The organism is Brevundimonas sp. TWP1-3, from assembly GCF_049896085.1.
Lineage (GTDB): Bacteria > Pseudomonadota > Alphaproteobacteria > Caulobacterales > Caulobacteraceae > Brevundimonas.
Window position 1 is genome coordinate 335,705 of sequence record NZ_JAFCTP010000002.1, and the last position, 115,068, is coordinate 450,772.

General features: G+C 65.8%; 100 protein-coding genes and 1 tRNA gene (1 of these 101 running past the window's edge). 44 read left to right on the plus strand and 57 right to left on the minus strand.

The window, feature by feature from the left end; genetic code table 11:
* Positions 1-73: 73 nt before the first annotated feature.
* The 3 genes from ACP693_RS13620 to ACP693_RS13630 all read right to left on the minus strand — a co-directional run bounded on the left by ACP693_RS13620 (position 74) and on the right by ACP693_RS13630 (position 4,764).
* Complete coding sequence (locus tag ACP693_RS13620; protein WP_426020187.1) at positions 74-826, minus strand: FadR/GntR family transcriptional regulator; 753 nt, start codon at positions 824-826, stop codon at positions 74-76.
* A 68-nt stretch (positions 827-894) separates the two neighbouring features.
* Entirely contained in the window at positions 895-1,764 is an 870-nt protein-coding gene (locus tag ACP693_RS13625) for a rhamnogalacturonan acetylesterase (protein WP_426020189.1), read from the minus strand.
* Positions 1,765-1,779: 15 nt separating this feature from the next.
* Positions 1,780-4,764, minus strand: a complete 2,985-nt coding sequence (locus ACP693_RS13630) for a DUF6298 domain-containing protein (protein WP_426020190.1) — start codon at positions 4,762-4,764, stop codon at positions 1,780-1,782.
* Between the two features lie 119 nt (positions 4,765-4,883).
* Here ACP693_RS13630 and ACP693_RS13635 point away from each other — a divergent pair, with 119 nt between their 5' ends.
* Both ACP693_RS13635 and ACP693_RS13640 read left to right on the plus strand, forming a co-directional pair.
* On the plus strand, positions 4,884-6,473 hold the full coding sequence (locus ACP693_RS13635) for a pectate lyase (protein ID WP_426020192.1): 1,590 nt from the start codon (positions 4,884-4,886) through the stop codon (positions 6,471-6,473).
* A gap of 32 nt (positions 6,474-6,505) precedes the next feature.
* Complete coding sequence (locus ACP693_RS13640) at positions 6,506-8,134, plus strand: family 43 glycosylhydrolase (RefSeq protein WP_426020193.1); 1,629 nt, start codon at positions 6,506-6,508, stop codon at positions 8,132-8,134.
* Positions 8,135-8,155: 21 nt separating this feature from the next.
* Here ACP693_RS13640 and ACP693_RS13645 read toward each other — a convergent pair whose 3' ends face one another.
* Positions 8,156-9,460, minus strand: a complete 1,305-nt coding sequence (locus tag ACP693_RS13645) for a pectate lyase family protein (RefSeq protein WP_426020195.1) — start codon at positions 9,458-9,460, stop codon at positions 8,156-8,158.
* Positions 9,460-10,704 carry a family 43 glycosylhydrolase gene (locus ACP693_RS13650; protein WP_426020197.1) on the minus strand — a complete coding sequence of 415 codons (1,245 nt, stop codon included), beginning with the start codon at positions 10,702-10,704 and terminating at the stop codon, positions 9,460-9,462. Before ACP693_RS13650 ends, ACP693_RS13645 begins: the two co-directional genes overlap by 1 nt.
* Positions 10,705-10,895: 191 nt before the next feature.
* Between ACP693_RS13650 and ACP693_RS13655 the strand changes: the two genes are divergently transcribed.
* Positions 10,896-14,306 carry a TonB-dependent receptor gene (locus ACP693_RS13655; RefSeq protein ID WP_426020199.1) on the plus strand — a complete coding sequence of 1,137 codons (3,411 nt, stop codon included), beginning with the start codon at positions 10,896-10,898 and terminating at the stop codon, positions 14,304-14,306.
* 101 nt (positions 14,307-14,407) lie between these two features.
* Complete coding sequence (gene pelA / locus ACP693_RS13660) at positions 14,408-15,484, plus strand: pectate lyase (RefSeq protein WP_426020200.1); 1,077 nt, start codon at positions 14,408-14,410, stop codon at positions 15,482-15,484.
* A gap of 1,061 nt (positions 15,485-16,545) precedes the next feature.
* Here the strand turns inward: pelA and ACP693_RS13665 are convergent.
* The gene (locus ACP693_RS13665) at positions 16,546-17,202 is read right to left on the minus strand and encodes a helix-turn-helix transcriptional regulator (RefSeq protein WP_426020201.1); all 657 of its coding nucleotides are present in this window, start codon (positions 17,200-17,202) and stop codon (positions 16,546-16,548) included.
* A 396-nt stretch (positions 17,203-17,598) separates the two neighbouring features.
* Between ACP693_RS13665 and ACP693_RS13670 the strand changes: the two genes are divergently transcribed.
* From ACP693_RS13670 to ACP693_RS13690, 5 genes are all read left to right on the plus strand, one after another.
* Positions 17,599-18,189, plus strand: coding sequence for a hypothetical protein (locus ACP693_RS13670; protein WP_425982663.1), 591 nt, complete (start codon positions 17,599-17,601; stop codon positions 18,187-18,189).
* 79 nt (positions 18,190-18,268) lie between these two features.
* On the plus strand, positions 18,269-19,018 hold the full coding sequence (locus tag ACP693_RS13675) for a fimbria/pilus periplasmic chaperone (RefSeq protein ID WP_426020203.1): 750 nt from the start codon (positions 18,269-18,271) through the stop codon (positions 19,016-19,018).
* 9 nt (positions 19,019-19,027) lie between these two features.
* Complete coding sequence (locus ACP693_RS13680; protein WP_426020205.1) at positions 19,028-21,649, plus strand: fimbria/pilus outer membrane usher protein; 2,622 nt, start codon at positions 19,028-19,030, stop codon at positions 21,647-21,649.
* Positions 21,650-21,779: 130 nt separating this feature from the next.
* A complete protein-coding gene (locus ACP693_RS13685; RefSeq protein WP_426020207.1) occupies positions 21,780-22,586 on the plus strand; it encodes a hypothetical protein in 807 nt (268 codons plus the stop codon).
* 122 nt (positions 22,587-22,708) lie between these two features.
* On the plus strand, positions 22,709-23,443 hold the full coding sequence (locus tag ACP693_RS13690; protein ID WP_426020209.1) for a response regulator transcription factor: 735 nt from the start codon (positions 22,709-22,711) through the stop codon (positions 23,441-23,443).
* Between the two features lie 969 nt (positions 23,444-24,412).
* Here ACP693_RS13690 and ACP693_RS13695 read toward each other — a convergent pair.
* The 4 genes from ACP693_RS13695 to cpdR form a co-directional block, all read right to left on the minus strand.
* Positions 24,413-24,781, minus strand: a complete 369-nt coding sequence (locus ACP693_RS13695; protein WP_426020211.1) for a hypothetical protein — start codon at positions 24,779-24,781, stop codon at positions 24,413-24,415.
* A gap of 2 nt (positions 24,782-24,783) precedes the next feature.
* Positions 24,784-25,038 (minus strand): hypothetical protein, encoded by a 255-nt coding sequence (locus tag ACP693_RS13700; RefSeq protein WP_426020213.1) that lies wholly within the window; start codon positions 25,036-25,038, stop codon positions 24,784-24,786.
* Positions 25,039-25,501: 463 nt separating this feature from the next.
* Positions 25,502-25,576: transfer RNA gene (locus ACP693_RS13705), tRNA-Val, on the minus strand.
* Between the two features lie 126 nt (positions 25,577-25,702).
* Positions 25,703-26,059, minus strand: a complete 357-nt coding sequence (gene cpdR, locus ACP693_RS13710) for a cell cycle two-component system response regulator CpdR (protein ID WP_017506825.1) — start codon at positions 26,057-26,059, stop codon at positions 25,703-25,705.
* Between the two features lie 112 nt (positions 26,060-26,171).
* On the opposite strand from cpdR, the gene ACP693_RS13715 reads away from it, so the two are divergent.
* Complete coding sequence (locus tag ACP693_RS13715; RefSeq protein WP_426020215.1) at positions 26,172-26,996, plus strand: N-formylglutamate amidohydrolase; 825 nt, start codon at positions 26,172-26,174, stop codon at positions 26,994-26,996.
* A gap of 259 nt (positions 26,997-27,255) precedes the next feature.
* On the opposite strand, the gene ACP693_RS13720 is transcribed toward ACP693_RS13715, so the two are convergent.
* Entirely contained in the window at positions 27,256-27,939 is a 684-nt protein-coding gene (locus tag ACP693_RS13720) for a DUF599 domain-containing protein (RefSeq protein ID WP_426020217.1), read from the minus strand.
* Between the two features lie 129 nt (positions 27,940-28,068).
* Here ACP693_RS13720 and ppa point away from each other — a divergent pair, with 129 nt between their 5' ends.
* A complete protein-coding gene (gene ppa, locus ACP693_RS13725) occupies positions 28,069-28,629 on the plus strand; it encodes an inorganic diphosphatase (protein ID WP_425985496.1) in 561 nt (186 codons plus the stop codon).
* A 66-nt stretch (positions 28,630-28,695) separates the two neighbouring features.
* On the opposite strand, the gene ACP693_RS13730 is transcribed toward ppa, so the two are convergent.
* Entirely contained in the window at positions 28,696-29,772 is a 1,077-nt protein-coding gene (locus ACP693_RS13730) for an aldo/keto reductase (protein ID WP_426020219.1), read from the minus strand.
* A 134-nt stretch (positions 29,773-29,906) separates the two neighbouring features.
* Here ACP693_RS13730 and ACP693_RS13735 point away from each other — a divergent pair, with 134 nt between their 5' ends.
* A complete protein-coding gene (locus ACP693_RS13735; protein ID WP_426020221.1) occupies positions 29,907-30,467 on the plus strand; it encodes a TetR/AcrR family transcriptional regulator in 561 nt (186 codons plus the stop codon).
* A 104-nt stretch (positions 30,468-30,571) separates the two neighbouring features.
* Positions 30,572-31,873, plus strand: a complete 1,302-nt coding sequence (gene hslU, locus ACP693_RS13740) for an ATP-dependent protease ATPase subunit HslU (protein WP_425985502.1) — start codon at positions 30,572-30,574, stop codon at positions 31,871-31,873.
* On the opposite strand, the gene ACP693_RS13745 is transcribed toward hslU, so the two are convergent.
* Entirely contained in the window at positions 31,863-33,188 is a 1,326-nt protein-coding gene (locus tag ACP693_RS13745) for a YihY/virulence factor BrkB family protein (RefSeq protein WP_426020223.1), read from the minus strand. The genes hslU and ACP693_RS13745 overlap by 11 nt on opposite strands.
* A 77-nt stretch (positions 33,189-33,265) precedes the next feature.
* Here ACP693_RS13745 and prmC point away from each other — a divergent pair, with 77 nt between their 5' ends.
* From prmC to ACP693_RS13765, 4 genes are all read left to right on the plus strand, one after another.
* On the plus strand, positions 33,266-34,150 hold the full coding sequence (gene prmC / locus ACP693_RS13750; RefSeq protein ID WP_426020225.1) for a peptide chain release factor N(5)-glutamine methyltransferase: 885 nt from the start codon (positions 33,266-33,268) through the stop codon (positions 34,148-34,150).
* A 92-nt stretch (positions 34,151-34,242) separates the two neighbouring features.
* A complete protein-coding gene (locus tag ACP693_RS13755) occupies positions 34,243-35,400 on the plus strand; it encodes a zinc-dependent alcohol dehydrogenase (RefSeq protein WP_426020227.1) in 1,158 nt (385 codons plus the stop codon).
* Positions 35,401-35,668: 268 nt separating this feature from the next.
* Positions 35,669-36,025 carry an endonuclease domain-containing protein gene (locus ACP693_RS13760; RefSeq protein ID WP_426020229.1) on the plus strand — a complete coding sequence of 119 codons (357 nt, stop codon included), beginning with the start codon at positions 35,669-35,671 and terminating at the stop codon, positions 36,023-36,025.
* Between the two features lie 226 nt (positions 36,026-36,251).
* On the plus strand, positions 36,252-37,493 hold the full coding sequence (locus ACP693_RS13765) for a hypothetical protein (RefSeq protein ID WP_426020231.1): 1,242 nt from the start codon (positions 36,252-36,254) through the stop codon (positions 37,491-37,493).
* A 59-nt stretch (positions 37,494-37,552) separates the two neighbouring features.
* Here ACP693_RS13765 and clpB read toward each other — a convergent pair whose 3' ends face one another.
* Positions 37,553-40,141, minus strand: coding sequence for an ATP-dependent chaperone ClpB (clpB, locus tag ACP693_RS13770; protein ID WP_426020233.1), 2,589 nt, complete (start codon positions 40,139-40,141; stop codon positions 37,553-37,555).
* A gap of 174 nt (positions 40,142-40,315) precedes the next feature.
* Between clpB and ACP693_RS13775 the strand changes: the two genes are divergently transcribed.
* Complete coding sequence (locus tag ACP693_RS13775) at positions 40,316-40,960, plus strand: LysE family translocator (protein ID WP_426020234.1); 645 nt, start codon at positions 40,316-40,318, stop codon at positions 40,958-40,960.
* Between the two features lie 31 nt (positions 40,961-40,991).
* Here ACP693_RS13775 and ACP693_RS13780 read toward each other — a convergent pair whose 3' ends face one another.
* A complete protein-coding gene (locus tag ACP693_RS13780; protein WP_426020236.1) occupies positions 40,992-43,259 on the minus strand; it encodes a TonB-dependent receptor domain-containing protein in 2,268 nt (755 codons plus the stop codon).
* A 160-nt stretch (positions 43,260-43,419) separates the two neighbouring features.
* Between ACP693_RS13780 and ACP693_RS13785 the strand changes: the two genes are divergently transcribed.
* The gene (locus ACP693_RS13785; RefSeq protein WP_426020238.1) at positions 43,420-45,321 is read left to right on the plus strand and encodes a BCCT family transporter; all 1,902 of its coding nucleotides are present in this window, start codon (positions 43,420-43,422) and stop codon (positions 45,319-45,321) included.
* Between the two features lie 230 nt (positions 45,322-45,551).
* A complete protein-coding gene (locus tag ACP693_RS13790) occupies positions 45,552-47,192 on the plus strand; it encodes a serine hydrolase (protein WP_426020240.1) in 1,641 nt (546 codons plus the stop codon).
* 4 nt (positions 47,193-47,196) lie between these two features.
* Here the strand turns inward: ACP693_RS13790 and ACP693_RS13795 are convergent, their stop codons facing one another.
* From ACP693_RS13795 to ACP693_RS13830, 8 genes are all read right to left on the minus strand, one after another.
* Positions 47,197-47,916, minus strand: coding sequence for a DUF4893 domain-containing protein (locus ACP693_RS13795; RefSeq protein ID WP_426020242.1), 720 nt, complete (start codon positions 47,914-47,916; stop codon positions 47,197-47,199).
* Between the two features lie 117 nt (positions 47,917-48,033).
* Entirely contained in the window at positions 48,034-48,885 is an 852-nt protein-coding gene (locus tag ACP693_RS13800; protein ID WP_426020244.1) for a ribokinase, read from the minus strand.
* Entirely contained in the window at positions 48,882-49,820 is a 939-nt protein-coding gene (locus ACP693_RS13805; protein ID WP_426020246.1) for a nucleoside hydrolase, read from the minus strand. The genes ACP693_RS13800 and ACP693_RS13805 overlap by 4 nt, the downstream gene beginning before the upstream one ends.
* Positions 49,821-50,046: 226 nt before the next feature.
* The gene (locus tag ACP693_RS13810) at positions 50,047-50,724 is read right to left on the minus strand and encodes an aspartate/glutamate racemase family protein (protein WP_426020248.1); all 678 of its coding nucleotides are present in this window, start codon (positions 50,722-50,724) and stop codon (positions 50,047-50,049) included.
* A gap of 80 nt (positions 50,725-50,804) precedes the next feature.
* Entirely contained in the window at positions 50,805-51,554 is a 750-nt protein-coding gene (locus ACP693_RS13815) for a hypothetical protein (RefSeq protein WP_426020250.1), read from the minus strand.
* Positions 51,555-52,034: 480 nt separating this feature from the next.
* On the minus strand, positions 52,035-52,175 hold the full coding sequence (locus ACP693_RS13820; protein ID WP_425985537.1) for a hypothetical protein: 141 nt from the start codon (positions 52,173-52,175) through the stop codon (positions 52,035-52,037).
* Between the two features lie 10 nt (positions 52,176-52,185).
* Positions 52,186-52,431 carry a DUF3253 domain-containing protein gene (locus ACP693_RS13825; protein WP_426020252.1) on the minus strand — a complete coding sequence of 82 codons (246 nt, stop codon included), beginning with the start codon at positions 52,429-52,431 and terminating at the stop codon, positions 52,186-52,188.
* 5 nt (positions 52,432-52,436) lie between these two features.
* On the minus strand, positions 52,437-53,435 hold the full coding sequence (locus ACP693_RS13830; RefSeq protein WP_426020254.1) for a D-cysteine desulfhydrase: 999 nt from the start codon (positions 53,433-53,435) through the stop codon (positions 52,437-52,439).
* An 86-nt stretch (positions 53,436-53,521) separates the two neighbouring features.
* Here ACP693_RS13830 and ACP693_RS13835 point away from each other — a divergent pair, with 86 nt between their 5' ends.
* Entirely contained in the window at positions 53,522-54,349 is an 828-nt protein-coding gene (locus ACP693_RS13835; protein WP_426020256.1) for a TIGR02587 family membrane protein, read from the plus strand.
* Between the two features lie 6 nt (positions 54,350-54,355).
* Positions 54,356-54,745 (plus strand): hypothetical protein, encoded by a 390-nt coding sequence (locus tag ACP693_RS13840; protein WP_426020258.1) that lies wholly within the window; start codon positions 54,356-54,358, stop codon positions 54,743-54,745.
* On the opposite strand, the gene ACP693_RS13845 is transcribed toward ACP693_RS13840, so the two are convergent.
* Positions 54,742-55,149: a BLUF domain-containing protein gene (locus tag ACP693_RS13845; RefSeq protein ID WP_426020260.1), complete on the minus strand. Its 408-nt coding sequence runs from the start codon at positions 55,147-55,149 to the stop codon at positions 54,742-54,744. The genes ACP693_RS13840 and ACP693_RS13845 overlap by 4 nt on opposite strands.
* Positions 55,150-55,624: 475 nt before the next feature.
* On the opposite strand from ACP693_RS13845, the gene thiC reads away from it, so the two are divergent.
* The 5 genes from thiC (at position 55,625) to ACP693_RS13870 (ending at position 61,217) form a co-directional block, all read left to right on the plus strand.
* Complete coding sequence (thiC, locus tag ACP693_RS13850) at positions 55,625-57,454, plus strand: phosphomethylpyrimidine synthase ThiC (RefSeq protein WP_426020735.1); 1,830 nt, start codon at positions 55,625-55,627, stop codon at positions 57,452-57,454.
* A 71-nt stretch (positions 57,455-57,525) separates the two neighbouring features.
* On the plus strand, positions 57,526-58,680 hold the full coding sequence (locus ACP693_RS13855; protein WP_426020262.1) for an AAA family ATPase: 1,155 nt from the start codon (positions 57,526-57,528) through the stop codon (positions 58,678-58,680).
* 621 nt (positions 58,681-59,301) lie between these two features.
* Positions 59,302-59,811, plus strand: a complete 510-nt coding sequence (locus ACP693_RS13860) for an AAA family ATPase (RefSeq protein ID WP_426020266.1) — start codon at positions 59,302-59,304, stop codon at positions 59,809-59,811.
* Positions 59,808-59,984 (plus strand): hypothetical protein, encoded by a 177-nt coding sequence (locus tag ACP693_RS13865; protein ID WP_426020268.1) that lies wholly within the window; start codon positions 59,808-59,810, stop codon positions 59,982-59,984. The genes ACP693_RS13860 and ACP693_RS13865 overlap by 4 nt, the downstream gene beginning before the upstream one ends.
* A 336-nt stretch (positions 59,985-60,320) precedes the next feature.
* Positions 60,321-61,217 carry a hypothetical protein gene (locus ACP693_RS13870; protein WP_426020270.1) on the plus strand — a complete coding sequence of 299 codons (897 nt, stop codon included), beginning with the start codon at positions 60,321-60,323 and terminating at the stop codon, positions 61,215-61,217.
* A gap of 173 nt (positions 61,218-61,390) precedes the next feature.
* Here ACP693_RS13870 and ACP693_RS13875 read toward each other — a convergent pair whose 3' ends face one another.
* Both ACP693_RS13875 and ACP693_RS13880 read right to left on the minus strand, forming a co-directional pair.
* A complete protein-coding gene (locus ACP693_RS13875; RefSeq protein WP_426020272.1) occupies positions 61,391-62,047 on the minus strand; it encodes a DsbA family oxidoreductase in 657 nt (218 codons plus the stop codon).
* A gap of 65 nt (positions 62,048-62,112) precedes the next feature.
* Positions 62,113-62,994, minus strand: a complete 882-nt coding sequence (locus ACP693_RS13880) for a DUF1206 domain-containing protein (RefSeq protein WP_426020274.1) — start codon at positions 62,992-62,994, stop codon at positions 62,113-62,115.
* A gap of 131 nt (positions 62,995-63,125) precedes the next feature.
* On the opposite strand from ACP693_RS13880, the gene ACP693_RS13885 reads away from it, so the two are divergent.
* Both ACP693_RS13885 and ACP693_RS13890 read left to right on the plus strand, forming a co-directional pair.
* On the plus strand, positions 63,126-63,326 hold the full coding sequence (locus tag ACP693_RS13885; RefSeq protein ID WP_426020276.1) for a hypothetical protein: 201 nt from the start codon (positions 63,126-63,128) through the stop codon (positions 63,324-63,326).
* Positions 63,327-63,433: 107 nt separating this feature from the next.
* The gene (locus ACP693_RS13890) at positions 63,434-64,129 is read left to right on the plus strand and encodes a Crp/Fnr family transcriptional regulator (RefSeq protein WP_426020278.1); all 696 of its coding nucleotides are present in this window, start codon (positions 63,434-63,436) and stop codon (positions 64,127-64,129) included.
* Here the strand turns inward: ACP693_RS13890 and ACP693_RS13895 are convergent.
* Genes ACP693_RS13895 through ACP693_RS13905 form a run of 3 tightly spaced genes read right to left on the minus strand, consistent with a single transcriptional unit; the run spans position 64,126 to position 66,583 of the window.
* Positions 64,126-65,568 (minus strand): sensor histidine kinase, encoded by a 1,443-nt coding sequence (locus ACP693_RS13895; RefSeq protein ID WP_426020280.1) that lies wholly within the window; start codon positions 65,566-65,568, stop codon positions 64,126-64,128. The genes ACP693_RS13890 and ACP693_RS13895 overlap by 4 nt on opposite strands.
* Complete coding sequence (locus tag ACP693_RS13900) at positions 65,565-66,245, minus strand: response regulator transcription factor (RefSeq protein ID WP_346494761.1); 681 nt, start codon at positions 66,243-66,245, stop codon at positions 65,565-65,567. The genes ACP693_RS13895 and ACP693_RS13900 overlap by 4 nt, the downstream gene beginning before the upstream one ends.
* Positions 66,245-66,583: a hypothetical protein gene (locus tag ACP693_RS13905; RefSeq protein ID WP_426020282.1), complete on the minus strand. Its 339-nt coding sequence runs from the start codon at positions 66,581-66,583 to the stop codon at positions 66,245-66,247. Before ACP693_RS13905 ends, ACP693_RS13900 begins: the two co-directional genes overlap by 1 nt.
* 220 nt (positions 66,584-66,803) lie before the next feature.
* Between ACP693_RS13905 and ACP693_RS13910 the strand changes: the two genes are divergently transcribed.
* Positions 66,804-67,178, plus strand: coding sequence for a hypothetical protein (locus ACP693_RS13910; protein WP_426020284.1), 375 nt, complete (start codon positions 66,804-66,806; stop codon positions 67,176-67,178).
* 88 nt (positions 67,179-67,266) lie between these two features.
* On the opposite strand, the gene ACP693_RS13915 is transcribed toward ACP693_RS13910, so the two are convergent.
* The 7 genes from ACP693_RS13915 to ACP693_RS13945 form a co-directional block, all read right to left on the minus strand.
* On the minus strand, positions 67,267-68,136 hold the full coding sequence (locus ACP693_RS13915; protein ID WP_426020286.1) for an aldose 1-epimerase: 870 nt from the start codon (positions 68,134-68,136) through the stop codon (positions 67,267-67,269).
* Positions 68,133-69,002 carry an SMP-30/gluconolactonase/LRE family protein gene (locus ACP693_RS13920; RefSeq protein ID WP_426020288.1) on the minus strand — a complete coding sequence of 290 codons (870 nt, stop codon included), beginning with the start codon at positions 69,000-69,002 and terminating at the stop codon, positions 68,133-68,135. Before ACP693_RS13920 ends, ACP693_RS13915 begins: the two co-directional genes overlap by 4 nt.
* A 3-nt stretch (positions 69,003-69,005) precedes the next feature.
* Positions 69,006-70,448 carry an aldehyde dehydrogenase family protein gene (locus ACP693_RS13925; RefSeq protein ID WP_426020290.1) on the minus strand — a complete coding sequence of 481 codons (1,443 nt, stop codon included), beginning with the start codon at positions 70,446-70,448 and terminating at the stop codon, positions 69,006-69,008.
* 80 nt (positions 70,449-70,528) lie between these two features.
* Positions 70,529-71,962, minus strand: coding sequence for a sugar porter family MFS transporter (locus ACP693_RS13930; RefSeq protein WP_426020292.1), 1,434 nt, complete (start codon positions 71,960-71,962; stop codon positions 70,529-70,531).
* 52 nt (positions 71,963-72,014) lie between these two features.
* Positions 72,015-72,773 carry an SDR family NAD(P)-dependent oxidoreductase gene (locus tag ACP693_RS13935; protein ID WP_426020294.1) on the minus strand — a complete coding sequence of 253 codons (759 nt, stop codon included), beginning with the start codon at positions 72,771-72,773 and terminating at the stop codon, positions 72,015-72,017.
* Positions 72,770-73,912 carry a fumarylacetoacetate hydrolase family protein gene (locus ACP693_RS13940; protein ID WP_426020296.1) on the minus strand — a complete coding sequence of 381 codons (1,143 nt, stop codon included), beginning with the start codon at positions 73,910-73,912 and terminating at the stop codon, positions 72,770-72,772. Before ACP693_RS13940 ends, ACP693_RS13935 begins: the two co-directional genes overlap by 4 nt.
* Positions 73,913-73,975: 63 nt before the next feature.
* Positions 73,976-74,989, minus strand: coding sequence for a LacI family DNA-binding transcriptional regulator (locus tag ACP693_RS13945; RefSeq protein WP_426020298.1), 1,014 nt, complete (start codon positions 74,987-74,989; stop codon positions 73,976-73,978).
* A gap of 238 nt (positions 74,990-75,227) precedes the next feature.
* Here ACP693_RS13945 and ACP693_RS13950 point away from each other — a divergent pair, with 238 nt between their 5' ends.
* The 5 genes from ACP693_RS13950 to ACP693_RS13970 all read left to right on the plus strand — a co-directional run bounded on the left by ACP693_RS13950 (position 75,228) and on the right by ACP693_RS13970 (position 84,392).
* Entirely contained in the window at positions 75,228-76,628 is a 1,401-nt protein-coding gene (locus ACP693_RS13950) for a tyrosine-type recombinase/integrase (RefSeq protein WP_426020300.1), read from the plus strand.
* A gap of 1,318 nt (positions 76,629-77,946) precedes the next feature.
* Entirely contained in the window at positions 77,947-79,350 is a 1,404-nt protein-coding gene (locus tag ACP693_RS13955) for a recombinase family protein (RefSeq protein WP_426020302.1), read from the plus strand.
* 234 nt (positions 79,351-79,584) lie between these two features.
* Positions 79,585-81,762: a putative bifunctional diguanylate cyclase/phosphodiesterase gene (locus tag ACP693_RS13960; RefSeq protein WP_426020304.1), complete on the plus strand. Its 2,178-nt coding sequence runs from the start codon at positions 79,585-79,587 to the stop codon at positions 81,760-81,762.
* Positions 81,763-82,005: 243 nt separating this feature from the next.
* Entirely contained in the window at positions 82,006-83,949 is a 1,944-nt protein-coding gene (locus ACP693_RS13965) for a PAS domain S-box protein (RefSeq protein WP_426020306.1), read from the plus strand.
* Positions 83,950-83,999: 50 nt separating this feature from the next.
* Complete coding sequence (locus ACP693_RS13970; RefSeq protein WP_426020308.1) at positions 84,000-84,392, plus strand: BLUF domain-containing protein; 393 nt, start codon at positions 84,000-84,002, stop codon at positions 84,390-84,392.
* A 505-nt stretch (positions 84,393-84,897) separates the two neighbouring features.
* On the opposite strand, the gene ACP693_RS13975 is transcribed toward ACP693_RS13970, so the two are convergent.
* Positions 84,898-86,622: an ATP-binding protein gene (locus ACP693_RS13975; RefSeq protein WP_426020310.1), complete on the minus strand. Its 1,725-nt coding sequence runs from the start codon at positions 86,620-86,622 to the stop codon at positions 84,898-84,900.
* A 116-nt stretch (positions 86,623-86,738) separates the two neighbouring features.
* Between ACP693_RS13975 and ACP693_RS13980 the strand changes: the two genes are divergently transcribed.
* Complete coding sequence (locus ACP693_RS13980; RefSeq protein ID WP_426020312.1) at positions 86,739-86,891, plus strand: hypothetical protein; 153 nt, start codon at positions 86,739-86,741, stop codon at positions 86,889-86,891.
* A 165-nt stretch (positions 86,892-87,056) separates the two neighbouring features.
* On the plus strand, positions 87,057-88,991 hold the full coding sequence (locus ACP693_RS13985; RefSeq protein WP_426020313.1) for a methyl-accepting chemotaxis protein: 1,935 nt from the start codon (positions 87,057-87,059) through the stop codon (positions 88,989-88,991).
* Between the two features lie 279 nt (positions 88,992-89,270).
* On the opposite strand, the gene ACP693_RS13990 is transcribed toward ACP693_RS13985, so the two are convergent.
* Positions 89,271-90,269 carry a sensor histidine kinase gene (locus tag ACP693_RS13990; RefSeq protein ID WP_426020314.1) on the minus strand — a complete coding sequence of 333 codons (999 nt, stop codon included), beginning with the start codon at positions 90,267-90,269 and terminating at the stop codon, positions 89,271-89,273.
* Between the two features lie 516 nt (positions 90,270-90,785).
* Positions 90,786-93,455, minus strand: a complete 2,670-nt coding sequence (gene ligD / locus ACP693_RS13995) for a DNA ligase D (protein ID WP_426020315.1) — start codon at positions 93,453-93,455, stop codon at positions 90,786-90,788.
* A gap of 118 nt (positions 93,456-93,573) precedes the next feature.
* Between ligD and ACP693_RS14000 the strand changes: the two genes are divergently transcribed.
* Entirely contained in the window at positions 93,574-93,810 is a 237-nt protein-coding gene (locus ACP693_RS14000) for a DUF5961 family protein (protein WP_426020316.1), read from the plus strand.
* Between the two features lie 66 nt (positions 93,811-93,876).
* On the plus strand, positions 93,877-94,734 hold the full coding sequence (locus ACP693_RS14005; RefSeq protein ID WP_426020317.1) for a Ku protein: 858 nt from the start codon (positions 93,877-93,879) through the stop codon (positions 94,732-94,734).
* Here ACP693_RS14005 and ACP693_RS14010 read toward each other — a convergent pair.
* On the minus strand, positions 94,731-95,279 hold the full coding sequence (locus ACP693_RS14010; RefSeq protein ID WP_426020318.1) for a hypothetical protein: 549 nt from the start codon (positions 95,277-95,279) through the stop codon (positions 94,731-94,733). The two genes, ACP693_RS14005 and ACP693_RS14010, sit on opposite strands and share 4 nt — an antisense overlap.
* A gap of 358 nt (positions 95,280-95,637) precedes the next feature.
* Between ACP693_RS14010 and ACP693_RS14015 the strand changes: the two genes are divergently transcribed.
* Positions 95,638-95,946 (plus strand): hypothetical protein, encoded by a 309-nt coding sequence (locus tag ACP693_RS14015; RefSeq protein WP_426020319.1) that lies wholly within the window; start codon positions 95,638-95,640, stop codon positions 95,944-95,946.
* Here ACP693_RS14015 and ACP693_RS14020 read toward each other — a convergent pair.
* Positions 95,943-96,323, minus strand: a complete 381-nt coding sequence (locus tag ACP693_RS14020) for a DUF6894 family protein (protein ID WP_426020320.1) — start codon at positions 96,321-96,323, stop codon at positions 95,943-95,945. The two genes, ACP693_RS14015 and ACP693_RS14020, sit on opposite strands and share 4 nt — an antisense overlap.
* Positions 96,324-96,583: 260 nt before the next feature.
* Between ACP693_RS14020 and ACP693_RS14025 the strand changes: the two genes are divergently transcribed.
* Positions 96,584-96,757 (plus strand): DUF3606 domain-containing protein, encoded by a 174-nt coding sequence (locus ACP693_RS14025; protein ID WP_426020321.1) that lies wholly within the window; start codon positions 96,584-96,586, stop codon positions 96,755-96,757.
* Positions 96,758-97,466: 709 nt separating this feature from the next.
* Here ACP693_RS14025 and ACP693_RS14030 read toward each other — a convergent pair.
* The 16 genes from ACP693_RS14030 to ACP693_RS14105 form a co-directional block, all read right to left on the minus strand.
* Entirely contained in the window at positions 97,467-97,856 is a 390-nt protein-coding gene (locus ACP693_RS14030) for a helix-turn-helix transcriptional regulator (protein ID WP_426020322.1), read from the minus strand.
* Positions 97,849-98,127, minus strand: a complete 279-nt coding sequence (locus ACP693_RS14035) for a hypothetical protein (RefSeq protein ID WP_426020323.1) — start codon at positions 98,125-98,127, stop codon at positions 97,849-97,851. Before ACP693_RS14035 ends, ACP693_RS14030 begins: the two co-directional genes overlap by 8 nt.
* Positions 98,124-98,696: a lytic transglycosylase domain-containing protein gene (locus tag ACP693_RS14040; protein WP_426020324.1), complete on the minus strand. Its 573-nt coding sequence runs from the start codon at positions 98,694-98,696 to the stop codon at positions 98,124-98,126. The genes ACP693_RS14035 and ACP693_RS14040 overlap by 4 nt, the downstream gene beginning before the upstream one ends.
* 38 nt (positions 98,697-98,734) lie before the next feature.
* Positions 98,735-99,244, minus strand: a complete 510-nt coding sequence (locus ACP693_RS14045) for a S26 family signal peptidase (protein ID WP_426020325.1) — start codon at positions 99,242-99,244, stop codon at positions 98,735-98,737.
* On the minus strand, positions 99,241-100,407 hold the full coding sequence (locus ACP693_RS14050) for a TrbI/VirB10 family protein (RefSeq protein ID WP_426020326.1): 1,167 nt from the start codon (positions 100,405-100,407) through the stop codon (positions 99,241-99,243). The genes ACP693_RS14045 and ACP693_RS14050 overlap by 4 nt, the downstream gene beginning before the upstream one ends.
* Positions 100,404-101,291 carry a TrbG/VirB9 family P-type conjugative transfer protein gene (locus ACP693_RS14055; protein ID WP_426020327.1) on the minus strand — a complete coding sequence of 296 codons (888 nt, stop codon included), beginning with the start codon at positions 101,289-101,291 and terminating at the stop codon, positions 100,404-100,406. Before ACP693_RS14055 ends, ACP693_RS14050 begins: the two co-directional genes overlap by 4 nt.
* On the minus strand, positions 101,270-101,953 hold the full coding sequence (gene trbF, locus ACP693_RS14060; protein WP_426020328.1) for a conjugal transfer protein TrbF: 684 nt from the start codon (positions 101,951-101,953) through the stop codon (positions 101,270-101,272). Before trbF ends, ACP693_RS14055 begins: the two co-directional genes overlap by 22 nt.
* 1 nt (position 101,954) lies before the next feature.
* Complete coding sequence (locus ACP693_RS14065) at positions 101,955-103,307, minus strand: type IV secretion system protein (RefSeq protein ID WP_426020329.1); 1,353 nt, start codon at positions 103,305-103,307, stop codon at positions 101,955-101,957.
* Between the two features lie 4 nt (positions 103,308-103,311).
* Positions 103,312-104,004, minus strand: coding sequence for a conjugal transfer protein TrbJ (locus ACP693_RS14070; RefSeq protein WP_426020331.1), 693 nt, complete (start codon positions 104,002-104,004; stop codon positions 103,312-103,314).
* A 4-nt stretch (positions 104,005-104,008) separates the two neighbouring features.
* Complete coding sequence (gene trbE, locus ACP693_RS14075) at positions 104,009-106,432, minus strand: conjugal transfer protein TrbE (protein WP_426020332.1); 2,424 nt, start codon at positions 106,430-106,432, stop codon at positions 104,009-104,011.
* 7 nt (positions 106,433-106,439) lie between these two features.
* On the minus strand, positions 106,440-106,715 hold the full coding sequence (locus ACP693_RS14080) for a VirB3 family type IV secretion system protein (protein WP_426050121.1): 276 nt from the start codon (positions 106,713-106,715) through the stop codon (positions 106,440-106,442).
* Positions 106,715-107,035 carry a TrbC/VirB2 family protein gene (locus ACP693_RS14085; RefSeq protein WP_372691200.1) on the minus strand — a complete coding sequence of 107 codons (321 nt, stop codon included), beginning with the start codon at positions 107,033-107,035 and terminating at the stop codon, positions 106,715-106,717. The genes ACP693_RS14080 and ACP693_RS14085 overlap by 1 nt, the downstream gene beginning before the upstream one ends.
* Positions 107,036-107,892: 857 nt before the next feature.
* Entirely contained in the window at positions 107,893-108,849 is a 957-nt protein-coding gene (gene trbB, locus ACP693_RS14090; protein WP_426020334.1) for a P-type conjugative transfer ATPase TrbB, read from the minus strand.
* Positions 108,842-109,282: a hypothetical protein gene (locus ACP693_RS14095; RefSeq protein ID WP_426020335.1), complete on the minus strand. Its 441-nt coding sequence runs from the start codon at positions 109,280-109,282 to the stop codon at positions 108,842-108,844. The genes trbB and ACP693_RS14095 overlap by 8 nt, the downstream gene beginning before the upstream one ends.
* Complete coding sequence (locus ACP693_RS14100) at positions 109,279-110,889, minus strand: type IV secretory system conjugative DNA transfer family protein (protein ID WP_426020336.1); 1,611 nt, start codon at positions 110,887-110,889, stop codon at positions 109,279-109,281. The genes ACP693_RS14095 and ACP693_RS14100 overlap by 4 nt, the downstream gene beginning before the upstream one ends.
* A 248-nt stretch (positions 110,890-111,137) precedes the next feature.
* Positions 111,138-111,605, minus strand: coding sequence for a hypothetical protein (locus tag ACP693_RS14105; protein ID WP_426020337.1), 468 nt, complete (start codon positions 111,603-111,605; stop codon positions 111,138-111,140).
* Positions 111,606-111,951: 346 nt separating this feature from the next.
* Here ACP693_RS14105 and ACP693_RS14110 point away from each other — a divergent pair, with 346 nt between their 5' ends.
* From ACP693_RS14110 to ACP693_RS14120, 3 genes are all read left to right on the plus strand, one after another.
* Positions 111,952-112,437 carry a helix-turn-helix domain-containing protein gene (locus ACP693_RS14110; RefSeq protein WP_426020338.1) on the plus strand — a complete coding sequence of 162 codons (486 nt, stop codon included), beginning with the start codon at positions 111,952-111,954 and terminating at the stop codon, positions 112,435-112,437.
* An 822-nt stretch (positions 112,438-113,259) separates the two neighbouring features.
* On the plus strand, positions 113,260-113,898 hold the full coding sequence (locus ACP693_RS14115) for a lasso peptide biosynthesis B2 protein (RefSeq protein WP_426020339.1): 639 nt from the start codon (positions 113,260-113,262) through the stop codon (positions 113,896-113,898).
* Between the two features lie 97 nt (positions 113,899-113,995).
* Positions 113,996-115,068: the 5' portion of an asparagine synthase-related protein gene (locus tag ACP693_RS14120; protein ID WP_426020341.1), read on the plus strand. 598 nt of this gene lie beyond the right edge of the window; the window shows 1,073 of its 1,671 coding nt (coding positions 1-1,073); its start codon is at positions 113,996-113,998; the stop codon falls past the right edge of the window.

A 115,068-nucleotide genomic window follows, 5' to 3' on the forward strand; every position in this document is an offset into this window, starting at 1 on the left:
GTGACGGGCGTCACCCTCGCCTGGCCCCTGTATCCGAGATGCCGCCAGTGCAGCGCGACAACAAGCTAGGCGCTTAGGCCTTAGAGCCTGATCGCTCGGCTTCCACGCGACCAAATCCCGCATCGATGACTGAAATCATCGCCGCCGCCGCTCCCGCGCCGTCCCTGGCTTCGATAAGATCGACAATCCGCTCATGCGCATCGACGGTATCGCGGTGAAGTCTCAAATCCCGCGTGGGCGGGCTGAGCGTGAACACCTCCAGCAATGCGGTTTCGATGACACTGGCCAGGGACCGCATCATCGGATTTTTTGACGCCGCTCCGATGACGAGATGCAGCGAAAGGTCGGCTTGGGCGAAGGCGTATTCCGAACCATTCTCGACCCGCATCGCCTGAACGGCGGTCCGCATCGCAGCTAGATCCTCGACGGTCCGCCGGTCTGCAGCGAGCGCAGCCGCTGCGGGTTCGAGCGCGCGCCTGACCTCAGCCAACTGCCGGCGAAAGCTCGCATCCATCCCGCCGGAAACTTGCCAGGCCAGGACTTCCTTATCGAAGTAATTCCAGTGAACGGGTTCAGTGACGCGCGTGCCCACCCGTGTCTTGACGCTGAGAAACCCCTTGGCCGCCAGCGTCTTCAGGCTTTCACGCAAGGCCGTGCGGGAGACGCCGAAACGATCGAGCAGGTCGGCCTCCAGCGGCAGCTTTTCACCCGGCGCCAATCGACCGGTCAGAATGTCCTGCGCCAACGCCCGCACGATCTGCTCGTGCGTGGACAGGACCTGCGTCGACCTGACGCGGCCGGCCGGGGCATCGTTGATGGCGCTCATCCTGCGGTCGTAAGCTAGGCGGCTTCAAAAGTCTGCAAACCGATTCATATGATTATATTTTCCGCGCCTCAAGGCACCAGCACCCGACGCAAGGCGGGCACGGCCAGGATCAGATCGCGCGTCACCAGTGCGGCGAAGAAGTCCGCCCCCTCGCGCCCCAGGTGGGTGTAGTCGAACGACACCCGCGCTTGGCCCAGAGGCTCGACCGCGGCGTTGTTCTGGGCCGGAACCGCAGGCGTGGCGGGCGTCGGCGTCACGCCGGTCGAGCCGGGGGTGGTCGTGCCGGTCATCAGAGCGGCCGCGACCTCGGGCGAAGGGGGCGACTGGGCGAAGCGGGCCGACATCATCGGCCCTAGGGCCTGGACGGCGGCAGCGCTGGCGGCGTTCAGATCGACCAGCGGCGTCTTGGTTTCCTGCGCGAGCCGGCGCACGGCCTCGGCCCAAGGGACCAGGTCATTCTGCAACCGGCCGTCGACGAACTGACGCCGTGTCAGGGGCGTCAGCAGGACGGGGATGGCGCCACGTGCGCGCGTCTCCTCGACATAGCGTTTCAGATTGACGGGAAACTGGGTCGCAAGATCGGTAGAGCGGCCCGGCTTGCCCGGCTGGTCGTTGTGGCCGAACTGGATCAGGACATAGGTCTGGACGAAGCCGGGCGTGGACATTTCCGCCAGCGCCAGATCCCAGGAGCCTTCGGCGAAATAGCTGCCCGAACTGCGCCCGCCTCGCGCCAGGTTCACGCAGGCGACGAAGGAGGTCACATGGTCGGCGCAGAAGCTGGGGCCCCAGCCGCCGACCACCGCCGTGGTCGAATCGCCGACCAGGATGATCTTGGACGCCTGGATCGGCGTGATGGGCGTACCCCCGGGTGGCGGTGCGGGTGCGGCCTGGGGGACGGCGAGCAGCGCGACGGACGAAAGGATGGCGGCGAGCGTCATGGGGTTTCCTTCGGTTCAGTTCGTGCAGGCGGTGGTCGGTTCAAGCCAGGCGGCCCAGGGAGTCTCGGTCGTGCTTTCCAGACGGGTCGCGCCTGCGGGCAAACAGGCGACGCCCTGGCCGCTGGCCCAGCGCACAGTCATCGGCCGGGCCAGTCGGCGCAGCGTCGCGGGGCCTTGGGTCGCATAGACCAACAGCCGCCCCTGGGCATCCGCGCCGCCCCAGGACGAGGGGCCGGCGACGACTTCGTCTGACGGCCGCATCCCTGCCCGCGCCGCCGCCGGGAAGGCCGCCTCGACGGCTCGGCTCAGATCGGGATAGGCGTCGTCGCCATCCAGCAGCGCCAGATCGGCGCGGCGGTCGCGGTATTCGCGATAGGCGCGGTAACGCATGGCGGGCGTGGACGTCCACAGATCGCGACGCACCTGTGCGGCGTCTGCGCCGTCGGCCAGATCCTGGGGTCGGGCGATGGCGTCCACCTGTTCGCGCGGCGCCTGGTCGATGCCGCCCTGAACCGCGAACAGCGTCCCGTCCGGGCGATAGGTCCAGTGGTGGAATTCGACCCCGTCGATCGTGCGCGACAGGGTCGGATCGTCCAGCACCGCGTCCGTCACCGTCTTGGGCGCCTCCAGCACGACCCAGACCGAGCGGCCAGTCTCGGCCTCCCATTCGGCGATGGTCTCTAGCCAGAAGCGGACGAAGGATGCAGGACCGGTGTATTCCGGATCCAGGCCGAAGATGACGTCGGACCGATCCTTCAGCGCGTCGAGCGTATGGCGGATATAGAGGCGATGCAGGTCGCGCCGCACCGGGTCGGACACGTCCCAGAAGACCTCGGCCGCCGGCACCTCCATCGGCATGCCCGTCGCCTGGATCGCGTTCATCGGCCGCCAGGGGAAGTCGACGTAATGGGCGCGGCTCTCCAGCAGCCAGTGTTGCAGATACATGCGGTGATGCAGCACGACGCCGCGCCGCTCCGCCCGTTCGGCGAAGCCGTCCAGCCGGTCGAAGAACCAGGGATTGAAGCGGGTCAGATCGTATTTGCTCAGCCCGTCCCACGCCCGCCCCTGACCGCTGCGCGCCCAGGGCAGTTCGATGAAGGGCGCCCAAACCTCGCCGTCCTTCTGATCCGGCGAACCGTAGAAGTCGTGATCGACGCGGCGGCGGTCGTACCAGAGGCCGTAGTTGTGCTGGACCACGTCGCCGGTGTTCAGCTCCGCGACGAGGGCGTCCAGGTCGTCGGTCAGGCCCAGTCCGATCTTGCCCGGCGCGAACCGAGTCAGGAAGGGGCCGGAACCGGTGGCGGCGGCCGTGGGCATCTGGGCCTGGAAGAAGGCGAAGCCGATCTTGCGCACATAGGCCGGGCGGCCGTCGATCTGGAACCGGCCGTTGGCCAGGGTCAGGGGATGGCGTTCGTCGGACGGACGATGGACGTCACGCCAGGCGGCGACCTGAGCATCGGTCAAGCTGGGTGTTCCGCGCGCGGGCGCCGGCAGGACGACGGGGTCGAGCGCGTCGAGCGCCTCGCGCCCCAGCCGCGCTTCCAACTGATAACGATACAGGCTGGCCGGCTCCTGCGGCTGGGCGCGGTGGAAGTCACGGCCCGGCCGGGCGCGCGGATCCTCCAGCACGCCGTCGCCAATCCGTTCGCCGCGACAGCCGACAGCGGCGTTGGGGGCCTCAAGAGGATTGCGAACCTCGACAACCGTCGCCTCGCAGTTCCACAGCAGGGAGTTGGCGGCGGCCCAGCCGGCGCCTTGGGCCTCGCGTCCCCGGTGGCTCAGGGTCAGGGCGCCGCCGCGCACCCTGACCCCGTCGAACAGAGCGCCCGAGGCCCAGCTTTCCAGCGCGCCGCTGTCGCCCCTGGCGTCCGTGGCGGTGCAGTCGAGGAAGACGTTGGGGCCGGCCGCCGCATGGCCCAGGCCGAAGTCGTGGATGCCGTCGCGGCTGTCGCAGCGGACGAACAGGCTCTGCTGGCCCGCCGTGTAGAAGACCCGACGGCGCCAGCCGCCGATCTCGGACACGGGGTCGGACGCCGAGACATCCTGAACCGTGATGCGCCGCGTCGTCTCGCCCAGATCGACCACAGAACCGACAAAGCCGCGCGCGGACAGATTGCGGATCCAACCGTCCTCGACCCCGTCGAAGGCGACCGCGTACCAGCTGTGATCCTCGTCCATAGGCCGTTCGGGATCATGGGCGGACACCAGGGTCAGGCCCTCGATCCCCACCTCGCGGATGCGCGGCGTGGACGGTCCGCGCGTGACCAGGCCGCCGCCCATCGCCGGGTCCAGCGCCGTGGTCAGGGGGGCGTCGATCAGGACGGCGTCCGCCTGAACCGCTTTCACCGTGCGGTCCCAGACGACGTCGCGCGTGCCCGGCTTCCAGTTCAGCCGCCCCTCGGGTCGCCAGCCGACGAAATCGTCCATGCCCAGGGCGGCGATCCAGGCGTCTGTGCTGGGCCGCCGGATCGTGATCCGGTCGCCGACCGCAAGGCCTGCGGTCGAGGCCAGCGGCAGACGCGTGGCCCCTGCCGGCACGGCGCCGACGACCGACCCGGGATCGCCGGACGGCACAGCGCCCATTTGGCCGGCGACGGCGATCAGGGCGCGACGGTCCACGCCGGTCGCCACCACGGTCGTGCCGCCGTCGGCCGCGCCGCGCAGCACCACTCCGTCCGCCGTGATGCGAATCTGGCCCTCGACCTCATAGGTTCCGGCCGTCAACTGAACCACGCCGCGATGGCCGCGCCGGTCGGCAGGCCGTGTCGCGACGAGGTCGATGGCCGCCTGAATCCGCTCGCCGTCATCGCCCTCGGCAGGGTCCACGATCAGGGTCGCCGGATAGACGGCCGGGGCCACGCCGCCGCCGTGATAGCCGGCGTGCGAAAAGTCGATGGCCGGTATCCGCCAGACGGCGCGCGGATCGGCGCCTTGCGCCCCCGCCACGCTCGACAGCGCGACCAGAGCCGCTGCGGCCAAGCCGCCCACCCGCCATTTCATGGCCTTTCCTCCCTAGCCATTCGCCGAAAAGTATTATTATATTTCCAGACATGTCCAGCGGTGTCATTCCGCCAGTCGCCGTCAGAGCGACGGACATCCAGGAAACGTAGGGGTCTTCGATGCTGAGCCGACGCACCTGTCTGGCGACTGCGGCCGGCGCCGCCCTGGCTGCGCCTCTGGCCGGCTGGCGCGCGGCCGAGCCGACGCGCGCCCAGGTACTGGCGACCATGGCCCGCGCCACCCACGTCATGACAGACAAGGTGGCGGTGAATGGCGGCTATGTCTGGTCCTACCTGCCGGATATGTCGCGTCGCTGGGGCGAGATGGAGGCCTATCCGACCATGATCTGGACCCAGGCGCCGGGCACGCCGGAGATGGGCCAGATCTTCCTGGACGCCTGGCGGGCGACCGGCGACGACCTGTATTACACGGCGGCGACCCAAGCGGCGGGCGCCCTGATCCAGGGCCAGCACCCGGCCGGGGGCTGGAACTACGTCATCGACACAGCCGGTGAAGAGTCGATCCACCGCTGGTACGATACCGTCGGCGCCAATGGCTGGCGACTGGAGGAGTTTCAGCACGACTACGGCAACGCCACCTTCGACGACCACGCCACGGTCGAGTGCGCCCGCTTCTTGTTGCGGCTGCACCTGGCCAAGGGCGAGGCGCGGTTCCGGCCCGCCGTGGACAGGGCCATCGACTTCGTCCTGAACAGCCAGTTGCCGTCGGGCGGATGGCCCCAGCGTTGGCCTCGCGCGGGCGCATTCGAGAACCACGGCAAGCCCGACTACACCGGCCTGATCACCCTGAACGATGAGGTGGCGGACGAGAACATCGACCTCCTGCTGCTGGTGTTGCAGCAGTTCGGCGACGAGCGGGTGCGCGAACCGATCCAGCGCGCCATGACCTGCTATCGCGATCTGCAACAGCCGGACCCGACGCCGGGCTGGGCGCTGCAATACACCCCCGACTTCAAGCCCGCCTGGGGCCGGACCTATGAGCCCGCCGCCGTCTCGCCGCACACGACCGCCGCCGCGATCGACAAGATGCTGGACTTCTATCGCCTCACCGGCGACCGCAGCTTCCTCGCCCGCCTGCCGCAGGCGCTGGACTGGCTGGAGCGGATGGAGGCGCCGGTGGAGGCTCACAACGACGGCCGCAACTTCTTCCGCTTCGTCGAGCCCGGGACGAACCGGTTTATCGCCGTGCATCGGCGCGGCTCCAACGCCCAGAACGGCGAATATTACGCCGACTTCGACATGACCGGCGCGCGGGGGGAGAAGCACATCGACGTGGCCGCCCTGCGCCGGCGCACAGCCCAGGTCTCGGCCCTGTCGCCGGAGGCGGCGACGCAGAACTCGCCGCTGCTGGGACGCGGGCCGTCGCTGATGCCGGACTATGTGATCACCCGTCCGCAGGCCGGTTCGGATTTGAACGCCGCCGTCCTGGGGCCGACCTCGGTCGCGACGCTCGTCTTGGGCCTGAACGCCGAGGGCTACTGGCCCGTCGAGCTGAAAACCACCAGCCATCCCTATCGCGGCCCCGGCCCGGCCGAACCGCCGCCCGGCTTCGTCGATCGCGGCCAAGTCGGCGACGACTGGGACACCTCGCCCTTCACCGAAGCCAGCGGACCGATGGGCATCTCCACCGGAACCTACATCAACGCCATGAGCCGGCTGATCGCCGCCCTTGCACACACACCGTCCTGATTTCCGTCCGGCACAAAGACAAAGGAAACGCCATGAGATTCATTGACCGCCGCGCCGCCCTGACCGGCCTCCTAGGAGGCGTCGCCGCCGCCGCCCTGCCCGTCCGCGCCGCCTTCGCCCAGACAAACGAAGAGGCCGCGCCCCTGGGTCGCGAATGGTCTGGCATGAAATGGCGTCGCGGCATCGAGGGCCAGCGGATGGCCGATCTGGGCAACGGGAACTTCCTCAATCCCATCATGTCGGGCGACCACCCCGATCCGTCGATCCTGAAGGACGGCGACGACTACTACATGACCTTCTCGTCGTTCGAATCGGTGCCGGGCATCCATATCTGGCACTCGCGCGATCTGGTGAACTGGCAGCCGGTGATCGCGGCCCTGACGACCAATATCGGCTCGGTCTGGGCGCCCGAGCTGATCAAGCACGAAGGCAAATTCTACTGCTACATCCCGGCGCGCTTCCCCGAATATCGCTCCAACTACGTCATCTGGGCGGACAGGATCGAAGGGCCGTGGAGCGAGCCCATCGACCTGAAGATCCCAGCCAACATCGACCCCGGCCATATCGTCGGCGAGGACAGCAAACGCTATCTGTTCCTGAACGGCGGCGACCGGGTCAAGCTGACCGACGACGGCCTGGCGACCGACGGCCCGGTCGAGGAAGGAGTCTATAAGGCCTGGCGCTATCCCGACGACTGGATCGTCGAAGGCTTCGCCCAGGAAGGGCCCAAGCTGCTGAAGCACGGGGAGTATTTTTACATGATCACCGCCATCGGCGGCACGGCCGGCCCGCCGACCGGCCACATGGTCATCGCCGCCCGGTCCAAGTCGGTCAACGGGCCATGGGAGGACTGCCCGCACAACCCCATCGTTCGCACCGCCTCGGGGGCCGAGAAATGGTGGTCGCGCGGTCACGCCACCTTGGTCGAGGGGCCGACCGACGGCGACTGGTGGATGGTCTATCACGGCTATGAAAACGCCTATTGGAGCCTGGGTCGCCAGACCCTGCTGGACCCCATCGAATGGACCGACGACGGCTGGTTCCGCGCCAAGGGCGGCGACCTGTCCCAGCCCATCGCCAAGCCCCGGGGCGGCGAGGCCGTGCCGCACGGCATGGCCCTGTCGGACGACTTCTCCACCGACAAGTTCGGCATCCAGTGGAGCTTCTACGATCCGCAGCCGAACGAGAAGGATCGGCTGCGTCGCAAGAACGGCGTCCTGCACATGAAGGCCAAGGGCAAGGCGCCGATCGACTGCTCGCCTCTGACCTTCGTCCAGGGCGAGCAGGCCTATCAGATCGAATGCGAGGTCGAGATCGACCCCGGCGCGGTCGCCGGCCTGATCCTGTTCTACGACCGCGCCCTGTATGCCGGCCTCGGTTTCGACGCGACCCGCTACGTTACCCACCAGTACGGGATCGAGCGGGGCAGGCCGGCCAATCCGCACGGCCGGCGCATGTTCATCCGCCTGACCAACGCCTACCAGAACGTCTATTTCGACACCTCCGGCGACGGCGTGACCTGGCAGCGGTTCGACCGGGGCATGGAGGTCTCGGGCTACAACCAAAACGTCCGCGGCGGCTTCATGATGCTGCGCCCCGGCATCTACGCCGCCGGCGAAGGCGAGGTCCGATTCAGGAACTTCAAGTTCAAGGCTCTCTAGGACGGATCGGCAGGTCGAGCGTCAGCTCGGCTTGCCGTCCCGCCGCATCATCGTCGCCAGGTCCCAGCCGCCCCCGACGAAAACCCGCTGCGTCGGGGTCAGGGTCGGATAGCCGCCGACCACCTTTTCGTCGTCGATGATCTGGCCCGTTCCGTCGCGGACCTGCTGCAGGATGCGCCGGTCGATGGCGTCACGCGCCCAGGGCCGCGCCCCGGCCTCGGCGAAGACCCAGGCCTCGACCTCGCCCGACGGTCGGGCGTGGAAGTCGGCGGGCCAGTGCGGCGACCGTTCCAGCCGGGTGATCTTCGGGTCGCGGTCCGAGATGATCCCGATCTCCTGCATCGGCCGGCCGTCGGCATGGCGGGCGGGATTGTCGACCGCGTAGAGGTCCAGATCGCCCTGCCCCTCCACAATCAGGAACGGCAGGTCCGCGCGGGTCGAGGGGCCGCCGCGCGTCACGTTTCCGACGATGGACAGCCGCCCTGCCTCCCACGGATGAGCGCCCCATTCCTCGGCGTTCAGCGCATAGTGCATGCAGCGATTGCCGGGGTCGTAGATCAGGTTGTTGGCCGTCACCGCATGGGCGCCGCCCTTGAATAACTGGTTCCGCTCGTAATCGTGGGCGTACAGATTGCCGACGATCAGCACCTCCGTCGCATTGTCGTGGATCAGCGTGCCCTTCGAATGCTCGCCCTTGGCGTGGCTGGAATGGGAAAGGCCCTCGGCGACGATGTTGCGGCTGAAGGTGATGCGGCGCGACGTGTTCTGACGCCATTGTTCGACCGTCTCTCCGCCGCCGAAGCGCGGGCCAGAGGCCGACAGGTTCTCGTCCGTGGCCCACGAGAACGAGCACTGATCCACGATCACGTTCCAGCCGCCCGAGGTGGTCAGGCCGTCCACTTCCCACCCGCTGCGGGGCGCCGCGCCGTTCGCGCCGGGCCGCACGCGGATATGGCGCACGATCACGTCATGAGTGCGGATGCCGATCCCGCCTTTGATCAGGGTGATCCCCGGCTCGGGCGCCGTCTGACCCGCGATGGTCAGGAAGGGAGTCTGCACCCGGAGGTCATGACCGTTCAGGTCGATCACGCCGCCGACCTCGAACACGACGATGCGCGGCCCTTCGGCCTCCAAGGCCTCGCGCAGGGATCCCGGCCCCTCTCCGGCCAGGGTCGTGACCCGCACGATCCGCCCGCCGCGCCCCCCGGGCGTCGATGCGGCCCAGCCCATGGCGCCTGCAAAGGCCGGCTGCCCATCCCTGGCGAGACTGGACGTCGGCAGGGAGACCAGGGCGGCGCCCGTCAGCAACAGGGTTCGGCGATCCATCACGACATCATCTCCGGCTTGGGCGTCGGCAGCGGCGGCAAGGGACGGGCGAAGGGCTGGTCCTTGGCGGCGACGATCCGCCCGGCGTCGTCGAACTCCACCCGGATCAGACCCGGCTTCTCGCGGAAATGGCTCTGTTCGTCATTGCCGAAGAAGGTGGACCACCACCGCCCTTCCCTGTCCTTGAAGACATTGCCGCCGCCGGCGCAGGGCGCCGCCTCGTGCCGCATCCGATAGGGGCCGTGGATGTTTTCCGACACGGCGAAGACGAAGGAGTACCGCCCCTCCACATTGCCGACTGCACCCAGGTAATAGAGCCCGTCCTTCTTGAAGAGGGTCGCGCCTTCATAGCCGAGGATGTTCTCGCCGCGCAGGCAGCGGTCGCGGTCGCGGGCCACCAGACAGTCGGTCTCGACGAACGCGGTCTTGCGCCATTCCCCGGCATAGCCGGACAGGTCGTCCTTCAGCCGCACCATCTCGTCGCCCGAGCCATAGGTCAGATAGACGGCGCCGTCGTCGTCCTGGAACAGGGTGGCGTCGATTCCGCGGCGCAGGTGGGCGTCGGGCGAGAAGGCGTATTCATACGGTCCCTCTGGCCGGCCGCTGATGCTGCGCAGCACGCCCAGCCCCGCCCGGCTGACGCTGAAGCAGATGAAGTAGTTGCCGGCCAGATAGTGGATTTCCGGCGCCCAGATCGCGCGAAACGGCACGCCTTTCCTGGACCGCCAGGACTTTGCCCACCCACCCTCGCGATCCAGGCTCCAGACCAGGCCCAGATAGGTCCAGTCGACCAGGGTCTCGGAACGCCACAGCTCGACCCCGTCGTTGAAGGCCCAGATGTTTCCGCCAGTCGAGCCAGTCATGTAATAGGCCCCGTCGCCGCCGATGCAGATCTGGGTGTCACGCAGTTGCACCTGGATTAGCGGATGGATCGGCGGCAGCAGTCCCTTGTCCACTGCGGCCCCCGTCGCCGACTCGCCCCAGGGCAGGATCGGATAGGGCATGGGACGTCGGCCGCTGTAGCGCACGCCGGCCAGGCCCGACATCCAGCCGCCGCGCGCATCGTCCGGCTGCACCGGCAGGCCCGGCCCGCTGACGCCGGAATAGGGATAGGGATTGCGCGCCGGCGTCGGGATGATGCGGCCCGAGTCGTCCAGCGGCTGATCGGCCCATGCGCCCCGCGCCGCGCCGACGCTCGCCACCCCGGCCGCGCCGGCCAGGAAGCCTCTTCTGCCCAACATCATCGCGCTCCTCCAAACGTCGTTATTTTATGTTGCAAGCGACGCCCGCTCGCGTCATGACACCGGTGACATTTCTGCTTGATGTCCAAATCGTATCATACTACTTTTTGATTGTGACCCGGCGCACCGGGAACAGGGGAAGTCGGCATCCAGCCCGCCAAGAGGCCAGGAGCGCGACTGCAACGGAGGGAAGAATGCGGAACCAACACACGGGATATCTGCGCGCGGCGGCCTCGCCGGCGGCTCTTTTGATGGGGGCCATGCTGTTCGCCGCCCCGGTCCAGGCGCAGGAAAACTCCGACCCGGAAGCCACCGAGGTCGGCGAAATCGTCGTCACCGGAATTCGGGCCTCGCTGGCCAGCGCGCTGAGCGAAAAACGCCGGTCGAACACCATCGTCGACGTCATCAACGCTGAGGACATCGCCGACTTCCCGGACGCCAACCTGGCGGAATCTCTGCAGCGGATTCCCGGCGTCTCGATCGACCGTGAAAACGGCGAGGGCAACTCCATCTCGGTGCGCGGCCTGGGCGGCGACTTCACCCGCGTCCGCCTGAACGGCCTGGAGACCCTGTCCACATCGGGCGCCAACAACGCCGACGGAGCCCTGCGTCGCGACCGGGGCTTTCAGTTCAACACCTTCGCCTCCGAGCTGTTCAACTCGCTGAAGGTTCAGAAATCGGCCGACGCCAAGACCGACGAAGGCTCGCTGGGCGCGACCGTCGATCTGATCTCGGGCCGTCCGTTCGACTTCAGCGAACGCCGCCTCGCCCTGACGCTTCAGGACGCCTATTACGAGAACGGCGGCACGCACAATCCGCGCGTCGCCCTGCTGGCGTCGGACCGCTGGGACAGCAAGATCGGCGAATTCGGCCTGATGGGCTCGGTCGCCTACAACGAGCGCAAGCAGAACATCGACAGCTATTCGCGCGGCATCGGTTCGAACGAATATCTGTACCGGGGCGCGACGTTCAACAACGCCGGATCGGGCGCGACGACCGATCCGCAGGGCTTCGCCCTGCCGATCGGCACGAATCCGGCGACCGCCCTTCCTCGGGTGACCAATCCCGAGGCCCGCAACCTGCTGATCGGGTCGAACCCGGCCGCCTACGCCTTGCTGAACGGCGCCTCGAACCGCGGCTCGCTGGTTCACATTCCCTCGCTGGCCTCGCTGAACCACCGCGAAGTCGATCAGGATCGCCTGGGCGTCACCCTGTCGGGTCAGTGGCGGCCTTCGGATCGCACGACCATCAACTTCGACAACCTGTATTCGAAGCAGAACCAGGTCTCGACCAACTATCAGATCGGGCCGGTAGGCCTGAACCGGAACAACACCAACGGAAACCGCACCGGAACAGCGTTCAGCTATCAAACCGCGACGACGGCCAGCGCGACCAACAACTCCTACGCCAACCGCCGGGCCACCTACGCCAACTGCGCCAGCCAGGCCGCGACCGAGTTCCGCGACGCCATCGACTGCGGCCAATCGATGTACGGCGGCACGCCTGTGTTCCGCACCGCGCCGGGTGCGACGAACCAGAACCTGGCCGCCGGCACGGGCAGCTTCAACCCGAACAACCTTGAGGTCTACGACTACTACAACCAGCCGGGATCGGTCGGTTACATCGCTCACCCGCAGTTCTTGGCGCAGCGCGGCGCCTTCATCGGACGGCCCTCTGTTCGGCTGATCGATGCGGGTCTCAGCGAGACCGGCGCCAACGCCGACTATCTGGTGCTGGGCAATGTCGACATGCGTTCGGCCGTCGATCAGGGGGGCTATACGACCGAGTTCCGCCAGAACTCGATCAACATCGAGCACGACTTCAGCGACACCTTCCGCATGTCGGTTCTGGTGGGCGATTCCAGCTCCAAGAACAACAACCAGGGCTTGCTGGCGGACTTCATTCGTCTGGACTCGGGTCAGGGCGTTCCCGGCAACGACTACTTCGTCTTCGACGATCGCGAAGGCGGCGACATGCCCAGCATTGACTTCGGCTTCGACGTCGCCAATCCCAACAGCTGGGACTTCGTGAAGGGCTATTCGGCGCTGCGCCACTTCCGCACCGTCACCGAGAACGGCTACCAGACCGCCAAGATCGATTTCGAGTGGGACGCCAGCGACGACCTGAGCTTCAGCTTCGGCATCAGCAAACGCAAGTTCGACTTCTATTACACCCGCTTCGAGCGCCTGATCGGCGACACCATGAACCCCAGCCTGCTCGAAGGCGTGCGTTCAGGCTTGGTCGACGCCACCACCGTTTCGCAGATGGGCCAGCTGACCAGCTGGGGCGAGGGTCTGAACGTGCCCGAGGGCACGCCGACCAGCTTCTTCACGCCGAACCTGGATGCGTTCAAGCAACGCTTCGGCTTCGACTGCGACTGCATCAACGAATTCGGCGACTGGCGTCTGTCGGATCTGCGCAACGGCGGCACCAGCACCTTCTGGGTCGACGAGGACAGCCTGTCCTACTATGCGCAGGCCGACTTCCGCGTGCCCCTGTTCATCGGCGAACTGCGCGGCAACGCCGGCCTTCGTCGCGCCGAGACCAAGGTGGATTCCCGCGGTCGCTCGCCCAGTGGACGCCCCGTCCAGAACGAGAACGAATACAACGACACCCTCCCCTCGCTAAACCTGGTCTGGGAGTTGAACGACAAGCTGATCGTCCGCTTCGCCGCCGCCAAGGTCATGGCGCGTCCGCAGATGACTGCGCTGCAACCCGGCGTAACCGACTTTGCGGTGCCCGTCGGCGATCAGGGCGCCGCGGCGGCCTTCGACGGCTCCAACGCCCGCATTACCTTGGGCAACACCAAGCTGAAGCCCTTCCGCGCCACCAACCTGGACTTCAACGTCGAATGGTATTTCGCCAGCGACGCCATCCTGTCGGTCGCGGTCTTCCACAAGGAGATCGAGAGCTTCCCCCAGATCGTCCTGCGTGAAGGCAAGCTGAGCGAAATCTTCGACGCCGATCAGGTCGCCAATCTGCGCCTCGCCTTCGACGGGCTGACGGATGTGTCGTCCGACAGCCGGCGCGCCTATATCGACGCGGACCTGCCCTTCCAGGTGCGCCAGTTCAACGATGCGCCGGGCGGCAAGCTGAGCGGCTTCGAGATCGCCTATCAGCAGAACTTCACCTTCCTGCCGGGCTTCCTGAAGAACTTCGGCGTCCAGGCCAACTACACCAAGATCGATTCCGAGCTGGAATACATCCTGGACCCGGCGCGCAATCTGACGGGCACGGCGCCCTTCCTGGGGGCCTCGCCGGAATCGTTCAATGCGACCGTCTTCTACGAAGTGCCCAAGTGGAGCGCCCGCGTCTCCACCGCCTATCGCGCCGAGTATCAGACCACCTATCCGCTCGCGTCGGGCGGTTGTGATCCGGGCGCCTGCGACTCGCCGCTGATCAACGACTTCCTGGGTTCGTCCGAAACCCTGAACGTCGATGCGTCCTTCACCTACAAGCTGACGGACAATGTCACGATCACCGCCGAGGCGCTGAACCTGACCGACCAGGCGGACGAGCGCTGGGCCTATCAGGCCGATCCGGTGGTCGCCAGCTACGGCTCGACCGGCCGCCAGTACTTCGTCGGCGCACGGTTCGTGTTCTGACGACGATGTTCGACAGCTAATCTCTCCCAGGACGCTGTCCCTCAGGGACGCCGCGAAACATCGGCGTCCCTTCTTTTTTGCCGAAACCCGAAAGGCTCTCGATGAAAAGCACAGCACTGATCGTGGGCGTGGCCCTGGCGGCGGCGATGCTGGCCCCGCCCCCCGCTTCGGCGGCGCCGCAAGAGGCCGTCGCCCACTCTCCCGCCGTCGTCTGGAACACAGCCGTCGTTCGTCGCCCCGCCGACTGGTACGCCACGGCCGAGGCCCGGCGTCTGGCCGCGACGGTCGTCCTGCATCAGTCGGCCGAGGGCGGCTGGCCCAAGAACACCGACCTGTTCGCGGCGCCCCGCCCCGACGCGGACCCCGGCCTGGCCAATACGATCGACAACGGCGGCACGACCCTGCCGCTGACCTTCCTGGCCCGGACGATCACGGCGGGCGACGCAAGCAGCCGCGCCGCCTTCGACCGGGGCCTGGACTATCTGCTCGCCGCCCAGCAGCCGAACGGCGGCTGGCCGCAGTTCTTTCCCCTGCGTGGCGGCTATCACGACCAGATCACCTTCAACGACGACGCCATGGTCCATGTGCTGGAGCTGTTGCGGGACGTGGGCGATGGGACAGCCCCCTATGGCTTCGTCGATGACGGACGACGCGAACGCGCGCGTCAGGCCGTGGCGCGGGGCGTGGACACCATCCTGCGCACCCAGATCCGCAAGAACGGCGTCCTGACCGGCTGGTGCGCCCAGCACGACGCTCAGACCCTGGCCCCGGTCGCAGCCCGCCGGTTCGAGCCGGCGTCGCTGTCCGGCCAGGAAACCGTCGGCATCGTCCATTTCCTGATGAGCCTGCCCGATCCGAGCGAGCATGTCGTCGCCGCCGTGGACGGCGCCGTGGCCTGGCTGGAGGCCGCCGCCCTTCGCGACACGACGGAGGTCTTCATCACCGACGCACAAGGCCGCCGCGACCGCGTCCTGGCGCCCAAGCCTGGCGCGCGCATCTGGGCGCGCTTCTACGCTCTGGACACGAATCAGCCCATCTACATCGGCCGCGACGCCGTCATCCGTCATGACCTGATGGAGATCGAGCACGAGCGTCGCAACGGTTACCGCTACGTCGGGGTATGGGCCGAGACGCTGCTGGACAAGGACTATCCGGCCTGGAAGGCCGCCCACCACTGACAGCCCTCCTCCGCCCCTGCGCCTGACCCGACGTCGATCAGACTTCATCGCGCCGCCGCGGGGAAATGGCCGGGCTGCGGCCTTGTCTGCCAGGCGCCGCCGTCGTTGCGGAACCCCTGTGACACCCATTTCGGGCCAGAGAGGGCGCACGGCCATCCCGTTCGCCCAATCAGGCGCCCAGCGGGCCTTCTGGCCGACGCCGGTCAGCCGCAGTAGGCTAGGGTGTTGAAGGAAATGGTGGACGCGACAGGGATTGAACCTGTGACCCCCTCGATGTCAACGAGGTGCTCTCCCGCTGAGCTACCCGTCGGCATAGCGGTTGCGATTCAAAGCAGATCACGCATAACCGTTTGATTTTTTGATCATTCATTACGTTGTTTGTCGCGGCGAAAGGTCACCGGACAAAAATTCTCAAGACCGCGATGGTTGCCATAAATGCACGCAAATGCCTGCAGTTTTTCTGTATCCGGCTAGTTTCCGGCCACATGCCATCTGCCATCCGATGGATCTCGGCTTTGCGCCATTAGCGGACTCGACCGTGAGCCCAAAAAGGCGACATTCACCTTCCCGGCGCTTTGCCACTGGCCACTGCAGTTACGAAATCAGCTGAGACCTTCGAAAAGTCCGTTTTAGAACTCCATCGGTTATCAGCATCCAACAGATGTTGAACAGTCTCCAGCTTCGGTCCAGGAAATCGTAGCTGCTCCGCCCCATGCGCCTTAGATTTAAGGTGCCCTGCCCTTGCCCCCTCGGGAATGCGCCATCTGCGGGCAGAGGTAAACTCACCTGCAGAGTCGCGTTTTTCGGGAACCCTCACCGAAGGCCACAATGTACACTGTATAGGTTCAGCGCCTCGATCCGATGCATCAGCACGTCGTTTCCCGGCACCCTGTGGGCAACCCGGCGCGCCTGGCCGGAACGCCGAGCTCATATCTGATCTACGCCAACACGATGTACTCGGCCGCTAAGCGCGGCAGGTCCTACGATGTCCCTATCGGAACGCCTTATGGAGCCGGGACCGGGAATGTATTGCGCGTCGAAATCCCCCCCCCCTTCGACGCCTAAAGGCCCGCGAAATCCACGGCCTTGGCGAACAGTTCGCCGCGGCTGGTGACATCCAGCTTGCGATAGGCGTGCTTGATATGGGTGCGCAGCGTCTCGATGGAAATGTCCTGCTTCTGCGCAATACGCCCTGTTTCCATCCCCGCCAGCATCATCGTGACGATCTGCTTTTCGCTGGGTGTGAGATGATGAATCTGAAGCATAGCTTCGTAACAGATGCGATCCGCCATTCTGTGCGCGGCGAACCCGATGCTGTCGTCGTCGCCCGGTATCAGTTGCTGACACCGTAGAAGCCATTGCCGATCGGCGTCCATAGCGGTTACGGCATAGGTCGCTGCGCCTGGCGCGGCCTCCTGAAGAAGACGCGCGAGCGCCGCCGCCGTCGCTCCGCTGTCGGACACAAGGTGATCGTCCACCACCCTGAACACGCCGGCGTCTCGCAGCATGCGAAAGGCGGCGTCGTTGGCCCAGCCGATGCGGCCTGAACGCGACAACAGCATCCTGGCGCGGGGGTCGATGTTCACCCAGGCAGCAATGGCGCGAGACCAGGGCGGGATGATCTCTTCATCGTCGTAAAAATTGAGGTCGCCCTGGCGTGCGTCGAAATCACCGACGTCGCTTCCCACGGAGAGAAAACCCGTTACGCCCACGATCATCCCAGCCCTCCCTTATGCCTGGGCCTCTACGCTCGAACCGTGAACAGCCATTCCGACGGTCGAGCATTCAACGGGCACAGTTCACCCCGCTGTCGTATCCAACCGCACGGAGAATTGACATACCCGAGTTTGGGGAGAGGTTGACGCCTGCGAATACGACGCAATCCGCTCCGGTCTAGAAGACCGGCGCCCTCCTTTTCCGTAGAGATCATGCAGCGGCTTCGTTTGTGCATTCCTTCTCGTAACAACGATACGAAAATTAACTAGACAATAATCGGTAGTTTCTTTGACGATGCAGGACGGGCTCCAGCCGTGAATAGATAAAGACGCCACGACATTGTGGCCCCTGCCGATCTCGTTGGGCGGGCAACAATATTGAAAAGCTGGAGGAATATTATGCGGACCTATCTTATTGCGGCGGCGACTGCTGCCGCGGCCTTGCTGGCGATGCCGGCCGTGTCGAGCGCTCAGACCAACGTGAGTGTCTCGACCACCGTGACCAACTTCTGTGGCATCGGCCTGGCCAATGTTGCGGGCGGTAACGTCGCGGTCGCCAACGGCGCACGTCAAAAGGTCACCACATTGCGTATGTCGTGCAATTCGGCGACCGGCGCAAAGCTGACCTCAAGCGCCACCAACGGCGACTTCAAGTCTTCTGCCGGCAAGCTGATCAACTACGACTGGGATCTGTCCGTGCCGGAAATCCCCAGCCTGGGCTTCGCCGCCAATGACACCTATCCCGGCGAGCCGGCGATGATCACCAACTCGGGCGGTTACAGCCAGAAGCTGGCTGACGGCGTCTACGGCGATCTGTTCCTGAACCTCTGCTACAACGTCCCCGGCGGCAGCGGTGTGGGCGGAACGCAGGGCGATCCGACCAACCCCGGCTCCTCGGGTTGCGCCGCCTCTCCCTCGGGTCCAGGCGCCGCATCGGCTCCGGCCGGCACCTACACGGAAATCTTCAACTTCTCGCTCGATCCCGCCTGATTGCAGCGAAAAAGGGGGCCGACTTCGGTCGGCCCCCTGCTTCTTCTTGAGGGATTTCTACAGAACACGGGGGCAACCAATGACACGTCGTGCATTCGCTACGCTGATGGCCGCAACGGCCCTGACGACAGTCCTGATGACGGGAACGACGACGCCGGCCAAGGCCATGGACGTCTCGCCCATGGTGTCCAAGATCACGCCGTCCGGCGGCGGATCCAGCTATCGGATGACCGTCAGGAACGACAGCGCGACCCCGGCGACCGTCGAGATCGAAACCTACCGCATGCAGGTGGACGAAACCGGTGCCCGTTCCTTGGTCGAAGAGGACAAGGACATCCTGGTCTTTCCCGTCCAGTCCGTCATCCCGCCCAATCGCGAACAGGTGATCCAAGTCCGCTATACCGGCGACGCCGCCGAGGAAGGACGGATGTATCTGGTCCGGGCGGCTCAGCTGCCGATCAACATGCAAACGACTCCCACCGAAGGCGGAGCCGGGGCCGATGTGCAGGTCGCCTTCACCATCAACACCTACGTCTTCGTGGCCCCGCCACGGGCGCGGGCTGAAATCGAGGTGACGGCGGTGTCGCGCGCGGCGAACGGCGACGTCGTTTTGACCGCCCGCAACTCGGGCACAGGCTTCGCCTATATCCGGGAGTCCAGGATCATCCTGAAGACCGCAGACGGACAGTCGCACGAAGTGCCGGCCGCCGACGTCGATGTCGGCCAGGTCAGCGTGATCGCCGGCGGCGCTACGCGTCAGGTGAAGATACCGGCGGCCCTCGCCGCCTCGGCATCCGGCGACCTCACCGCTTCCATCGTGCTGCTGTGAGGGCGGGCGATGGCCCGCAAGTCCTCTAAGGGCGGGCGGTCCGGCGCGCGAACCGCATTCCGCCGCATCGGCGCCTTCGCCTGCATGGGCGGCGGCCTAGCCACCGTGGCGCACGCCGGGCCGATCCAGTTGACCGACGAGGTCATGCGCACGGCGCCCCATGACTATTCCGTCGTCGTCGCGATCGATCGAGAAGACAGCTCCGGCGGGGCTGCGGACGCCTCGCCTTCAGCCCCAGGTCCACCCCCATCCGCAGCGCCCCCCGCCCAGGACCAATCTCCCGCGGTCAGGCCGTCATCGGTCTTCACGCCGATCCAGGGGCCGCTGACCCTGGACGGCAAATATCTGGGCGACATCAGCGGCGCAGTCGACAATCAGGGCCAGGGGCTGGTGGACGCGAGAGCCCTGCTCGACCTGTTGCGGCCCCAGGTCGGGTCTGATCTCCTCACGACCCTGTCAGGCCGGATCGCGACCCAGACGAAGGTCAATATGGCGGACCTGTCCAGCGACGGCTTCTCCCTGACCTTCGATCCCCTTTCCCTGACATTCATCGCGACATCCACGCCCGAAAGCCGGGCGCGGCGCGATGTCGGCTTCTCCCAGAACCCGGTGATCGACCCGGCCGCCTTCGATCAGCCAGCGAACTTTTCGGCCGGCGCGAACATCGCCCTGGCCCAGCTCTATTCCCATACCGAAAGTCAGTTTTCGCCGCTTCAGGGCGGGATCGACATGTTCGCCAACTTCGGCGGCTTCGACGGCGTCACCCTGACCACCGGCATCGACTATGACGGCAGCAACGACCAGGGCCGCTGGCAGCGGCGCGAAATCCGCTTGACCAAGGACATCTTCAAATCCGCCGTGCGTCTGACCGCCGGCGAGTTCGCGCCCCCCATCGACAGTTTCCAGGGCTCGCAGCGGTTTCTGGGACTGTCTGCCGCACGGGCCTATTCCACGATCCGTCCCTTTCAGAACGTGCGCCCAGCCGGCCGCCGCCAGTTTATCCTCGACCGCCCGGCTCTCGTCGTCGTCGAGGTCAACGGCGTGGTGGTGGAGCGGATCCGCTTGGACGCCGGGCCCTATTCCATCGGCGATTTTCCTTTCGCGCAAGGGGCCAACACGGTTCGACTGCTTGTCGAGGACGACAACGGGCAGCGCGAAATCGCCGTGTTCGACCTGTTCGGCGGCGCCGGCCTTCTGGATCGCGGCGTGGTGGATTTCGGCGTTTCGGCTGGGATGCTGGAAGAAGGCGGAAATCTTCAGTACGGCTCTACGCTGGCCGCCAGCGGCTTTGTCCGCAAAGGCATGTCCGACGTCCTGACGGTCGGCGCCAACGCCCAGATCGCCGACCGCAAGGGCCAGGCCGGCGCGATGGCGACATGGGGATCCAAGCTGGGCCTGGTCCAGCTGAGCGGCGCCGCCAGCCATAACGGCGACACCGGCACGAACGGCTATGTCGCCTCGGTCGACTACCTTCTCGAAAGCGCGCTGGGCAAGAACGCCGATGCGCGCCTGGTGGCGTCGGCCCAGGCGACCAGCCGTTACTTTCAGAGCGCCTTCGACCCCTCCGCCTTCAACAACGAGAAATGGCGCGCCGCCGCGCGGCTGCTGGTGCGTTTTCGCGACTATTCGATCAGCGGCGGCGCCGCCTTCGTGAAAGGTCGCGACCGCAAGGATCGCACCGATTACAGCTTGGGCCTGGGTCGCACCTTTCGCCGATTCGCCGTGAATCTGACCTGGCAGCGCGGATCGACGGACGACGGTCGCGACGAGGATCGCTTCGGCCTGACGCTGACATCGCGCTTTGGCGGGCGCTGGAGCAGCATTGCACGCTACGACAGCGACAAGGATTTCCGCGAGGTGGGCGTGTCGCGCGCCTCGTCCGGTCGTCTCAACGACCTGAGCGGCGATGTGCGGCTGTCGCAGGATCGCAGCAACCAGGCGGTCACGGCCGACCTGCGCTACATCAACAATCGGTTCGACGCCGAGCTTGTGTCCAACCGGCTCGTGTCGTCGGAACCGGGCGGCGCGACCCGCCAGGAATCGCTGTGGCGGCTGTCGACGATGATCGGCTATGCCGACGGCGCGTTCGGCGTGGGGCGTTCGGCCCGCGAAGGCTTTGTCATCGCAACGCCCCACCCGACTCTGTCGCGCTCACGCATCAACCTGACGGACTCCAGCGGCTATACGGTCGCGCACAGCGGATGGCTGGGTCCGGCGCTGGTGGGCCTGGATCGCGGTTACGGCGTCAATCGCTATGAGATCGAGGCCAATCCCCTGCCGCAGGGCTATGATCTGGGCAGCGGCGTCATCAACATCTTCCCCGGCTTCGGCAACGGCTATCGCGTCGTCGTGGGCAGCGAGGCGTCGCGCACCGCGCGCGGCGTCCTGATGTCCGCCAGGGGGCCGGTCGCCCTGGCTGGCGGCGTCATCCAGGCGGTGGACGCCCCAGCCGATGCGGTCGGCAAGCCCTTCTTCACCAACCGCTCCGGGCGGTTCGTCGCCGACGGCTTGGCGCCTGGTCGCTATCGCCTGCTGATCCAGGGCGCGGTGGTGGGCGAATTCATCATTCCCGAGAAAGTGGAAGGAACAGTCGATGTCGGCGAAATCCGCACGTCTCAGCCGCCGCCGTAGCCGCAGGGGGCTAGGGAACCGCAAGACGCCAGCCCTGACCTGGTCAGACACTGTGACGCTCGCTGTGTCACTAGCCCTGGCGGCGCTCCTGACCCTGATGGCCTCGAACGCGAGAGCTTGCGACCTAGCCTTGAGCCAGAGCCCCAACACGGTGGTCATCAACTACAATCCCTTCGCCATCGGCCCGTCCAGCGGCGCCATCGACCTGGGCCTGAAGAACCAGGGCGACGAGGCCTGCGAGTTGCGACTGTCCTTCGTGGACGACGGCGGCGCGGCCGTCTCCAGCCTGGCCCTAGGCGGGGTGGGGGTGCAGTTCCGCCCGCGAGAAGCGTCCGGGCTTCAGACCTCCGACGTCGAGCCGGGGGTCTTCCACTACACCCTCGCCGGCAAGGCGACAGGTCAGGCCCAGTTGGACGCCGCCATCGTCGTGGACGCCGTGCCCGACGCCGGAACCTACGCCAGCGACCTCAAGCTGCTGGTCGAGGACGCCGATGGGACCGCCCTGCTCGCCCCCATCCCGGTGCGCATGCAGCTGGTCTCGACGCCCAGGGCGCAACTGAACCTGGCCGGCGCCGCAGGGGCCTTCGGCTCGGGCTCCAGCGTAGAAGTGGTGGATTTCGGCGACGCCGCCACCGGTCTGACCCGGCGCATCTTCGTCCAGGTCCGCGCCAATGCGCCGTCGGTCATCTCGATCAAGTCCGAGCATGGGGGCGTGATGCGACGCCAGGGCGATGTGGAGACGGAGTCCAGCGTCCCCTACGCCGTCGAACTGGACGACGCGGCCGTCGATCTGACGGCGCCGTGGACCAAGGACGTCGATCCCCCGCGCACCCTCGCCGGCATGTCGCTGCCGATGCTGTTCACCCTAGGCGAGGTCAAGGGTCAGATGGCCGGTCGTTATCAGGACGTGATCGCCATCGACATCTCGCCGCACTGACCACGGGCATACCCCATCATGGTTAGCCCATGACGGCGATTACGGCCTAAAGATCAAACTGATAACACGTTAACGCGATGGGCCGAACGGCTTGGAGAGGCCGGCCCTTCTAGATCTCAGACTTGAGACCGACAGCCATATCCTGGGGCTTGACGTTCTTCGAACATTGGGTGGCGCGAATGTATGAGCAGAAGATGGCGGCGGCGGCGACGCCGCAGCGGAACAACCTTGCCGCGACGGCGGTCTTGGAGGAAAAATTCACGCTGCGCCTGACGCCGTTCAGGCCGCCTGGAAATCCGGCATCCCTGACCCATGCGGACTGCACCGCTTGGTTCGAACATGACTCCATCGCGCGTTTCGTTCTGGACGCTCAGGGCTGCGTGCTGCGCGCTAACGCTAAGGCCAGAACCATGATCGCCTCGGGCGTGCTGGGCGCCGGCGGTGCCTTCATCTGTCCTAGCCATCGCAATCGCGCCGAGTTCGACGCCATGGCGACACGGCTGCTGGAAGGACGACAATCCCATGGCCGCCTTTTGTTTCGCGCCGGCGACGACGCCTGGTGCCTGCTTGATCTGGCGACTGCGCCGGATGCGGCCGGGCGGATCTTCGCGACGGCGCGGCCCGCCCATTGTATGGGGGTTGAGGGTATGGAGCCGCTGCGCGCCATCTTCGGCCTGACCCGCGCCGAGCTCTCGGTGCTTGGTCATTTAACCCAGGGTGAGGCGCCCAAGGACATCGCGCGCAAGATGGACATGTCGATCCACACCGTCCGCGCCCACCTACGCGCCATCTGCATGCGCATGGGCGTAAAGGGCATCACCGGCGCCCTGAGACTGAGCTTTCAGCTGACGAACTGAACCTCAGGGCTGGGTCGGCTGGACACGAGTAGGCGAAGCGACGTCCGCCTCGTTGAAATTCTCTGAATGCCGCTTAGCCGCAACGGTTGCACCCTCCAACTGAAACGCGTCGTAACGCGCCAGACAACGTTATTAGTGAGGTCTCTTATACGTCATACTCGCGTATTGGGCAGCTCATCAACGCCTTGCCCAAAAGCCGACGTTGCCAAGGACCGCCTTGAGTCAAGATCGGACGTTGATTGCCTGATAGGCAGTCAGTGCGGTAGGCTAGCGCAACAAGGCAGGGGTCGGGCACGGATTGAAAGCGCGGTCTGCATGCCTTTCAACCTACGTTAGTCGACTATGCGTTGGAAGACGCCCGCCCGCTCAACCTCACCCAGTTCACCCTGGGTAATCAAGCCGACAGCCTCAAGGGTCTCCGACTGACTAACAGCGTCTTCCAAGGTAGTATTTTCGTCCGCCGGGATCGGCGACAAGTCAGCTTTGTGAACTATCCAGACCGCGCGCTCGCCTGTGGTTCGCCGAACCAATACGACATCGCCATCAACAGTGAATGTAGTGCCGGCGGGTGTCGTCAAGGAGGCGTTCCGCATTTGGTGCGGCGATTGATTGCCAAAGCGTGTGGTGCAGTATCAGGCCATAAGGTCTTTGGGCTCTGAAATCTTGATCCGGTCAAGCACGCTTTGGCGGTCGTTCATTCGAGCGTACCACGAGATCAAGGCAGTGCATTCATCGGGTATGGCGAGATTGACGAGGTCAGCAAAGATAAGGCCACCGATGACTGTAATGTCCGCCATGGAGAAGGCGTTACCGGCAACGAACGGCTACTTCCCAAAAGCCCGACTGCAGCCCGTCTCTCTTCAACTTCTGTGCAACCATCTCGCCCTGACGTAGTGACGAGCAACCCGCCTAGTGCCGCATATCCAAAGGCCGGAGCTCCCCCATCGCTTTGCCCGGCGAAGCGCCAGCTCATAGAGCGTCCGAAAGCGAGGCCGACGGAACGCCAAAATGTTCTGTGCAGAGCGCTTGAAGGCATGACCAGATGAGGTTGCTGGAAGCCAGCTGCGCGGCCAGCGCTTTCGCCTCATTCGGCCGCCCGAGCGCCAGTTGAGCCAACGCGCCCTGCACCACTGGCCGCGCATTGCCTGCGCTTTTGATCTTACCGCTGTCTCGCTTGCCCAAAGCCCCAAGTCCGATGCCAATTCGGACCAAAGCGTTGTCCGCTGCCGGTGTCAGCTGACCGGCAGCATTGAGAAATGCGTGGTCTGCGGAGGTGCGCTCACTTGCGAGGACATAAGCCAGCAACCGGGCTGAGGATGCGTCACCATTCTTGCCCAACTCTATGCACTAGGCATGCCCAATATTGCAGAAAGTCGGGTGGTGCGGAATGAAATCCATGCCGCTGCAATCGGCCAGCGACAAGTCATCGTCGACCATGATTTCAGCGGTGAATTGCCATTCCACCACCATTCCGAGCCGTCGAAATGGAGAGGTCCGTTGGACGTCGTCGGGTCGTAGGCCTTCAATCCAGGCAGCCCCGAGACCTCCCCATTGGTCAGGAAAAATCGGACGGCGGGTGGTTGGTAGGCGGTCATTGCCTCCACTCAATAGATGTTCCTGCCCGCCAAGAGACTTGCCCAGTCGAACTCAAACTGGACGGTTCCGTAGCGAGAGCCGTTGTGCGAAGTATTCGGTGAGACCCAGACAACCGTCCGCCGCGTCACGTTCAATCTGCTCTCGTCATAGACGAGCCCGCGAGTGATCTGTCCGTCCTCGATGATCCTTTGCGCAATATGCGCATGGGTCACATGATAGAGAGAGGTCAGACGGAACGTGCGGCCTCGAACTGGCGGCGGCAGGTCACACGCGTAGGCAGCCCAGTCCGATTTTCCCACCCAGATCTTCTGTATACAGCTCGCTCTGATAGCGGATCTGCCTGTCGCCCCAAAGGGTGACGCGTGGCACGACGCGCTGCGCGCGAGGCGGCAGCGGGCCAGGTTACAGGCCAGTATCTGGCTACCGCCGAAGACCGTGCTCTGTTAAGTCATTGGAAGGGAATGGTGGACGCGACAGGGATTGAACCTGTGACCCCCTCGATGTCAACGAGGTGCTCTCCCGCTGAGCTACGCATCCGCCGTAGGGCTCCGAAAAAGCTGTTCGGAGCGGGAAGAGCGGTCGTATAGCGGCGAGGCCGGGCTTCATCAAGCCGATTTCACGGCAAGAAAGAGATTTCTCGAAAACCGCCGTCGGATCAGCCGCTCAGGCGGCGACCATACGCTCGACCTCGTTGACCAGGTCGCGCAGGTGGACGGGCTTGGACAGGACCTTGGCGTCCGGCGTGGCCTGGGCGGCGGTCAGGGCCACGGCGGCGAAACCGGTGATGAACATGATGCGCAGGCCCGGCTGGCGAGCGGCGGCGACGCGCGCCACCTCGATCCCGTCCGCGCCCGGCATGACGATATCGGTCAGCAGCAGGTCATAGGGGCCGTGTTCCAGGGCGTCGATGGCGTCGTCGCCGTTCTCGCAGTCGATGACCTGATGGCCCGCCCGCTCCAGCGCGCGCGTCAGAAACCCGCGCAACGAACCGTCGTCTTCGGCCAGGAGAATACGCGCCATTCGAAAAACATCCTTGAAACAGACGACCAGACTAGAGGCGCAACGGTAAACCGCCGATGAAATTCACCGATCAGCCGACTTCCTTCCACAGCGAAACCCGTTATGCGGAGGCATGACCGACGGCGGCGACAGCTTTTCGATCACCGCGCCGGCCGCGGGCGTCAAGGCGACCGCGCTGGTGTTCGCCTCGCCCCATTCGGGCGACCGCTATCCCGACGACATGAGGGCCGTGCCCGACCTGTCGCTCTCCAGCCTGAAAAGCGCCGAGGACGCCCTGGTCGGGCGGCTGATCGCGGAGGGGCCGCGTCAGGGCGCGACCCTGATCGAGGGCCGCGTCGGCCGGGCCTATGTCGATCTGAACCGCGATCCGGGCGAGCTGGATCCCGCGCTGATCGACGGGCTGGAGGGGCCGGTCGGGGCCAAGACGGCGGCCGGCTACGGCGTCGTGCCGCGCCTGGCGGGCGACGGGACGCCCCTCTATGCGCGTCGTCTGCCGTTGGCGGAGGCGCAGGGCCGCATCGCTGCGGTTCACCACCCCTATCATCAGGCGCTGGGCGAACTGATGGAGACGACGCGCGCGACGCATGGGCGGGCGGTGCTGATCGACTGGCATTCCATGCCGACGCGGGCGGTGGGGGCCGAGGTGGTGCTGGGCGACCGTTACGGCTCGGCCTGCGGCGCACGGCTCAGCCGACGGCTGCGCGAGCTGTTCGAGGGGCTGGGCTGGCGGGTGGCGCAGAACCACCCCTATGCCGGGGGCTGGTCCACCCAGCGCTGGGGCCGGCCCGACGACGGCTATGAGGCGATCCAGATCGAGCTGAGCCGGCGGCTGTATCTGGACGAGACGACGCTTCAGCCCGCCGCGACCTACGCCGCGACGCAAAAGGCCCTGTCGCGCGTGATCGCCGCCCTTTGTGCAGACCTATGGTCCACCTGACTGATCGCTGATCAGATCAAAAAAAAGCCGCACCCGAAGGTGCGGCATTAAAGTCTATAGGGAGGAAACGCCCAGGAAGGGCAAGACGCCCGGAGGCGTCAGAGGTCAACTTAGGTTGCGATGCACAATGGGTCAAGGCCGATATGCGCCATCCCGGTCACGCCGTGTTACGCAAATACGGCCATGTAACCGATAACATGGCGCGTATTAGACCAAAGTCGGGCGCGCGCCTCATCTCGCACTTGCGAAATAGCCGGACTCAATGCTCCAGCAGACGACGCGCGTTGCGAATGGCCCGCGCCGCCGGCGAGGCTTCCTGGCGATAGATCAGCAGGCCGAACGATGAGGCCACACCCAGCGCCAGCCACAACGGACCAAACAGCCAGGCCGCCGCCGCCAGGGCGAAATAGTATCCCCTCACCCCCTGGCTGAAGGAACTGAGGGCGGGGTTCAGCAACTGCCCCGCCGCCTCGCTGAACGCCTTGCGGTCGGTGTTGGAATGCAGTTCGGGGGCCGAGCCGATCAGGGCCAGGGTGTAGTTCATCTGGCGCAGCGCCCAGATGAAATCCAGGAAGCCGCGCGCCAGGCAGACCAGCACAAGGGCCAGCTTGGCCTCCAGGATCTTGAGCGGCACGTTCTCGGCCCCGACGGCGGCGAAGCCCTGCAGCGCGCTCTCGCCGCCGAACAATATGCCCCCCACCGCCGCGATCAGCAGCAGGTTGGTCGAGGCGAAGAAGGAGGCCGAGTTGATCGAATGGCCCATCAGCTGGCTGTCGATCAGCTTCATCTCGCGGTGGGTCATGGACTGCATCCACACCGCGCGGACATGCTCCATGTCCTGGTTCAGCGAGCCGCCCTTCCTGCTGATGAAGGCCAGTATGGGGCTGTATCCCAGCCAGCAGATGAAAAAGAGCGCCAGGGCGGCCCAGTCGGTCAAGGTCATGGCCCAGATGTCCGCGATGATGCGTCGCGACGCAAGCCTGTCCTGTGCAGGTCGTGCTTGCCGTAACGGGCTGGTCGGCTTATCACGCCTCGCCCTTTAGAATTTCGCAGTCGCAGCAAAGACCTCGCCATGAACCTTGACGCCATTCCGGTCGGTCCCAACGCCCCTTGGGACATCAACGTCATCATCGAGATCCCGCAGGGTGGCCTGCCGGTGAAATACGAGATGGACAAGGCGTCCGGCGCCCTGTTCGTCGACCGCTTCCTGCACACCGCCATGTATTATCCCGGCAACTACGGCTTCATTCCACACACCCTGTCGGACGACGGCGATCCCTGCGACGTGATCGTGCTGAACCCGACGCCGGTGGTGCCTGGCTGCGTCATCCGCTCGCGCCCCATCGGCGTGCTGAAGATGGTGGACGAGGCCGGCGGCGACGAGAAGATCCTGGCCGTGCCGGTCGACAAGCTGAACCCCTACTACACCGAGATCGCCAGCTATCGTCAGCTGCCCGCCATCCTGATCGAGCAGATCGAGCACTTCTTCACCCGCTACAAGGACCTGGAGAAGGGCAAGTCGGTCACCGTCCAGGGCTGGGGCGACGCCGGCGAAGCCGCCGACCTGATCGCGGCAGGCATGAAGGCCCACCAGGACAAGCTGGCCAAGACCAAGGCCGCCAACGCCGCCTGATACTGGCGACATCGACAAGAGCTTTGAAGGCGCCCTCCGGCCGGAGGGCGCCTTTTTGCTAAGCGACTATTCCCGCCAACCCGAAACCTCATTGCCGCCGAACACCATGCGACGGATCGCTGGAGCCGTCAGCCCAAGGGTGAAACCCGGTTGCGGCGCGCTGGCGGCGTTCAGACGCGACATCTGTTCGTCGGTCAGCGCGAACGCCGTGGCGGCGATATTGCCCGCCAGTTGGCTGGCGTCGCGCACGCCGATCAAGGTCGAGGCGACACCGGGGCGTTGCATGACCCAGCGCAGCGCCACCTGAGCCGGCGGCCGACCGATCTCATCGGCGACGGCTTTCAGCGTGTCCAGCACGATCCAGTTGCGGTCGGCGAACTTGCTCTGGCCGAACGGATTGGCCCCGCTCAGACGCCCCGTGTTCGCCGTGTCCTCGCGTCGGTATTTGCCGGTCAGGAAGCCGCCGGCCAGCGGGCTCCACGGCATGACGCCCATTCCACCCTCGACCGCGGCCGGGACGTGCTCGGCCTCGATATCGCGTGCGACGAGCGAATATTCCACCTGGATCGCGATCGGAGCCGGAACGCGTCGCTCGGCGGCCAGTGTCGCGGCTTTCATCGCTAGCCAGGCCGGCATGTCCGATAGGGCGTAGTAACGAATCTTGCCCGCCCGCACGAGGTCGCCCAGCGTCTGGACGATCTCCTCGACCGGCGTCACGCCGTCCCAGATATGCATCCAATAAAGGTCGATATAGTCGGTCCCCAGCCGCTTCAGGGACGCGTCCAGGGCGCGGTGGATGTTCTTGGCCCCGGCGCCGCCGGCGTTGGGATTGCCCCCGCCAGCCTGAGCCGATGACAGCGGACTGGCTGACCCATTGAAGGCGAACTTCGTCGATAGCACGACCTCGTCGCGGGACTTGGTCTCCCTGATGAACTGTCCCACCAGACGTTCGCTCTCGCCCCCGCCGTAGATGTCTGCTGTGTCGACGAAGTTTCCTCCGGCGTCGCGATAGGCCTGAAACACCTGACGCGACTCCGCTTCATCGGCGCCCCATTCGCCCGATCCAAACGTCATCGTCCCAAGGGCGAGCGGACTTACGACCAGGCCGGATCGGCCCAGGGTGCGAAATTCGGCCAGAGGCATTTTTGTTTTCCTAACGGTCACTACAGAACCAGTTAGCGTGCTGGTGCGACAGGTCAAGATGTTTCATAATGATTGCTATGGAATCTGCACGATCACCGCGGCGTCCCGGCCGCCCGCTGTCCTTCAACCGCGACATGGCCCTTCGGCAGGCGATGCTTGCTTTCTGGCGTAACGGCTACGAGACGACCTCCATCGCCGATCTGACAGCGGCGATGGGGATCACGGCGCCCAGCCTTTACGCCGCGTTCGGCGACAAGAAGCAGCTGTTCCTTGAGGCCGTCAGGCTTTACGCGGGCGACCAGCAGGCGATGGCCGACGGCATCGACGCCGCGCCCAGCGCCTTCGAGGCTGCGCGCGCCCTGATGACTGCCGCAGCCTGCACCTATACCGGCGAGGAGACGCCTAGCGGCTGCCTGATGGCCAGCGCAACCGCCAGCGGTTCGGCGGCCTCGGCGGACGTTCAGCGGACTGTTGCGGACATCCGCCTCGGCATTCAACGCCGCCTGCGGGCCAGGATCGACCGTGACATCCAGGAGAAACGGCTGCCGCCAGACGCGGATGCCACCGCGCTGTCAGGCCTGGTCATGGCCGTCATGCAGGGAATGTCCGTTCTGGCGCGAGACGGCGCGGGGCGATTGGCTTTGCTGGGCATCGCGTCCGCCGCTTTGCAGGCCTGGCCCGATCAGCCGCGATAGATGAGCGGCGGCGAAACGGCCGTCGGGATCCCGGATTGACGAAATCCTTCTCCGCGACGCCCTGCCCTCTCCCGCTCCGCTTGCGGGCCTCCTATCTGCACCGCATGACCGAACTGACCCCCCGCGAGATCGTCTCCGAACTGGATCGCTATATCGTCGGCCAGAACGACGCCAAGCGCGCCGTGGCCGTGGCGTTGAGGAACCGCTGGCGCAGGAAGCGCGTGCCGGCGGACCTGCGCGACGAGGTGACGCCCAAGAACATCCTGATGATCGGCCCCACCGGCGTCGGCAAGACCGAGATCGCGCGGCGCCTGGCCAAGCTGGCCGGTTCGCCCTTTCTCAAGGTCGAGGCGACCAAGTTCACCGAGGTCGGCTATGTCGGCCGCGACGTGGACCAGATCGTGCGCGACCTGGTCGAGAGCGCCCTGATCATGGTGCGCGAGCGCAGGCGCGGCGACGTGCGGGCCAAGGCGGAAGCCGCCGCCGAGGACCGCATCCTGGACGCCCTGGTCGGACCCGGCGCAGGGCCTGCGACCCGCGACAGTTTCCGTAAGAAGCTGCGGGCCGGAGAGTTGGACGACAAGGAGATCGAAATCTCGCTGGCCGACACCGCCTCGCCGATCCAGGGCCTAGACATTCCGGGCGGCGGCAATGTCGGCCTGCTGAACCTGTCGGAGATGCTGGGCAAGATGGGCGGCGGGCGCACCAAGACCGTTAAGCTGATGGTCCGCGACGCGACAACGCCCCTGATCGCCGAGGAGGGCGACAAGCTGCTGGATCAGGACAGCCTGACCCAGGAAGCGCTGATGCTGGCCGAGAACGAGGGCATCGTCTTCCTGGACGAGATCGACAAGGTCGCCGCGCGGCAAGGCGCGTCCGGCGCCGACGTGTCGCGCGAGGGAGTGCAGCGCGACCTGCTGCCCCTGATCGAGGGGACCACCGTCTCGACCAAATACGGGCCGGTGAAGACCGACCATGTGCTGTTCATCGCCTCGGGCGCCTTCCACGTCGCCAAGCCCTCGGACCTGCTGCCCGAGCTTCAGGGACGGCTGCCGATCCGGGTCGAGCTGAAGGCCCTGACGCGCGACGACTTCAAGCGCATCCTCACCGAGCCCGAGGCCAATCTGATCCGTCAGAACCAGGCCCTCCTGGCGACCGAGGACGTGACCCTGACCTTCACCGACGATGCTGTGGAGGCCATGGCCGATGCGGCGGTGGCGGCCAACAGCGCCATCGAGAACATCGGCGCGCGCCGGCTTCAGACCGTGATGGAACGGGTGCTGGAGGAGACCAGCTTCAAGGCCTCGGACCTGTCGGGCCAGACCGTGGCCTTCGACGGCGACGCCGTGCGCGAGAAGATGGACGCCCTGACCAAGGACGTCGATCTGAGCCGCTTCATTCTTTAGAGGCGGCCTCCACGGCCTTGCGGTTCTGGCGGTTTCGGAACCGGTGCGCCACCCGCTCGGCCTGCCGCTGGGTGAAGGCCAGGGCGGCGGGGTTGCCGCGTCGGGCGCCGATGCTGTCGGCGACCTTGGCGCCCCGCTCGCCGATCGGCAGCGGCTTGCCGGTCGTGGTGTCCACGGCGGTCTGGTGTTCGATCTCGGCGTTCAGCTCGGCGCCCATCAGGATCACCTGCACCGACAGCCAGGTCCAAAGCAGGAAGCCCATCATGGCCGCCAGCGGGCCATAGCTGTCGGTCCGCACGAAGTTGTTCAGATACCAGCTGAACAGGAAGGACACCGTCAGGCTGAGCACGGCCGCGAAGATCGCCCCCGGCGTGACCCACCGCCAGCGCGCCCTCTGACGGCAGGGACCGAAGCGGTAGATGACGGTCAGGGCGGCGATATAGCCCGCCAGCAGCAGCGGCCAGCGCAACAGCGCCAGATAGCCCCACTCCTCCTCCAGCCCGAACAGCCGCACCACCACCGGCACGCCGACGACCAGCACCGAGGTCAGCAGCACGGCGAAGATGGCCCCGACCGTAAACCCCATGCAGATTAGGTTGTAGCGCACGAGGTTGCGCATCTCGATCTCGTGGTAGGCGACGTTCAGCCCGTAGAACAGCACCTTGACCGCCCCGTTGGCGGTCCACAGCGACAGGGCCAGGGTCCAGATCAGGGTGAAGGTCAGCTGGCCGTTCGAGTTCTGGGCCAGGCGCTGCATCTCCCCGCCCAGGAAGACGGCGATGCTGTCGGGCAGGACGGCGTAGAGGAAGTCCAGCCGCGCCCAGGCGTCGGACGGATCGGCGAACAGGCCGTACAGGGTCACGAACGTACCCAGCAGGGGGAACAGCGACAGCAGGGTGAAGAAGGTCACGCCCCCCGCCAGGAACCCGACCCGGTCACCGAAATAGGAGCCGCCGGTGCGCCAGACGATGTCGGACCAGCCCCTGTGCGGGATGTGCTCGGGCCGCCTGGCCATGCGGCCGCGGCCCGGCTCCTTGGCCTCATAGTCCTCGGGCGTGGGGGGCTTGGGCGGCAGGGGCTCGGGGCGTTCGGGACGCAGCTCGACCCCGACCTTGTGGCCCTGGCTGTACAGCAGGTGGGCCGCGCCCGCCCCGGCCGTCAGTCCCCCAACGGCCGCCGCCACATAGCGCCAGATCCCGCCGCCTCCCCCGCCCATGCTTTTGCCCCCCCAACGCGACGGACGCGGCGACGACGACAGGCTGCGGGCGAGGCTGGACAGAACGGACGGGCGGCGGGGGGACTTGCGGTCGGACATGGTCTGGCGAACGGTATAGCTGTCCGGCCGTTCCGCAAATGCTTGAAATCAGCGCCCGCGCGGGCCAATCAGCGACCATGACCGCATCCAACACCCTGCTGACCGCGTGGAAGGCCGCCCAGGCCAAGCTGAAGACCGGCCGCATCGACAGCCCCGCCATCGACGCCCGCCTGCTGCTGGAGGCCGCCGCCGGCGCCAGCCGCATGGACATCCTGACCGACCCCTATCGCGTCATCACCGACGACCAGCTGAGCGCCTATGAGGCCATGGTCGAGCGTCGCCTGAAGCGCGAGCCGGTGTCGCGCATCATCGGCAAGAAGGGCTTCTGGAAGATCATGCTGAACGTCACCCCCGACGTGCTCAGCCCCCGCCCCGACACCGAGACCCTGATGGACGTGGCCATGCTGGCCTTCGCCAGGAACGAGGCCTTCGAGGCCATCGACCTGGGCACCGGATCGGGCGCGATCCTGCTGGCGCTGCTGGCCGAGCGGCCGGCCGCCAAGGGCGTCGGCACCGACATCTCGTCGGAGGCCTTGGCCGTGGCCAGGGAGAATGCGGCCAACCTGGATTTGAACGACCGCGCCGTCTTCCTGCGCACCGAATGGGCGGCGGGCTTCGGCGACGCCAGCTTCGACCTCGTTTTGTCCAACCCGCCCTATATCCCGACCGACCATATCGCGACCCTGGACCCCGAGGTCCGCGACCACGACCCGCACCTGGCCCTGGACGGCGGCCCCGACGGCTTGCAGGCCTACCGCGACCTGGCGCCCGAGGTGAAACGCATCCTGAAACCGGGCGGCGTCTTCGCCGTCGAGATCGGCTGGGACCAGGGCCCGCAGGTCAAGGAATTGTTCGAGGCCGCCGGCTTCACCGACGTCAAGATCATCAAGGACCTGGGCGAACGCGACCGCGTCATCACCAATGGCCCCGACCCGAGGACCAACCCGATCCCCAAGGACTGACTTCGGCACGGTAACGCTTTGATTTCAAAGCGTCACCTTAGGAACCGCGCCCGCACAGCCGGATTGATCCCACTCAGATTGGGAGATCCGACATGAAGGCGTTGTGCTGGCACGGCAAGGGCGACATCCGCTGCGAGGAGGTGCCTGACCCCACCATCGAGGACGGCCGCGACGCCGTCATCCGCGTGACCAGCTGCGCCATCTGCGGCTCGGACCTGCACCTGTACGGCGGCTATGTTCCGGGCATGAAGCACGGCGACGTCATGGGCCACGAGACGATGGGCGAGGTCGTCGCCGTCGGCAAGGACAACGACAAGCTCAAGGTCGGCGACCGCGTCGTCGTGCCTTTCACCATCAGCTGCGGCGACTGCAAGATGTGCCGCGCCAGCCTGTTCAGCCTGTGCCAGCGCTCCAATCCGAACGGCGCCGAACAGGCCAAACAGACCGGCTATCCGACCGCCGGCCTGTATGGCTACAGCGAAATGTACGGCGGGTTCGCAGGGGGTCAGGCCGAATATCTGCGCATCCCCTATGCCGACGTCGGACCGATCAAGGTTCCCGAGGGGCTGACCGACGATCAGGTGCTGTTCCTGTCCGACATCTTTCCGACCGGCTGGATGGCGGCCGAGAACTGCGACATCCAGCCCGGCCAGACCATACTGGTGTTCGGCTGCGGCCCGGTGGGCCAGTTCGCCATCCGCAGCGCCTTCATGATGGGCGCCGGCCGCGTCATTGCCATCGACCAGGTGCCCGAGCGGCTGGCCTTGGCCCAGGCGGCTGGCGCCGAGACCCTCGACTTCTCCGAGGGCGACCTGCAGGAGCGGATCAAGGCCCTGACCAACGGCGAAGGCCCGGATGCGGTGATCGAGGCCGTCGGCCTGGAGAGCCACGGCTCGGGCAGCCTGATGGAGAAGGTCCAAGAGACCGTCGCCGGCAAGCTGGAGCGCCCCTATGCGCTGAACGAAGCCATCGTGGCCTGCAAGCCCGGCGGGATCATCAGCCTGCCCGGCGTCTTTGTCGGCATAGCGCCCGTGATGCTGGGCGCCTTCATCGGCAAGGCACTGACACTGAAGACCGGCCAGACCCACGTGCAGCGCTACCTGGAGCCCCTGATGAAGAAGGTCCTCGACGGCGACATCGACCCCAGCTTCCTGATCACCCACAAGATCGGGCTGGAAGACGGCCCCGACGCCTACAAGACCTTCCAGGAAAAAAAGGACGGCTGCATCAAGGTGGTCATCAACCCGTGACGCCGATTTCAGACCCTGCGGCGTGAAAAACACCGTCTGAATAGTGCAATCTGTCTCAAATCCGTCCTCCCCGGCTGTGCTGCGCGTCCGATGCGGACGAGCGGAACCAGGATCGCACGGTTCTGGAGGGCGGGCAGGAAGAGGACGATGGTGGGTGGTAAGGGGTTGAAATCGTTCGTCCCTTTTGGGGCAGATGCGCGGGCTGGCGGGTTTCGCTTGCCGAAAGCCGGCGACGGATGTGGGATGGGGTTCTGACGGGGACCCGCGCATGACGACCAGCCGACTGACGCCGCGCTCGCGCGGGCTTCGCCGGAGCGGCGGCCTGGCCGAGGACCGCATCTGGGAGCGACTGCGCGGCGGCGCAGTCGATGGCTGGAAGGTGCGACGCCAGCACCCGGTCGGCCGCTTCGTGGTCGATTTCGCCAGCGTCCCGTTGCGGCTGGTCATCGAGATCGACGGCGGGGTGCATGAGCGGGATGATGTCGTGTTGAACGATCACCACCGTCAGCAGGAGATCGAGGCCCTAGGGTGGACCGTCGTCCGCTTCACCAACGCCGAAGCCTTGACAGACCCCGCCCGCATCGACGCCGCCATCCGTGATCGCGCCAGGACGCTGGGCCTGTAACCTCCCTCTCCCATTGGGAGAGGGCTTGAGCGCACGGCGGCGCAGCCGACGTTCTTGCGCGAAAGGGTGAGGGTCGTCCGCCACCCGCTGCGGCCCGACCGGTGCGACCGGCTCACGCCGACTTCGACACCCGACCCTCATCCGTCCGCTTCGCGGCCACCTTCTCCCAATGGGAGAAGGATCAAGTGCTGTCGGCTTTGACAGTATGAACAAGTTGCGATCATCCATGCCCCGCGTGATGGTTGCGAATCTGGAGGGGCACATGAGCAGAAGCGCATTCTTGAATGGAAAAGCTGACGAAATTTTCGCCATCGGCTGTTTTCATTTCGTCCAAAAAAAATGGCAAGAAAACGATGCTCCGGGGGAAGATTACGCTCTAGGAATATCAAACTCGTTAGAAAAAATTGATAATGTAAGTAATGTTTCAGTATCCGAAATATCCGGATTCTCTGATATTGGATTTCACCCCAAGTACGAAGATGATGACGAAGAATCGTATCTGAATATACCTTTCATACCTTGCCCATCATCAGGTTTAGTGACGTTTGATGTATTCATCCCTAAACGCGTTCAAGAAGAAGTTTATCCTTACGGATATGGCGCACTTCATTGTGAAAAGTTTAAGGTGCTGGTAGATTTTGGAGGAGATTTCCCCATCGCGCTGATAAAGCCGGGAGAGGTAATTTCAGGCGATCTATCAGAGGGTTTTTCGAATTTCGTGCCAGTCATACGAAATTACCTTGCTTCTCGTTGGCCTAAAGATGCCTCAGTGAAATTTGCTTGCTTGGGACCAAGTCCATTTCATGCAGAATTTTACTTTCAGATATCAGAAAAAGAAGATCTCAAAATTGAGAAGAGGCGCGGGTACGACAGCATACTGTATCAAGGACCCAATTTAACTGGATTTTATCGGCAAATAAGAGCAGTCCTTCCTAATTTTTACCTTCAAATATACACAAGAAACCGGCTGATGGAAATCGAATATTCCGTTTCGTATGGAATACGATCAGTTATTGATAGGCTTACAGAACGGAATCTGTTCGTTAAAATAAAAAATTACTTCTTACTCTCGAACAAGAAAGACATAGCTGACATCTACAGCCTAAGATTCGAGGCAGCTGACATTCGTCGCATAGTCACAGAGAGAATTGAATACAACAAAAGAGGGGATGACTCATTCACGGATTCCGCACTTTGGGATTATGTGGCTGAAAAATCTTCAGAAACACAAGAGGAATCTGGACAGGACTTAAATCAGCTTCTGCGATTGGCTGAGATATTCGAGATGGGAGGTGCCACAAACTCCAGCACCGTTTTTGCAGCCATATCGTCTGCCATACTGACGGCACTAGCAGCGATCTTGATCGCGGTGATGACTGACGACCGCTCAACTTCAGCGCCGTCCGTTGCACAGGCACAAAATAGTGCGCGGGGCATGGCGAGTGCCCCTGCGCACATCGAAAGGTAGCCCTACTTACCTGCAGCGGCGCGGCTTGGAGTTTTCGTCACGGCTAAAGTTCTACCCCGCTAATGCACCCGCATCTTCCCGATCTCCAACCCGCCCTCGCCGGCCGTGACCGCAATCACCCCGCCGTCCTCGATCTCGCCGGCCAGCAGTTTCCGCGCAATCGGATCGACCAGATCCTTCTGGATCACCCGCTTCAACGGCCGCGCCCCATACGCCGGGTCGTAGCCGCGGTCGGCGAGCCAGGCCAGGGCGCTGTCGTCGAGGTCCAGCGACAGTCGGCGGTCGGCCAGCAGTTTTTCGAACCGTGACAGCTGGATCCGCACGATGCCGCCCATCTGGTCGCGGCCCAGGCGGTGGAACAGGATGATCTCGTCGATCCGGTTCAGGAACTCGGGCCGGAAGTGGGCGCGGACGGCGTCCATGACGAAGGGGCGGACGGCCTCGACATCGTCGCCCTCGCCCTGTTCGGCTAAATACTGGCTGCCCAGGTTGGAGGTCATGATGATCAGGGTGTTGCGGAAGTCGATGGTGCGGCCCTGGCCGTCGGTCAGGCGGCCGTCGTCGAGCACTTGTAGAAGCACGTTGAAGACGTCGGGGTGGGCCTTTTCGACCTCGTCGAACAGGACGACCTGATAGGGGCGGCGACGCACAGCCTCGGTCAGGGCCCCGCCCTCGTCATAGCCGACATAGCCGGGCGGGGCGCCGATCAGGCGGCTGACGCTGTGCTTCTCCATATATTCGGACATGTCGAGCCGGGTGATGGCCGCCTCGTCGTCGAACAGGAACTCGGCTAACGCCTTGGTCAGTTCGGTCTTGCCCACGCCGGTCGGGCCCAGGAACAGGAAACTGCCCAGCGGACGATTGGGGTCGTTCAGGCCGGCGCGGGCGCGGCGCACGGCGTCGGACACGGCGGCCAGGGCCTCGTCCTGACCGACGACGCGGCCGCCCAGGGCGGTCTCCATCTGGAGCAGTTTTTCGCGCTCGCCCTCCAGCATCTTGTCGACGGGGACGCCGGTCCAGCGGCTGACGACGGCGGCGATCTGTTCGGCGTCGACAACCTCGGGCGTCAGCGGCCCCTTGCCGGAGGTTTCGTTGGCCTCGGCCTCTTCGAGCTGTTTTTCGATCTGGGGGATCTGGCCGTAGGCGATTTCGGACGCGCGGCCGAGGTCCCCGGCGCGCTGGGCGTTGGCCAGTTCGAGGCGCAGGCGGTCCAGGGTTTCACGCAGCTGCGCGCCCTGGCCGACCTTGTCCTTTTCGGCCTTCCACTGGGTGGTCAGGTCGTCGGACTGGCCTTCCAGATCCGCGATCTCGTCGTCCAGCTTTTCCAGCCGGGCCTTCGACGCCTGGTCGGTCTCCTTCTTCAGGGCCTCGCGTTCGATCTTCAGCTGGACCAGGCGGCGGTCGATCTCGTCCAGGGCTTCGGGCTTGGAATCCACGGCCATGCGCACCCGGCTGGCGGCCTCGTCGATCAGGTCGATGGCCTTGTCCGGCAGGAAGCGGTCGGTGATGTAGCGGTTCGACAGGGTCGCGGCGGCGACGATGGCGCTGTCCGAGATGCGGACCCCGTGGTGGACCTCGTACTTCTCCTTCAGGCCGCGCAGGATGGAGACCGTGTCCTCGACCGTCGGTTCAGCGACGAAGACCGGCTGGAAGCGCCGGGCAAGCGCCGCGTCCTTCTCGACGTGCTTGCGGTATTCATCCAGCGTGGTGGCGCCGACGCAGTGGAGTTCGCCGCGCGCCAGGGCCGGCTTCAGCAGGTTGGAGGCGTCCATGGCGCCGTCGCCTTTGCCGGCGCCGACCAGGGTGTGCATCTCGTCGATGAACAGGATGATGCCGCCCTCGGCCGCCGTGACCTCGGACAGGACGGCCTTCAGCCGCTCCTCGAACTCGCCCCGGTATTTGGCGCCGGCGATCAGGCTGCCCATGTCCAGCGCCATGACGGTCTTGTCGCGCAAGCTCTCGGGCACGTCGCCGTTGACGATGCGCAGGGCCAGGCCCTCGACGATGGCGGTCTTGCCGACGCCCGGTTCGCCGATCAGGACGGGGTTGTTCTTGGTCCGGCGTGCCAGCACCTGGATGGTGCGGCGGATCTCTTCGTCGCGGCCGATGACCGGGTCGATCTTGCCGTCGCGGGCGGCCAGGGTCAGGTCGCGGGCATAGCGTTTCAGCGCGTCATAGCCGTCCTCGGCGCCGGCGCTGTCGGCGGTCTTGCCCTTGCGCACCTCGGCGATGGCGGCGTCCAGCTTGTCGGCGCTGGCGCCCGAGGATTTCAGCACCTCGGCGGCGACCCCGCCCTCCTTGGCGAGCGCCGCCAGCAGGCGTTCGGTGGTGACGAAGGCGTCGCCGGCGGTCTTGGAGGCCTCCTCGGCGGCGGCGAAGACGCGGGCGGTGTCGCCGTCCAGATAGAGCTGGCCTGAGCCGCCCGAGACCTGGGCGCGCTTCTTCAGGGCGGTCTCGATGTCAGCCTCGGCGCGTTTGGCGTCGCCGCCGGCGGCGGTGATCAGATTGCGGGCCAGGCCGTCGCGCTCCTCCAGCAGCACCTTGAGCAGATGCTCGGGCGCGAACTGCTGGTGACGGCGGGCGAGCGCCAGCGACTGGGCCGACTGGACGGCCTGTTTGGCGCGGTCGGAATAGAGTTCGAGATTCATGGTCTTCAGTCCCCTCGTGAGGCGGATAGGTTTCGGCTCGCCCTCTGCGGAGCAGCGCGCCGTTGAGATCGAGGTGGGTGTGACGATCGGGTCACACAAGGGGTCGGCGCGGCCCACATCGGGACTGTCCGTGGCGCCGTCTGCGGCCTAGGCTTCGCTGAACAGGAGCGCACCGTGATCGCCCATTCCGCCTGGCCCGTCGATCCGGCCGTCATCGGCCCCTTTCTGATCGCCGTAGCCCTGATCGAGCTGACGCCGGGGCCGAACATGGGCTGGCTGGCGCTGGTCGCCCTGGCGCGCGGGCGGCTGGCCGGTTTCGCCGCCGTGGCGGGGGTGACGGCAGGTCTGGCGGTTTGGATGCTGGCGGCCGCCTATGGGCTGACGGAGGTCTTCGCCGTCTGGCCGCCGCTGTATCAGGGCCTGCGCTGGGCGGGCGTGCTGTTCCTGTTGTGGCTGGCGTGGGAGGCCTGGCGCGAGCCGGGTGCAGACGCAGAGCCGACGCCGGACGTGCGCTCGCTTCGCGGACTGTTCCTGCGGGGCATGATGGGCAATCTGCTCAACCCCAAGGCGGCCGTCTTCTATGTGGCCCTGTTGCCGACCTTCATGCGGCCGGACCACGGCGCGCCGCTGACCCAGGCCCTGACGCTGGGCGGGCTGCATCTGGCGGTGGCCGTCGTGGTCCACAGCCTGATCGTGATGGGCGCGGCGCGCGCGGCCGGCGCCGTGCTGCCGCGTGTCAAAGGTCCGGGCATACGGGCCGTCATGGCCGCCGGTCTCGTGGTCGTCGCCGTTTGGCTGGCCTGGGAGACGCGGACCTGAGCCCACGTCTCCGAAACCGGTCGTCCCCGTATCAGCCGCCGGTCGTCGGGCCCTGGAAGTCGAACTGTTCGGGACGACGCTGGCCGCCGCCGAAGTTCCAGGTCAGGCCGATATAGGCCGCCCGGCCGCCGAAGCTCTGGTTCGAACGGTCGCGGAAGGTCGGGGTCGTCAAAGTGGTTGTAGAGCCGAAGTCGTCGAACACATCACGCACCGTCATCTGCATCGACCAGGCGTCGTTCAGCTTGCGGCGATAGCCCAGGTTGACCAGGGTCGACTGCTCGCGCACGCCCTGGGCCAGCAGCTGGTCGCCGCTCCAGATGCCGGAGACCTGGACGAAGTCCTTGGGCGTCGGTTGCCAGTTCACCGACAGGCGGCCAGAGACCGCGTCGCCCGAGCGATCCTGGGCGCCGACGATGCCGGCGGCGTCGATCTCCTGACGATAGACGTTCAGACTGGCGTTGTAGCGCAGGGTCGGCAGCAGCGGGCCGTTGGCGACCAGTTCCAGCCCGGTCGAGGTGCTGGCGCCCAGGTTCTCGGGCCGGGTCAGGAAAATCCCGGCGCCCAGGTCGCGGGTCGTCTGGCTGAAGGCCTTGTTGGTGTCGCGGTAATAGAGGGTGGCCTGATAGAAGGTCTGCTGGACCCGGCGCTGCCAGTTCAGCTCGTACGAGTCCGTCTCCTGCGGCTGCAGGTCCGGGTTGCCGGAACGATAGTTCTGCGGATCGCCATAGGTCAGGAAGGGGTTCAGATCGGCCGGGCCCGGACGCTGGATGCGGCGGCTGTAGCTGGCGCGCACAGTGTCCTTGTCGTTCAGCTTGTAGGACAGGTGGCCGGTCGGATAGGCGCGGAAATAGTCCTGGGACGTCTTCACGCCGCTAGTGACCTGATCCAGGTCCAGGTTCGCCTGTTCCAGACGCAGGCCGAACTGGGCCGACAGCTTCTCGCTGAACGGCTTCTCGTAGGTGACGTAGAGGGCGTGGACGACCTGATCGACGTCGAAGCGGTTGGACACCAGCGGGTCGGGGGTCAGGGCCGCTTGGGAAGGGCCGCGTTCGACGCCGTTGTCCAGCTCCAGCAGCGTGGCCTGCAGCTCATAGCCGAGGCGCAGCTTGCCGCCGTCCGACAGGGGCCGGACATAGGCGCTGGTGACGCCCCACTGGTCCTGTTCGTTCTTGTTGGCGGTGTTTTCGAGGAAGTTCGCCGCCGCCGGGATCTGTTGATCGACGAAGCTGTCGGAGGTGAAGTTGAAGCTGTTGCGGTCGAAGCGGACCTCGTTGGTCCATTCGTGGCCCTGGTCGTCGAAGCGCCGCAGCATCCGCGCCGTCGCGCCCGAGAACTGGCCCTTGAAGCGACCGTCGCCGGCGCGGCGATAGGCCGAGCCGATGCCGCCGGCCGCATTGTCGGCCTCGTACAGGGTGACGCCGTCGCCGCCCGCATCGACCTCTGTGTGGCGCAGTTCGCCGACCAGCTGGGTCTTTGCGTCCAGATTGTATTCGGCGGACAGGCGGACGTAGGCGCTGTCGGACGCGCCGTCGATATCCTGGCTCTGGCGCGACTCCAGGAAGCGGCCCGAGCCCGTGTCCAGCCGTTCGCGCACGCGGCTTGTCTCCGACAGATAGCCGTCGTGGCGCAGGCCGACGTCGGCCGTCAGGGTCGTCTTGCCGTTCACATGGGCGACGCTGCCGCCGATGTTGTAGCGGCCGCCGTCGCCGACATTGGCGCGGATCGAGCCGGTGGTCGTCTGTGTCGGCCGCACAGTCGTCGGCTTGGAGATCAGGTTGATGACCCCGCCCGATCCTTCGGGGCTGTAGGCCGCCGACGGATTGGTCATGACCTCGATGCGAGCGTATTGGGCGGCCGGAATCTGCTGGATCATCTGGCCGCGGCTGGGGCCGTTGAACTGGGTCGCCGGGCGGCCGTCGATCAGGATGGTGACGTTGGCATCGCCGCGCAGGCTGACGTTGCCGTCGGGATCGACCTCGACCGAGGGAATGTTGCGCAGGGCGTCGGCAAGGGTGCCCGTCGTGGCCTGAAGATCGTTGGCCAGGCTGTAGCTGGTGGAATCGATGGAGGTCCGCACATCGTTGGCGCGCGCGTTCACGACCACGTCGCCGACGCTGGCGGGCTGCTGCTGGGCCGGTTCGGCCGCCTGGGCGCGGGGTGCGGGCGTTTGAGGGGGCGGCGTCTGGGCCGGGGCCGGGGCCGGGGTCGTCGGCTGGGCCGGCGCCTGTTGCGCCAGGGCGGCGCCGGGCAGCACGGCCGCAGCCACGCCCAGCATGAGAACGAGTTTGGAGGAGGTCATGCCCCGGAAATCCTGAAAGTGCGCCCAGGCGTCCGCGACGCCCTTCGATAAACGCTGCCTAACGACGCTACTTTGAAAAGCAAAGTTACATCTTCTTCATGCGCACGGCGGGTCGGCAGCCACGCATGGAACCGCCAGCTTCGCCATACGCTTTGACCCGATGCTGACTACAAAGATGAACCCGCGCGTCTTCTGGGGCGCGAGCGCCATCATCGCGATGCTGCTGCTTGTCGCCACCCTCGCTCCCGGACAGTCCGACCGTGTGTTCCAGAGCGTCCAGGCCTGGGTCATCGACACCTTCGGCTGGCTCTACATCGCATCGGTGGCGGGGTTCGTGGGCCTGGTGCTGGTGCTGGCCATCGGGCCGACGGGCGCGCTGAAACTGGGGCCGGACGACGCCGAGCCCGACTTCCCCTACCTGTCCTGGCTGGCCATGCTGTTCGCCGCCGGCATGGGGATCGGCCTGATGTATTTCGGGGTCGCCGAGCCGATCCAGCACTACATCAACCCGCCCTCGGGCGAGGGCGGCACCTTCACCGCCGCGCGCGAGGCGATGGGCATCACCTTCTTCCATTATGGGGCGCACGCCTGGGCCATCTATGCGCTGGTCGGGCTTAGCCTGGCCTATTTCGCGCACCGAAAGGGCCTGCCGCTGACCCTGCGGTCGGGGCTGTCGCCGCTGCTGGGCAAGCGGATCAACGGCCCGATCGGCGACGCCGTCGACATCTTCGCCATCTGGGGCACGGCCTTCGGCATCGCCACCTCGCTGGGCTTCGGCGTGTCGCAGATGAACAGCGGCCTGACCTATCTGCTGGGCATCCCCAATACGCCGTGGGTTCAGGTGGGGCTGATCGTCGTGGTCATGGCGGCGGCGACCGCCTCGGTGATGAGCGGCGTCGGCAAGGGGGTGCGACGCCTGTCCGAGCTGAACCTGATCCTGGCCGTGCTGCTGATGCTGTTCGTGCTGGTGGTCGGGCCGACCAACTTCCTGTTCAAGGCGCTGGTCCAGAACTTCGGCCTGTATCTGGACCATTTCTTCGAACGGACCTTCACCCTCTACGCCTATGAGCCCCGCGCCTGGATGGCGGACTGGACCCTGTTCTACTGGGCCTGGTGGATCGCCTGGTCGCCGTTCGTGGGGATGTTCATCGCCCGGATCTCGCGCGGGCGCACGGTGCGCGAGTTCCTGTTGAACGTGCTGCTGGTGCCGGCCGGCTTCACCTTCCTGTGGATGACGGTCTTCGGCAATACGGCCATCAGCCTGGACATGGGTCAGGCGGCGGGGGCGATTTCCAACTCCGTCTCGACCGACCTGTCGACCGCCCTGTTCTACTTCCTGGAACAGTTGCCCGGCGCGGCCTTCACCTCGACCCTGGCGATCCTGCTGGTGGCGGTCTTCTTCGTCACCTCGGCCGATTCCGGCGCCCTGGTGATCGACACCATCGCCTCGGGCGGAGCCGACGAGACGCCGCGCTGGCAGAGGGTCTACTGGTGTCTTCTGCTGGGCCTGATCGCCGCGACGCTGCTGCTGGCGGGCGGGCTGGGCGCGCTTCAGGCCGCCACCCTGGCCGCCGCCCTGCCCTTCGTTCTGATCATGATCCTGCTGTCGATCGGCCTGGTGCGCCAGATGAACGCCGACCTGGCGGGGCGCAACGTCGAGACCGAGGGCCCGCCCCTGGCCGAGCGGCTGAAGCGCATCCTGGCGCCCGCCAGCCGCGCCGACATCGTCAAGGAGATCGACCGTCACGGCATGCCCGCGCTGGAGACGGTGCGCGCCGCCCTGGAGGCCGAAGAGCCGGACGCCGAGATCGGCACGGACGAGGCCGCCGCCTGGCTGACGTTGCGGCACGGCGAACGGACCTTCGTCTATCGCATCGGCGCGCGATCACGCCCGCGACCGACCATGACCGCGCGCGAAACCTCCCAAGGCCGCCGCCTGCTGGAGTGGCGACTGATGGCCCAGACCGGCGACGGCGCCCGCCCGCACGACATCACCGGCTTCACCCAGGACCAGATCGTCGCCGACGTGCTGGAGCAACTTCAGCGGTGGCGACTGGGGTAAGCAGAACGCGCTGCCAAACCCAAGGCGGCGACCCACACATCCGTCATCCTGGGGCTTGTCCCCAGGATCCAGACTCCCGGTTTTTCCACGCAGAGGCGCCTGCTCGACGACCGGGAATCTGGATCCTCGCCACAAGGGCGAGGATGACGGTTTCAAAATGGGTGGACGCCTTAAAGGTTGGCCGAGGCGACCGGGGGCGCTAGCGTCCGGCGTCTTCGCTGGAGTTCGCCATGTCCCTTCGCCTGTCGCGCCGTTCCCTGTTCGCTTCCGGAGGCGCGGCGGCGCTGGCGGCCCAGCCGGTCTTCGCCCAAACCGCGCCCGCGAACGACGATGCCTCGCTGGCTCAGGCGGTGGACGCCTATGTGGCGAAATGCATGGCGGCCTGGCCGGATCAGCCCGCGCTGGGCGTGGCGGTGGTCAAGGACGGGACGACCGTCCTGGCGCGCGGATACGGCGTCAAGGTTCAGGGCCAGCTGGCCCGGGCCTACGAGCACACCCTGTTCGCCATCGCCTCCAACACCAAGAATGTCACCGCCGCCGCCCTGGCCATCCTGGTCGACGAGGGCAAGGTGAAGTGGGACGAACCCGTCAAAAACTACCTGCCCGGCTTCACCCTGTCGGACCCCTATATCGGCGAACACATCACGGTGCGCGATACGCTGAGCCACCGGGCCGGGTTCGGCCTGGGCGCCGGCGACCTGCTGTTCTGGCCCAATTCGGACCGCACCCGCGCCGAGGTGCTGGCCCAGGCCGCCTTCGTGCCGATCAAGGACGGGTTCAGGGCGCGCTACCACTACTGCAACCTGATGTTCGTGGTCGCGGGCGCGGTGCTGGAGACCGTGTCCGGCCTGAGCTGGGAAGACTTCATCCAGACCCGCATCCTGGACAAGGTCGGCATGACCGAGACCGTGCCGCTGGCGCGTCTGGCCGATCCGGCCAAGTCCGCCCTGCCCCACGGCCGGGTCGGGCCGCCGCTGCGTTACCAGGGGGCGATGACGCCGATCGCCAAGTCCATCGTCGAGGTCTGGAACTGGGACTCCGCCGCTGCGGCGGGCGGCATTTGCACCACCCCGACCGACTGGGCCAAATGGATCGCCGTGCGCCTGAACGACGGCAAGCTGGCGGACGGAACCCGGCTCTATTCCGAGGATGCGGCGCGCGAGATGGTTCGACCCAACATCATCGTCGGCTCCTCGCCCGGACCGACGGCCGAACTGCCCAACCGGGCCATCGCCTCGACCTACGCCATGGGGCTGCAGGTCCAGGACTATCGCGGCGAGCGGATCGCCAGCCACGGCGGCGGCTCGCCAGGCGGCATCTCGGCGACCGTGCTGATCCCCGGCCGCAAGACCGGCTTCAGCATCTTCTCGAATGCGGAGGAGAGCTTCCTGCTGCGCGCCCTGCGCTCTGGGATTTCGGACATCTGCATGGGCAAAGTCGACATCGACTGGATCGCGGATTCCAAGCGGCTGGAGACCGAGGGCAACGCCAAATCCATCGCCGCCGCCGCCGAGATCGACGCCAAACAGGCGGCCGGCGCCGCCCCGTCCATGCCGCTTGAATCCTACGCCGGAACCTGGCGCGACCCCTGGTACGGCGACATCGTCATCGCGCCCAAGACCGAGGGGCGCGGGCGCAATAAAAAGAGCGGACTGTGGCTGACCTTCACCCACACCCCGGCCCTGCAAGGCTGGCTGGAGCCGTATGACGGCGAGACCTTCCGCACCCGTTTCCCGGACAAGCGCGAGGAGGACGCCTTCGTCACCTTTGCCATCCTGACGGCCAAGCCGGCGACGGCGACGATGAAGGGCGTCAGCCCCGACATCGACTTCAGCTACGACTATCAGGATCTGAAGCTGACGCGGGTCTAGGCCGTCAGCGGGTGATCTCCAGCAGCTCCAGCTTGGCCTCCTGCTTGGGCCACGGCAGGACCAGACGCCAGCGGTTCTGGCCGACCCGCTCGATGACGCCGACCTGATCGCGCTCGGCCTTGTCGCCATAGGCGGGGAAGGTCTTTTCGTCCGCGCCCCAGGCCTGGGCGCCGACATAGACGGCGCGGCGGTCGGTGTCGGGATAGATCAGGCCGCGCGTGCGCTGCGACCCGCTCGTCTTGGTCAGGACCAGGTCGCCGCCCGGCGTCAGTTCGACCGAGCAGGCGAACCAGGGATATTCGATATAGGCCAGCCCCTGGCCCTCGACGCGGCGGCCCATCTTGATGGTGCGGCAGCGATAGGTTCCCGGCCCCGGCTGGATGCGGCCGGTCTGGGCCGCATTCGGATCGGCGAGCGGCCCCAGCGCCTCGACCTGACGGGCGAAGCCCCCGTCCTCGGCCTCGGCGCGACCCAGACGCCAGGCTTGGTCCAGCCGGCCAAGCAGGCTGGCGTCGGCCGGATTGACGAGCTGACGCCAGTCGTCGGTCCCGCCCTGAATTCCGCCCGACATCCCTGCGGCGGGGGCCGCTTGAGCCGGCACGCCTGCCGCCGTTTCGGTGACAGCGGGCGAGGTCTCGGCCGGGCTGGACGGGCTGTTGTCGCCGCAGGCCGCCAAGGCCGTCGTGGACATCAGGGCCAGAACGGCCAGAGGGCTGCGGCGCATGCGGGCGTCTCCATCGGTTGCGGACAACCCAACGGCCCAACCGCCGCCCGGTTCACCCTTCGATGGTCTTGCGCGGGTCCAGCATCAGGCCGGACACCGTCCCGGCGGGATAGCCCTTCATTGATGATGACCTAAAAGCGCCTCGACCTCTTCGCGCTCCGGCGCTGACGGCTGAGCCCCCGCGCGCGTCGCGGCGACGGCCCCGGCCGCACAGGCGAACTTCAACGCTTCGGCGGGGTCCATCCCTTCCAGCAACGCCACGACGATCGCCGCCACGAAGGCGTCGCCGGCGCCGGTCGCATCGACCGCCTCGACCACAGGCGGCGTCGCCCAGGCCATTTCGACGCCGCGCTGATACATGGCCGCGCCCTTGGCGCCCTTGGTCACCACCACCCGGCCGCCGCCCCGGTGCAGGCTGTCGCCATAGTAGGCGGCCTCGATCTCGTTGACGACGATCAGGTCGGCGCGGCGCAGCAGGGCCTCCGACACCGGCCCGGCGGGCGCCAGATTGGCGCAGACGAAGCCGGTCGACCGACCCACCGCCGCCTCCACCGTCGCGAGCGGCAGCTCCAGTTGAACGATCAACGCCCCCTCGATCCGCTGCGGCAGCTGTTCGGGCGTCACGAAATGATTGGCGCCCGCCGCCACCACGATCTGGTTCTCGCCGCTGGGATCGACCGCGATCAGGGCCACGCCCGTCGGCGCCGCCACGTCCGTCTCCACCCCCGACAGATCGACGCCCATGTCCGCCATCAGGGCCAGGGCCTCGCCCGACATGGCGTCGTCGCCGACCCGCCCGATCAGGCACACCTCGGCCCCCAGCTTCTCCGCCGCCAGCGCCTGGTTGGCGCCCTTGCCGCCGGGGTGGCGCGCAAGCGTCGCCCCCGTCACCGTCTCGCCCGGCGCCGGCAGACTGGGCGCCGTGGCGACCAGGTCCAGATTGATCGAGCCGACGACGGTGATCCTCATATCGCGCCTCTGAGCTTGCCGACGATCAGGTCGAACACCCCCTGCCCGTCCGCAGACACGGCCCAGCGATGCCGCGCCGTCGTCGGATCGACCCGGAACTCCACCGCCGTATGGCCGCGCGTCAGCTCCGACGTCGTCTCCACCTCGATCCGGCACGGCCGCGTCTCGAACAGTTCCGGCCTGATCAGCCAGGCGATGGTGCAGGGGTCGTGCAAGGGCGCGGAATCCCAACCGACGACCTCGCGCTCGACCCGCTGCGAGAACCGCAGCATCGACGCCGTCGCCCGCGCCGCCTCGCTGTCGATGGCCTCGATGGCGGTGATCCGGTCCTCGGTCGCGCGCACCTGATGGGTCGCATCCAGCCCCAGGGCGATAACCTCGCACCCCGATCCGAACACCACCGCCGCCGCATCCGGGTCGGCCCAGATGTTGAACTCGGCCGACGGCGTGATGTTGCCGCCCTCGGACCTCGCGCCGCCCATGATCACGACCGGCCCCAGCCAGTCGGCCAGCCGCCGCTCGCGCCGCATCGCCAGCGCCAGATTGGTCATCGGCCCCATGACGGCGACCGCCACCGAACCCTGAGGCCGGCTCATGACCAGATCGACGATGGCGTTGGCGGCCGGCCCGTCGCCGACGATGCCCGTCGGCTGGAACGGCTCCAGATCGCCCAGACCCTCGGGCCCGTGGAACGCGCCCGCCCCCGCCGGAGGCCGTTTCAGCGGCCGCTCGGCCCCGCCGTACACCGGCACGTCCTCGCGCCCGGCGATCTGGCGCACGATGCGCGCATTGCGCTGGGTCAGGGCGCCGGGAACATTGCCCCCCACGGTGGTGACCGCCAGCAGGTTCAACTCGGGCGCCGCAAAGGCCAGGAACAGCGCCACGGCGTCATCCACGCCGGGGTCGCAATCGATGATAAGGGACTGAATAGACACCCGCTTCGTTTGCCGCCCCAGAGGCCGGCTAGCAAGCCCCGTTCATACCCCTCTTTCGTCATTCTCCGGCGAGCGTAGCGAGACCGGGGAACCCAGCGGCACCGAAGGCGATGCTTCCGCCGCAGGATGCTGGGACATCTAATCCGCGACAGGTTCGCACTCTCGCGCGCCGCTGGGTTCCGGGTCTCCGCTACGCTGCGCCCGGAATGACGAAAGAAAACGACATCTAACCCACACACGCCCCCACGCACGCCCGCGCCAGCACCTCGGCAGAGTCCGTCAACGCAACCGGCGCATCCTCCGCCCGCAGCAGCAACGGAACCTCCGTACACCCCGCGATCAAGGCCTGCGCCCCCGCATCCGCCAACACGCCCGCCAACCGCAACATCCCCGCCCGCGCCGCCTCGCCCACATCCCCGCGCTTGACCCCATAGACCAGCCCCATGAAGGCCTCGCGATCCGCGCCGTCCAGCAGCACCGCCTCGACCCCGCGCGCCTCCAGCGCGTACCCGTACAGCCGCTCCCCGCCCGGCGTCGCCAGCACCCCGATCCGCTCCACACCCGACACGACGGCCGCATCCGCCGTCGCCGCGATCATGTCGATGAAGCTCAACCCCTGCGCCTCACACACCGCGCGTATCCCGCCCGCCTGGGCATGGGCCGTGTTGCACGGCATGGCCATCACCTGCGCCCCCGCCGCCGCCAGCCGCGCCGCCATTTGCCCCAGCACCGCCTCCGCCTCGCCCGGCCGGGTGTTCCGATCCGGCACCTGCGGGTTCAGATCCATCACCACCCTGATGTGATCCGCATCTCCCTGCGCCGGCGTCAGCGCCTGCACCCGCTCCAGAAACGCCACCGTCGCCGCCGGCCCCATGCCCCCGATGACGCCCAGGATCTTGGTCATGCCGCTACTCCAGAAAAAGCTTCGGTGTTTGGACGCAGCAAGACGACATCTCGCCTGGACGAAGTGCGCTCAGGGGAATGCTATCGAACGGGTTCGAACGGTTCGACCGACCACTCGGTGACGCGCCATTCTTGCCCGGCGATACGCCGCCAGACCTGACGATAGTCGGCGTATAGCGAGCCACTCTCTGGCTTGGCGGACTTGGACGCGTGCCCACTCACCTCCACCACCGTGGCCGACACACCATTGAAAGCAACCGGATGGAACCTCAGATCGCGCGATTCCTCCGACCTGGCGATCAGGAAATCCGTGGCTCCCCCTGCGTCGCGTCCGCCCGGGTTTGGCGGAACATCTTCACCGGCCCACCGCAGCCGGGTCCAAGGATTCACACCCGTGGCGCGAGCCCACTCCGCTCGCTTGCGGGCTACGGAGTCATCTTCCCCGACGCTCACGTCGCTGTGCGCCAGACCCATGACTTCGGCGGCGGCAACTTGGTCGCCGGTCAGCCGGAAGCAAAAATGAAGTCGTGTCACGCCTTCCGAAAGGAAGTCGCGAGAAATAGCCGCGCAACCGGGGAGCAGCCGCTCCGCCTGTTGGACTAGGAGGCGGGAAAAAAACAGTGTCCCACTGTCTTCGCAACTGCTCGCCGCCCGCTGTCGATTGATTGCCGGGCTTCGCGAGTCGGTAGCCGGAACGCCGATTTCCGCGAACACCGCCCCACCATCCATGCAGCCGCCCTCCGAGCCGCTCCTTGGAACAACGGCTAAGTCGGCGATTTGGCCTGCAGCCTGAACTTGACGCCAGACGTCTAGGGGGACATCGGCGCGCATCGACCTGCCGCCGCCCGCCATTACCTCGACTGCCGGGTTCCGTCCCGGGCGGCGAACGAAGGCAATCGCTGGCCGTGCTCCGCCTCCCTCAAGGTAGAATGCACGATAGACTTCGACCCCTTGGGTCGTCTCCACCTCTAAAGGCTGGAGCCCCAATTCTTGCCGCAGCTCAGCCCGGCCCGTTTCCGTGCATACCTCGTTTCGCCGCGCGCCCGTGCAATGCGAAGTGGGCGTAGGCGTTGCGAGCAATTGGAGCGCCAGGGCGAGCATTACGGACATCAGCAACCTTATGGCGCAATTTGTCCATCACTTCATCCACCTGTCGCCAACTGCCGAAAGTCATCCCAAGCGGCGCCTCTCGTCGTGTGGCATCATGACCGCCGAATCCGCCGATTTCGTCTCTGTTCGCTATGGGTCGGTTTGCGAAGTGGGCGCCTGGCCCAAAAGCGAACCCCACGCCTCGGCATCTTTTGATGGAGCTCATTGGCGATCCTTCCGCCGCCGGGCGCGGCGCCTCTCGACAAGGACAGTGACGACCACGACGACCAGACCGGACACGAGCAACAGCACGCCGAACCCCGTGTAGTAGGACAGAAACTGAAGCCAATCGGTTCTGGTCATACTGTCTCTCCTATCCGCCGCGCCCGATCCGATACGGCCCCGCCCGCGTCGTCAGCCTTCGCCCCTTCCAGCTCAGGCGCACCAGCCCGTCGCTCACCATCTGATCGACCGCCGCGTGAACCTCAGGCATCGTCTCCCGCCATTCCCCCGCCGAACCAGCCGCCGCCCGCGCCACCTCGCTGGGACAGACGGTCGCGTCCTCCGCACGGGCGGCCAACAACGCCAAGGTCGCCTCGCGCGCATCCACCGGGCTCACCGCCCCTACAGCGCCCCTTCGATCTCGCTCTGATAGCCGAACAGCCCCTGCGCCCCGCCGGTGTGCAGGAAGACCACCGTCTCGCCCCGGAACTGTCCGGCCCGCGCCAGGGCGATCAGCCCCTTCATCGCCTTGCCGGAATAGACGGGGTCCAGCACGATCCCGTCCAGACGCGCGGCCAGGGTCAGGGCGTCGATCACCCCCTGGTCGATCAGGCCGTAGCCCTCCCCCACATAGTCGCAGTCGGCCACCACCCTCTCGCGCGTCACCCGCCCCGGCTGGCCCAGCAGGGCGGCCGTCTCCTCGGCCAGTTTGAAGACGTTCGCCTCCTGCTTCTCCTTGGGCGCCCGCACCCCGATGCCCAGCACCGGAATGTCGGCCCCCATGACAGCCAGCCCGGCGACCAGGCCGGCGTGGGTGCCCGCGCTGCCCGTCGCCGTCACGATCCGGTGGACCTCCAGGTCCATCTCGTCGGCCTGGACCACGATCTCGCGCGCGCAATCGACATAGCCCAGCGCCCCAATGGGGTTCGAACCGCCGCCGGGAATGACATAGGGTTTGCCGCCCCGCGCCCGCACCGCGTCCGCTGTCGTCTCCAGCTCCGCGACCATGTCCGTCCCGCCCGGCACGGTGCGGATGCTGGCCCCGAACAGCCGGTCCAGCAGCACATTGCCGTTGCCGACATAGTCGCTGGCCTTGGACCCCGTGCGCTCCTCCAGAATGATCTCGCAGGCCAGGCCGTGCGCGGCGGCCGCCGCCGCCGTCTGGCGCACATGGTTCGACTGCACCGCCCCTTGCGTCACCAGCGTATCGGCGTCCTGCTCGAACGCGGCGCCCAGCAAAAACTCCAGCTTGCGCGTCTTGTTGCCCCCGCCCGCCAGGCCGGTGCAGTCGTCGCGCTTGATCCACAGATCCACGCCCAACGCCTCCGACAACCGGGGCAGCGGCTCCAGCGGCGTCGGCAGATGGGCCAGGCGGATGCGGGCGAAACGGGCGAGATGCATGGGGAAGGCTCCTGTTCGCCGCCTTGATAGCGCGCGGACGTGACAGGCCCAAGGAGCCAAAACGGAGCGCCAAGCGTTGCCGCTTCATGACCGCCGCCGCCCCCTTCGACCTGCGCAAGGAACGCGCCTACGTCCGCGATCTGGCCCGCGCCTTCGCCGGCGCCCTGGTGTTCAACATCCCGCTGCTGATGACGATGGAGATGTGGGAGCAGGGCGTGGCCATGGAGCGCTGGCGGCTGCTGACCTTCATCCTGGCGGGCCTGCCCCTGCTGTACGGCCTGGCCTATTATGCGGGCTTTTCAAAGCGGCGCGGGTTTCGAAACGACATTCTCGACACCGCCGTGGCCCTGGCCGTCGGCTTCGTCACCGCCTCGGCGCTGCTGATCCTGTTCGGCGTGGTCCAGTGGAACGCCCCGCCGCATGTGGCCATCGGCATGGTGGCGCTTCAGGCCGTGCCCGGCGCCATGGGGGCGCTTCTGGCCCGACGTCAACTCAGCGGCGACGGCGGAGGCGACACCGACGAGGACGCGGCCTCCTATTTCGGCGAACTGTTCCTGATGGCGGCGGGCGCCCTGTTCTTCGCTTTGAACATCGCCCCGACCGAGGAGATCATCCTGATCGCCTACAAGGCCACGGCCCTGCATGTCCTGGCCCTGATCGCCCTGTCGCTGCTGCTGCTGCACCTGATCGTCTTCAACGCCGGTTTCGCCGGTCAGGAAGAGGCGGATCGGCCCCTGCACGCCTTCATGCATTTCACCCTGCCCGGCTACGCCATCGCCCTGGGGATCAGCCTGTTCGCCCTCTATGTCTTCGGCCGCACGGACGGGCTGTCGGTGCAGGGCGTGGTCCAGATCGCCATCGTGCTGGGCTTTCCCGCCGCCATCGGCGCCGCCGCCGCCCGCCTTCTGGTCTGAGGATCCATGCCCGCCAAATCGCCCGCCAAAGCCAAGTCCACAGACCCCGGCCGCCCCGTCCTGCAATGGGTCATGGCCGTGGTCGGCGCCGTCGTCACCCTGTCGGCCATCGCCATCGTGGTGTGGGAGGCGCTTCAGCCCGCCGCGCCCCCGGCCCTCAGCGCCCGGATCGTCGCGGTCGAGGCCACGTCGGCCGGCCACGTCGCCACCATCCGCGTCCAGAACGACGGCGACGACACCGCCGCCGCGGTCGAGGTCGAGGGCGTGCTGGGCGACCAGACCGCGACCGCCAGCCTCGACTACGTCCCCCGCCACGGCCACGCCCAGGCCTATCTCCGTTTCGACGCCGACCCGCGCGCGGCGTCCGTCTCGGTCAAGGGCTGGTCCGCGCCCTAGGCCGCCTGGGCCAGGGCGGCCTGCTGCATCCGCTCGACCGTCTCCTGGGCCGAACCTTCGCCGCCGACGGTGGCGCTCAGCACGTCCTCCAGCGCGGGCGTCACGCGCACGCTGGCCATGGCCCAGCCGGAGAAGTCGCGGGCCTCGATGGGCGCGCGTTCGATCACCACCACCTCGTCGTGGCGTGGGTCGTTCGCCAGCCGGGTCATCAGCCGATCCAGATCCTGCCCCGCCCCCTCCAGCACCTGCAGGAACCGGCCGTCGTGGATCATCAGGGCGCCGGTCAGGTCGTCGCGCGCATTGTTCCTCTGCGACACCGCCAGGATGTCCACCTGCATCAGCAGGCTGTCGGCGTCGCCGCGCGCTCTACTGGTATAGACGACGCGTTCCAGGGCCAGGCTCATGTCGTCTTCTCCTCCAGAGCCGCAATCCGGCCGTCGCCCGACCATAGCCAATTAAAACAGATGCAACTACAAGGACTTGTGTACGATACCGGACAACTCGACTTCCCGGCTCGGGCGCGTTAGGGTGATCGCGTTCTCCGGGGGGTCGCGCAGCGCGCCTTCAGCGAGCGGTTCCAGCGAGCGGTTCGAAGGCGCGCCACTTAAGTGGGCGCTTTCCGGGCGGCGAACCGGCGACCACTTCGCCTGAAAGCGCCCAGCGGCTGAGATTGGCGTAGCCGCCTGACCCGTCGAACCTGATCCGGGTCATGCCGGCGAAGGGATGGGAAACGCTTTTGGTCCACGCTACAGGACCGTTCCGCCCGACGTCGGCAGACCTCAACCGTTTGAGGCCGCCATGAACATCCAAGTCACCCCGCCCGTCCTGCCCGAAGAGCCCAATGTGGATCTGGCGCTCAAGGACGCCCGCGACGCGGTCATGCGCGAGACCGGAACCATCCCCACCGGCGAACGGGCGGGCAGCCGCAAGGTCTATGTCGCGGGAGAACTCTACCCCGACATCCGCGTCCCCTTCCGCGAGGTCGCCGTCCATCCGTCGGCCAACGAGCCGCCGGTGACCATCTACGACAGCTCCGGCCCCTACACCGACCCGACGGTGACCATCGACATCAAGCGCGGCCTGCCCCTGGTGAAGTCGTCATGGCAGATGGATCGCGGCGACATCGCCCCGGTCCTGAACCCCCGCGAGGTCAAGCCCGAAGACAACGGCCACGCCTCCGGCCGCCACCTCGCCCCCCGCTTCGACGTCTCGAACCACCGTGTCTTCAAGGGCGTCGAGGGCCGCCCCGTCACCCAGTACGAATACGCCAAGGCCGGCATCATCACGCCCGAGATGGAATATGTCGCCATCCGCGAGAACCTGCGCCGCGAACAGAACGCCCCCTGCATCCGTGACGGAGAGGACTTCGGCGCCGCCATCCCCGACTTCGTGACGCCCGAGTTCGTCCGGCAGGAGATCGCCCGCGGCCGCGCCATCATTCCGCACAACATCAACCACCCCGAGGTCGAGCCGATGATCATCGGCCGCAACTTCCTGGTGAAGATCAATGCGAACATCGGCAACTCCGCCGTCCTGTCGTCGGTGGACGACGAGGTCGACAAACTGGTCTGGGCCACCCGCTGGGGCGCCGACAACGTCATGGACCTGTCGACGGGCCGCAACATCCACAACATCCGCGACTGGATCATCCGCAACTCGTCCGTCCCCATCGGCACCGTCCCCATCTATCAAGCGCTGGAGAAGGTGAACGGCGTCGCCGAGGACCTGACGTGGGAGGTGTTCCGCGACACCCTGATCGAACAGGCCGAACAGGGCGTCGACTATTTCACCATCCACGCCGGGGTGCGCCTGCCCTTCGTGCCGATGACGGCCAAACGCGTCACCGGCATCGTCTCGCGCGGCGGCTCCATCATGGCCAAATGGTGCCTGTCCCACCACAAGGAGAGCTTCCTCTACGAGCATTTCGAGGACATCTGCGACATCATGCGCGCCTATGATGTCTCGTTCAGCCTGGGCGACGGCCTGCGCCCCGGCTCCATCGCCGACGCCAATGACGAGGCCCAGTTCGCCGAGCTGCGCACCCTGGGCGAACTGACCAAGATCGCCTGGGCCAAGGGCTGCCAGGTCATGATCGAGGGCCCCGGCCACGTGCCGATGCACAAGATCAAGGCCAACATGGATGAGCAGCTGAAACACTGCCACGAGGCGCCCTTCTATACGCTTGGCCCGCTCACCACCGACATCGCCCCCGGCTATGACCACATCACATCCGCCATCGGGGCGGCCATGATCGGCTGGTTCGGCACGGCCATGCTCTGCTACGTCACGCCCAAGGAGCATCTGGGCCTGCCCGACCGTCAGGACGTCAAGGACGGCGTCATCACCTACAAGATCGCCGCCCACGCCGCCGACCTGGCCAAGGGCCACCCCGCCGCCCGCCTGCACGACGACGCCCTGTCGCGCGCCCGGTTCGAGTTCCGCTGGGAGGACCAGTTCAACCTGGGTCTGGACCCGGAAACCGCCCGCAAATACCACGACGCCACCCTGCCCAAGGAAGCCCACAAGACCGCCCACTTCTGCTCCATGTGCGGCCCCAAGTTCTGCAGCATGAAGATCAGCCAGGACATCCGCCGCGACGCCCAGGCCCAGCACGACGCGGGCGGTTCGCTGGCGGAAGCCGAGGCCGGAATGACGGAGATGAGCGCGAAGTTTAGGGCCGGCGGCGGGGTGGTGGAGGTGAAGGTGTGAGGCGATAACTGAAAATCTTGCTGCATACCCTCCTGGCCCGTAATCTACCGCGAACTCATCTGAGGTAAGCGGTGCTCGTCAATCGAATCATTCTGGGAAACTGGCGCAATTTTCGCTCGATCAACGTCGGGCTTCGCGAAAGGCAATTCGTAGTCGGCCCTAATGCGGCGGGAAAATCTAACTTCCTAGACGCATTCAGGTTTCTCCGAGATGTCGCAAAACCAGAGGGAGGCGGCGTACAAAAGGCAGTCAAGGATCGCGGTGGCGTATCTAAACTTCGCTCGCTGTCTGCGCGCAAAGACCCAGAAATTACGATCGAGCTGCATCTTTCGGAAACGCAAGATGGCCCCACGATCTGGAGATATAGGCTATCTATTGGCCAAGAAATTCGAGGCTTCAGACGCCCTATCGTTGCCGAGGAAAAGGTGTGGCGCGACGAAGAAATCGTCCTATCTCGCCCCAACTCAGACGACCGAGACGACCCAGAGCGCCTCACTCAATCATTCCTTGAGCAAGTTAATGAGAACTCTCAGTTTCGAGAACTAGTTAACTTCTTTTTCTCGACGACATATCTTCATCTCGTCCCGCAACTGCTTCGCCACCCCGAGCTGTTTCAGGGAAGATTGCTTGAATCTGATCCGTTTGGGCAAGGATTCTTGGAACGAGTAGCTAAGACTAGCCCCCGAATACAAAAATCACGACTTGCAAGAATTGAGACCGCTCTTAAAGTGGCGGTTCCTCAACTTCAGCAACTTCGATTTGAGCGCGATGACGATACTGGCCGCCCTCACCTGGGCGCTCTGTACTCTCATTGGCGACCAAATGCTGGATGGCAAAGAGAGGATCAATTTTCTGACGGAACACTAAGGCTAATAGGACTCTTATGGTCCTTGCTGGAAAGCGAGTCCCTTTTACTGCTTGAGGAGCCTGAACTTTCTCTCAATTCGGCGATTGTTGCTAGGCTAGGCCCTCTAATTTATCGAATGCAGAGACAGCGTCGTCGTCAGGTCATCGTAAGCACGCACAGTATGGACTTACTTTCCGACGAGGGCATTGAGGCTAGGGAAGTTATTCTCTTAGAACCAAGCCACGAGGGAACGGCCGCAACGGCCCTATCTGATTTCGATGACCTGTCGAGGCTGATGAAGGCAGGTCTTTCTGCTGGAGAGGTTGTGCTGCCAAGGACTCGACCACGGCAACTTGATCTGTTCGCTGCGTTGGACTGAAATGCCAGGCCATCTAACGATTGTTACTGAAGATTTGCCCTCTGAAATCGTGACTGAGATTTTGCTTTCTCACGTCGATCCTCATGGCGTGGTTGTCAATCGACTTGGGAGACAAGGAAACGGCTATATCCGGCGCAAGCTAAAAGACTTCAACGAGGCGGCAGCAGGGCTAAAAATATTCGTCCTTACGGATAGAGACTCGGTCTTAAATTGCCCCATCGAACTCCGACAAGAATGGATCCGGGGCCCTCAAGCGCCAAACTTGGTCGTTAGATTTGCAGAGATGGAAACCGAGGCTTGGCTCTTGGCTGACCCGGACAGAGTCACGGAATTTTTAGAAATTCCGGGAAATCGCGTACCAAATAATGTTGATCGACTACCGGACCCAAAGCAAACATTCGTCAATCTGGCACGATCATCGAGGAATAGCCGTATTCGAGACGACATGGTTCCTGCTCAAGGTGCGTCTGCGGCAGTTGGCCCAGCTTACAATCCCAGAGTTGAAGAATTCCTCCGGACGAAATGGCGGGTTGGGGTAGCCATAGAAAACTCTCCCAGCCTCAAGCGTGCAGCAACAAGACTTCGAGAGCTAATGCATCGAGAATAGTTGGTCGCTTTCTAATGCCCACCCTCGTCCTCCTCGCCGGGCCGAACGGCGCCGGCAAGACCACCTTCATCAACCGCTTCCTGCGTCAGCGGGCGGAGGCCTTCCGGTTCGTGAACCCGGACGAGGTGGCGCGTGGTCTGACGGGCGAAGGCGCGGCGCGCGATCTGGCGGCCGGGCGGCTGGTGCTGGAGCGGCTGGACGCCCTGTTCGTCGAGCGGGCCGACGGGGTGCTGGAGACGACCCTGGCCACCCGCTCCCACGCCCCGCGCATCCGCCGGTTCAAGGCCGCCGGATACCGTGTCGAACTGATCTATCTGCGTCCGCCCTCGGCGGACTTCTCCGTCGCCCGCGTGGCGCGCCGTGTCGCCCAGGGCGGCCACGGCATACCGGAAGACACGCTGCGCCGCCGTTTCGCGCTCAGCCTCGACTATCTGGAGACGGTCTACAAACCGCTGGTGGACTCGTGGGAGGTCTATGCGAGTAGCGACGAGGGCCTGGAACTGCTAGAAACGAGCCCGCGATGAGTAAGATTTTCGACACCGAAACCGTTCTGAAGGCCGGGCGCGACGCCGCCCTGATCGCGCGCACCGGCACGCGCGAGGAGAAGTCCGGCAAGTTCCTGCCGCCGCCCGGCTGGAAGGGGCATCTGGTCACCGCCGCCGACGCCCCGGCTGCACCGAAGAAGAAGCGGGCCTAGGCGTGTGCTCCCTCTCCCGTTGGGAGAGGGCTTGAGCGTCCGAGAGCGAAGCGATTGGAAACGCGAAAGGGGTGAGGGTCGGACCTCGCCGGTGACGCACGACCCTCACCCTTTCGGCTTGCGGCGCGCTTCGCTTGCCGAGCCTCAAGCCCTCTCCCAACGGGAGAGGGACAGATGCACAGCTAGCGCCCCTTCCTATACAACATGTCCCCTCCCGGCCCGTTGAAATCCCTCGGCTTTCGCGAAATCGACGGCCTCTACCCTATCACGGTTCGGGACGGCCTTAGACTGGGGGCGCGTCCTGGGATCGGGCGTGGGCGACAGCCGGGGGATGGGATGGACGACGATCAGGCCTATGACGACGGCGAGGGCGGCGGGTTCGATGGGCCGCGAGATCCGCATTACGATGCGGCCACGCAGCAGGGGCTGGATCAGATCCGCGTCCTGCGCGCGGCGGGTCTGGAACAGGCGTATCGCGACGCGCTTCACCTGGACTGCTCGGCCGAGGCCGAGGTGCGGTTCTGGCGCACGCACGGCCTGCCGATGCATCTGTTGCGGCCGCCGACCCTCGCCGCCTCCGACGCCGTCGCGCGCGACGCCGACCGGGTCCACAATCGCGGCTATCGCCGCCTGTCGAAAGAGGCCTGGCAGGCGGCGGGCAAGGCCTATCTGGAGGGCGACACGGCCGAGGAGGTCAGCGCCCGTTACGGCATGGGGGTCAGCACCTTTCGCGCCCGCGCCAGGGACGAAGGCTGGCGGCGCGAGGACCAGGACGATCCCGCGCCCCTGCCAATGGACGACCCCATCGACCTGCCGTTCGAGACGGCGCAGGGCCTGCCCGACTTTGCAGAGATGGCGGCCCACGCCCTGGTGCGGATGGGCCGGGCGGTCCAGGCCGGGCGCGCGATGGAGGCGGCGCGGTGGGTGCGGCTGCACGCCCATCTGACCCGCCTGGCGCGCGAGGCGGAGCCGCCGGCTGCCCCATCCGCGCCGAAGCCCGAGCCGAAACCGAAAGAACCCGACATGGCCGAACGCGCCACGGCCGTCGCCCGGGAGATCGGCGTCATCGCCCTGGAGGCCGCCGCCCTGACGCCCGGCGACTACGCCGGCCGCGACGCCCTGATGGCCCGAGTGGAGGCGCTGGACGACCTGAAACCGCCCCCGATTTCAGACGAATTGCACAGTTCAGACGGTGTTTTTGATGCGGGGGAGTCTGAAACCGACCCGCCGTGATCGTCTCCTCCCCATCGCCTGCGATGGGGAGGGGGACCGCGCCCGCAGGGCGTGGTGGAGGGCTCTTGACGCCCCACTGACATTGGCCTTGCTGAAAAAGCCCCTCCGTCACGGCGCCAAGCGGCGCCGCGCCACCTCCCCGTCGCTTCGCGCCAGGGAGGAGACGGTGAAGCTCACACCTCCGCCGCCATCTTCCTCAGCGCCTCTTCGAACACCGACGCCGGTTGGCCGCCGCTGATCAGGTATTTGCCCTCCACCACCACGGCGGGGACCGAGGTGATGCCGCGCGCGCGCCACAGGTCCTCTGACGCCCGCACGGCCTGGGCGTAGCGGCCCGAGGCCAGCACCTCGCCCGCCTCGGCCCGGTCCAGCCCGGCGGCCTCGGCGGCGGCGGTCAGAACCCCGGCGTCGGTCAGGTTGCGGTTCTCGGTGAAGTGGGCGGTGAACAGGGCCTGTTTCAGGGCCTTCTGCTTGTCGGGCGCCGTCTCGTGCGCCCAGTGCAGCAGGCGGTGGGCGTCGAAGGTGTTCCAGATCCGGCTGTCGTCGGTCATCCGCATGTCGAAGCCGACCTCGCCGGCCCGCTCTCGGATCATGGCGCGGTTGGCGGCGGACTGCTCAGGCGACGCGCCGTATTTTCGGCCGATGTGTTCGACGATGTTTTCGCCCTCGGGCGCGATCTGGGGGTTCAGCTCGAACGGCTGAAAGGCGATGTCGGCGGCGATCCCCTCGCTCTTGAGGGCGTCCAGCGCCGCCTCCAGCCCGCCCAGGCCCACCACGCACCAGGGGCAGACCACGTCGGAAACGAAGTCGATCTTCAGGGTCTTGGTCATGGCGAGGGCCTTCTGGAACAGCAAGTGTTGCTGGAATATAGGGAGGCCAAGCCCGACGCCAAGCCTCAGCCGATCTTCAGATCCCTGGGCGGCCGGATCCTGCGCCAGCGCGCCTCCACGAAGGCGAAGGCGCCGAAGGCCATCAGCCCCGCCGCCGTCAGTCCCAGGATCCACGACCCGCCCGGCTGGGCCTCCAGCGCGTCCAGCGCCGCCGCCGTCGTCGTCACCTCGCCCGACCGCGCGTGCAGCCCCGCCAGAACCACGAACACCCCCAGCGGCAGATAGGCGAACCCCCGCGCCCCGTATCCCGCCCGCGCCAGGGCCGTCGCCGTCCCGCAGAAGGCCTTAGGACAGGCCAGGGCGTCGTCGAAGTCGTCGCGGAAGGCCCGAACGATATTGCCGACGCCGACGCCCAGCACCACAAGCCCCGCCCCGATCAGCAGCGCCTCGCCGAACGGCAGACCCAGCAGAGCGGCCGCCTTCTCCTGGTTCTCGGCCACGCTCTCCGCTTGGGCGGAGGATGCGCTGGTCGCCTCGCCGAACTCGTCCAGATACTCGAACACCCCCGACGCCAGCACGCCGTAGAACAGGCCGCTGGCCGCCTGCCCCGCCCGCGTCGCCCAGCCCTTCAGGTCGGCCCCCTCATGGTCCGCGTCGAACACCGCCTGCAGCACCCGCCAGCCCACGAAGGCCCACAGGCCCAGCCCCAGCAGCACCAGCCAGACCTTGCCGAACGGCTGGGCCGCCAGCCAGCCCGTCGCCCCGCTCGTCCCCACGGCCTCGCCGATCCGGTCCGTCGCCGCCAGCAGGGTCAGCGCCCCGGCCGACAGATAGACGAAGCCCCGCGCGCCATATCCGACCCGCGCCGCCCACTCGACCAGCGTCGCCAGCGGCGGCAGGCGCCGCAGGACAGGGGCGCGTCTAAGAAAGGTCTTGGCGGCGGTCATTGCATCCCCGGCGGCGAGAAGCCCCCTAACGCCGCTCGCACGGCAAAGGCTCCCGAACCCGCGCTGTGTCGACATCCGACAGACAGGCCCGCAACCTCAAGGCTAAGGTTCTCGGCCTGGGAGCCGTTCGCTTGCGCATCTACGAGTTTCACTTCTTCGACGAGGCCGACCGCCGCCCACTGCTCGACTTCTTCGACGGGGCCGACGACGCCATGGCCGTGGCCGCCGCCCGCAAGCGCCTGGCCGATCACGCCTCCTGCATCGGTGTCGAGGTTCATCAGGCCGAGCGTCTCGTGGCCCGGCTGGAGCGCACCGCCACCGACGCCGGCTGATCGGTTTCGTACACATCTCGGTAAAATCAGGGCTTTTCCCCAGAAAGCGGAGCCGGATACAGCTACGCTGTGTCGAGTTTCGACAGACGCGCGAAGCAGATCGCCCTATGCGCGAACTCATGCGCAGTCTCCCGCCGGGCAACCGGTTGATCCACGACCTGAATCCCGAAGACCGCGACGCCCTGCTGGCGATCGCCGTCCCCGTCGAATTCGCCCTGGGTCATGTGTTCAACGAGCCGGACGACGCCATCGAACACCTGCACTTCATCGACAGCGGCTTCTGCTCCTCGGTGGCGGTGCTGGAGGACGGACGAACGGTGGAGACGGTCATGATCGGCCGCGAGGGGGTGCTGGGCGTCGTCGCCTCGGTCGTGCCGCACCACGCCCACACCCGCAGCGTGGCCCAGGTCGCCGGCACGGCGCGGCGGGTGGACGCCGCGCGCTTTCGGGCCCTGTCGGCCCAGCGGCTGGGCGTGCGCGACGCTGTCGGCGACTACATGGCCCGGCTGCAGGGCGAACTGGAGCAGTCCACGGCCTGCAACGCCCTGCACCACGCGGGCCAGCGGTTCGCCAAATGGCTGCTGCGCTGTCACGACCGGGTCGAGGGCGACACCCTGAACCTGACGCAGGAGTATCTGGCGTCGATGCTGGGGTCGCAGCGCACCACGGTTAACGAGGCGGCGCAGGGGCTTCAGAAGGCCGGCGCCATCGCCTATTCGCGCGGCCGCATCACGGTGCTGGACCGCGCGGCGCTGGAGCGGGCCGCCTGCGAATGCTACCGCCGGGGCGGCGACCCGCTCTAGTCCGCCTGGGCGGCCGGCAGTTCCAGCACGGCCTTCAGCCCGCCCATGTCGCTGTCCGCCAGGTTCAACCGCCCGCCATAGGCGCGGGTCAGGTCGTCCACGATCGACAGGCCCAGGCCCGAGCCCGGCGCGCTCTCGTCCAGCCGCGCGCCGCGCTGCATGACCGTGTCGCGTTGGTCGGCCGGCAGGCCCGGCCCGTCGTCCTCGACCACCAGGATCATCTGCCCCAGGCCGCTGCCGCCCGCCGAGACGCGCACCCGACGCTTGGAAAATTTGGCGGCGTTCTCGATCAGATTGCCCAGGATCTCCTGCAGGTCCTGACGCTCGCCCAGGAAGGACAGGTTGTCGGGCGCGCGCCAGTCGATCTCGACGTTCTTGTCGCGGAACACCTGTTCGATCATGACCGCCAGCTCGTCCAGCACCTCGGCGACGGGCGTGGTCTCGCCCAGGCCGTGGGCGGCGCGGGCGGCGGCGCGGGCGCGGCGCAGGTGGTGATCGACCTGGCCCTGCATGACCTTGGTCTGACGCCGCACCAGTTCGGGCAGCGACCCTTGCGTCGTCCCCGCCTCGGCCAGCATGACCGAGATCGGCGTCTTCAGCGCATGGGCCAGGTTGCCCACGTGGGTGCGCTGACGCTCCACCACCTCCTGGTTATGATCCAAGAGGCGGTTGACCTGTTCGGCCAGGGGCTGGATTTCCAGCGGATAGGACCGCCCGATCCGGGCCGACTTGCCCTTTCGCACATCGGCGATCTCGTCGCGCAGGTCGAACAGGGGGCGCAGGCCGATCCGGACCTGGATGAAGACCGCAGACACCAGGCCCAGGCCCAGGATCAGCATCGCCGTCCAGGTGACGCGGGCGAACTGGCGCGTGTCGGCGTCCACCTCGGAGCGGTCGATGGCGGCGATGAAGATGACCGGATGTTCGTGCCGGGGAATGGACTTCATGCTGGCGGCGACGCGCAGGGGCTCGCGCGTCACGTCGTCGTCCTTGGGACCGGTGGTGTTGAAGGTGATCACGTCCCCGAACGCCGCATCCAGCCGGTTGGGCAGATCGGCCGGCAGGGTCAGGTCATAGCTCCACAGCGAGTTGGAACGGGCCAGGCTGACTAGGCGTCCGTCCGGCCGAACCTCCATGATCTGCCAGTATTTGCCGGACAGCAGGCGCAGGGTGCGGGCGTCCTGGATCTGGGCCACCACGTCGCCCTGGGGCGTGCGGCTGGCGCCGACCACGATCTCGTCGATGGTCTCGTTCAGCATGGCCCCCAGACGGCGCAGCGCCGATTCCTGGAAGGCCTGGGTCAGGACCAGGGCGGCGACGACCAGGGCCACCAGGATCCAGGCCGAGGCCAGCCAGATCAACCGCCGCGTCAGCGAGCGACCGGGCCGCCCGAACCAGCGGCCCCAATCCTGACGCCTGGAAGCCGACGCCTCGGTCACGCCGCTTCGGATTCGCCCGCCAGAGGCGTCAGCCGATATCCCAGGCCGCGCACGGTCTCGATCCGGTCGGACCCGACCTTCTTGCGCACCCGGCCGATGAAGACCTCGATGGTGTTGGAATCCCGGTCGAAGTCCTGATCGTACAGGTGCTCGACCAGCTCCGTGCGGCTGATGACCCGGCCCTGATGCATCATCATGTAATGCAGCAACCGGTATTCCAGCGAGGTCAGGCGCAGCGGTTCGCCGTTGACGCTGGCCCGCGCCGCGCGCGGATCCAGCCGCAGGCCCCCGCAGGCCAGGGTCGCAGAGGCGATGCCGGCCGAGCGGCGCAGCAGGGCTCGCAGGCGCGCCAGCAGTTCCTCGGTATGGAAAGGCTTGGTCAGATAGTCGTCGGCCCCGGCGTCGAAGCCCGCCACCTTGTCCGACCAGGCGCCGCGCGCCGTCAGGATCAGGACCGGCGTCGTCTTGCCGTCGCGCCGCCAGCGCTCCAGCACCGACACGCCGTCGATCTTGGGCAGGCCCAGGTCCAGCACCACGACGTCATAGGGTTCGTTCTCGCCCAGATAATGGGCTTCCTCGCCGTCAGGAGCGTGATCCACGGCATAGCCCGCGTCGCCCAGCGCCGCCTTAAGCTGACGCGACAGATCCGCGTCGTCCTCGACCAAAAGCACCCGCATCAGTCAGGCCTGCGACGTTGGTTGTTGTTGTCAGGGCGCGCCTGGCCGGTGCGGCCGTCGACCACGACCTCGCGCACGCGGCCGTCACGTTCGACCAGGACGGAGTAGTTGCCGTCGCGGCGCGGTTGGGTGTCGATGGGGCGGCCGCCGCCGGCCGCGCCGCCACGGCGACGCGCCTCGTCCGGACTGACGCGCGGAGGGGGTCGATCCTGCGACTGTTGACCCTGATCGCGCGACTGGGCGACCGCCTGCGTCGAAAGGACGGGAGCGAACGCCAGGGCCAGGGCCAAGGCCAAGGCGGGCGGGGCGACGATGAGGCTGGCGGGTTTACGGGACATGGCGACCGATCTAGGCCCAATCATCTGAACGGGCGCTGAATACGTCGTATAGTTTAAAGCGACCCTCGCGCCAAACCGGCGAACACCGATCCTGTCGAAGTTGTCACCGACATGAACCGAATCTGATCGGCGCTGTTCAGAACCGGCTCAGCCGCCGGATGGTCAACTCTCCTCATCGCTGGTCACCCCGACCGGCGAAGACCGTTTCAAGGAGATCGCCATGCGCAAGCTTATCGTCCCCGCCATCGTCCTGGCCGCCGTTTCGGTCGCCGCCCCGTCCTTCGCGCAATCCTATAGCCGTCCGGCCCCGCCGCATCACGGCGCCCAGCACGCCGGCTACGGTTCGTGGCAGTCGATCAACGCCCGCCAGGCCAACCTGGACCGCCGCATCGACCAAGGCGTCCGCAACGGTCAGATCAGCCGCCGCGAAGCCACCCGCCTGCGTGGCGAGTTCAGCAGCATCCTGCGCCTGGAGGCCAGCTACCGCCGTGGCGGCCTGACCGCCTGGGAGCGCACCGATCTAGACCGCCGCTTCGACCGCCTGTCGGCCCAGATCCGCAACGAGCGTCGCGATTACGACAACCGTCGCGGCTGATCCCCGTCCACCGATGTGACGCCAGAGGGCGCGGCCGAAAGGCTGCGCCCTTTTGCATTTCGCCAAACCGACTTCGGCCGCCTCTCGACTAGAGCAGGAGTTCCACAGCCGACACCGTCATCGCCATCCCGAGGCTGCGCCCCGGCGCCAGTCGCTGCAATCCGGTCTGTTCCGACGACGGCGCATTGTGGGCGTCGGGTCGGTGGGTGACGGGTTCGACGCAGTAGAAGTCGGTGCCTTTCGGCGCATAGACCTGGGTCCAGCGCGCGGGCGCATCGGCCGTCAGCGTCACCCGGCGACCGCCGCCGTCCAGCACCGCCTCGCCGGACCAGCCGGCATAGGCGTGATCGACGAAGGGCGCGTCGGCGAGGGCCAGACCGTTCGACCAGTCCGCGATCTCGGCTGGGGACGCCAGGCGTTCGGGAATCTCGCGGGCGTCGGTGATCCAGACGCCCTGGGCCGACAGGGTCAGTCGGCTGTCGGCATACCGATGGAAATAGGGATGCAGGCCCAGTCCGGCAGGCATGACCGCCTCGCCGGTGTTGATCATGGACAGGGTGATCGTCAGGCCCTGGTCCGTCAGTTCGATGACCTGGCGCGCGCGCCAAGGCCAGGGCCAGCCGTCCGTGTCGCCGGGCCAGTCCAGCGTCATCTCGACCCGGCTCGCCGTCTGGCTTTCGACGGTCCAGGGCAAGAGCCAGGCGTCTCCATGCAAGGCGTGGGGGGCGAACCGATCCAGCGCTGGGAGTTGCACCGTGCGGCCGTCGAAGACAAAGCGTCCATCGGCGATGCGGTTGGCGTAGGGGACCAGCGGGAAACAGGCGGTCTCCAGAATATCGGTCGCGCCTTCGGGCGTGGGACGAAACACGGGCTGGTCGCGCCAGTCCAGGCTGAGTACCGCCCCGCCCAGTTCAGGCGACAAAGTGGCGCGCCAGTCGCCGGCCGTCAGTGCTATCACAGCGAGATCCGGTTCTGAGGCAGGCCCGGTGTTTCGACGCGCACGCAATAAAGACCGCCCAGGGTCGGCTGGTCCGCCCGCTTGTCGGCGTTCCCCAGCCAGGCCGTGGTCATATAGAGGTCGCGCAGATCGGGGCCGCCGAAGGCCGCCTTGGTCACCGTCTGGACCGGCGCTTCGATCTTGCCCAGCGGGGTCCCGTCGGGTGCGAAACGCGCCACGCCCCAGCCGTTGAAAAGGCCGACGTGAAGCACGCCCGCCGCATCCATGCTGGGGCCGTCGGCATAGCCGTCCTCGGTCACGGCGAAGACGCGCCGGTTGGAGATCGCGCCGTCGTCGTGGTCGAAGGCCAGCACGGTCTTCTTCAGCGTATCGTGGTGATAAAGGGTGCGGCCGTCGGGGCTGAGGCAGGGGCCGTTGGTGACGCCATAGCCGTCGTCGTGCCGCGTCAGCTCGCCCCGGAACCAGCGATAGAGGGCGCCGGTCTGGACCTGTTCGCTGTCGTCCATCGAGCCGAACCACAGCGACCCGTCAGGCGCGACGAAGCCGTCGTTCAGCCGGTTCTGCGGCCGGTCTTCCTCGACCGGCTGAAACCGCGAGAAGTCGCCCTGGTCAGGATCGAAGCGATACAGCCCGCCGCGCACGCCGCAGACCAGAGAACCGTCCTCGGCAGGCAGAGCAAATCCGGTCTGGTCCGGCGTGTCCCAAGACCGCTTCTCAGCCGTCGCCGGGGTGTAGCGATGCAGCTTTCGACCCTTGATGTCGACGAACCACACCGCGCCACGCGCCGCATCCCAGACCGGGCCTTCGCCCAGCTCCGCCTGGATGTCCCAAACCAATTCTGGCTGGGCCAGTTCCACATCGCTCATAGATCAGCTCGCCGAGTAGGAGGTCTTGATCTGGGTGTAGAACTCGACCGCCGCGAAGCCCTGTTCGCGTGAGCCGTAGCTCGACTTCTTCGATCCGCCGAACGGCACGTGATAGTCGACCCCGGCGGTGGCCAGGTTGACCATGGTCATGCCTGCGCGAGCGTTCCGCTGGAAGTCGCGGGCGTGTTTCAGCGACTGGGTGACGATGCCGGCCGACAGGCCGAACTCGACGCCGTTGGCGACGGCCAGCGCCTCTTCATAGCTGGCGACGCGGATGGTCGAGGCGACGGGGCCGAAGACTTCCTCGTTGTTGATGCGGGCGTCGGCGGCGGTGTCGGCGATCAGGGTCGGCTGGACGTACCAGCCGGGGGCGTCGAACGTCAGACGCTCGCCGCCGGTGACGATCCGTCCGCCGGCGTCGCGGGCGATGTCGATATATTTGTACGAGGTTTCGCGCTGGGCCTCGCTGACCGCCGGGCCCATCTGGGTGTTGGGATCTAGTGCGTCTCCGACGCGCAGGGCCGCAACCTTCTCGGCCAGGGCTTTCACGAAGCGGTCGTGGATGCCGTCCTGAACGATCAGGCGGCTGGAGGCGGTGCAACGCTGACCGGTGGCGAAGAAGCTGCCGTCCAGGGCCACGGCGACCGCCCGGTCCAGATCGGCGTCGTCCAGCACGATCAGCGGGTTCTTGCCGCCCATCTCCAGTTGGACCCGCGCCTGGCGCTTGACCGCGCCTTCGGCGACGCCCGCGCCCACGGCTTGCGAGCCGGTGAAGCTGATGCCGTCGATGCCCGGATGGGCCACGACGGCGCGGCCGACGTCCCCGTCGCCGATGACCATATTGACCACGCCCTTGGGCAGGCCGGCCTCATGCAGGACGGCGATCAGGGCCTCGGCCGTGGCCGGAGTCGGGCCGGCGGGCTTGATGACGACGGTGTTGCCGAAGGCGATGGCCGGGGCGATCTTCCAGGCCGGAATGGCGATGGGGAAGTTCCACGGGGTGATCAGGCCGAAGACGCCGACGGCCTGGCGATAGGTCTGGATCTCGACGCCTGGACGGGTCGAGGCCAGGTTCTGGCCGTGGACCCGCAGGGCCTCGCCGGCGAAATACTTCAGGATACGGGCGGCGCGCATCGTCTCGCCGGTTCCCTCGGGCAGGGTCTTGCCCTCTTCGCGGGCCAGCAGGCGGCCGATCTGGGCGGCGCGTTCCATGATCAGCGACCCGGCCTTGTCCAGCACGTCGAAGCGCACTTCCGGCGAGGCGTCAGACCAGCCGGGGAAGGCGGCGCGGGCGGCCTGAACGGCCTGATCCACCTCGGCGGCCCCGCCCTTGGGCGTGCGGGCCACGACGTCGCGGGTGTCCGACGGGTTCAGGCTCTCGCCCGCAAACGCGCCCGCGACCTTCTCGCCGCCGATCCAGTGGAAGAGTTCAAGCGTGTCGGTCATGGGATGTCCTTTTCTGAAGGCTGACGGGCGGCGGGGGAGCGCCGCCCGTTTCGGGGAGATGGGGATGGACGGGCGAAAGATCAGCCCGTCATGTCTTCCAGTTCACGACCGCGCGTTTCCTTCACCCAGGCCTGGACCAGGAAGAAGGAGATCAGGGCGCTGACCGCATAGAAGCCGTAGGTGACCACCAGACCCAGGGTCGCCGCCATCCAGGGGAAGCTGACCGAGATGGCGAAGTTGGCGATCCACTGGGCGAAGCCGGCGACGGCCAGGGCCGAACCGCGCATCTGGTTGGGGAACATCTCGCCCAGCATGACCCACATGACCGGACCCCAGCTGAAGTTGAAGAAGACCACATAGGCGTTGGCCGCGATCAGGGCGATCAGGCCGGTGTTGTCGTCCAGATGCAGCGATCCGTCGATCAGGGCGGCGCGCGAGAAGCACCAGGCGACCGTGCCCAGGGTCACGAACATGCCCGCCGAACCGATCAGCAGCAGGGGCTTCCTGCCGATCTTGTCGATGACCGAGATGGCCGCCAGACAGGCCGCGATCGACAGGACGCCGGACAGGATGTTGATCTGCAGCGCGTCGTTCTCGGAGAAGCCGACCGACTGCCACAGCACGGCGCCGTAATAGAAGACGATGTTGATGCCGACCAGTTGCTGGAACACGGCTAGGATCAGACCGGCCCAGACGATGGGGCGCACCTTCTTCGTCGCAGGGTCCAGAAGGTCCGAGAATTTCGGCTTGTGATCGGCGCTCAGTGAGGCGCGGATTTCACCGACCTTGCGGGCGCCGGCGGCGGGTCCGAACAGTTTGGACAGCACGGCCTGCGCCTGGGCGTCCTTCTTCTTGGCGACGAGGAAGCGCGGGCTTTCCGGGATGACCAGCAGGGCCAGCAGATAGATGGCGGCCGGCACGACCTGCAGCCAGAACATCCAGCGCCAGGCGGGGAAGCCCAGCCAGAAGTCGGCGGTCGATCCGCCGGCGGTGCGCGCCAGGACGTAGTTGGCCACGAAGGCGCCGGTCAGGCCGGTGATGATCATGATCTGCTGCACCGACGACAGCCGACCGCGGATCGCCGCCGGGGTCACTTCGGAGATATAGGCCGGCGACAGGACCGAGGCCGCGCCGACGCCCAGGCCGCCGATGAAGCGGGCGATGATGAAGTGGGCCGAGCTGTCAGCTGCGCCCGCCCAGAAGGCCGAGACGATGAACAGGACAGCGGCGATCTGCATCACCGTGCGACGGCCGATGGCGTCGGCCAGGCGCCCTGCGATGAAGGCGCCGACGGCGCAGCCCAGCAGGATGGCGCCGACGTTGAAACCGGTGCCCAGGGCCGACAGGTTGAAGGCCGCCTCCAGCCCGTCCTGGGTGCCGTTGATGACGCCGGAATCATAGCCGAACATGAAGCCGCCGATGGTGGCGACCGCCACGATCAGTGCGATGAAGGCCATGTTGACGCGGTCGTCGCCCGCAATATCGGGGCCTGTGCCCCCCGTCGGTCCTGCCATTTCGATATTCCCTCCGAAACCCGTCTGACGCGGGCGTGAAACTCAGAAAACCCTATCGCCAGCCGGCGTCCACGAAATACTCGTGGCCCGTGATCAGGCGCGCGTCGTCGGACGCGAGGAATAGGCCCAGCGCGGCGACATCGTCGGGCTGGAGCCGGCCGGGCAGACATTGAGCCGCCACGATCTCGGCCTCGCCCTCGGGCGTGTACCATTTCATCTGACGCGGGGTCTGGACGTTGCCCGGCACGATGCAGACGGCGCGCACCCCGTCGCCGCCCAGTTCGCGCGCCAGGGCCCGCGTCATGCCCTCGATGCCCGCCTTGGCGGTCTCGTAGAGCGACAGATCGGGAAGGCCCAGGTGCCAGCTGATCGAGCCGAGGTTGATGATCACGCCCCGGCCCTGCGCGCGCATGCCCGGCGCGACCGACTGGGCCGCGAAATAGAGATGGCGCAGGTTCACGTTGATCCGATTGTCCCAATAGTCAGGCGTGACCTCGGACAGCGTATGGCGATCATCGTTGGCGGCGTTGTTGATCAGGACGTCGATGGGGCCATGTTCGGCGACGACCTCCGCCAGACGGCCTTGCAGGGCGGCGATGTCGGTCAGGTCGCAGGGGCGGAAGGTCGGGGCCGGCGACAGTTCGGCCAGCGACGCCTCCAGCGCCTTCGACTCCGCCTCGGCGATGTCGAAGAAGACGACGCGGGCGCCCTGGCGCGCAAAGGCCTCGGTGAAGCCGGCGCCGATGCCTGAGCCGCCGCCGGTGACGACGACCAGACGGCCCTTCAGCGACGGATAGATTGCGCCGCTCATGCGGCCGCTCCCAAGAGGCCGCGACCGGCCAGATTGCGCATCAGCTCCAGCACCCCGAACTGCCACGGCGGGGCTTGGTCGCAGGTCGCGACGATGTTTTCCAGCACGCCCAGCTTCTCGGACGAGACGCGAACCCGGTCGCCGATCTTGTGGGTGAACCCCTTGCCCGGCGCATCGCGGTCGTCGATGGGCGCGAACATGGTGCCGAGATACAGGGCGAAGCCGTCCGGATACTGATGCGCGCTCAAGGTCTGGCGCACCAATTCCTCGGGATCGCGGCTGATCAGGCTCATCGAGCTTTCGCCCGTCATGACGAAGCCGTCCATCCCCTCGACTTCCAGCCGGACGGTCGCTGAGCGCACGTCGTCCATGCCGAAGCCGTCGTCGAACAGGCGGATGAAGGGGCCGACCGCCGCCGAGGCGTTGTTGTCCTTGGCCTTACCCAACAACAGAGCCGAACGCCCCTCGATGTCGCGCAGGTTGACGTCATTGCCCAGGCTGGCGCCGACCGGGCGGCCGGCGGGATCGCAGATCACCACCACCTCCGGCTCCGGGTTGTTCCAGGCCGAGTCCGAACGCACCCCGACCTCGGCGCCCCAGCCGACCGAGGCCAGCACCGGCGCCTTGGTGAAGATCTCGGCATAAGGGCCGATGGCGACTTCGAGATATTGCGACCACAGGCCATCGGCGATCAGCTGCGCCTTGACCGCTTCGGCCTGTTCGGAGCCTGGACGCAGGTCCTTCAGGTCGCCGCCGATCCGGTCGAGGATGGATTGTCGCACCGAATTGGCTGCGTCGGCGTCGCCGCGCGCGCGTTCCTCGATCACTCTTTCCAAAGCCGAAACCGCAAAGGTGACGCCCGAGGCCTTGATGCATTGCAGGTCCAGCGGCGACAGCAACTGCATGCCTTGCAGCGACCAGGCCGAGGCGACCGTCAGCGCGTCCAGCGGCCCCATATCCACGCCCGCCGTATCCAGATCGTCCAGCGCGACCGCCTGGGCCGTCGTGGCGACATGGCCGGTAAGATCATACAGCCGCCCGCCGCGCGCCAGCACAGGCGACGGCCCGGCCGAGGTCATTACGCGTCCAAGCAGGCGCGCGTCGCGCCAGTCCGCCGGCAGGCACTCAGCAAGCAACAAGATATCATCCTCCTCACGTTCTTGGACGTGTTAGCGCTAACATCTTTTAGCGGGAGGCGGATGTCAATCGCTTGGCGAGGCGGTGCTTTCGCGGGCGATGAATTGGTGGGGGACCGGGCCGTCTTCCTCCCCGCCCCGTCCCAGGATCACGGCGGCGGCACGGGCCATTTCGGCGACCGGCTGGCGGATGGTGGTCAGGGTCGGCCAGACGCTGGCAGCTAAATAGGTGTCGTCGAAGCCCGCGACGGAAATGTCGCCCGGCGTGGACAGGCCCGCAGCATGCACAGACGCCAGAACGCCGGCGGCCATGTCGTCGTTGCTGGCGAAGACGGCGGTCGGACGCTGGGGCCGGGCCAGCAGCCGTCGCCCGGCCTCGAAGCCGGATCGGTAGGTGAAATCGCCCGCCTCGACCAGCAGCGCCGCGCCCTCGACCGCATCGACGGCGGCCTGGGCGCCCATGCGGCGATCCGCGCTGGCGCTCTGGTCCTGACGGCCCTCGACGAAGCCGATCAGGCGGTGGCCCAGGTCCAGCAGATGGCGCGTCATCTCATGCGCCGCACCCTGATCATCCACCCGCAGGGAGATCAGGCCGTCCCGATCGACGGGCGCGGCCAGGACTACGGCCTTCATGCCGCTCTTGGCGATGGCGTCCAAAGTCGCGTCCGATTCGCCCAGAGGCGGCGGCACGATCACCCCCTGCGCCCCGCCGGCCGCCAGCCGCTGGACCGCCTCGCGCTCCTCGTCCGGCGCACCGGCCCGCGAAGGTTCGATCAACAGCAGCAGACCCACCGACCGCGCCCCCTCAAGCGCGCCCGACAGAACCTCGGCCAGATAGGCGTTCGACGGGTTGGCGTAGAGCAGCCCAATCCGCCCGCCCCCGGCCCGCGCCAGAATCCGCGCGGCGGGATCGGGCACATAGCCGGTCTCGCGAATGACCTTCTCGACCTTCTCGCGCGTCGCCTCGCGCACGCGCGCATCCCCATTGACCACACGCGACACTGTCATCGGCGAAACGCCGGCCAGGCGCGCAACGTCGCTCATGGTATGGTTGCGGTGCGGGCTGGCTTTGGTCGTCATAGCCACCTTGAGTAGCGCGGACGCAGAGGGATGGCGACCCCGGAGGGACTCCAACCCCCGACCTCGGCTTTAGGAACGGGTGAATAGTCGATTTCACGTTGTTTCGACTGTTCTCAATCTTATTCACTTACCTCTGTAATCAACAATTTGGTTGTTTTCGGTTTATCACGGCGTAACCTCAAGTTCCAGCACGCCGCACCCCCGGCGTACCCCAGATTTTGCAGAGGAATTGTGCGCCATGCCTGCCATATCGCTGACCGATCGATACATCCACGCCATCAAAAGCGTCCCGAATCAGCGCCTAGAAATCTTCGATCAAAATTGCCCGGGCCTGCACTTGCGCGTCACCGGGACAACGAAATCATGGGCGATGCGATATCGTGCGGCAGATGGACGCCACGCCCGTCATCGCCTGGGAGAGTTTCCGACTGTAAACCTTCGCACAGCGCGCCTAGAAGCGGGTCGCTTGCGCGAAATGATCGGACACGGAGGCGATCCGGTCCGGGAACGTCAGGAAATCAAGGAACAGGCAAGACTCGAGGCGCTGGACACGTTCGGCAAGCTGCTCGAAGCCTATTGGGTCGCGTGCGAAACCGGAGAGTGGCAGCCCAAGCGCAAGCGGAAGCGCGCAACGACACTCAAATACGAAAAGCGCCTGTCTGAGCGGCATATCGAGCCTGTCCTCTCAAACCAGCCATTGGCGAGTATCAAGCGCTCGACGATCAAGGCGCTGCTTCGCGATATGACGGCGAAAGGGATCGGGGCTCAAACCAACCGTGTCCAAGCGCTGATCCGTCAAGTATTCAACTTCGGCATTGGCGAGGAGTTGGTGGAGATCAACCCAGCCATGGGGTTCGCGGCCCTGCACTCCGCCAAGCCTCGCCGCCGAGTCTGGAAGGACCCGGAACTGCGACTGCTCTGGAACGCCTTAGCTGACCACACTCCATTGTGTACCCCCCGAGGCGACAGCGTCTTTGTGAGCAGGCCGGTCCGCATCGCCCTGCAGCTTGCGCTCCTGCTCCTGCAGCGCAGAACCGAGATAGCGGGCATGGACCTCGCCGAACTAGATCTCGACCAGGCGGTTTGGCTCATACCGGCCGAGCGGATGAAGTCGGATCGCCCTCACCAAGTGCCTCTGCCGCCGTACGCGGTCACGCTCATTCGCGAGGCCATTGCGCTCACCAAGCTTCCGTCCGACCGGTTGAAGGGGCCCGTTTTCCCACATCAACGGGACTATACCCAACCCATGCGCGCCGATGCGATGACCAGAGCAATGGACCGGTTAAGAGACTGCATCGGGGTCGAAGACGCGACGGTTCACGATCTGCGACGCACCGGTTCGACGGCGCTAACCAGCGAAAGACTTCGGGTCAGCCCCTTTATCCGCTCGAAGGTTTTGGGCCACGGCACCGACGCCGGCGGCGGGGCTCAAGTCTCCAGCACCCACTACGACGCGAACGAGTATATGGTGGACAAGCGCACCGCTCTGCGTGCGTGGGAAGCGCTGCTTCTGCGGATTGTCGAACATGGGCCCAGCGCCGTGAAACCATCCACTCATGTCGGCATCCTTCGGAGTTCAATGTTCGGTCTGACAGCCGCTAACGACGTAGAACCGTTGGTCATCTCGCAGGAGGGCTAGGCTGGGGGCGACTATTTGTGCATGGCGGGCAGCACCCGTGGGAAGGCATTGGTCGAGCAATCATCTAATCTGAAATTGGCTGAGATTGGAAAAGCGGCCGCGGCAAGGATGACTACGTGGCATTGCCCTGATCGGGGGCCGTATGGCCGCTGTGCGCTGCCGCCTCGGAAGGGTCATCATCAAGGATGCGCGAGAAAGCGAACGCTTCCATCGCAGGCGCGTTGGGTGGTCTATGGATGACAAGCCCCCACGTGAGACGCCTATCGGTTTTGACGATCCGCCTGACAAGGCGAGCTTGGGCGCATTCAAGATCTCGGGCATAGCCATTGCGCTAGCTGCGGTGATCTGCCTGGGGCTAATCGCCGTAGTCGTCGCGCGATCGGGGGGAATCTAAGCGGCACGTTATCAGCTCTTGAGGCTTACTAGCTTTGGAGGGCGGGTTGTATGTCTGCTTCGCGCCCTCTTGCCCGATCTGGTGTATTTCGACTTCGGATCGCCGTCTCGAAGCGCCATTTCATGAAGAGCACTCCGACGCTATCACAAGCGCGAAGCTATTGGACGCAGTCACCGGCCAAGCCTGGGTCTCACGCCGTATACCACCCGGAGGATAAAGCAGGTTACGGTAAGCGAGTAAGTCTTGAGGTCACTGACGAAGCGTCTCGCTCCTTCCAGATTTGATCCCTTGAGGGGCGAAGTTGGTGATGGAGCAGACGGCTGCAGCCGATCCGACAATATTTGCCACGAGGTCATTCACATCTCCGCAACGGGACGGAGCGAGGCGATGTTCTAATGTGCGGAAGCATTTCGCCGCCTAGAGGATTGCGCTCGCGGTGGGCCAGCAGCTTCCGCACGTTGTTCGCACCAATTCGAACTCCTTCAGGAAACCCGACATCGTCACCTTGGCGCGCGCTTGGTGGCGTTGTCGAAGATCGCCTTCGTGAATGCCCCGCGGGCAGACGCTAAGTTCCATCCTCCCCGTCCCAGCGCACCGTCGGCGTGAGGCACGCGGGATAGATGTCGCCCGGTGCCAGATTGCCGATTGTGGAGCGCATAGCCTGGGCCATGTCCAGTATGGGCTGGGGACGAGGAGGGCGTCGAAAGAGGGTGCACACGGAACGACGCACACGACGATCCGGGTTTGGGGAGTCACCTGAAAGGTGACCCTCACAATGTCCGTCAGGGGTAGGAAGCTGACATTTGTTTGCGTTGTCACGGCGACTGGGCGACACGGGCGGAACACTGACCAGCAAGGTCGCTCCTGTTTGGCCACTACCGTGAACGTTAGCGGATCAGACTTCCCGCTACGGTATCCAAAGAAATGCTCGAACCGCCGAACATTCAGTTCCGTCCCGCCGCTCAATACGTCCGCATGTCGACAGACAGGCAGGACTTCTCGATTGAGATGCAGTCGCTTGCCATAGCGGAGTATGCCGAAAAGCACGGCTACGAAGTTGTGCAGACGTACGCCGACTCTGGCGTCAGCGGCTTGGACATTTCGAACAGACCAGCACTTCGGTCCCTCCTGGCTGACGTCGTCGGTGGAACCGCTCAGTACACCGCCGTGCTCGTTTACGACATCAGCCGTTGGGGGCGCTTCCAGAACCCAGACCAAGCCGCACACTACGAGTTCATCTGCGTCGAGGCTGGTATACCTGTTCACTACTGCGCAGAGCCATTTGCCAACGACGGAAGCCCGACGTCTGGCTTGCTGAAATCTATGAAGCGCCTGATGGCGGCAGAGTTCAGTCGCGAACTGGCCCATAAAACGAAAGCTGCGAAGGAAGGCCTTCGAGACTTGGGGTACTGGACCAACGGTGCTCCGGGATATGGCCTGCGCAGACAGGCGGTGACACGCTCCGGTCGAACACTACGCGTCTGCCAATATGGCGAGCGAAACCCTCACCTGAAGTCGCGGTGCATATTGGTGCATGGGCCAGCATATGAGGTGGCCACCGTGCGGCGCATCTATCGCTTGTATATACAAGACCAGCTCAGCTTCGCTGAGATCGCAACGCACCTAAACCGCGATGGGCTCAAGGCAGAGAACGGAAGAGATTGGCGCTGGTATACCGTCCGCCAGATCATCACGAACGAGAAGTACGCGGGCACATATGTCGGCGCCCGGTTTCCGCAGCATCTCGGCAAGCCGCTGCCTACCACGCCGGAAGACTGGGTGCGCCTTCCGGGGTTTGTGAAGCCAATCGTAACGAAGGCGACATTTGAGGGTGCCCAACGGGAGTATCTTCGTCGCCGCCGCGTGCCCACTAACGAAGACCTCATGGCCGAGATACACGCGCTTTATCAGAAGCATGGTTTTGTCAGCCAAGCACTGATCAGTGCCTACAGCGGAAGAACCAGCGCATATTACAGGCGGCGGTTGGGCGATCTGCAAACGCATTTCGCGCAGGCGGGCTTCAATATGACCAAACGCCAGCAGACCTCACTGGCCAACATGCAAGCGATCACAGAGAGGCGTCGCGAAAGAGGGTGTGTGCTGTCCGATGAGCATATAATCAGGAAGCTACGCGGTCTTCTTGCGGTGGAGGGACGGCTTACGATCCCACTCATCCTATCGACCCCGGGTGTACCGACCCCGGCCACGATCCGCCGGAGATTTGGAAACCTGAAAGCAGCCTATGCTATGGCTGGCTACGTCCCCTCAGCCCGACAGGCGGCCCTCATGCACAACGGGCCCTCGGCAGCGAGGGCTGATGTCGGCTAAGGGTCGACTTCAGCCGCAAGCTTCGGTTCGGAAAGCCAACATCCCACCCTCCCGCGCCTAACGGTCATTGAGGAATCCAAACGGCGAGTAGATGTCTGGTTTGTCTAGCCGCAGTCATGCCAAGCTTTGCCGTCATGTCATGTATAGCCGCCTCTGGAAGTCGTCCATTAAGCATGGGTCCTAGGTCGCCGTTAAGGGGCGTGAGTTAGCGTCATCGCTCGCTAGGGCGAATGAATGCTTCTGCTTCAGAACGACATTCTTAAAATGGTCGCTCGCGGTGAGCCGCTGGAGAGGACTGCGCGTGCCCTGTGCCTCAAGGTCGAGGCCATAATCTCGGACGCGGTATGCTCGATACTTTCTGTTGACGCCGATGGCCGACTCCATCCGGTGGCGGGTCCAAGTCTTCCGCCCGGCTTCTCGGACGCGTTTGACGGTCTCGCTGTGGGGCCAGAGGTCGGTACTTGCGGCGCTGCAATCGCATTGCGCACCTCAGTGGAGGCGGAAGATATTGCAACTGACCCGCGATGGGCCCTTTACCGTGCTATCCCGCTGTCGGCCGGCCTTCGGGCATGTTGGTCCACGCCCATCATTGGTCAGGCGGGGCAGATCTTAGGGGCGTTCGCCTTCTACTTTCGCGAATCTCGGCGTCACACCGCACTGGAATCCCGGGTCGTCCAGGCATCGACGCACTTGTGCTCGATTGCGCTCGAGCGAGACCGGCAGATGGCCGACCAGTACCGACTGGCCTATCACGATACCTTAACAGATCTGCCGAACCGGGCGGCGTTCGACAAAGCCGTGACGCGCGACAGCAGCGAACTGCACTACCAGCGAGGTCTGCTGGTGATCGATCTCGACAACCTCAAAACGGTTAATGACACCTTCGGGCACAAGGCGGGCGATTGCCTTATCCAGGCTGCGGCGGCCTGTATCGAACAGGCTGCTCCTCAGTCGGCTTTCCGGTTAGGTGGCGATGAGTTCGCCGTCCTCGTCATAGGTGATGAGGCGCGACCGGACGGTCTTGAGCGCCTCGCGAAATTGATCCTCAAAGGTCTCGATCTGCCGGTTGATTGCGAGGGCCATCGCACGGTTCCTCGCGCAACTATTGGCGGCGCCGCTTCTGGAGGCGGAGCGACGATCGATGAGCTAAGGCAATGGGCAGATTTCGCACTCTACCATGCGAAAGAAACGCTCCGGGGCGGGTATGTAGCCTACTCGCCCGACCTTGGGACGACAATGACCCAACGGCTGTGCGCCATTAGGGACGTGAGCGAGGCACTCCGAGAAAACCGCATCGACGCCCACTATCAGCCGATCGTTCGTTTGGACACGGGGGAGATCGTGGGGCTGGAGGCGCTGTTTCGCGTAATTTCGCCATCCGGAGAGGTGTTTGCGGCCGGATCCTACATGGATGCGACGTCCGACGTTCACACGTCGACCAATCTAACGCGCCGCATGTTGGACATCGTCGCGCGCGATGTCAGGAGCTGGTTGGACCTTGGAATATGGTTTCAGCATGTCGGCATCAATGCTGCGTCGGCTGACTTCCAGGGCGGGGCGCTACACGCCGCCATCACGGAAGCCTTTGGCCGCGAAGATGTGTCATTACAGCATGTGATCTTGGAGGTGACTGAGTCCGTCTATATGGCCCAGGACGGCAAGGTCGCGCGCGAGATAGAGACCCTTCGACAGGACGGGCTTCGGGTAGCGCTCGATGACTTCGGGACCGGATTCGCATCTCTGACCCATCTGCTGTCGGTTCCCGTAGATATCATCAAGATCGACCGATCCTTCGTGTCGCGCATGGAGCCCGAAAGCCGCAGCGCCGCCATCGTAGAGGGACTGATCGCGATCGCCGCCCGTCTCGGCATCCGCGTCGTGGCGGAAGGCGTGGAAACCCGTCAGCAGGCGGAGCTCCTGGAAACGTTCGGCTGCTCGTTAGCCCAGGGCTACCTCTACTCCAAAGCCGTGGACCGACATGCAGTGACGAAGCTGCTGTTCGCCAAGGCGCAAAAACGCGATCCGGACCTCCCAGCCGCTCCGGGTCTTTCGCGGCCCACGCGGACGCGGGCGCCGCTTGTCTCAAGCGAGACGGCTGACGTGGTGCGTTACGCCGTCTTGCTCTGCGGTCTGGAATGGCGCGTGGTGTCGGAGCGTCGGCAACTCGGGCATTTTGCAAGTCGAGCGGCGGCCTTTCAATGCGCGCTGAGACTTGCCCGGGAGGCGAACGCATCGGGCCTGATGGTCGAACTCATTTATTCGGAGGCGTGCGGAGAGCTCCGATCCATCCACCTTGCCAGCAGCGAGATCACGAATGCTGCTTTGGAGATCCACGCTCACTGGCGCGGCGTAGGGGTGGGCGTCGAAAACCCAGCGGATCGCCGTCAGCCCTCGCCTAGTCCGACAGAATAAGACCGGGTCGCCGCGAGCGCGATCGAGCCGACGGTCAATCGCCAGCTTTGCGTGCCGGACGAAGGTTCGCCTTTGCCACCAGCTACCGGACCGACGTGGACCACGGATGCGGTATCAGCACGGCGTTCCGGCGCGATGCCTACCTCGCAGATCACACCGTTGGGGATAGTGTTTTGTTCCAATGGCCGGCAACGGAACGTTTCGCGCGGCGCTTCGTTCGGCCACGGGAATAGGGCCAACTCATTGACCACACTGCAAGACGGCGCCGACGACAGCCGATATCGGCTCTTGGTCGAGTCCATAACGGACTACGCCATCTATATGCTGGATGCCGAGGGGTACGTGACAAGTTGGAACCCGGGAGCCGAACGGTTCAAGGGTTACACCACGAAAGAGATCATCGGCGAGCATTTCTCCCGATTTTACACTCCTGAGGATCGCGAGGCCGGGCGGCCGTCAAATGCTCTGAAGATGGCGGCAGACTCCGGGCGGTTCGAAGCTGAGGGGTGGCGCCTCCGGAAGGATGGGGCCCAATTCTGGGCCCATGTGGTGATCGATCCCATACGCCGCGACGGGGAACTGATCGGTTTTGCCAAGATCACGCGTGACCTGACGGAGCGTAGAGCGGCTGAGCAGGCTCTCCGTCAGAGCGAGGAGCAGTTTCGAATACTTGTCGGAGGCGTGACAGACTACGCCATCTACATGCTCGACCCTGACGGAACCGTGGTCAGCTGGAACGCCGGCGCCGAGCGCATCAAAGGCTATACGCCAAACGAAATCATCGGCGACCATTTCTCACGGTTTTACGTTCCCGAGGAAGTGGAGGCCGGCGCTCCAACCGTCGCCCTCAGCATTGCTCGTGACGCTGGACGCTTCGAGAAAGAGGGATGGCGTCTTCGCAAGGACGGAACGCGTTTTTTGGCGCACGTGGTGATCGATCCGATCACCGGCGACGACGGCGAGATTGTCGGTTTTGCAAAAATAACTCGTGACGTCACGGAGCGGGCCGAGGCCCAACGCGAACTCGAGGCCGCGCGCGAGGCCCTCTATCAGTCACAAAAGCTGGAGGCCATCGGGCAACTGACCGGAGGGGTGGCGCACGACTTCAACAACCTCTTGGCGGCGATTACCGGCAGCCTTGACCTTCTTCGGAAACGCCTTCCTTACGATCCCAGAACAACGCCGCTTCTTGAGAACGCCATTCAGGGCGCTGAGCGTGGTGCGATCCTTACCCAACGGATGTTGGCTTTTGCGCGCAAGCAGGAACTGAAGATCGAAGCCGTGGATATACCCCAGCTCGTCAGAGGCATGGGCGAATTCATCCGCCGCTCCATCGGGCCGAACGTCGATGTCCGGATGCGGTTTGCCGATGTGTTGCCGAGAGTTCAGACCGACCCCTATCAACTCGAGACGGCGTTGCTCAATCTTGTCGTCAATGCGCGCGACGCGCTTCCGAACGGGGGAGAAATCTCGATCACCGCCGAGCAGCTGAAGGTCGTGCGCAGGGAGGGCGAACGCCGACCTGGAAGCTATGTAAGGCTCAGCGTGAGCGATAACGGCACGGGGATGCCGCCCGAGATCGTTGCTAAGGTGACCGAGCCGTTCTTCACCACGAAGGGAGTTGGCAAGGGCACGGGGCTCGGGCTTTCGATGGTCCAAGGCCTCGCCGGACAGTCCGGAGGTTGGATCGAGATCGAGAGCGAAATCGGCCAGGGCGCTCGCATCGACGTGTGGTTGCCACTCGCAGGCGCTCGCCTCCCGGCCGCAGGATTGACGGTGACCGAGCCCGTCGATGATGTCGGAGAACGGCTAGTCGTGCTCGCCGTTGATGATGATCCTCTCGTGCTGACCAATACTGTTGCGATGCTGGATGAGCTCGGCCACAACGTCCTCGTCGCAAACTCCGGTGATGAGGCGTTGATAATCTTTCAGCGGCACCCGGAGATCGACCTCGTTCTGACTGATGAGGTTATGCCCGGGCTCTCCGGCAGCCAGCTTGCGGAACAGATGAGGAAGCTGCGACCCGCAGCGGCTGTCGCGTTGGCGTCCGGCTATGCTGACCTTCACCCCTCGCCCGGGCCCAACGTGGCCATTCTGCCGCGCTTGGCCAAGCCATTCACGCTGGCTCAGCTGGCGAGCTTTATAGATGACCTGGCGCTGGAAGAATCTCAACGCGCAGTGGACTGAGCCCCGGGCGTGAATATCGCCAGCGAAGTTAGCCAAGGGAACCCCGCACTTTGATCGACCGTCTCGTGTATCGCAGTCACGCTGTCGCGATCTTGCCAGAAGTCGCGCTGGATCGGATTTTCCGGTCTTCCCTCTCGAAGAACGCCCGTATGAACATCACTGGAGCGCTGGGTTTCTCACAGCAGACCTACATCCAGCTTCTCGAAGGCTCACCCTTCGCCATTGACGAGCTGGTCAAAACGCTTGTGGCCGACACCCGCCATACACAGCTGAGGATCCTACTCCGCGGCTCATCGGAGAGACGCCTGCTGCCGGATTGGTCGATGGCGCGCGTGGACCTCGCCAAGGCGGCACCCGAAACAGCGACACTGATTAAAGCGGACGATGGGTTGGGCTTGATCGCATTGATGGCCACGCTTGCGCATGAGGGTGTCGCAACCTGACCCCGCCTCTGGCTGTCGCCGGCAGCACGTAACTAGCCGGAAGCACCTGCGGCCAACTCTTCCAAAGCGGGCTGACTGTCTCGCCTTAAAGATCCAACTCGCCGACGATCTTGGAGGACGACTGCATGGGTAAATTCAGTCGTCAGCAGCAGCCGCATCTCCCCAAGGGCAAGGGCCTCTACGTCATCGTGCGCTAAGAATGTCTCGGTGACTGGTGGGTTATCTGGTCCATCGTGAAGGTAAATACGGTAGTCAGGCATGCCTGGGCCTCCGGTTAGGAAAGGTGATCAACCGTGCTTGTCTGGCGGGGAATAGCCGCGCTTGTGGGAAGAAAATACGCGCGCGGTTTGTGACTGACAAGCTTGTGGCCCGCGACATGGGCTGAACATCCGCTTTCCCACCTTACGCTGACCGCTGCCCTAGGCCGGGTAAGGCGACCTGCTAATAAGCGGGTGAAGTCAAGGACGAGCGCGTGCTTCATTTATGTTGAACAGGCTCTCGCAGGCTATGTTGGCGCCCCCTCAAAGACGAGCTCGTGGACAAGATCGATCAGCACGTCAGGCCTAACGGGTTTGGCGACATGGCGATCCGCTCCTGCCGCAAGCGCGACGGCTATGTGCTCGGGGAGCGCATTGGCCGACAAGATCGCAATGGGAGTACGGCCGCGACCACCTGTCGCCTCGATGTCGCGAATTTGCCGAACCGCCGTCAGGCCGTCCATGACTGGCATCTGCATATCCATGAGGATGAGATCGAAGCTCTTCGCTTTGAACACTGCGACCGCGGCGGCTCCGTCGCCGACTGTGGTGCACTGGGCACCCACCTGATCGAGAATCAGACTCACGACTTTCGAATTGGTCTCGTGATCATCGGCCACGAGCACTGAAATGATGCGATAAGGCGCGTCATCACGCCGGCCCGTCGGCTGGATGGTCGCCGTCGGTCGCTCTGCGGGTACGAAAGGCAGCAAGACCCAAAAGACGGAGCCCGTCCCAAGTCGGCTGTCGTAGCCGATGTCGCCGCCCATGAGTTGGGTCAAGTCCTTTGCGATCGCCAGCCCAAGCCCGGACCCACCGAAGCGGCGCGTGATCGAACCATCGGCCTGCTGAAACCGCCCGAACAGATCGCCGGTCGCCGTTGGATCAAAACCGATTCCGGTGTCACGGACGGAAAGGCTGAGGCGGTTTTGATTGTCCAGTTCGGCCGCCAGACGCACTTCGCCGCGATCGGTGAATTTGATGGCGTTGGCGACGAGGTTGGTGACGACCTGACGCAATCTTGCCCCGTCGCCAAGTATCACTCGATCGACCGTCGGCGCGATCTGCAAGGCGACCTCAACGCCCTTTTCCCGCGCCCTGAGACTGAATAGAGCGCAGACTGACCGGAGCATGTCGCCAAGCTCGAACGGCGCCGACTCGATTGCGATCTCGCCAGCTTCGATGCGCGCCACGTCGAGAATATCGGAGAGAAGTCCTGTGAGGTTCTGCCCGGAGGCGCGGATGATTTCGACCATCTCGCGGTCGCCCTCCGCCAGCGGGGATTTGGCGAGGAGATCCGCCATGCTGACGACGCCGTTCAAAGGCGTGCGGATCTCATGGCTCATATTGGCGAGAAACTGCCCTTTGGCGCGATTGGCGCGCTCCGCCATCAATCGCCCTTCCTCGGCGAGGCGAAGTTTGCGCGCCAGCTGTGTCGAGGCGACACAGGCGGCGACGACGAAGAGCAAGCTTGCTCCGGAGATTTGGAGTGTCGCAAGCGTCGTGTGACCGGTGGCTATGGCGGCGCCTGCGAGCCCGACAAAACCCATCATGTGGGGGAGAATGGAGGCCCATGTCAGCGCACGGGATCCGGCGCTGACGATGACCCCGTTGATGATGGCGCCGGCGATGAGCAGGGAAGCCGAAACGAGGCTCAAATCGCCGCCCTCGAACGCCTGGCGCACAGCGAAGGCGCCGAAGACCGCATTGTTCACGGCGACCAGCATAATCGCCCCGGAGCACCATACCGTCGTCGGCGTCCAATCAGCAGCTCGGGGCTGGGCGCCGAAGACACGCCATTCCAGAAGTTGAAGAGTGGCGTAGAGCAAGAACCAACTCGCCGCGAAGACGCCGCCGGTGGTCATGAAGAAGGCGCCGGCTATCACGGCGCCGAGGCCTAGCCGGGTGGGCCACTGGCGGGCACGCGCCGCCATTGCAGCACGCAGAAGCTCGCGGGAGTCAGGGTGGGCCATACGGTCCTCGTTTCCCCGAACGTTGCGACCAAAACAGTGGACACTTCGTTAGGCGCATGCCCTCCCCCAGCGGGGGTAAATGACGCCGGGACCGGCCGCCTCAGCTTCGCGTCATCATGCCGGATGAGATTTTCGATTTCGAGGACATCCACGCCGCCTTCGTCGATCTCGCTTGGTTCGACGGCCAAGCGGGCCAACTGACCAACGAGCGACGGGTGGATCGGACCGAGATCGTGCGCCTTCCCTCCTGGCATGCCGACAATATCTGATCCTCGCGCATTGCAGACCCCGGTCCGGGACAAAGGGCAGGAAGTTTCCCCTAAGCACCATCATCGAAGCGTGACGTTAGCGCAAAATTCATTGCTACCGGTGTCACCTGCAAGCGAGTGCGGCGCAAACGATTGGCGTGGGGGCCGCATCTGTAAAGTGGTCAGATGTTCCTGCGTAACTTGCCGTTGTCCCGTAAACTGTTGCTTGCCTTCTCCTTGGTTATCCTCGCTGCGGCCGCGACGAGCACCTTAATCTTTGTCGATCTGATAACTTTGCGTGAGGCTGCGGAATCGGCCTCTCGTTCGCAAACGCTGAACCAAAAGGCTGACCGTCTGGTCGCCCTGACGGTCGATCAGGAGAACGCGCTGCGCAGTTATCTACTCGGCGGGGGAGACGCGGCGCGTGAGGCCTACGATGTGGCGGGGGTTCAGTTCGAAAAGGAGTGGACGGCATTCCACACCTCGACGACCCAACCGGCGCAGCGTGCGCGCCTGGACAAGCTCAAGGTTGCGGTAGAATCCTGGCGAGGCGATGTCGCGGCGCCCGAGTTCGCTCGCAAGGACATCGTCAACGATGGGGCCTCGTCGACGCTGGATCTTACGGAGGTTCGAGCGCTTGGCGGCGAGTTAGGCGAGGCTGCGGCGGAGCGTGTCACGATCCGCGCTGCCGAGCATGAGGCGGCATTGAGCCAGTCGATCACGGTACTGGTAGCTGGGGGTCTGATCCTGATCATGCTGTCGGCCGCCATGGGCATGATGCTGGCGCGTTTGGTCGCGCGTCCAATCATCGCAATGACCGCCGCCATGGATCGACTGGCGAAGGGCGACAAGTCGGTAACCATTCCGGCGGTCGGCCAACGTGATGAGGTCGGTCGGATGGCTGACGCCGTGCTGGCTTTCAAGGACGCCGCCATCGAGAAGGATCGGCTGGAGGCCGAGGCTCTTTCACAGCGGTCGCTTGGGGAGCAGGAGCGTGCAGCGAACGAGGCCGAGAAGGCGCGCGTCGCTGAAGAAGATCGGGTGGCGCTGACGGCGCTGGCCGACGGCTTGTCGGCGATGTCGAACGGCGACCTTACGCACCGGTTCACGGCACAGGTGGCCCCGCGCGCGGAATCGCTGAAAGCCGACTTCAACGCCGCCATCGCCCAACTCCAGCGGGCGATCTCGGTCGTGGTCAGTAACGTGTCCGGGATCCGTTCCGGCGCCAGCGAGATCAGTCAGGCCGCCGACGACCTGTCGCGCCGCACCGAGCAGCAGGCCGCCTCGCTAGAAGAAACCGCCGCCGCCCTGGACGAGATCACCGCCACGGTGAACAAGACCGCCTCGGGTGCGCGTCAAGCCTCCGACGTGGTTCAGGCTGCGCGCGGCGACGCCGAAAAGAGCGGCATGGTCGTTCGTGACGCCGTCTCCGCCATGCAGGCCATCGAGGGCTCGTCCAACCAGATCAACCAGATCATCGGCGTCATCGACGAGATCGCCTTCCAGACCAACCTTCTGGCCCTGAACGCGGGCGTCGAAGCCGCTCGTGCCGGCGACGCCGGTCGCGGTTTCGCGGTCGTGGCCTCGGAAGTCCGGGCCCTGGCGCAACGTTCGGCCGAAGCGGCGAAAGAGATCAAGACCCTGATCTCGGCCTCGACGGGTCAGGTCGGCGCCGGCGTCAAATTGGTCGGCGAGACCGGCGAGGCCCTGCAACGGATCGTGGATCGTGTCGCCGAGATCGACAGCTTGGTCACCGAAATCGCAGCCTCGGCCCAGGAGCAGGCGGTCGGCCTGGCCCAGGTCAACACGGCCGTGAACCAGATGGATCAGGTTACGCAGCAGAACGCCGCCATGGTCGAGGAATCGACCGCCGCCAGCCACTCGTTGGCCCAGGAGGCCGAGGCCCTGCAGGCGTCGGTCGCCCAGTTCAGGGTCGGCGCGGGTTCGCCGGTCCAGGCCTCCGCGGAGCGGCCAGCGCTGCGGCCGGTGCGCGACTCGCCAGCAGTGACTTCGGCCTATGGTCAGCGGAAGCCGGTCATTCCGATGGTCCAGGCTTTGAAGACCATCGGTCGCGGCGGCGCCGCTCGCAAGCCCGAAAGCGAAGGTTGGGAAGAGTTCTAAATCAGGCGAGTGCTGTAGAAGGCGCGCGCCCCCCTCGCGCCGTCTCAGCTCCGGGTGCAGAGAGGCTGGGATCCGACTGCATTCCCTGCAGTCCAGTGCGCTGTGGTCGGCATTGGATCTCTAGCAGCGGTCGAATGTGGTTAGACCTGCACTAAGGGGACAGGTTGGAGATCTCGGAACAGAACCACCTCTGAGCCAGCTTGAGGGCAGCCTGTCGGAAAGCGGACTGCCCCAAAGTCTAGGAAGGTGGATCGCGGACTTTCAGGAGGCAGGTCCAGCCTAACCTCTCCCCAGCTTAGCCGAACGGATCCGCAGTGTCACAATCAGCCCCTCAGGCAGCCAGGCGTAGTCGATGGCCCCATTGAGCTGCCGCGTCACGAGACGATCCAGCAGGCCGCTTCCAAACCCCGTGCCGGAATCAGGCTTGGACACCGAGGGACCGCCGCGTTCCGTCCAGATGATCACAGCGTCCTCGTCCTCGATCAGGCAACTGACGTCCAGAAGGCCGGCGTCGTCCGACAGTGCCCCATGCTTCACGGAGTTCGTGGCTAACTCGTGCAGGATTAGCGCGACATTGGTGGCGGCAGACTCGCTGATGCCCATTCTCGGCACGGACACTCTGATCCGACCGCTGAAGGCGCCGAGATCATCGTAAGGCATCAGCACGACAGAGATGAGATCCCCTAGAAGGGCGGCGTTCTCGGTTTGGCCGGGAACAGGTCGCACGAGGTCATGCGCTCGCCCCAACGCGGTAAGTCTGTGTGTGAGCTCCCGAGCCATATCTTCCGTTGTCTCGGCGGACCTAGACGTCATCGCAGTCAGCGCCCCTGCAATGGCGATCAGGTTTTTGACGCGGTGGCTCATCTCGCCGGCCAACAGCTCGTTGGCCTCTTCAGCCTGCTTTCGTCCTGTGACGTCCAAGAAGACGCCGAACATTACGCGCCCTACGATGCCCTCGTCGTCTCCCCGGCCACGGGCCGAAATCCAGCGAACCTCGTCGGCAATGAGAATGCGGAAGTCGATTTCGTAAGGTCCCACGATCCCGCGCGTCGCGCTGAAAGCGGCCCGTACCCTGTCCCGGTCGGCGGGATGGATGTTCGCTGACAAGTCCTCAAATGTTACCGGCCCGCCAGCCGGAATGTTCCAGAGGCCGTATCCGATATCGTCCATCGTCAGGCGGTCGGTATCGACATTCCATGCCCACAACGCCACGCCAGCTGCGGTGACGCCGAGACGAAGATGACGCTCATCCCACACGGCGGAACTCGGTTGGTTCATTGGACTGGCTCAACGGCTGATATCCTGCCGATGCAGCGGCGCGCGAACGGCTCAGTTAGCCATGGGCCGGATTTAGCGCCATGGCTAGGGCGCCAGCCCAGCCCACCTTGCGCTCGCCTCGTCAACGCCTGCGCTGCATCGGCGGCCCGCCCTAAAAAAACCCGTTCGGCCGTCGCCAAGCCGACACAGGAACGCGCAGCGGCACGCGCCGTTGGCCTGCCATGTCTCGCATGTACGAATTTCGCTATCGCTTCGGCGCCTCGCCCGACCCCGCGGTCGAACACGCCGACCTGACCGATGACGCCCAGGCCGCGGTGCGCGCCGTCCGAGAGTTGCTGGGAATGCCGAGCCGTCACGCCGTAGAGGTCTGGCGCGAGGGGGTCCTGATATTCTGTAGAACTCGGACCCGACACGTATCAGGAGACGACGCTTTCCTTTCCGACCTTGATGTAGCCCAACTGTCGACGTCTGACGCCAGAATCTAGGTACGGTTAATAGGAAGGTCGATTTCGTTGGCTACACCTTGCCGAGCCGCTTGATCGCGGCGCCAAGAGGCCGCTCTCCCTCGCAATAGTCGTCCCAGGCGGTGAGTTTCCGAACCAGACCTGGAACCGTGCGAACAGTATATTTCATCGGATCCAAACCCTTCTTCACCTGCGACCAGGTCAGGGGCATCGAGACGGGCGCCCCCGGGCGGCCGCGTGGCGAGAGCGGGGCGACAGCGGTGGCCATGCGGTCGTTGCGTAGATAGTCGAGGAAGATGCGGCCCGTACGGTCCTTCTTGGCCATGGTGATCAGGAAGCGGTCAGGATCATCGTGGGCCATGGCTTTACAGACGTCCCGCGCAAAGGCCTTGGCCGTGGGCCAGTCGATTCCCTTGGCCTTCAACGGGGTGACGACATGCAGCCCCTTCCCGCCGGTCGTCTTGCAGAAGCTGACGAGACCGACATCGGTCAGCCGGTCGCGAACCTCCTTGGCGCTGCGGACGACTTCCTCGAACGCGACGTCGGGCGCCGGGTCGAGGTCGAACACGAGCCGGCCGGGCTGTTCGGGAGCGTAGGGCTCACTGTTCCACGGGTGAAGCTCAAGCGCGCCGGTCTGGCCAGCCGCGATCAGAGCCTCCACACGATCGAACTGAAGATAGGGCTTATGATCGCCCCAGACCGTGACCTCGGTGATCAAGGACGACTGGCCCTTGCCGGAGTGGCGCGGAAAGAACTTTTGATCCCCGTTGATCCCGTCGGGCATGCGGATCATCGAACAGGGGCGGCCCTTCACATGGCGCAGCATCCATTCCCCGACCGCCTCGTAGTATTGGGCCAGGTCCATCTTGGTCACCGGATGATCGTCGGCGGCGTCCGGCCACAAAACCTTGTCCGCATGGGATATGGTGATGCCCTGGACCACGGCCGAACCCTTGGGCCTCACGATGCGGGCCTGGCCATTGGCGGTCGGTTTCCCCTTGGCGGGAACGGGCTCGGCCAACTCGGTGACGGCGGCGTCGGCCGGGACCTCGGCCTCGACCTCCGCCGCGGGCTTGTCCTCACGCAGCCCCTTGAAGGCGGCCTGCCGGATTGAGCCATCGCCGGTGAAACCTGCGTATTCGATCTCGGCCACGAGCTCGGGTTCGACCCAATGAACGCCGACGGCCTTCTTGGGGGCGCCCTTTCCCGTGAATGGACTCTCCCGCGTCTCGAGCGCCTTGAGCCGGGGCATGATGCGAGCGACGGTCTCACGCCCAAAGCCGGTGCCGATCCGACCGACGTGGACCAGGGAGCCGTCTCGGTAGACCCCCGCGATCAGGGACCGGAAGGCGTCGCCCGTCGTGGTCCAACCGGCGATGACCACCTCATGGCCCTGGCGACATTTGGACTTGGTCCAGGTGTCGCTGCGCCCGGAGCGGTACGGGGCATCCAGGCGTTTGGACACGATGCCTTCGAGGTCCATGCGGCAGGCGGACAGGAGCACCGCATCGCCGGCCGTCACGAAATGATCGACGTAGCGCAGATTGGCGGGCGCCTTGTCGACGGCGACCTCAAGTCGAGCCTTGCGCGCGGAGAGCGGCAGGGGCCGCAGATCCTCGCCTCCCTCGAACAGAAGGTCGAAGATGTAGAAGACCAGGTTCTTCGTCCTGCCCTCGGAAATCGCCGCCTGCAGCGCTGCGAAATCCGGAGCCCCGGTCGCGTCCAGCGCGACGACCTCCCCGTCGTATATCCCGTCCCTGAGCGTCGCTCCGGCGGCGACGATCTCCGGGAATTTCGCCGACCAGTCGAGGCCTTTGCGGGTCAGAAGGGTCGCCTTGCCACCGACTGTGCGCAGCTGCATCCGGTAGCCGTCGAACTTGATCTCATGAGCCCAGGTCTCGCCTCGGGGCGGCTTCTCGGAGGATTTGGTCAGCTGAGGCTCGACGAAGGTCGGCAGGGTTGAAACGGGCTGGCCCTTGGCTTTTGATCGGGACACCGTTTTCACGGGCGGGGACTTCGTCCGTTTTGCCGAAGGCTGCGGAGCAGAGCTTTGCGCCTCACGACTGCTCTGCCAGACGGCGGCGGCGTCAGGCCCTACCGCCGTCATGAAGGGTTTCACCTTCCGGCGCTTGCCCTCGGCGATCTCGGCCATGGTGCGCTTTGACGCGACCGACTGGTCGGCGTCACTCGGGCCGCCGACATCCCCATCGACCGCGCCCTCGTCGCGATGTTTGATCAGCATCCACCCCGGCTTGGACTTGGAGACCTTATCAGCCTTGAACCGGACGAGGACCCAGGATCCGTGCAGTCGCTCGCCCTCCATGACGAACTTGAGCTCGCCCTTGGCCAAGGCCGCGCCGATATTTTCGAACCCCTTTTCGGGCGCCCAGCAACCGCGGTCCCACAGCATGACTGTGCCGCCGCCGTACTGGCCCTTGGGGATGGTCCCCTCGAAGTCGCCGTAGTCAAGCGGATGGTCCTCGACTTCCATGGCCAGGCGACGGTTCTTCGGGTCGAGCGAGGGTCCCTTGGGCACCGCCCAGGAGCGGAAGGTCCCTTCGTACTCGAGGCGCAGGTCGAAATGCAGATGACTGGCGGCATGCTTCTGGATCACGAAACGCAGGGCCTCGGACGGCACGACCCGGGCCGCCTCGCCCGAAGGTTCGGCCGTCTGCGAAAAGTCGCGCATGCGCTGGTAGGTCGCGAGTTTGGAAGGCGCCATGATGCTGATCCCGTACGTCCTCCTCGCTGAACGAACACGATCCCCACACGATCCCTGCAGATTTCAGCCCGCATGAATCCTTTTTGCGGCACAGGCGTTTGATCGGCAGGAGAGCGCCATGACCCCTCACGACACCCGCAGCTTCCGAGTCCATGCCCGCCATGTCGACGCCCACGATGCGCGGGTGGTCGAAGAGGCCTCATTCGAGGCGGCCGCAGTCGCCTATGTCGAGGATTTCCATCCTCCCGTGACCGATAGCCCGGACATCAGCGTCATCGTGCGCGATGTCGTCTCGGGGCACGAACACTGTTTCCGGATCGACCTGGAGACCGGGGACACGGCGCCCTGCGGCTAGGGAGCGATTCGTTCACGAGAGTCGTTGTGGTTCGAAACGGCCCAGAACCACGCAAAGGAACCTGTCATGGCGTCCCGTCCGAGTTGGCAAGGCCATCTGAGGCTGTCGCTCGTCACCTGCCCGGTGTCGCTCTACACCGCGACCAGTTCGGGCGGCGACGTCCACTTCAACCTGATCAATCCCAAGACGAACAACCGGATCAAGATGATCACGACGGATCCGGACACCGGGCCGATCGAGCGGTCGGACCTGGTCAAGGGTTATGAGGTCTCCAAGGGCGAATACATTCTTCTGACGGACGAGGAGATCAAGTCGGTCAGGCTGGAGAGCACTAAGACGATCGACATCGAGCGGTTCGTGCCCGGGGACGACATCGACCGCCTGTATTGGGACAACCCCTATTACCTCGCCCCCGACGGCAAGATGGCCCAGGAAGCTTTCGGGGTGATCCGAACCGCCATGGAACGCTCCGGCCAGATCGCGCTCGCGCGGGTCGTGATTTCGACCCGGGAACGGATCCTGGCGCTCGAACCGCGCGGCAAGGGCATCCTCGCCTACACGATCCGCACGGACGCCGAGGTTCGAAAGCCGGACGCGATTTTCGCCGGCATCAGCGACGCCGAGCCCGATGCCGACATGATCTCGATCGCGCAGCGCATCATCGAACAACGGGAGGGACCGTTCGACCCCAGCCTGTTCGTCGATCGATACGAGGAGGCGCTGAAAGCGTTGATCGAAGAGAAGCAGAAGGGCCACAAGCCGGCCAAGGTCGCCGAGCCCGAAGACACCAATGTGATCGATCTCATGTCGGCGCTCCGCGCAAGCCTCGGCGGCAAGACCAAACCCGCCGCCAAGAGCTCGAAGGCAAGGGCGAGGCCGGCCGAAAAGGCCGCTGCAAAACCGAGAGCGAACAAGAGCGCCTAATCCGTCCCCCCGGCCTTTCGGTAAGCCTTACGCGCCGCAACCACGGCGGACGTCGCGGCCTTGCGTCTCTGGACATAGACGGCCTGGGCTGCGGCGCGGGCGGCGTCCCGCTCTTCCTGTTGTCGATGGAACTCCGCTTCTTCGGCCTTTCGCGCCTTGTCGATCGCGCCGAGCGACGTCTCAGCCCGGGTTAAAGCCCCGCGATCCGGCGGCTGAGCTCTGGGTCTTGGGGGAGCGGTCTGTTTTGAAGCCGCCTTGACGACCTTTGGCTTGGGCGCATCGGGAAGGATGGGCAGACTGGTCGCTTCTTTGGCGAACGGCGCGTTCGTGCCGATCGCCCGCTTGAGCACGACGCCGGGCTGGGAGAGGGCAGCCGCGATCGACTCCGGATTATCGACCTCGTGGGCTTGACCGAAGGCGAACAAATCCTGCCGCGTTCCCCACGCTCGCAGGGCGGCGGCCCGGCTCGGAACAGCGACGATGGTGTCATAGAATCCAAACGGCGCCTGAAAAACCTTGAGGCGGCGCACCGGCGTCTTGCTCATCGTTGGTCCTGTCGTTTGGCGCCTCGACAATCGTCGGTCAGAGGGAGAAATTCCCGCCAAGCTTTTGAGGCGCCATGGGTTCGCGATCGTCGGAACGTGGACCGGTTCCGCGCTGGATCGACACTCCCTCAAGATGATCTCAGATCGAAGCGATCTGGTCGGCATCGCTCATACCGCTGTCATCGCCAAATCCCGTCGGCCTGCAGATTAGGCGGGGATTGGCGATAGTGTTCTCCCGGAACAGCGCTTGCGTTCGGCATCAGACTCTCCGGCGCCGCGCCGCGACGTCGTTCTATAAAGCCGACTCCACAATCGCATAACGCCGTGAGAGATTCCGACGGAACCAGGAGCATCGTCGATGGGAACGGCAAACATCACCGAGGAGGAGCTCGAAGCGTTCTACCAGAGGCTTCAGGGGCCTTTGGGTGAGGCGCTTCGACAAACGGGCGTCATCTTGGAACGCCGGATGCGCGATCGCGGTCTGTCGTGGGATGACCTGAGCGACGATCAGGTCGCTGACGCCTTCGTTTCGGCATTTACCGAAGCGGCGCTCGAAGCGTATCCCAACGCAAATCGATCCACGATCAATGACGCCCTGGCCGTCATGGCCGGCACCCTCAAGATGGAGTTGACCGCCAATGCTCCGGGTGGACGCGCGGTGAACTAGCCCCCCTCGGGATGGGGACTATGCAAGGCGGGCGCCTTCACAGCGCTCAGGTCCAGCGAAAACAGCAGAAGGCCTGTGTCGTCCGAAACCGTCATCGTCACCTCTTCGGCGACCCAGAATTGTAAACCGTCTTCACTCAGCAGTTCGCCGAGCGTTTGGATCGCCTGAACCTGCGCCTCTCGAACGCTGCCCAGGTCGGCGTCCCAGCTCTGACGCCCGTGAACCCCTGCATCGCTTTCAAACCGAAAAATCATGCCTCGCTTACGGACGTGGGCACGTTTGGTTCCGGCGCCCTTGATGGGGCCCAGAACACGAGAAAGCCGCCAGCCTCCAAAGGCTGGCGGCTCGGCTCCCACCAAGAAGACTGTTGTCGCCAACAATCGCCTCCGAAACCTAAATCACCGTGTCAGGTTCCTGTGCAGAGCAACTGGACCACAGAAAACCTCCTCAAATCGCGCGCTCGCGACGATCTACATCGCATCCAGGACGCCTTCGATCTGGTTGTCGTCGCCGGCTCCCTGAGAGTGGCCGTCCTCATCGACATGCGACGGGACGGTCTGACGACTGACCAACACCCGACACAGGAACAGGCTGACGGGTTGCTGAGTTTTTCTTCAGTTGAAAGGAGACACTCGTGATGGACGACAAAGCCAAAAGGGGCGGCGCCGATCGCCAACGCATCAGTTTGACCGAAGATTACGAAGTTCGAGACTGGGCGGCCAAGTTCGGTGTGAGCGAGACGCGCCTCCGCCAAGCCGTCGAAAAGGTCGGCGATCAGGCCGATGCCGTCGAACGGGAGCTGCGGGGCTGATGAAAAGCGATCGGGACGCTGAAGCCGCCCTGCCGCCAGGTGTCGCGAAGGGCCTCCGGCTGGATACGACTCCGAAAGAGCAACAGCTTCAAGCCGGCGGCATCGGGCCCGGCGGGCAGGTCGGTCCGGACCCCGCCACGCGCCGCGTTCAGGAAGGCCGGACTTACGCGAACGAAAACACGTCGGGCCAGGAGGGTCCGATCTCGGAGTCTTCTGCCACGACCCGTCCGACACGCCCGGATGGAGACGTTGGCGCCGCCCCGACGGTCGTCCCAGCATCCCCGCAACGGAGAGACGCTTGATGGAAAACTTTCCTTGGGGATTCGTCGTAATCGGCGGACCCGCTCTTCTTCTCTGCGTCATCGTCTACGGCTACCTACGCGGCGCAAAACGAGACAAAGAGATCGATCCCAATACGCCGGGCGATGACCCTTCAAAGGGTATGATGTAGGCTGTTCGGCGCTGTGGAGACGTCACGCGCTGTTCAATCTTCAGCGCCCGAGAACCGGTCGCCAGGCCCCTCTTTAGGATGGGCAGGGTGATGCGCTGGACGGCCTGGGCTTGAGGCCTGGCTTTCGGTCGGGGTCGAGACCTTTTGGACAAAGCCCATAGACCCTCGAGCGTTTGTCGAAGGCGTGGAACGGGCCGGCGCGGCGTTGGGAAAGGTCGCCTAACTCGGGGCGACCGACCTTCATCCGGACTGACGCCTTCAGAAGCCGAAATCGATCTGATTGGGCGCAACTGAGCGGCCGCGCCCTCTGGATTGGACCCGCACCTCGGGCGCCGGCGGCGCGGGCTCTGGTTTCCGATCCGCCGCCTGTGCAACGGGTCCGGACTTCGGCCGCCTCGGCATGCCGGGGAGACGCGGGCGCTCCGGCGGTCGGAACGCCGCCGTCGTGCGCGACCGCCTCCAGGCCATCACCTCCGTCTCCCACCAGCAGACACGGCCCGGCGAGAGGGATACGGGCTTGGGGAAGGCGTCGATTTGTTGAAGCCGCCACACTGTGGTGCGGCTGAGGCCGATAATAGCCTGGACCTCTCGCCAGTTCAGCATCCGGTCGTCCGGGCCGCCGATGTCCAAGTCTCTGACGTCATCCATGGCGGCGGCCTCGCGCGGCTGCTGGAGCGCCCGTTCTGAGCTCGGACACTTGCGAAAGCGCCCAGGCCCGCAGAAGGCCGCGAGGGTAATAGGGTTTGGCGCGCACATGCCGACACGGGGGACCGCCCGCCCCGACCGACCAGAGCCGCGCCAGGCTGGCGGGCTTGAGGCGAATGCCGAACGTTGCGAGGAAGGCGGACGCCTCCGTGCGGGTCAGCAGATCGTCCGCGTGATCGTCTATGAAGGCCGTATCACTCGGTTCGGGGATCATGGTTGCCCCTCCGCTCGGCTGCAGGCCCGCGACGACCGCACGTCTCGTCCTGCCGTCAGGGCGAGGAAACACTCAATCACTGTCGAGACGTACTGCTCCGTCTCGGGGATTCGCGGCACCCGACCTAGGCGCGCTACGCGCCCCGGTCCGGAATTATAGGCGGCCAGGGCCAGCCTGACGTCCTGAAACTGGGTCAACTGCTGCGCCAGATAGTTGGCGCCGCCCAGCAGATTTTCGATGGGGTTGAATCGATCTACGACCCCCAGGTCCCGGGCCGTGCCGGGCATGAGCTGCGTCAGACCCGCCGCGCCCGCCGGCGAGACCGCATCGGGTCGAAATCCGCTCTCCGTCAGCACCAAGGCCTGAAGCAGCTTCAAGTCGATATTGTGCCGCGCCGCCGCCTGCCTCATCGCCTCATGGAAGGGCGGATCAAGTTCGGGCAGTCGAACCGCCTCGTCCGTCCGATCGTCGAGGGGCTCGAACGGGGTGTTGGCGCCGAACAGATCGCCGCCGGCCGCGCGCCAGTCCGCCGTCTGGGCCCCGGCCGGCCACGGCGAAAGGATCAGCATCGAAGCCGCCGCCACGCTTAAGACGTCGAGACGCCGCCTCACCATGTCAGCACCAGACGGTAGACCCCCCGCAGGTCCGAGCGTCGGACCGGTCCGAAATACCGGCTGTCGAAGCTCGTCTCGGTGTCCCCGAGCAGAAACACCTCATCAGGCGACAGACGCCGGCACGCCGACCAGACCGGCAGCGTCGCGCCCCGCCGATCTGTGCGCGCCACCGGCGCCACCTGCGCCGGCAGGCGGATCCGGTCGTGATCCCGGCAGACCGGATCACCGCCCTGCGCCGCGACCCGTTTGATGAGCATCATGTCCGGGGGCGCGCCCAGACCGGCCAGATAGGCCCGCGCCGCCCGTGGCTGTTCCACCGCCGTGACGGCGCCCTGTTCGAGCTTGGCGCCGGGCTGACGCACGTACAGGCCGCGCGGCAGGCTCGCGCTTTCGTTGACGAGGGCGACATCGGGCCAAACGTCGGTGGCGCAGCCGAGCAGCCCGGCGGCGGCGCCTGTCCCCGCCAGAACAGCCCAGCCTTTCAAGGTCAGGAACCGGATCATGATGTATAGGGCTCCAGAATGAGATCGCGGGTGATCAGCACTCGCGCCAGGCCGCCGGCCCCGACGCGGATGGCCGGACGGACATCCAACTCCCGATCGATCAAGCGGCCGCCGACCCGTGCGCCTTCAATCGCGGCGGCGTCGCCGGCATCGCCCAGGAAGGACCCGCCGCCCCGCCCGCCGTCGTCCCGCGCCGCCTGCCCCAGGGTGGTGATGGCGCCGGCGAACAGGGCCGAGGTCGCCAGGGCGCCGAGGCGTCGGTCGATCCGTCCCTGAACTCCCGTCGCGCCCTGGGCGTCGACTCCGGGTTCGGCGTCAAGCATCAGGCTCTTGCCATTCGGCAGGATCAACCGCTCCCAGGTGAGAAAGGCGCGCCGGTCGCCATAGGCGCTGTCGCCTTCATGACGCCCGATCAGACGCGTCCCCTGGGGCAGCAGAAGATGACGCCCCGTCACGGTGTCGTAGATATTCTGGGTCACTGTCGCGATGACCGGGCCCGGCCGGCTTGTGTCCACGGCAGTGAGCAGAACGGCGGGGATCACGGAGCCGGCCTTGATTTCGTAAGGCGAGCGCGGCGCGGTGAGGACGTGGCGATTGTAGACGCCCCCGCCCTGGGTTGTCGCGCCGGGCGGGTGGTGGCGCATAGGGTCTCCGGAAGATCGGAGTGCATTCGGCGCCGGCTCCGTCGTATCGCTGCGGCGGGCGTCATCGCCGAAGAAGATCGCAGACCGGATCGCCAGCTGGCGCGTGTCAGGACCGCGTCTCGGGATCGCCTCCCGACGCGCTTCATTTGCATAGGCGGGTCGCGGCGAGACGGTCGGCGCCGGCGGCTCGACGTCAGGCGGATCCCCGGCGCCGCGAGGCTCGGGCAACCGATCATAGGTGGCCGGCTGTTCCACCACGACATCGGCGGGCCTTACGGCGCCCTGATGGGGATCGTCCCCCGCCTCCACAGCGCGGGATCGGGCCGCGTCACGCAGTTCCGGCTGGATGACGAACGCCCAGGTCAGGGAGCCCGCCAGAAGGACGCCGCCGACGCCGACCACGATCTGGATCATGGACCGGCGCAACCGCACGACCGGAGGCCGCGGCGCGCGACCGGTCAGATCGGGCGCTGGCGCCTTGCCGGATACAGAGCCTTCATTGGGAGGGGGCACGGTCATGGACGCGCGCCCAGGCGTCGAATCCGCACCACCTGAGGCCGTCGGTCCCCCAGGCGGAGCTCGGCTTGATCCAGAAGCTGGTCGACGACGAACAGACCGTCGGCCTGACGATAGTTGAGAAACTGGGCGTCACCGCTCGAACCCACACCGAACAGGGCCGGCGCTTCGGAGAGGGCCAGATCCGGGGCGAAGGCGATGAAGGTGCGCCGGCCGTCGTCGAAGACGGCGGTCGGAGTCCAGGCGGGCCGCCGCCCCATTGGCTCAATCCGGTAGCGGGCGTTCAACGGTCCTGACGGCGTGACGGGGCTCAGGCCGGCCGGCGCCTCCACTGCGGCCTCGACCGGTCGCTCGGTAAGGGGGACATCCCAGGCGACCGCCGGATTGAAGGTCTCGACCGGTCCGCTGCGCAGTGCGACCAGATACACCCGCTGATCGGTCATCAGCATCAGATTGGTCTCGAGCCCGCGCTGCAGAGGTTTGATGAGAACGTGCACCCGTCCGTCGGCCACGCCGCCGGACCGGACCTCTCCCAGCTGCCAGCGGACCGTATCGCCCGCGGCCTTGGACAGAAGCGCCTCGCCCGGCGCCAGGGTGAGCGACGTCACCCTCAACGGGGCGGTCCAGACCTCATAGATGCGCCCCGGCGCCCAACCGAACACCTGGACGCCGCCTTCGAAGCGGTCGGAGCGCGAGGCGGTGCGCGCCTCCAGATTGGCCTCGGCGATGGCGCGTCGCCCAAGTCGCGGCGTCTCGGCGGGCGCGGCCAGATAGGGCCGCGGCTCGGCAGGGCGCGCTGCAGAGGACGCCATGGCGACCGGCGCCCCGATCGCGCCCACCATGCTCGCCATAGCGGCGGTCGCGATCAAGACGCGTCGGGTGTCCATGACACATCCTCGATTTTCAGGCCCAGGGGGTTCTTCATCAGCTCCGCCTCGGTGCGGGGCGGCTGGAGGGTGGTGGTGATCAAGGCGCGCCAGCGGTCGCTGCCGGCCGGCTGGCCGTTGACGAACCGGGTTTCGCGCCACTGCAGATCGAATGTGCGGCCCGACCGGCGCACGACGTTCAGCACCTGCACATTGACCGCCTCTCGCCCCACGTCCGCGAACGGGTCGTGAGCCTGAGCCCAGCCGTTGAGGAAGCCGGCGGCCTTGGGCGTCAGCAGATCATAGGCGCGCAGCCAGTTCTGTCGCAGTACGATCGGATCGATGCTCTTGGACCGGACATCGCGGATCCATCCCGAGAGGGCGTAGCCGATCTGGGCGTCGTTGGGCTCGTAGCGTCCGCCGAGGGCGGTGATCCGCTGGGTCTCGCCCCAGTCCGACACCTCGACCACAAAGGGTTTGACGACAGCCCGATCCGCCTGGGCCCACCAGCCCGCGCCGAGAAACGCCGCCAAGGCGAGGTTGGCCGCGGCGAACCGGCGCCAGTTCCGGGCATGGGATAGAGAAAGGCCCATGCGATCGTCCCAGACCTGGCCTGCGCGTTGATAGGGCGTGGAGTCCGGCGCGGAGGTCAAAGGCCGCCGTGGTCGAAAGAAGGGATGCATCTCACGTCTCCTCGGTGTTCAGACGGGGGGAAAGGACGCCGCTCGTTTCGCTGGACGGCATCAGGCTGCGACCGGCGTTGGCGACGAAGAAGGCTTGGAGGGCGTGACCGCGTCGGGTCTGGGAGGGGGCTCGCCCGCCCTCGCTCTCTGCCGCGGCGGCCTTGTGGAAGGCGGTTCGCGCCGCCGCCGCTTCGCGGTCGCGATGGGATTGCGGTCGTTGGGGGCCTGCGGAGGGGTCGACTCCATCGATCGCCGTCGCCGCCTTGTCTGCATCTTTCGCGCCCGTGCGGGCGCCCCCGCTCGGCGCAGCGCCCCCGGCAGGTCCCGGCTTTCCTGATCCGGAGGGCGGAGCGCCGGACGCGGCGCCGCCCCGTGGCGGCGCCGCAGGCGGGCTTGTTGACCGGCCTGCACCTGCCCCCGCCGCAGCTTGGGAGGACCCGGCGATACGCCCGGCGCCCCCGCTCCCTGCGGCGCCCAACCCGGCGAGGCCTGCCGCGGCGACAAGCCCGGCGCCCCCGACGGCGAGACCGCCGGTCATGGCCGCCCCGGCGCCGAGGGCGGGTCCGCCGGTGACGAGGGCGGACGCGAGGTTGGGAATGAAAATCGCCAGCATGGCCAGAAGAATGGCCGCCACCAAGATGCTGAGCGCCTCGTAGATATCGGGTTGGGTCGAGGGCTGAAGCTGATCGAAGACGGTCCGCGCGCCCGACACGACGATCGCCAGCGCCAGGACCTTGAGGCCGGACGAAACGACGTAGCCCAGCGGCCGCTCGGCGAGGAAGGCGGTGCGGCTCCAGATTCCGAAGGGCAGAAGGACGAAGCCGCCCAGGGTCACGATCTTGAACTCCAGAAGCGCCACGATGATCTGGAGCGCCAGCACGGCGAAGGCCAGCATGATGCCGATCATGGCCACGCTCAGGATCAGGGCGTCAGCCAGATTGCCGACGACATCGAGGGGATTGTCCGCCGCCCTCGGCGTCTCCCCGATGGCCTTGACGATCGCCCATCCCTGCGCGAGCACGGCTCCGGGATTGAGGAAGTCTTCGCGCGCCAGGGACCCGCCGCCCGCGGTCAGGCCCAGTTCGATGAAGCCGGCGTAGAGCGTTTCCGCCAGCTGCTGCCAGTCATTGATCAGCCAGGCGAAGGCGCCGACGAGGAGCACCTTACCGAACCCCGCCGCCAAGACGTCGCGGCCGGGAGACAACGCCCACTGTATGCCGGTCAGGGCGACGACCAGGGCGATCATCAGCCCGAAGACGCCGGCGACCGATCCCTCCAGGGCCGCGAAGCCGGCCGAGACGGTGTTCGAAAACACCACCATCAGCTCGTTGGGCGTGTCCATGCCGACGGCCATCGGATCAGTCTCGCGCGCGAGCCAAGGGATCGAACCGGGGCGGGGCCGGGACCGCGGTCGTTCCGCCCCATGCCTGGCGCCGCGCCGCATCGCCGGCCGCGCGATCGGCCTCCGCCCGGGCAGCCTGTTCCGCCATCAGCCGGGACTGCGCCAGCATGATGCCGCGAAGGGCCGCCAGATCCTCCGCCAGCACCGCAAGAATCTGGTTGGAGGATTGCACCGCCGCCGTCTGCCCTTGGGCCGACTGGCTGGCGGACAAGGCGCCGCTCAGACGGCTCGACCGGCCGGCGCCCAGCCGCTCCAGCTCGGCGGCATGACGCGCCAGATCGCCGGCCGTGCGCCGCGCGGTGTCGCTTCGCGCCCGTCCCTGTTCGATAAGATCAAGGACGCCGGAGGCGGACGGATCGTCGGGGTAGAGGCTGTCGAACTGACGCTCGAGGCCTGAGACCGTCGTGGCCAGGCCCTGGGCGCTGCGGGCCAAGGCCGCCATGTCCTGGAGAGTCTGACTGTTCTGCGTCAGGTGGCTGTAAGGCGACGACGCCAGGCTGCGCGCCTCGTTGGCGAGGCTTTCTAGCTGCCGGGCGGCCTGAAGCGCGTTTTCGAGATGGTTTCGCGGATCATAGACGACCATCTGGGCGGCGACCGGCGCCGCGCAAAACGCGGTGACCAGGGTCGCCACGGCGGCGGTGAGGATCACAAGTCTATTCCGCGGCGAGCGGTCGGGCGTATGCGTCGAGAACGGCGTCGACATTGCGCACTCCTTTGGCGTTGAGAAATTCCCGCGCGAAACCGGACGGCCCGACCGTGTCCAGGACAGTGTCGATCAGTCGCTGGTCCTCGGGAGTGCCTGCCCCGCAGAGGGCCAGGGCCACGCCGGTCAGGCGCAGATCAAACAGGCGCCGCCCCCGGGGCTGACGCCAGTAATAGGCGCGCTTGGGCGGGGCGAAGGCGATCAGCTCCAACTGCCGCCGGGTGAGGCCGAAAGCACGGTAGAGCGCGGCCGAGGCGGGTTCGAGCGCGCGGGGATTGGGCAGGAAGACCTGGGTGGGGCAGCTTTCGATGAGGGTGGCGGCGATGGAAGACGCCGCAACGTCGTCCAGACTCTGGGTGGCGAACACGACCGCGACGCGCTTCTTGCGCAGGGTCTTCAACCACTCCCGGATCTTGGCGGCGAAGGCCCCCTGCCCCAGGAACAGCCAGGCCTCGTCCAGAATCAACAGGGTCGGCCGCCCGTCGAAGCTGGCCTCAAGCTGGTGGAACAGGGCCGACAGGACGGGGGCCGTGACCGATGGCGTGGCCATCAGGGTTTCGAGTTCGAAGGTGTCGAACCGGCTCACGCTTAGACCGCTGTCGGCGCCGTCGAGAAGACTGCCGTGCGGTCCTTTCAGCGTCAGCGGCTCCAGCGCGGCGACGATCGCGCGATGCTGCACCAGGGCGCAGAAGACCGTGAGGGTGCGCTGATCGCGCGGCGCCTCGGCCAGCGCATTGAGCGCCGACCAGATTTCCTCGCGCAGGTCCGGCACCGGCTCCAGACCGGCGAACCGGATCGCCTCGCCGAGCCATTCCGCCGCCCAGGCGCGCTCGGCCGGATCGTCGATGTCGGCCAACGGCTGCAAGGAGACCGCACCGCCCGGCTCGAGGGCGCGCCAGCATCCGCCTGCGGCAAGCGTCGCCGCCCGCGCGGACCGGCCCTTGTCGAAGAAGATCACCCTGGCGCCTGGATAGCGAAACCACTGCAGCGCCAGAAAGGCCAGCAAGGCGCTTTTTCCCGCCCCCGTGGGGCCGACGATCATGGCGTGTCCGACATCCCCCACATGGAGGACGAGCCGAAACGGAGTGGAGCCTGTGGTGCGCGCCGTCGCCAGCGGAGGCCCCGCGAGCGCGGCATCGGCCAGCGGACCGGCCCAGACGGCGGAAACGGGCAAGAGGTCGGCAAGGTTCAACGTCGAGACCAAGGGGCGTCGGACATCGGCATAGGGCTCGCCCGGCTGGGACCCCAGCCAGGCCTCCACGGCATTGAGGTCCTCAATCCGCGCCACCAGCCCCTGTGCGTTCAGGGCCGCCTCCACAGCACGGGCTTTGTTCGCCGCCCCCGTCTCGGTCTCGTCCAGCACGGTGACCGTCAGCGTCAGATACCCATAGGCGCAGGCGTCGGACCCAAGGGCCGCCAAGGCGCCGTCGCATTCCTCGGTCTTGGACACGGAGTCGGTATCGAGAAGCGGCGTCTCCTCCTTGGTGATGGCCTCGCGCAGCAGGACGCCCACCCCTTTGCGCTTGGCGAACCAGCGCTTGCGCAGCTTGACGATTTCCAGCTCTGCGGCCGATTTGTCGAGCGCGATCCAACGGGCGGTCCAGCGATAGGCGAAGGGCAGCGCGCCCAGCGCATCCAGCAGGCCCGGTCGGGTGGTCGACGGCAGGCTACGGACGGACACCACCTTGAGCCAAAGGTCGCCTAGGCGGGGCGCCACACCACCGGTCAGCGGGGTCTCCGCCAACCAAGCATCGAGAAACATGGGCGGATCAGGCGGCGCCAGTGTGAGCGTTCGGTCCGACACGCCGTCATGCAGCCAGGACAGCAGGGCCGCATCGTCCAGTCGCTCGATCTCGTCGAGCGCATCCGTCAGCAGGTCGAAGGTGGCGTCGGCCTCGCGACGGAACTGTTCGAGCGCCAAACGCCAATCGCCGGACCGCGCCGCCAGCCCATCGAAAAGCCAGCGTTCCATTCGCCGGCTGTCGTCGACCGGAGGCAGCCAGGTCAGGGCGAGGCGGTAGTCGGTCTCGAAGGCGGGGTCGGCCTCGTCGAACCGGTTGCGGCGTTCGGCGTCGACCAGCCAGGCGACATCGAGGTCGAAGTCGCTCTCAGGATAGGCGGCCGCCGGTCTGCGGCGCGCCTCGACATGGAGGCACCAACCGGTGCCCAGACGGCGCAGCGCATTGTTCAGTCGCGCCCGCACCGCCATCAGCTCTTCCTCGGTCGAGGATTCGAGATCCGGACCGCGGAAGCGAAAGCCGCAGGTGAAGGACCCGTCCTTGTTAAGGACGACGCCTGGCGCGATCATCGCCGCCCAGGGCAGATGGTCCGCCAGACTGGCAGGACGCCGTTGATGGTCGTCGAGAAACCGCATCCCCTCCTCACGCGTCCAGGTGACCGGGCAGGGCGAGATGTCGCCGCAGCACGTCGAAGAAGCGGGGATCGGACCGGGCGGCCCACAGACCGATCGCGTGTGCGACCGCCCACCACAGGAGACCCAGCCACCAGATGCGCAGGGCCAGACCCAGAACCAGGGCGATGGTTCCCATGGCGATGGCGTAGTCACGGGGCATGCCCGCCATCAGCACCGGCGCCGCGAGCGCTTGGGCCACGGGAAGGTCCCAGCCTTCAGGTCGGGGATCGCCGGCGGCCGCCATCACGCGATCTCCATCCCGCCGGCGAAGCCGAAGAAGTCAAGGAAGAAGGTGGAAGCGGCGAAGGCGATGCAGAGGCCGAACATGATGCCCAGGCCCCGTCTCATCGACGACCCGTTTTCACTCATGGCGACCCCCGCGCCGAAGACGACCACAGCCACGACCGCGGCGGCCTGGACCACAGGTCCCGTGATCGACTGAACCACCTGCTGGAGTGGCCCTTCCCACGGCATGCCGGATCCGCCGGCGAAGGCCGGCCCGGCGGCCAGCAAGGCACAGGTTATCGCTGCGCCGCCGAGGCGGCGTGAAAGATGTCCACGCATCGTCTGCTTCCTGAAATGTCAGGGCTTTTCACCCCGTCCCACCTCATTGCAAACAGACTTATCCACAGACGTCAAACAGTTTTTTCGAGCTTTTTCAACAACTTGCCTACAACTCAGACGGAAGTCTCGCCAAGTCTCGTCCGTCGTTCACTCAAAGGTTTCAACCCCAAGAGGATTTCCCTTCTTCCAAGTCGTCACAAGTCGACGCGCGCTCGGCGCAAGCGCGACCGTCTGGTCGCCTGCGTTTCACTCAGGGCCAACAGGCGGACGGCCGCCAAGGACGGGCCTCACAGACCGACCACATCGGCGACGGCGACGATTGCGCCTCAGCGGGTCAGCTCTGCGGGGTGGCAAGCCGTGGCGTCGGCGCTTCGCGAAGATGGGCAAGAGGCTCGGTGACGATCGGCGATCGCAAACGGGTTTCTCGAACGGTCCGTCCGTCGCCCGCTGCGTGGCCGAACCGTTCGGTTACGACTTGGAGGCGACGCTCGCGCAAACTGACGATCAAACGCGTCGTCTCGGCGGCCCTCCAGGCTGACGGCCGCAATGCCGGTCAAGGGAAATTTGATCCAACCCGCCCGAACGCCGCAGTCTTCCACGGTTTGAAGCCGCTCAGCGACCGATCGGCAGGCCTCGGGGGAAGATGCTGGGCACATGCGCCTCTTATTAAGGCCTGCCCTTCCTTGGAAGGTCACAGCGCCTCTAATGAAAGGCTGCGATTAATCAGAGCCATTCCCATTGCCTGATCATCGTCTGGATGTGGTTAGCTTTCGATAGGCCGAAGGCTGGTCCGCAGCCTTCACTCGGCTCAGACCGTCACACGGAGATCGGACAGCCGGTCTTGGACCTGATGCGCCCTAAGCCAGGGTTCGCAGGCGAATGCCGACCGCGTCATCGAGGTCGACAGCCACGAGTCGATCAACACGCCGTCCGTCGGATGTCCGTCTGATGTGAACGAGACGGTCCACAGTCCGCGCGATAAGCCGACGCGGCGAGGCGACCATCACCTCCCCAATCAGGTCTTCGAGACGCTGCAGCACGTCTTCGGCGGAATTAGCGTGGATGGTGGAGAGACCGCCAGGGTGACCGGTATTCCAGCTTTTCAGGGTTTCGAGCGCGGCGGCGCCGTCACGCATCTCGCCGACGACAAGCCGGTCCGGCCGCATCCGCAGCGCATCACGCACAAGATCCGCCACACCGACGGCAGGCGCCGTCCGCCGCGTCAGCGCCGCGACACAGTCCCAAGCCGAGCATTGCAGTTCCGGGGTGTCCTCGATGAGGAATATCCGGTCTTGGACGAAGGCGGATTCCGCCAGCACCGCATTCGCAAGCGTGGTCTTGCCAGAGCCCGTTCCCCCGGAAATCAGAATATTGCATCTCGCCTCGACGGCCTCGCGCAGTCCCGCCGCCTGGGCGGCGGTCATGACGCCGTCGGCCACATAATCCTTCAGCGACCAGACCCGAACGGGCCGCTTCCGAATGGCCCAGGCCGGTCCGTGCGCGAGGGGAGGCAGAAGCGCCTGAAACCGTTCGCCTCCGCCCGGCAAGACGCCGGACAATCTCGGCGTCTCGCGATTGGCCGTCTCGCCGACGTGATCGGCGATCAAGCGGATGGTCCGCTCGCGCGCCTCTGCAGACAGCCGGATGCCGGTATCTAGACGCCCTTCGCCCTGTCGGTCCACGATCAGGCGTCCGTCTGGATTCGCGAGCACCTCGACCACCGCTGGATCGGCGAGCGCTGTGAGGACCCCCTCCCCCAGGGCATGCCGCAAGGCGTCGAGACGACGATCAGCGCTCAGGGCGAGATCAGGCATGTGCCTCGTCATCCGTTCCGGTCTTACCGCCGTCAGGCCGTGGCGTCCGACCCGCGACAATCCGGGCGGCGGTGGAGTCGAGCAGGCGCTCGATACGCCGTTCGACGGCCGCCTGGACCGTCGGATCGTCATCGACAACCGCGTCTGGCAGCCTGAGGAAGAAGGCGCGCGCAACCTCCACCAGAAGTTCCTGAACGATCTGCATGTCGCGCGCCGTTGCCCGCATATGATCGCGCAGCGAGCGTTCGAGCCGATCCATTCGGTCCTCCGGATCGGCTCTCGGGTTGCCCTGAAGGCCTCTCGCGATGGCGCGCCCGGCCGCCTGGCTCAGCGCCATTCGTCCGGCCTTGGCCTCGCGGTTCAAGCCGGTGACGACCTTGGGGTCGGTGAGATAGACCTGCACCCTGCAGGCTGTGGAAGCGCGCCGGCTCACGACCGGCCGCCTTGGAAATGATCGAGCACGGCCTCCTGGGCCGCAAGATCGGCGCGGGTGTCCGCATAGCGTTGCGCCGCCAAGGCTGAAGCCTTCCGCTCGTCGATGGCGCCGGCCACCTCCTTGAACAGCGGCAGGCTGGCGCTCTCGTCCTCACCGAGGGCGCGTCGGCCTGCCCAGGGATGGGGTCGCGGCGGTGGCGCATCCGCTCGGGCGGAAAAGGGCGGAACCCGCCCCGCCCGCCGACGGAATGGCCGGGCCTTGTCATACTGGAGCTTGGCGGCGCGTATCGGTCTTTGCCCCGCAATGAAGACCAGTTGGATGTCGTCGGGCAGCGCGCGCACTTCGCCCGGCTCCAGCAACGGCCGTTCGACTTCCCCGCGCGAAATCGAGGCGTGACCGCCTCCCAGTCCAGCGGGACCGGAGCGACTGGTCCGCGTTTCCGTGACCGTACCGGTCAGCTTGGAGACCTTGTCCTGGGTCACGGGGTCCAGCGCCGAAAACGCGGTGTAGATCGCGCAGTTGTCGAGCAGGGTGTTGTGGGGTCCATAGGTCTCGACGATGTCGTTCAACGACTGAGCCACAAACATCGTCTTGATCCCGTAACCGCTGAGCAGACGCAGCGCCTTCTCGAAAAAGGCCAACCGGCCGAGAAGCGGGAACTCATCCATCAGCATCAAAAGCGGCCGTCGCTTCTCACGCCCCTCGGCGTCCCGTTTCTCCTCGGCCGTGAGCGCCTGGCTCGCCGCATAGAACAACAGCCTGACGTACGGTTTGAGAGCGACGGAGTCGGCCGGGGCGACCTGGACGTAGAGGCTGACCGGCGCCGCCGCACACATGAGATCCCCCAGGCTGAAGTCCGACTGCGACAGCACGGCCTCAAGGTCGTCGCCCGCCAGCCATTTAAGGTAGGAACGCGCTGTGCCTTGAACCGAAGTCCGGAACCGATCGTGCATCGCGGCGTAGCCGATCACGGCCGTTCGGATGAAGGGATGGGTTTCGGGCCCCTCCGGCCCCAGACGGTGCAGGGTCCGTCGCATCACTTCCGCCGATCGATCGAGATCGGCGAGAAGGTCGCGCACCTTCAACAGGGTCTTGTCGGCGTCCGGCGCCACATGGAGGACGTGCAGGATCACGGCTTCAAGAATCTCGGAAGCCGCCTTGTCCCAGATCGCCTCATCGTCCCGCGCCCCGCCGGAATCGGACAGGATGGCGACCAGTCGCTGCACCTGGGCCAGTTCCCCGGGACCGGGCCGGATTTCCGCAAGGGGGTTCCATCGGACCGATCCGGCGTCCCGGGGGTCGAGGCGAAGCACGTGAGAAAACTCCGCCCTCCAACCGGCGGTCAGGTCCCAGAGCTCACGCTTGGGATCATGGACCATGACGCTGTGCGTCCATCCCAGTAGTGTCGGCAGGACATGACCCCGCCCCTTGCCGCTACGGGTCCCGCCCGTCACCAGGGTCGGCCTGAGATCGTCGCTGGTCAGCAGCCGTCCGCCGAACCGGCCGATGACCGTCCCGTTCCTGTTCAGGAGGCCCCCGGCGCGGGCGTCCGCGAGGCCGCCCCATCCGCGACGCCGCCGCACACGGCCCTTGTCCAGAAGCATGCCGCTCCCGATTCCTGAACAGAGGCCGAGCAGAAGGAGAAAGGCCGACCTCGACAGGGCGGGTTGCGCTTCGGATCCGAAACGGCGCCCCCAGACCAGGATGGACCAAGGCGGGTACACGGTCAGACCGGGGCTCACCCTTGCCCCGGGTCCGAGGACAGGCGTGTGCCCATAGGTCCAGGCGAACGTCTGGCTGGCCGCCTGCAAGCCCGCGACAAGCCCGACTCCGAGGAGAACCACCCGCAGGTTCACGCCTCATCCTCAGCGCTCTCCGCGCCTTCCGCGCTGAGCACCAGAAGCGGTGCAGCGGTTACGCGACGCGCGTGATATCGCGCCAGCAGAATCGCCTCGGCCTCGGGGCTCGCGCTGAGCAGGGCTTGCGCCTCGCTCTCCAGGTCGGCGAAGAGCCGCGCCTCGGCTGCATGAAAGCGGGCAAGCTGGCCCTGGATTCGAAGGAAGGCGTCGAAAAGGGCGGCGTCGCCGAGCGCTCCAAGCCGCCATCCCCAGAGAGCCTGCAGCCGAACCACCGCCGTCCCGGCGTCGATCAGACCGTCGGGCGGATCGACCGGGCGGTCTTGGCCGCACAGGAGATAGAGACGTCGCAGCTCGTATCGTTTGGCGATGAGGGCGGCCTCAAGGCGGGGGGCGAAGAACCCGCCGGCTCCGCCGCGCTCGACCAATCCCTCGCCGCCGAGCCAGCAGAGCGCTTCGCGCACGGGCGTGGTCGACAATCGCAACCGTCGGGCCTCGTCGGCGATGACGATAGGCCGACCAGATCCATAGCGGCCGGCCGCCAGTCTTGACCGCAGGGAGTCCAGCGCAAATTGGAACGGATCTCGAGCACGGTTCATGGGCGTGTAAGTCCCCAGGGCGCAACTGATCGGCAGACGGACGGATTTAGCGCTCGCGCACAAGCTGTGCGGGCGCTTATCTTCGGCTAACGCTGCATCATCCGTCGATTTTCGCTGCCTGGCGCCTCAAAATTCGATGGATTACCCGCCGCAAATCTTGCGCCGCACAGCCGGACGTTGCCAAGGTCAAGCTTGGAGTAGAGGACGCGTGATGACCGAGGCCTTCCCGGACGCCGTAGGTGGAGCCCCTGTCTTGGGCGTCGCCTTGAAGTCCATTCGCAGGCTCCGCCGGCTGACGGCGGCCGAGACGGCGACCCTGATGAACATCAGCCCGAGCGCCTATGAGCGGTTCGAGAACGGTGAGACCAAGCTGAACCTGGAATATGTCCATCGGTTCGCCAGGGCGACCAAGACGGACTACTACGCCATTGTCGTCGCCCTGATTATCGGCAAGGCGGATTTCGCGCTGTACAGCGCAGGCAACCAATTCGCCAGCATCCTGACGAACGGCCTGCATGACCTGGCGCGGGACGCCGGCGCCGATCTCGCCGCGCTGAGCACGCGCGACATCCTCGAGATCGTGACCCCCATGTTCGAGACGCTCGCCGCCAAGGCACGCGAGATGCGCGCCCTACAGGACGAGGTTGACGCCGCGGCCGCGCGCCTTGACGCCTCTCGACCCCCGCCGGGACGATAGGCGGCGATCCCGGATATTCGCGAGATATCACTTCGTATCGCCGCCGCGCGAGCGCTCCGTGGCGGGGCCGTAATCCTACGGCCTCAAGGAGAAGACCAATGGCTCGTTCAACCCTGAATCGCCTCACGCTCGGCGGCGCCCGCGATCTCACCCGCGATCGCGAAGGCGGCCCCTACACCGAAATCCAGGCCTTCGACAGCAAGACCCTGGTCGCGTGAACGGCGAGACGGGCGACGCGACAGCGTCGCCCGTCTTTGCGCGAGCGGCGCTGCACCCCCATCCTGCCGCCCTCCGCCTCCCTTACGCCGTGGATGTCTTTCCCGGCGCGAAACGGCGTGGGACGGCCCAGCCGACGCCCCTGCGGGTCACGACAGAGCGCCGCCCTCGACCGCAGATATCGGACAGATATCGCTTCGTATTCCACCCCGCCAAGCGCTGTCTGATCCGGCCACATCCGTGGCGATCAAACCGGAGAGACCCTCATGCCCCTGACACGATTGACCCGTCTCGACCTCGGCCGCGCACGCCAGGAAACGCGCGATACCGACGGTGGAATCCACATCGAGATGCTCGTCTGGCCCTCCCGGATTCCGGTCGGCTGAGCGCCTGGGCGGGCGGCGTACCCGCCCGCCCTTCTTCCACAGGAGCCGTAATGGCCGCCCCTCTGATCTTCCAGATTTCCCTAGGCCGCGTCCTTGAACGCACCCGCGACGGCGACGGGCCCTACACGGAACTCCAACTCTACGACAGCCGCCGGCCCACCCCCGGACAGGTGTCCGCACCCTCTCCGTCTCAGCCGCCCGATCCCATTGGACGGGCGTCATGACGCTCCCCCTCTGGTCCGTGAACGGGGTGTCGATGGTCGCCCTGCATGAGGATGTCGTGGTGCTTGACGTCAAGGAGGATCGCTATGAGTGTCTCGTCGACGCAGCATCCTGGTTGACCCCGGCGCCGGACGGCAGCCTGGCGGTCGCCGACCCCGCGCTTGCAGAAGACCTTATCCAGGCGGGCCTCGCCATGCGGGAACCCTCTCCGCCCCGCCCGGTCTGCCCGCCGGCCGCCCGCGCTCTGGAGCCTCGCCTGACCCGCTCGCGCCTGTCCACCGTCCGGGCGGGTCTGGTCGTGGCGGCGGCGACCGCCAGCTTTCACAATCGGCGACTGTCTGCGCTTGTCGCGCCCTTGCCCGCCACGCCTGCCTGCAGCGCCGACGATGAGGATCGATTGAGCGCCCTGGTCGCGGCGGTGCGCGAGGCGGCGCCCTTCATCCCGTTCGAGGGCGAATGCCTGCACCGCGCCTATGTCCTGCGGCGTTGGCTCCACCACGAAGGCTATGGACCGACTTGGGTGTTCGGGGTCCGGACCTGGCCCTTCGCCGCCCACTGCTGGCTGCAGATCGGGGCGCTTGTCGTCGGCGACACCCTGGACCGCGTGCGTCATTACACCCCGATCCGGGCGGTCTGACATGGGCGACTATCTGATCGTCTCGCGCGCCGTTCACGATGACCAGGCCGCGAGCCGACGCGCCCGACAAATCATCGATCTCGCCCGGGACCGAGGCATGGCGACCACGCCTTTGAACGCGACCACCGTGATCGCCACGGCAGGCGCCCATCCGCCGCAAGTCCAGCGGATCGGCGGCTGGGTCCTGCTGGGGGACGTCCTCGATCGTCGGAATCCCGTCATCCCCGACGGAGAGTCCGACACGGACTGGGGATATGAAAGAAAGATGGTTTCGCGCCTTTGGGGTCGTTTCATCGGCGTCCGTTTCGCGTCGCGCGACCGCCTGGACGCCCTGCTGCGGGATCCGTCCGGCGCCATGGACTGCGTGGCCTGGACCCAGGACGGACTGACCTTCGCGGCTTCGGCGCCGCCGGACTGGCTGATTGAAGCCCTGCGGCCGACATGGTCGATCAACATCGGCCGGGTCGCCGCCGCCCTGCGCAGTCCTCAGCTCGTGCCAGGAGACCTGCTGCTCGACGGGCCGCGCTCCGTCGGGCCCGGGGACGTCCAGCCCCTGCCGTTGGACCGTCCGGCGGTCCGGCTTTGGGAGGCGGCGACCTTCGCCCGCGTCAGTCTCGACGCCCCCCTGACTTTCGAACCGGCCGCGCGTCGACTACGCGACGCCATACAAGAAGCGGTCGAGGGCCTCGGCGGCCTGTCGGGCGTCTTGGCCGCTGAAGTGTCGGGCGGACTGGATTCCAGCATCGTGGCCGCCGCCCTCGTCGCCGCGCCTGGGCTCAAGGTCCAGACCTGGCTGAACGCCTACGGCGCCACGCCGGAATCCGACGAGCGCTTCTGGGTGGAGGCGCTCGCGCAACGCCTGAACATCACGCCGTTGCGAATCGCCCATGCCTCCGCACCTTTGTCCGGGGAGACGCTCGTCCGCACCAACGGGGGCTTCCGTCCGGGCTTGGCTGCGCTCGACGCCGCTCACGACCTCGAATGGCGCCGTCAGATCGAAGCCGTCGAGGCGGACGCGCTAATGACCGGCAAGGGCGGGGATTCCGTTCTGATGCAGAACACTGGCGGCGATGTCTTCACGGACCTTTGGATGCGGTGCGGGTGGCGCACCCTCCTGTCGCGGGAGGGCCGCGACCAGGCGATCGCCGTCGAGAAATCCCTCTGGACGCT

What these genes read in the sequence shown, in the direction of transcription:
- clpB (WP_426020233.1), bottom strand. Translation starts at nt 40,141, where the DNA reads ATGAATCTCGAACTCTATTCCGACCGCGCCAAACAGGCCGTCCAGTCG.
- ACP693_RS13700 (WP_426020213.1), bottom strand. Translation starts at nt 25,038, where the DNA reads ATGACCGCCTACCAACCACCCGCCGTCCGATTTTTCCTGACCAATGGG.
- ACP693_RS13905 (WP_426020282.1), bottom strand. Translation starts at nt 66,583, where the DNA reads ATGTCCCGTAAACCCGCCAGCCTCATCGTCGCCCCGCCCGCCTTGGCC.
- ACP693_RS13645 (WP_426020195.1), bottom strand. Translation starts at nt 9,460, where the DNA reads ATGGATCGCCGAACCCTGTTGCTGACGGGCGCCGCCCTGGTCTCCCTG.
- trbE (WP_426020332.1), bottom strand. Translation starts at nt 106,432, where the DNA reads ATGCGGTTTCTCGACGACCATCAACGGCGTCCTGCCAGTCTGGCGGAC.
- ACP693_RS13880 (WP_426020274.1), bottom strand. Translation starts at nt 62,994, where the DNA reads ATGACCGCCGCCAAGACCTTTCTTAGACGCGCCCCTGTCCTGCGGCGC.
- ACP693_RS13840 (WP_426020258.1), top strand. Translation starts at nt 54,356, where the DNA reads ATGCCCGCCAAATCGCCCGCCAAAGCCAAGTCCACAGACCCCGGCCGC.
- ACP693_RS14040 (WP_426020324.1), bottom strand. Translation starts at nt 98,696, where the DNA reads ATGCTGATCCTTTCGCCGTGGCCGGCCGGGGCCCAGACGGCGGACTGG.
- ACP693_RS13780 (WP_426020236.1), bottom strand. Translation starts at nt 43,259, where the DNA reads ATGACCTCCTCCAAACTCGTTCTCATGCTGGGCGTGGCTGCGGCCGTG.
- ACP693_RS13795 (WP_426020242.1), bottom strand. Translation starts at nt 47,916, where the DNA reads ATGCGCCGCAGCCCTCTGGCCGTTCTGGCCCTGATGTCCACGACGGCC.
- ACP693_RS14045 (WP_426020325.1), bottom strand. Translation starts at nt 99,244, where the DNA reads ATGATCCGGTTCCTGACCTTGAAAGGCTGGGCTGTTCTGGCGGGGACA.
- ACP693_RS13935 (WP_426020294.1), bottom strand. Translation starts at nt 72,773, where the DNA reads ATGAGCGGCGCAATCTATCCGTCGCTGAAGGGCCGTCTGGTCGTCGTC.
- cpdR (WP_017506825.1), bottom strand. Translation starts at nt 26,059, where the DNA reads ATGGCGCGTATTCTCCTGGCCGAAGACGACGGTTCGTTGCGCGGGTTT.
- ACP693_RS13665 (WP_426020201.1), bottom strand. Translation starts at nt 17,202, where the DNA reads ATGATCGTGGGCGTAACGGGTTTTCTCTCCGTGGGAAGCGACGTCGGT.
- ACP693_RS14100 (WP_426020336.1), bottom strand. Translation starts at nt 110,889, where the DNA reads ATGCTTCTGGACAAGGGCCGTGTGCGGCGGCGTCGCGGATGGGGCGGC.
- ACP693_RS14085 (WP_372691200.1), bottom strand. Translation starts at nt 107,035, where the DNA reads ATGCGTGGACATCTTTCACGCCGCCTCGGCGGCGCAGCGATAACCTGT.
- hslU (WP_425985502.1), top strand. Translation starts at nt 30,572, where the DNA reads ATGACCGAACTGACCCCCCGCGAGATCGTCTCCGAACTGGATCGCTAT.
- ACP693_RS13925 (WP_426020290.1), bottom strand. Translation starts at nt 70,448, where the DNA reads ATGACCGACACGCTTGAACTCTTCCACTGGATCGGCGGCGAGAAGGTC.
- ACP693_RS14005 (WP_426020317.1), top strand. Translation starts at nt 93,877, where the DNA reads ATGGCGTCCCGTCCGAGTTGGCAAGGCCATCTGAGGCTGTCGCTCGTC.
- ACP693_RS13800 (WP_426020244.1), bottom strand. Translation starts at nt 48,885, where the DNA reads ATGAGGATCACCGTCGTCGGCTCGATCAATCTGGACCTGGTCGCCACG.
- ACP693_RS13865 (WP_426020268.1), top strand. Translation starts at nt 59,808, where the DNA reads ATGAGTAAGATTTTCGACACCGAAACCGTTCTGAAGGCCGGGCGCGAC.
- ACP693_RS13875 (WP_426020272.1), bottom strand. Translation starts at nt 62,047, where the DNA reads ATGACCAAGACCCTGAAGATCGACTTCGTTTCCGACGTGGTCTGCCCC.
- ACP693_RS14000 (WP_426020316.1), top strand. Translation starts at nt 93,574, where the DNA reads ATGACCCCTCACGACACCCGCAGCTTCCGAGTCCATGCCCGCCATGTC.
- ACP693_RS13650 (WP_426020197.1), bottom strand. Translation starts at nt 10,704, where the DNA reads ATGATGTTGGGCAGAAGAGGCTTCCTGGCCGGCGCGGCCGGGGTGGCG.
- thiC (WP_426020735.1), top strand. Translation starts at nt 55,625, where the DNA reads ATGCGCGAGACCGGAACCATCCCCACCGGCGAACGGGCGGGCAGCCGC.
- ACP693_RS13985 (WP_426020313.1), top strand. Translation starts at nt 87,057, where the DNA reads ATGTTCCTGCGTAACTTGCCGTTGTCCCGTAAACTGTTGCTTGCCTTC.
- ACP693_RS14115 (WP_426020339.1), top strand. Translation starts at nt 113,260, where the DNA reads ATGACGCTCCCCCTCTGGTCCGTGAACGGGGTGTCGATGGTCGCCCTG.
- ACP693_RS14025 (WP_426020321.1), top strand. Translation starts at nt 96,584, where the DNA reads ATGGACGACAAAGCCAAAAGGGGCGGCGCCGATCGCCAACGCATCAGT.
- ACP693_RS13835 (WP_426020256.1), top strand. Translation starts at nt 53,522, where the DNA reads ATGACCGCCGCCGCCCCCTTCGACCTGCGCAAGGAACGCGCCTACGTC.
- ACP693_RS13960 (WP_426020304.1), top strand. Translation starts at nt 79,585, where the DNA reads ATGCTTCTGCTTCAGAACGACATTCTTAAAATGGTCGCTCGCGGTGAG.
- ACP693_RS13735 (WP_426020221.1), top strand. Translation starts at nt 29,907, where the DNA reads ATGGCCCTTCGGCAGGCGATGCTTGCTTTCTGGCGTAACGGCTACGAG.
- ACP693_RS13890 (WP_426020278.1), top strand. Translation starts at nt 63,434, where the DNA reads ATGCGCGAACTCATGCGCAGTCTCCCGCCGGGCAACCGGTTGATCCAC.
- trbB (WP_426020334.1), bottom strand. Translation starts at nt 108,849, where the DNA reads ATGCCTGATCTCGCCCTGAGCGCTGATCGTCGTCTCGACGCCTTGCGG.
- ACP693_RS13745 (WP_426020223.1), bottom strand. Translation starts at nt 33,188, where the DNA reads ATGTCCGACCGCAAGTCCCCCCGCCGCCCGTCCGTTCTGTCCAGCCTC.
- ACP693_RS14055 (WP_426020327.1), bottom strand. Translation starts at nt 101,291, where the DNA reads ATGGACACCCGACGCGTCTTGATCGCGACCGCCGCTATGGCGAGCATG.
- ACP693_RS13810 (WP_426020248.1), bottom strand. Translation starts at nt 50,724, where the DNA reads ATGACCAAGATCCTGGGCGTCATCGGGGGCATGGGGCCGGCGGCGACG.
- ACP693_RS14080 (WP_426050121.1), bottom strand. Translation starts at nt 106,715, where the DNA reads ATGGCGGCCGCCGGCGATCCCCGACCTGAAGGCTGGGACCTTCCCGTG.
- ACP693_RS13980 (WP_426020312.1), top strand. Translation starts at nt 86,739, where the DNA reads ATGCCGGATGAGATTTTCGATTTCGAGGACATCCACGCCGCCTTCGTC.
- ligD (WP_426020315.1), bottom strand. Translation starts at nt 93,455, where the DNA reads ATGGCGCCTTCCAAACTCGCGACCTACCAGCGCATGCGCGACTTTTCG.
- ACP693_RS13640 (WP_426020193.1), top strand. Translation starts at nt 6,506, where the DNA reads ATGAGATTCATTGACCGCCGCGCCGCCCTGACCGGCCTCCTAGGAGGC.
- ACP693_RS13845 (WP_426020260.1), bottom strand. Translation starts at nt 55,149, where the DNA reads ATGAGCCTGGCCCTGGAACGCGTCGTCTATACCAGTAGAGCGCGCGGC.
- ACP693_RS14010 (WP_426020318.1), bottom strand. Translation starts at nt 95,279, where the DNA reads ATGAGCAAGACGCCGGTGCGCCGCCTCAAGGTTTTTCAGGCGCCGTTT.
- prmC (WP_426020225.1), top strand. Translation starts at nt 33,266, where the DNA reads ATGACCGCATCCAACACCCTGCTGACCGCGTGGAAGGCCGCCCAGGCC.
- trbF (WP_426020328.1), bottom strand. Translation starts at nt 101,953, where the DNA reads ATGCATCCCTTCTTTCGACCACGGCGGCCTTTGACCTCCGCGCCGGAC.
- ACP693_RS13625 (WP_426020189.1), bottom strand. Translation starts at nt 1,764, where the DNA reads ATGACGCTCGCCGCCATCCTTTCGTCCGTCGCGCTGCTCGCCGTCCCC.
- ACP693_RS13755 (WP_426020227.1), top strand. Translation starts at nt 34,243, where the DNA reads ATGAAGGCGTTGTGCTGGCACGGCAAGGGCGACATCCGCTGCGAGGAG.
- ACP693_RS13675 (WP_426020203.1), top strand. Translation starts at nt 18,269, where the DNA reads ATGACACGTCGTGCATTCGCTACGCTGATGGCCGCAACGGCCCTGACG.
- ACP693_RS14110 (WP_426020338.1), top strand. Translation starts at nt 111,952, where the DNA reads ATGACCGAGGCCTTCCCGGACGCCGTAGGTGGAGCCCCTGTCTTGGGC.
- ACP693_RS13790 (WP_426020240.1), top strand. Translation starts at nt 45,552, where the DNA reads ATGTCCCTTCGCCTGTCGCGCCGTTCCCTGTTCGCTTCCGGAGGCGCG.
- ACP693_RS14030 (WP_426020322.1), bottom strand. Translation starts at nt 97,856, where the DNA reads ATGGATGACGTCAGAGACTTGGACATCGGCGGCCCGGACGACCGGATG.
- pelA (WP_426020200.1), top strand. Translation starts at nt 14,408, where the DNA reads ATGAAAAGCACAGCACTGATCGTGGGCGTGGCCCTGGCGGCGGCGATG.
- ACP693_RS13930 (WP_426020292.1), bottom strand. Translation starts at nt 71,962, where the DNA reads ATGGCAGGACCGACGGGGGGCACAGGCCCCGATATTGCGGGCGACGAC.
- ACP693_RS13815 (WP_426020250.1), bottom strand. Translation starts at nt 51,554, where the DNA reads ATGCGCGCCGATGTCCCCCTAGACGTCTGGCGTCAAGTTCAGGCTGCA.
- ACP693_RS14035 (WP_426020323.1), bottom strand. Translation starts at nt 98,127, where the DNA reads ATGATCCCCGAACCGAGTGATACGGCCTTCATAGACGATCACGCGGAC.
- ACP693_RS13920 (WP_426020288.1), bottom strand. Translation starts at nt 69,002, where the DNA reads ATGAGCGATGTGGAACTGGCCCAGCCAGAATTGGTTTGGGACATCCAG.
- ACP693_RS13680 (WP_426020205.1), top strand. Translation starts at nt 19,028, where the DNA reads ATGGCCCGCAAGTCCTCTAAGGGCGGGCGGTCCGGCGCGCGAACCGCA.
- ACP693_RS13910 (WP_426020284.1), top strand. Translation starts at nt 66,804, where the DNA reads ATGCGCAAGCTTATCGTCCCCGCCATCGTCCTGGCCGCCGTTTCGGTC.
- ACP693_RS13990 (WP_426020314.1), bottom strand. Translation starts at nt 90,269, where the DNA reads ATGAACCAACCGAGTTCCGCCGTGTGGGATGAGCGTCATCTTCGTCTC.
- ACP693_RS13620 (WP_426020187.1), bottom strand. Translation starts at nt 826, where the DNA reads ATGAGCGCCATCAACGATGCCCCGGCCGGCCGCGTCAGGTCGACGCAG.
- ACP693_RS13720 (WP_426020217.1), bottom strand. Translation starts at nt 27,939, where the DNA reads ATGACCTTGACCGACTGGGCCGCCCTGGCGCTCTTTTTCATCTGCTGG.
- ACP693_RS13975 (WP_426020310.1), bottom strand. Translation starts at nt 86,622, where the DNA reads ATGGCCCACCCTGACTCCCGCGAGCTTCTGCGTGCTGCAATGGCGGCG.
- ACP693_RS13670 (WP_425982663.1), top strand. Translation starts at nt 17,599, where the DNA reads ATGCGGACCTATCTTATTGCGGCGGCGACTGCTGCCGCGGCCTTGCTG.
- ACP693_RS13765 (WP_426020231.1), top strand. Translation starts at nt 36,252, where the DNA reads ATGCCCCGCGTGATGGTTGCGAATCTGGAGGGGCACATGAGCAGAAGC.
- ACP693_RS13900 (WP_346494761.1), bottom strand. Translation starts at nt 66,245, where the DNA reads ATGCGGGTGCTTTTGGTCGAGGACGACGCGGATCTGTCGCGTCAGCTT.
- ACP693_RS13950 (WP_426020300.1), top strand. Translation starts at nt 75,228, where the DNA reads ATGCCTGCCATATCGCTGACCGATCGATACATCCACGCCATCAAAAGC.
- ACP693_RS13655 (WP_426020199.1), top strand. Translation starts at nt 10,896, where the DNA reads ATGCGGAACCAACACACGGGATATCTGCGCGCGGCGGCCTCGCCGGCG.
- ACP693_RS13715 (WP_426020215.1), top strand. Translation starts at nt 26,172, where the DNA reads ATGACCGACGGCGGCGACAGCTTTTCGATCACCGCGCCGGCCGCGGGC.
- ACP693_RS13730 (WP_426020219.1), bottom strand. Translation starts at nt 29,772, where the DNA reads ATGCCTCTGGCCGAATTTCGCACCCTGGGCCGATCCGGCCTGGTCGTA.
- ACP693_RS13820 (WP_425985537.1), bottom strand. Translation starts at nt 52,175, where the DNA reads ATGACCAGAACCGATTGGCTTCAGTTTCTGTCCTACTACACGGGGTTC.
- ACP693_RS13945 (WP_426020298.1), bottom strand. Translation starts at nt 74,989, where the DNA reads ATGACGACCAAAGCCAGCCCGCACCGCAACCATACCATGAGCGACGTT.
- ppa (WP_425985496.1), top strand. Translation starts at nt 28,069, where the DNA reads ATGAACCTTGACGCCATTCCGGTCGGTCCCAACGCCCCTTGGGACATC.
- ACP693_RS14015 (WP_426020319.1), top strand. Translation starts at nt 95,638, where the DNA reads ATGGGAACGGCAAACATCACCGAGGAGGAGCTCGAAGCGTTCTACCAG.
- ACP693_RS13630 (WP_426020190.1), bottom strand. Translation starts at nt 4,764, where the DNA reads ATGAAATGGCGGGTGGGCGGCTTGGCCGCAGCGGCTCTGGTCGCGCTG.
- ACP693_RS13860 (WP_426020266.1), top strand. Translation starts at nt 59,302, where the DNA reads ATGCCCACCCTCGTCCTCCTCGCCGGGCCGAACGGCGCCGGCAAGACC.
- ACP693_RS13955 (WP_426020302.1), top strand. Translation starts at nt 77,947, where the DNA reads ATGCTCGAACCGCCGAACATTCAGTTCCGTCCCGCCGCTCAATACGTC.
- ACP693_RS13785 (WP_426020238.1), top strand. Translation starts at nt 43,420, where the DNA reads ATGCTGACTACAAAGATGAACCCGCGCGTCTTCTGGGGCGCGAGCGCC.
- ACP693_RS14065 (WP_426020329.1), bottom strand. Translation starts at nt 103,307, where the DNA reads ATGGCCGTCGGCATGGACACGCCCAACGAGCTGATGGTGGTGTTTTCG.
- ACP693_RS13635 (WP_426020192.1), top strand. Translation starts at nt 4,884, where the DNA reads ATGCTGAGCCGACGCACCTGTCTGGCGACTGCGGCCGGCGCCGCCCTG.
- ACP693_RS14050 (WP_426020326.1), bottom strand. Translation starts at nt 100,407, where the DNA reads ATGACCGTGCCCCCTCCCAATGAAGGCTCTGTATCCGGCAAGGCGCCA.
- ACP693_RS13760 (WP_426020229.1), top strand. Translation starts at nt 35,669, where the DNA reads ATGACGACCAGCCGACTGACGCCGCGCTCGCGCGGGCTTCGCCGGAGC.
- ACP693_RS13870 (WP_426020270.1), top strand. Translation starts at nt 60,321, where the DNA reads ATGGACGACGATCAGGCCTATGACGACGGCGAGGGCGGCGGGTTCGAT.
- ACP693_RS13830 (WP_426020254.1), bottom strand. Translation starts at nt 53,435, where the DNA reads ATGCATCTCGCCCGTTTCGCCCGCATCCGCCTGGCCCATCTGCCGACG.